We start from the raw sequence: 115,343 nt of genomic DNA, 5'->3' as shown, positions 1-115,343 counted from the left end.
CGAGTTGGGGTCGACGGGCAGGTCCGTCTCGGCGGGCAGCGGCTGAGCGGCCCGCGGCGGGACGGCACGCTCCGGGGGCAACGGGGTGCCGGCCGGGGGAGTGAGCCCCGGCAGGGGCATCCCGGCACCGGAGGTGTCACCGGTGGCCGGCCAGGCCCCCGGAGACGCCGGGGTGCCCGGAGCGGGCGCGGCGGCCGCGGGGAGACCGCCCACGGAGGGCGCAGGGGCGGGCACCGGCTGGGGGCCGGGCTGCGCCGGCGCGGCGGGCCGCGGCGCGGTGACGGGTTCTCCGGGGAGAAGGGGCTGAGCGGGCAGGGGCCGGCCCGTCGGCACCGGCGGCTCCGGGGCCACCGGAACCGGCTGACCCGCGGGCATGGGCTGCCCCGGGGCCACCGGCAGGGGCTGACCGGTCGGCGCGGGCTGGGCCTGGACCGCCGGCACGGGCTGCGCCGACGGCGCGGGCTGCCCCGGGGGCATCGGCAGAGGTTGACCGGTCGGGGCGGGCTGGGGCTGGACCGCCGGTACGGGCTGAGCACCGGGGGCCGACGGGGCGGGGACCGGGTGCCCGGGAGCCACCAGACCTCCGGGCGCGCCCTGGGGCGGAAGGCCCTGGGGCGGAACGGACTGTGCGGGCACCGCGGGGGCGGGCAGAGCCGGTGCGGGCAGGGGCTGACGGCCTTCCTGCCCGGGCACCACCGGGGCGGGCATCGCCGGTGTCCGCTGCACGGGCGGCGCCTGCGGAGGCGCCGGCTGGGCCGGCATCCCCTCGGCGGGGATCGGCGAGGGCGCAGCCGCCCCGGCCGGCGGCTGTGCCGGAGCGGTGACGGAGCGGGCCCGGCGGCGACCGGTCGGCGCGGACACCGGATGTGGCTGCGGCGGGGTGTGGTCCTCGGACTGTTCGTGCGGCACCGCGTCATGGCGGCCCGCGTCGGCCGGGAGGGGCACGGGCACGGGCTGCTCCGGCGCCCGGTCCGCCGCGGCCGGAGGCAGGGCGAACATCGGGCGGGGGCCGGACTGCGCCGCGGCGGGACGCTCGTTCGCGGCGCCCAGGGCACGCCGACGGCGACCGGTCGGCGCGGGTGCGGCACCGGCGGCGTCGGGCGTCGGTGCGGTGGAGGCCGCGGGCAGCGCGGGCGGCAGGGCGTGCGGCTCGCCGTCCTGGCGGGCCCGACCGCCCGAGGGCACGGGCACGCCGCCCGGCGGCACGGTCTCTCCCAGCCCGGTGGGCGCCGGCTGGGCGGAGTGCTCGGCGGAGGTCATCACCGATCCCTCGGAGACTCCTCCGGCGCCGTTCCCGCCCGAGCCGGGGCGTCCGCGCCGGCGTCCCGTACCGCTGGAATCCGCGGGGATCTCGGCCGCGGTCGCCTGTGCCGGGATCGACGTCTCTGCGGGCCCCTCCGCCGCACGCCGCCTGCGCCGCCCGGTGGGGGGCACGGGGGCCGCCTCGGGGGAGGCGGCGGGGTCGGCAGCCTCGCTGTCCAGGAAGGCGTCCACGGACGACCGGCGGGCCCGTCGCCGTCCGCCGCCCTGCGGTGCGGCCTGGTCGGCGAGTGCGACCTCGGCCCCGGGCTGCTCCGTGGGGGTCTCCGACAGCTCGGCGGGGACCTCGGCCGGCACTGCCGTGACCGTCCCGGCACCGCTGCCGATCGGCACCTCGAGCACATAGGCGTTGCCGCTCATGCCCGGTACCTCGTGGGTCTGCAGCACACCGCCGTGCGCACGCACGATGCCCGCGACGATCGGCTGGTGCACCGGGTCTCCCCCGGCGTACGGGCCGCGCACCTCGATCCGGACGGACTCGCCGCGCTGAGCGGCCGCCACGACGACGGTGCTGTCCATGTAACCGCCCGCCGACACGGGAGCGTTGCCCGTCGAGTCGACGCCCGCGACATCCGCGACGAGGTGCGCGAGCGCCTGCGCCAGCCGCCGGGGGTCGACCTCGGCCTCGATGGGCGGGGCATGGACGGCGAACTGCACACGGCCGGGCCCCACCAGCTCGATGGCGCCCTCGACACCGGCGGCGACGACCGCGTCGAGCATGACGGCCGTCCGTGCCAGCCCGTCGTCGCCGGCGTCCAGCCGCTGGAAGCCGAGGACGTTGTCGATGAGGGTGGTGATGCGCGAGTAGCCGGCGGCGAGGTGGTGGAGCACCTGGTTGGCCTCGGGCCACAGCTGGCCCGCGTCGTCCGAGGCGAGCTTGGACAGCTCGGCGCGCAGCTGGTCGAGGGGGCCGCGCAGCGACTGGTCCAGTACCGCGAGCAGTTGCTCGTGCCGGGCGCTCAGCGCCTCGTAGCGGTCCTTCTCGCGCTCGCCGAGTGCGGCGTAGCGCTCGTCACCGGCCGCGATCTCCTCCGTGTGCCGCTCGCGCAACTCGGTGAGCTCGGCGGCGTGCTCCTCGCGCAGCCGCTTCAGCTCCTCCTCGCGTTCCTCGGCGGCGTGTTCGAGGTCTTTCTCGTGCTGCTTGTCGGCTTCGTCCTTCTCCGCGGCGAGCGCGTCGAACGGGCGCCGGTCCGTGAAGGTCATCACGGCGCCGACGAGCTGGTCGCCGTCGCGTACCGGCGCCGTCGTCAGATCGACCGAAACCTTGTCGCCGCTCTTCGACCACAGCACCTGGCCGCGCACCCGGTGCTTGCGTCCGGAACGCAGGGTGTCGTGCAGCGGCGACTCCGTGTACGGGAAGGGCGAGCCGTCCTCGCGGGAGTGCAGCACCAGTGTGTGCAGCTCCTTGCCGCCCAGATCGCTGGCGCGGAATCCGAGGATCTGGGCGGCGGCCGGGTTGACCAGCACGATCCGCCCGTCCGTGTCGGTGCCCACCACGCCCTCGGACGCGGCCCGCAGGATCATCTCGGTCTGACGCTGGGAGCGGGCGAGTTCGGCCTCGGTGTCCACGGTCCCGGACAGATCACGGACGACCAGCATCAGCAGTTCGTCGCCGGTGTAGCCGGAGCCGTCGTACGCCTGCCGGCCGTCCTCGAGGTTGGCGCTCGTGACCTCGACGGGGAACTCGATGCCGTCCGTGCGGCGGGCGGTCATCCGCGTCGGCTTGGTCCGCCCGTTGGCGTCGGTGGAGTCGGGCCGCCGCATGGACCCGGGGATCAGCCGTGAGTCGAACTCGGGCAGCAGATCGAGGAGCCCGCGCCCCACCAGGGCGGTCCCGGGCGCCTCGAAGGCCTCCAGGGCGATGGTGTTGGCGTTGACCACGGTCCCGTTGGCGTTGACCAGTACCAACGCGTCGGGGAGAGCATCCAGTATGGCAGCGAGGCGAGCAGCGCCTCGGGATGGCCTGCTGCTCACGAGACGCTTCCTCCCTGTCACCGCACCTTGCCGACCGCGGGGGCCATCTTGCCAATCGGCCCGCACCGTGTCACGCGGGGGAGTCTACGGGCAGTTGGGGCGACCCTCGGTGCCGGACGGGAGGGAGGTCGCACGAGGAAGTGACGTAGAACGTGTGACCGGGTGGATCGCCGGGCGGAACCCCGGACATCACCTGTGACCTTGCTCGTTGTCGGCCGAGGCCCTGCGGGGCGGGTTCTGGGTGCGCAGGTCCGGCAGCAGGGGGACGAGGGCGTTCCAGCGGGCGATCTGACAGCCGTCGCTGCGGTTGTAGCGCGCGTCGACCGGCCGCCCGGCCCAGGTCCCGGTGATCCGCGCGGTGGCCGGGCCGCCGTACTGCATGGCGCACATGCTGCGCGGCGGCACCGGGGCGAAGGGGTCGCGGCCCCAGACGGTCCGCCGGTCGAGGGCGGCGCAGGCGCGCGCGGGGGCCGGGTGGCTGCCGCGCGCCGGATGGCAGCGCAGCAGAAAGGTGCCGTCGGCGTGGCCCGCGTGGCGCACGGTGATGACGAGCCGGTCGCCGCCGGGGGCGGGGGCCCGGGTGTCGGCATGGACCGTGGCGGGCGCCGTGACCGCCGAGAGCAGGGCGACGGCACCGATGATCAGACCGCGTGAGGTGAGCTGGTTCATGCCATGACCAACGGCCGTGGGGCGGGACGGTTGCGCCAAGGCGTGGATCGGCCTGCGGATGAGTGACGACCGGGCCGGGACGACCCCCGCGACCCCGAGGTCCCGCCGAATCCCGTGTGCGGTTTGCGGCCCAGTGCTTTGCTCTGCGGCCTTTGTGCCTAGTACCGTAGGGGGCGATTGGTGGCACCCCCCTTTTCTGTGTCATCATCTGCACGCACCACTCGCGCTCGCGTGAGCGGTTGTGCTGGAGGCGTCGCCTAGTCCGGTCTATGGCGCCGCACTGCTAATGCGGTTTGGGCCTTCAAGCCCATCGAGGGTTCAAATCCCTCCGCCTCCGCGCTCGATCACTGAAGCCCCGGTCGTCATGACCGGGGCTTCGGCGTTCCCGGACTCACTCCATGAGGCGGCGTTCCCGGCCCGGCCTCACGAGGCGCCCGGCGCGGTGTTTTCGCAGGTCACAAGGGGTGTGGCTAATGGATTTCACATGGCGACGGCAGTCATGTAATGTTCTTCCTGTCGCCGCGAGCGGGCCGAAAGGGCCGGGAGCGAAGACAAAAACAGAACAAGCACTCGTAGCTTAACGGATAGAGCATCTGACTACGGATCAGAAGGTTGCAGGTTCGAATCCTGCCGAGTGCACACAGAGCAGAGGCCCCGGAGAGATCCGGGGCATCTGGCGTTGTGGGGCGTATCGCAGCGAGACGCTGCCCTCGGCCCCCGGGCGGTCCCGTCCGTGTCGTGGTGCATTGAGGTCAGGATCTGACCTCAATGCCTCCTAGCGTGCTCCTCAGCTGCGGAACACCGACCACGGAAGGCTGCGACCATGAGCGAGAACATGACTGCCGACGAGGCGACCACCCGGGCCCCGGCCGTCACCGGCGAGCGTGCCGACCTGCTGGAGGTGCTGGCCAAGCATCGCCACTTCCTGCGTTTCACCACCCGTGACCTCACCGATGAGCAGGTCGGGCGCCGGACCACCGCGAGCGAGCTGTGTCTGGGCGGACTGATCAAACATGTGGCCGCGGTCGAGCGGAACTGGGCGCGGTTCATTCTGAACGGCCCTTCCGCGATGGGCGACTTCACCGCCATGACCGAGGCCGACTGGGCCCGGCGGGCCGACGAGTTCCGGATGCTGCCCGGCGAGACGCTGGCCGGTGTGCTCGCCGACTACGCCGAGGTGGCCCGTGGGACCGACGAACTGGTCGCCACCCTGCCCGACCTGGATGCCGACCAACCCCTGCCGAAGGCGCCGTGGTTCGAGCCGAGCGCGCGGTGGTCGGCCCGCCGGGTGCTGCTGCACGTCATCGCGGAGACCGCCCAGCACGCCGGCCACGCCGACATCATCCGCGAGTCCCTGGACGGCGCCAAGACCATGGGGTAGCGGCCGGCCGGGCTAGCGGTCCGGGGTACGGGGCCCCGCGTGGTCCACGGTGTCGTCGATGAGGACGACCCGATGCCCGGCGGCGGCGAGCAGTGAGGCGGCGATCGCGGCCCGGAAGCCGCTGTGGCAGTGCACCCAGTACTCCGCGTCCGGCAGGGAGGCGATCGCGCCGGACAGTTCGGGCAGCGGGATGTGGCGGGCGTCGGACAGATGACCGGAGCCCCATTCGCGGCCGCCGCGCACGTCCAGCACCGTCACCGGCCGCAGCGGCCGGACGACGGCGAGGGTGGCGAAATCGGAGCGCGGGTAGGAGGCCAGGCCCTGGGGGCCCGCCCATGCGAGCGGGTTTCCCACGGCCGTGGCCGCCACCCGGTCGAAGCCGATCCGCAGCAATTCGTTGCGGGCCGTCTCCAGCGCCCGGCGGTCGGCGGCCAGCAGGGTGAGGGGGGAGTCGAACGGCACCAGCCAGCCGAGGTAGGTGGCGAGGGGCCCGGAGACATCGATGTTCACCGTTCCCGGCAGATGGACCGGGGCGTAGTCGGCTCGCGGGCGTACGTCCACCACCCACTCGCCCGCCGCGATCCGGTCGACCAGTTCGGCCGGTTCCGCCGGTCGCGGCGCGGCCAGCGAGGCCAGGGGCGGCGGCCCGGCGGAGTTGATCGGCGCCATCCGGCGGTAGTACGCGGGGTAGGGGTCGAGGCCGGACAGTGTCCCGCCGGCGAAGACGTCCTCGGACTGCCGGAAGACCGGGTTCACGCTCCGTTCCCGGCCGATGGTGGAGCGCTGGGCCGCGCCCGCCGTCGTCGCGGCGCAGAAACTGCCGAAGCCATGGGTCGGCAGCACCACGGTGTCGTCCGGCAGCAACTCGGCCAGACGGCGGACCGATCGGTACTGCCGGCGGACCAGCGGCTCGGCCCGTTCCCGGCCCATCAGATCGGTGCGCCCCGTGGTGCCGTACAGCAGGGAGCCGCCCGTGCACACCAGCCGGGGCACCCCGTCGGCGGAGGCGAAGGCATAGGCGACATGGTGATCGGTGTGCCCTGGCGTGGCGATCACCTGGATCCGCAGCTCACCGGCGGTCAGCCGATCGCCGTCGGCCACCCGGACGGCGTCGAAGCCCAGGCTCGGCCCCGCGGGCACCACGTAGGCCGCCCCGAAGCGGCGCGCGAGGTCGAGACCGCCGGTCACATAGTCGTTGTGCACATGGGTCTCCACGACCGTGTCGAGCCGCAGCCCGCGGGAGTCCAGTACGCCGGTGATCCGCTCCAGGTCACGCTGCGGGTCGACGGCGACCGCGACCGCCCCGTCGGTGATCAGATAGCTCCGGTCGCCGAGGCTGAGGGTGGAGATCTGGATGATCTCCAGGTGATCGGGCAGGTGTTCGGAGACATGCAGCTCGGTCTCGGTGGCCCGGCCCGGCTCGGCCTCGACCGGTGTCTCCGTGACCCCGAACGGCGAGAGCGCCCGCAGCACCCAGTGCCCGGGGAGCACATCGAAGCGGAACGCGCCGGACGACGAGGTGGCCACCTCGTCGACGAACTCTCCCGCCGGATCGAGCAGCCGGACCCAGGCATGCACGCCCGATCCGTCGGCGGTCCGGACCCGGCCGGCCACGACGGTCCGGGTGGTGGTGGGGTGATCCATGGGTGTTCCGGTGGGTGTTCCGGTCGTCTCCGGTGTGTTGTCCGGGCCCGACCGCCGGGCGGACGGGGAACCCGCACCGGCCCGGGAGGCAGGTCCTTCAGGACGGGACACCTCCACCACAACCCATCCCCTCGGCGCCGTCAAACGCATGCGCCGCCCACCGGGGACACCGGGTACGGCCCCGGGCCGTACGACCGCCCGCATCCATGGACCACCGTGGATGTCGGTGCCGGCGCCTACAGTCGGAGGTGATGACTCAGGTGTGGAGATGTACGGGGGTGCGCTGGGGCGAGGGCGGGCCCGTGCTGGGGTGGGAAGGCGGGCGGCGCAGCGGGCTGGAGCGGGGCAAGCGCGTGGCTTTCGGGGTCCTGGCAGAAGGCGTGCGCACCTGTGTGGGGGCGCGGGGACACGGGTGTCCGGTGCGGGCCGAGGTGCCGGGGCGGAGCACCGGGGCGCGGTGCGAGGAGTGCGCGCGTCTCGACCGGGCGCACTCGGTCGCCGCCGACGGTGTCGCCGACGATCTGCGGCCCTACCGGGTGTATCTGGCGTGGTTCGGGCCCGGCATGGTCAAGGTCGGGATCACCGCCGCCGAGCGCGGTTCGGCGCGGCTGCTGGAGCAGGGCGCCGTCTGCTTCAGCTGGCTGGGCCGGGGTCCGCTGATGGCGGCACGGAGGACGGAGGAGCTGCTGAGGGCCGCGCTCCGGGTGCCGGACCGGATCCCGTACGCCGACAAGCGCGCGGTGCGGGCCGTGTTGCCCTCGGCCGAGGAGCGGGCCGCCGAGACGGGGCAGCTGCACGCCCGGGCGGTGGCGCTGGCGAACTGGCCGGAGTCCCTGGAGCGGTTGCCGTTCCGGGCCGTCGACCACGCCGGGGTGTTCGGGCTCGACGGGCTGCCGGGCGCGGACGGTGTGGTGAGCGAGCTGGCCGCCGGCTGTGTGCTGAGCGGGGCTGTGCTGGCCGCCGCGGGGCCGGACCTCCATCTGGCCACCGGGGGTGGGGTTCTCGTCCTGGACACGCGGTTGATGACGGGGTGGGAGCTGACGGCCGCGGACCGGGACGAGGTCACCGTTCCGCTGCGGAAGCCGAGGGCGGCGAGGGCGGCACAGACGCAGGACGGGCTGTTCTGACCGCCGGGGGCCGCCGCGCGGGGCGAGCCGGGGCATGCCCCGGCGTGCCAGGGCATGCAGGGCGTGCGGACGTGGTCGAACGCAGCCACCGGACGGGATGAGCGGCGTGCCCGCGCGTCCCGCGGGCGCCGTTTCTCAGGTAAATCACAGACACGGGAAAGGGCGCTTTCAGAGGATCCCGACAGGGTGTCCACCATGACCACGACCTCGCCCCAGGGGCGTACCGAACTGCTGAGGCCGGACGGGAGCCCGGTCCGCGTACTGGTGGTGGACGACGAACTGTCCATCACCGACCTGCTGTCCATGGCCCTTCGCTACGAAGGCTGGCAGATCCGCAGCGCGGGGACGGGACACGCCGCGATGCGGGCCGCGCGCGAGTTCCGCCCCGACGCCGTCGTCCTGGACATGGTGCTCCCGGACATGGACGGACTGACCGTGCTGGGCCGGCTGCGGCGTGAACTGCCCGAGGTGCCCGTTCTCTTCCTCACCGGCAAGGACGCCGTGGAGGACCGGATCGCGGGCCTGACCGCCGGTGGCGACGACTACGTCACCAAGCCGTTCAGCCTGGAAGAGGTCGTGGCCCGGCTGCGCGGGCTGATCCGGCGGGCCGCCGGCACCGGCCGTCGCTCCGAGTCCGTGCTCGTCGTCGGTGACCTCACCCTCGACGAGGACAGCCATGAGGTGTCGCGGGGCGGCGAGGACATCCATCTCACCGCCACCGAGTTCGAACTGCTGCGCTTTCTGATGCGCAATCCGCGGCGTGTGCTCAGCAAGGCGCAGATCCTCGACCGTGTGTGGTCGTATGACTTCGGCGGGCAGGCCAATGTGGTGGAGCTCTATATCTCCTATCTGCGGCGGAAGATCGACGCCGGCCGGGAGCCGATGATCCACACCCGTCGCGGGGCCGGTTATCTGATCAAGCCCGCGGCGTCCTGAGCGGGTGACGGCGGTCGCGCACCGCCCGGCGTTCCGTCCGTAACCGGGTCTGACCGGCCTGACCGGCTCCGTTGTACGCCGTACAAGACCGTTGTTCTACGGTGTACAGCATGACGACCGCCTCCCAGGGCCACCCCAAGCGCTGGCTGATCCTCGGTGTGATCTGCCTCGCGCAGCTCACCGTGCTGCTCGACAACACCGTGCTGAACGTCGCGATCCCCACGCTCTCCCGTGAGCTCGGCGCGACCACCTCGGACGTCCAGTGGCTGATCAACGCCTACTCCCTGGTGCAGTCGGGACTGCTGCTCACCGCGGGCAACGCCGCGGACCGCTACGGACGCAAGAAGATGCTGGTCACGGGGCTGGCCCTGTTCGGCCTCGGCTCGCTGGCGGCCGGACTCGCCGACTCCACGGGACAGTTGATCGCGGCTCGGGCGGGCATGGGCGTCGGCGGTGCGCTGCTGCTCACCACGACCCTCGCGGTGGCGATGCAGATCTTCACACTCGAGGAACAGCCCCGGGCGATCGGCATCTGGAGCGCCGTGAACGCGCTCGGCTTCGCGGCCGGCCCGCTCCTCGGCGGCTTTCTGCTCAACCACTTCCGGTGGGGCGTGATCTTCCTGATCAATCTGCCGGTCGTGGCGCTCGGCCTGGCGGCGGTCGTGATCCTCGTACCGGAGTCCAAGAACCCGCGCGGCGACCGCCCCGACCTGCTCGGCGCCCTGCTCTCCACCGTCGGTATGGCCGCCCTGGTGTACGCGATCATCACGGGGCCGGAGCACGGCTGGACCTCGGCCCGGGTGCTGGGGACGACGCTGTTCGCCCTCGGCGTGCTGGCGCTCTTCGCCTGTGTCGAGAGCCGCGTCCCCCACCCGATGCTGGACCCGCACTTCTTCAGGGACCGCCGGTTCACGGGCGCGGTCGCGGGGGCGGTGCTGATCACCTTCGGCATGGGCGGGGCGCTCTTCCTGCTCACCCAGCACCTTCAGTTCGTCCTGGGATACGGGGCGTTGGAGGCCGGGCTGCGCACGGCACCGCTGGCCCTCGCCGTGGTCGCCCTCAACTTCACCGGTCTGTCGGCCCGCTGGACCGCGCGGCTCGGCACCCCGGTGTCCATCGCGCTCGGCATGGTGCTGATGTCGGCCGGCCTGGTGTCCGTCGCGACCCTCGCCTCGCACGGCTACTCCGGGACCCTTCTCGGTCTGCTGCTCATCGGCGCGGGCTGCGCGATCGCCAACCCGGCCATGGCGCACGCCATCATGAGCGCGATCCCGCCCGCGAAGGCCGGTGTGGGCGCGGGCATCAACGGCACGCTCGCGGAGTTCGGCAACGGTCTGGGGGTGGCGGTGCTCGGGGCGGTGCTCACCTCCCGTTTCGCGGCGGAGTCGCTGCCCTCGGCGCTGGCGGCGGCGGGCTCGGCGGCCGAACGGCGACGCCTTGTGGACACCTACGCCTCGGGATTGACGGCCGGTCAGCTGGTGGGTGCGGTGGCCGTGCTGCTCGGGGGCCTGACGGCGGCGGCGCTGCTGCGGAGGGCGGAGCGGGCGGACCTGGAGCCGGCGGTGGCCCCGTAGCCCGGTCCCAGGGGACGGCCGGGCGGTTTGCAGGGCCCGTGTGACTCCTTGCGCCCCCTGGGGAGGGTCCGCAGAGTGACTTCCGGCAGGGTGCGGGCGCCTAGCATCGTGACCAGGAAGCCGCAGTGTCGAGGAAGGTGCGCCATGGTGAAGGCAGCTCGACGGGCGGGGCGTCCGGAGCGGACCAGCGTCTGGCTGGAGGGCAAGGCGCCCCGGGGCGGTGGGGCGCGGGCCGGCGGCGGTCAGCCGTCCGGGCTCGACCGGGACCGGATCACCGAGGCGACCGTACGGCTCCTGGACGCGGAGGGACTCGCCAGGTTCTCGATGCGTCGGCTGGCCGCCGAGCTGAAGGTCACGGCGATGTCGGTCTACTGGTACGTGGACACCAAGGACGACCTGCTGGAACTGGCACTGGACGCGGTCTACGGCGAGTTGCGGCTGCCGGCCGCCGAATCGGACGAGGACTGGCGCGGCCAACTGAGGACGCTCGCCGCGGGATACCGGGCGCTGCTGGTGCGTCACCCCTGGCTGTCGCCGCTGGCGGGCACCTTCCTCAACATCGGCCCGCACTCCGTCGCCTTCTCGCTCGCGGTGCAGCGGGTGATCAGGCTGACCGGGCTGCCCGCACACGGCCAGATGGGCGCCATCGCGGCGGTCTTCCAGTTCGTGTACGGCTTCGGCACGATCGAGGGGCACTTCGTGGAGCGCTGTGCGGCCGCCGGGATGAGCCAGGAGGAGTACTTCCGGCACGCCATGCGCGCGGTGACACAGAGCCCCGATCTCAGCGAGGTCCTGCACCACTCCGCGCACCTGATGGAGGCCCGCGGCGGTGACACGGTGCAGGAGATGCGCGAGCGGGACTTCACCTTCGCGCTGGAGACGCTGATCGCGGGGATCGAGGCGATGGTCGCCCGGGGGTAGCCCCGGGCGGACCGGCCGGGACGGTCAGTCCTCGGACGGCACCAGACGGGCCGGGAAGCCGCCCGTCGCCACCGGGCCCCAGCGCACCGGGGTGACCCGGATGATCGACTTGCCCTGCCTGATCATGGCCTGCCGGTACTCGTCCCAGTCCGGGTGCTCCCCGGCGATGTTGCGGTAGTACTCGACGAGCGGCTCGACGGAGTCCGGGGTGTCGATGACCTCGGCCGTGCCGTCGATCTGGACCCAGGGCCCGTCCCACTCGTCGCTGAGCACGATCAGGCTGACCCGCTCGTCCCGCTGGGCGTTGCGGGTCTTGGCGCGCTCCGGGTAGGTGGAGACCACGATCCGCCCGGAGTCGTCGACCCCGCAGGTCAACGGCGACCCCTGGGGGCTTCCGTCGGCGCGCCGGGTCAGCAGGATCGCGCGGTGACGGGTCCGTACGAAGTCCAGCAGCTGGTCCAGGGTCACGGCGGTGTTCGTCGCGATGTTCGGTGCCATGGAGGCAGCTTAGGGCCCGGGCGGCGGATCTCCGCGGTGCTATCGCGGGGGATCCGCCGTACGGGCCCCGGGCGGGTACGCCGGGCCGGGTGGGCCCGCCGTGCCTACGCCTGCGGCAGCGACTCGCCCTGCACCGCCTGGATGTCCAGCTCGACCCGGAGTGTGGTGCCGATCGCGGCGATGCCCGCCTGGACGACCTGGTTGTAGTTCATCGCGAAGTCCTCGCGGCGCAGTTCCGTCGTCGCCCGGAAGGCCGCGCGGGTGCCGCCCCACTGGTCGGGGCCGGTGCCCAGGTAGGCCAGGTCCAGGTCGACGGTGCGGACGACACCGCGCATGGTCAGCTCGCCGTGGATCGTCCAGCGGTCGGAGCCCGCGGCGGTCAGTCCCGTGGAGCGGTAGGTGATCTCCGGGTGGGTCTCGACGTCCAGGAAGTCGGCCGACCGCAGATGCGTGTCGCGCAGGGCGGTGCCCGTGTCGATGGACGCGGCACGGATGACGGCTTCGACACGGGACTTGGCCACATCGTCCGGGGCGATCTCGACGAGCCCGGAGAACTCCGTGAAACGGCCGCGCACGCTGGAGATGCCCAGATGCTGGGCGACCGCGCTCACGGCGGAGTGGGCCGGGTCGATGGTCCACGGTCCGGGCGGCGGCAGCTCGGTGCCGCCCTGCCGGGCCAGGGTCACGGTGCCGATCTCGGCCCGCCCGCTCGCCGTGACGATCGCGCTGGAGGCCGTGGGGGTGTACCCGACCGCGGTCACGATCACGGTGTACGCGCCCGGCGCCAGTGCGGTGGTGTCCCGGACGACCCCGTCCCCGTCGGCCGCGGCGCGCACCACCTGCGCCCCCGTCATATCGGTCACGGTGACGACCGCGTGCGAGACGGCCCATCCGTCCCGTGTGCGGACCCGTGCGGTCAGTGCCATCCTGTGGTCTCCTCCAAAGCTGTGAACGTCCCCCTGGAGGGAACGAGGAAACCGGCTCGTGGGGGCGCACCTTTGTTCAAGGCGCGCCCCCCACGGGCCGGGGTGCGCCTACTCGCCCGGGTGGGCCAGGGCGATGTCGTGGTCGTCGACGCCGTGGCCGTTCAGCGTGACCGTCGACGCCACCGGCGCATAGCCCGTCGCGATGACGGTGTACTCGCCGCTGTTCAGATCGGTGAAGGCGTACGCCCCGTCCTCGCCGGTGGTGGCCGTGCCGACCACATTGCCCGCCGCGTCCACCAGGGTCACGCGGGCGTCCGCGAGGGGACCCTGCGGGGCCCGTACGACTCCTCGGACCCGGGCGCCGGACTCGAGGTCCACCTCGATCCGGGTGACCCCGCCTGCGCCGATCTCGACGGGCAGGGCCCGCGGGCGGCGGCCGGCGGCGTTCACCGCGACGGTCACATCGCCCGGCACCAGCTCGGTGAAGGAGAACTCGCCCTGCTCACCGGTGGGGGAGGCGGCCAGCAGATCGCCGCGGACGTCCGTGACGATCACCATGGCGCCCTCGACCGGCAGCCCGCTCTCGGCGGCCCGGACCACACCGCTCAGACCGCTGGTGCCGCTGAGCAGGATGTCGTACGACAGCGCCTCCTCGTGCACCACGATCGTCGAGGCCTGCGGCTGATGGCCGTCGGCGGAGGCGATCAGGACGTAGCTGCCGGCGCCCGGCGCGTCCACCGCGTAGGAGCCGTCGGCCTGGGCGACCGACCGGCCCAGCTGCCGTCCGCCCAGCGAGATCAGGGTGACCGCGGCCCGTGCGACCGGTGCGCTCTCGGCGCCGCGGACGAAGCCGCGGACCGGGACGCCGCCGCCTGCACCGCCGGAGGACGGCGGGGCCACCGTGGCGAGGGCGGCCGGCTGCGGCGCGGCGGCGAGGGCCGCCGGGGCCTCCTCCGGCTCGGACCCGGCCGTCGCGGCCTGGGCCAGGGCGCCCTTCGTCCGCAGCGGCACCTCCTTGATGAACAGGGTGGTCACAAAGGCGAGGAACGCCATGCCGGAGGCGATCAGGAAGACATCGGCGATGCCATGGCCGTAGGCGCTCTCCATCACGGTGCGCAGCGGCACGGGCAGCTGGTTCATGTCCGGGATGGAGTCGCCCGAACCGGCGGCGAGGTGTGCGTACTTGGGGTCGAGGTCGGCGAGGCCGTCCTTGACGTAGTCGGTGATCCGGTGGGCCATGACCGCGCCGAGCGCGGAGACGCCCACCGCGCCGCCGAGGGACCGGAAGAAGGTGACCGTGGAGCTGGCCGAACCGAGGTCGGTGGGTGCCACCTGGTTCTGGGTGCACAGCACCAGGTTCTGCATCATCATGCCGATGCCGAGACCCAGCAGCGCCATGAAGACGGCCATCTTCCAGTACGCCGTGTCGTAGCGGATGGTGCCCAGCAGCCCCAGTCCGGCCGTGACGAGCACGCCACCGCTGACCAGCCAGGCCTTCCACTTGCCCGTCCTGCTGATGATCTGGCCGGAGACGGTGGAGGAGACGAACAGACCGCCGATCATCGGGATCGTCAGCACACCGGACATCGTCGGGGACTTGTCCCGCGCCAGCTGGAAGTACTGGGCGAAGAAGACCGTGCCGGTGAACATCGCGACGCCCACGAAGAGCGAGGCCAGCGACGACAGGGTGATGGTGCGGTTGCGGAACAGCCGCAGCGGGATGATCGGTTCGCTGGCCCTGGACTCGATGAAGAGGAAGACCGCGCCGAGGACGATCGCGCCGCCCACCATCGCGCAGGTCTGCCACGACAGCCAGTCGTACTTGTCTCCGGCGAAGGTGACCCAGACCAGCAGCAGGCTGACCGCGGCGGAGATGAAGAACGCGCCGGCCCAGTCGACCTTCACCTGGCGCTTCACGACGGGCAGATGGAGGGTCTTCTGCAGCACGATCAGCGCGATGACCGCGAAGGGCACGCCGACGTAGAAGCACCAGCGCCAGCCGAGCCAGGAGGTGTCGGTGATGACACCGCCGAGCAGCGGGCCGCCGACGGTGGCGACGGCGAAGGTGGCACCGAGGTAGCCGGAGTAACGGCCGCGTTCCCGGGGGGAGATCATCGCGGCCATGACGATCTGCGCCAGTGCGGACAGACCGCCGACGCCCACGCCCTGGACGACACGGCAGGCGATCAGCATGCCGGGGTTCTGCGACAGGCCGGCGGCCATCGAGCCCAGCACATAGATGATCAGCGCTATCTGGACGAGTGCCTTCTTGCTGTACAGGTCCGCGAGCTTGCCCCACAGCGGGGTGGTCGCGGTCATGGCCAGCAGCGAGGCGGTGACGACCCAGGTGTAGGCCGACTGGCCGCCGCCGAGGTCACCGATGATGTGCGGCAGAGCGTTGGAGACGATCGTGGAGGACAGGATCGCCACGAACATGCCGAGCAGCAGCCCGGAGAGGGCCTCCATGATCTGCCGGTGTGTCATCGGAGCGCCGTCCGGGGAGCCTCCCCCGTGCTTGGCGTGAGCCCGCACACCGGCTGGTGTGGTCGTTGCCATGGGCTTCCTTTTCTTATGTTCCCTGTGCGGGTGTACGGGTGTTCCGGTCAGCAACGGACGGGGGCGCGGACACGACGTGCGCGAGCCGGGGCGCGGAACGGCAGTCGCCGAAGTTCTCCCGCAGCCGGGTCAGGAGCCGGGTGAGATGGCCCAGGTCGTCGTCGGACCAGGTGCTCAGCCGCTCGGCCAGCAGTTCTGTGGTGCGCCGGGACAGTTCGTCGAGCTGGGCCCGGCCGGCGGTCGTCAGACGCAGGATGCGGGAGCGCTTGTCCGTCGGGTCGGGAGAGCGCATGATCCATCCGCGGTCCGCTGCGTGTGCGACATGACGGCTGGTGACCGACATGTCGACCGCGAGCAGCTCCGCGAGCTTGCTCATCCGCATGTCGCCATGACGGCCCAGCAGGGTCAGCGCGGCGGCGGAACCGCCCGGACAGCCGGGCGGCAGGATCCGCCCGAGGTCTCTCTTCACGGCACCGACGGCGCTGAGCTGACGTGCCAGTTCCTCGAACTGCGCCCGCTCGGCCATGACATCTCCCCGATTTGTTGCTTAGGGCAACCATAGAAAAGATTGGTTGCTGCAGGCAAACTAACTGGGGCGTCCGGCGCTAAAAAGTTTGCAAAGGCAAGTATTGGCGAATGTAAACCCGCAGGTGGGAGTGGATCCGCGAGGCGTGGGGCGGGACCGGATGAAGGGGCGGGGCCCCTCCGGTGTTCGAATAGTGTTCGTCCGGTCGAGGAGGGTGTGAAGGCCTCACCCCCACTTGGGCGGCCCCCATGGATTCGCTAGGGTCCTGGGCCATGGCTAACACCCAGGGCCCCCAGGGCAACCACGACCCCGCCGGCAGCACGCAGATGTTCCGTGCGTTCGTCGACGAGTCGCCGCAGGGCGAGCAGACGGCGTCCGCCTCGTCCGGGCCTCGCGTCGGTCTGATCCTCGGCGTCGTCGTCGCCGTGGTGATCGTCGTCGCGGTCGCCTGGCTCGCGCTGAAGTAACCGACGTCACAGGGCAGGACGGGCCCTCTCCCTCTGGACGAACACGTCCCGCGTCTCTGTGCGCATGCCCCGCGGCATCGCCCCGAGTCGACGCACATCGTCCAGTTCAACTTCACCGGGCCGGCCGGTCGCGCCGGGTCGTGCGACGACCGTCGAGGAGCCGGTACGGCGCCTCGACGGCCTTGCGAACGCATCCCCCGGGACCTCGCGCGCCGGGGTGCGGCCGGCACGCCGTCGACGCGGAACCCCCGCCGGGCGGACCGGCCGCCCCCGGCCGCCCGTCGGGGATCCCGTACGGGTCAGTCCGAGATCAGGCCCTCCCGCAGCTGCGCCAGGGTGCGGGTGAGCAGCCGGGAGACATGCATCTGTGAGATGCCGACCTCGTCGCCGATCTGCGACTGCGTCATGTTGGCGAAGAAGCGCAGCATGATGATCCGCCGCTCGCGGGGCGGGAGTTTGGCCAGCAGCGGCTTGAGGGACTCGCGGTACTCCACGCCCTCCAGGGCCGAGTCCTCGTAGCCGAGGCGGTCCGCGAGGGAGCCCTCGCCGCCGTCGTCCTCGGGGGCCGGGGAGTCCAGCGAGGAGGCCGTGTACGCGTTGCCGACGGCCAGCCCGTCGACCACGTCCTCCTCCGACACCCCGAGCGCGGTGGCGAGTTCGGTGACCGTCGGCGAGCGGTCCAGCTTCTGCGAGAGCTCGTCGCTGGCCTTGGTGAGGGCCAGCCGCAGCTCCTGGAGGCGGCGCGGCACCCGCACCGACCACGAGGTGTCCCGGAAGAACCGCTTGATCTCGCCGACGACGGTCGGCATCGCGAACGTCGGGAATTCCACGCCCCGTTCGCAGTCGAAGCGGTCGATCGCCTTGATCAGGCCGATCGTGCCGACCTGGACGATGTCCTCCATCGGCTCGTTGCGGCTGCGGAAGCGCGCGGCTGCGTAGCGCACCAGCGGGAGGTTCAGCTCGATGAGCGTGTCCCGGACGTAGGCACGCTCCGGGCTGTTGTCGTCGAGTGCGGCGAGCCGCAGGAAGAGGGAGCGGGACAGGGTGCGGGTGTCGATGGCCTCGGAGGACGGAAGGTCCTGGGCCTCGGGGGCCGGAAGGGTCTCGGCACCCGGGAGGTCCTGAGGGGCCTGAAGGTCCTGGAGCACGTCGGTCGCGGAGTCGCTCGGCATGAGCGTGAGCACCTTCGAGCTGCCCTGTTCTGCGGACATGCCACCCCCTTTGGGTCGCGGGACGGTCGCGGCGGACGCTCCCGTCGGAGGAACGCAGCCTCCACCTGCATACCGGCGGCGAGGCTGCGGCAAACGCGCTTCCGGAAGAATGTCACATGTCGTCAACACGCTGTAGTGACATGTCGACATGCGAAACGTGAATGCGCCCTGGCAGGAAGGGTTCTGAGGGATCTTCAGCAAAAAACCGCAGGGAACAGGCCCCGGGCGGGTTTCGCCCTCCCGGGCTACGCGTCGATTCTGTTTGCGGATCGCAATCGCGCGAAGCTCCTGGCGAGGAGCCTTGACACATGCATCTGGGAGACTCCCAGTTCGGCGCTGATCTGGGACTGGGTCAGATTGCTGTAGTAGCGCAGCAGCAGGATCCGCTGCTCCCGCTCGGGCAGCTGCACGAGCAGATGCCGGACCAGGTCGCGGTGCTCGACCCCGTCGAGTGCGGGGTCCTCGTAGCCCAGCCGGTCGAGCAGGCCCGGCAGTCCGTCGCCCTCCTGGGCGGCCTCCAGCGAGGTGGCGTGATAGGAGCGGCCCGCCTCGATACAGGAGGTCACCTCCTCCTCCGTGATCCGCAGCCGCTCCGCGATCTCGGCCGTGGTGGGGGAGCGTCCGTAGGCCGTCGTCAGGTCCTCGGTCGCGCTGTTGACCTGCACCCACAGCTCGTGCAGCCGGCGCGGGACGTGGACCGTGCGGACGTTGTCCCGGAAGTACCGCTTGATCTCGCCGACGACGGTCGGCATCGCGAAGGTCGGGAACTGCACGCCCCGCTCCGGGTCGAAGCGGTCGATGGCGTTGATCAGGCCGATGGTGCCGACCTGGACGACGTCCTCCATGGGCTCGTTGCGGGAGCGGAAACGGGCGGCCGCGTAGCGCACCAGTGGGAGGTTCGCCTCGATGAGCGCCCCGCGCACGCGGTGGTGCTCGGGGGTGCCCGGCTCCAGCTCCTTGAGCTCGGCGAAGAGCATCTGGGTGAGCGCCCGGGTGTCGGCGCCGCGGCGCTTGTGCGCGGCGGTCTGGGCGGATTCCTGGGGGTCGTCGGGGGCCGTGGCGGTTTCCTGGGGCCGGCCGGGGGCGGGGGCGGGAGCCTCGTCCTGGGGTGGCGCGGTACTGGCCGACACGGTCAACGCCACCTCTTCATCCGTCCACATCCATGAAGTTCACTGTCAAAAGCGGTCATAGCATCACAAGAAATGGACATGGTGCGCAAGCACCGCATAACGCCGTGTTGGAGAAGGAATTCGGCCACATCAGCAGGAAAGCCCCCCACCGGTCCGGTGGGGGGCTCTGCGGGCGGTGTCGCCCGGAATGGGTGGGCGGTGTCGCTCAGATTTCGTAGTCGGCGATCACCCAAGTGGCGAATTCGCGCCACAGGGCGACGCCCGCCTGGTGCGCCGGGTGCTCCAGGTAGCTCCGCAGCGCGTCCTTGTTGTCCACCGCCGAGTTGATCGCGAAGTCATAGGCGATGGGCCGGTCGCTGATGTTCCAGGCGCACTCCCAGGAGCGCAGCTCGTCGATCACGTCGCCCAGCGCCTCGAAGGCGCGTACGCCCTCCATGACGCGCGGGTCGTCGCGCTGGACGCCCTCGTTGAGCTTGAAGAGGACCAGGTGCCGGATCACGGGCGCTCCCAGGGGTGACAGGGGTACGACGACGGCGGCCGCGCGGCCCAGGGGGCCTCAGCCGGCCCCGTCGGCGACCCATGTCATGAACTGGCCGATGGCCTGGGCGCCGCTGGAGATGCCCTCGAACCCTATCTGGACGTATCCGGCGGCCCCGGCGGGGTCGGTGATGATCACATAGAACACGAAGACCACGATCGCGTAGAGCACGATCTTCTTTGCCGATGCCGCCACGGCGGCCTCCCCCGTCTCCTCCGCCCCGCGGGGCCACGTTCGCCGCCGGTGAGTCTAACCCGGCCAGCTGTTCGGGTGTCGCAAAAGATCGCGGATCGGTCCGGCTTCGTCAGGACCGTCCGTATCGGGCGCGCGGAGACCGCCTTAGGGACCAATGGCCCCGGGAACAGGGCCGTTTGCCGTACCTTCCCGGTGCTCGGGGACAGCAGGATGTGAGGTGTCCACCGGATCTGGCAGGAGGCCGGTGGACGGGAACCGGACCCCACTGCGGGGTCCGCGGCGTGGTCTTTTTCCTGGGACGCGGCGCGGGCTTGGGGCCCGTTTCCTCAGCGGGGGAAGCGGCTGAATCCCCCGAAGCCGTTTCCCCCGTCCTCCGAGGGCGGGTGGAGGCCCCGGCGCCTCGCGTGCGCCGGGGCCTCACCACGTTCGGGTGTGGGAGGGCCGAGGCGCCTGCGGGGGCCGTACACGGGGTCCTTCAGGGCGCCCGTGTGAACGCGCCCGGGTCGGCCGGACGCCCGCACCAACTGCCCCGGGCCGCCGGACATCGCGCGAACCGGCCGCCGGACGCCCGCGTGGATGTCCTGCCGCGCCCGCACGGAAGCCCCGGCCCCGTCGACGGTGCGCCACCCCGCCGGCGCCGCTGACAGCACGAAGGGCCCCAGTCTCATGACGGGGCCCTTCTTCAGCGGTAGCGGAGGGATTTGAACCCTCGGTGACTTGCGCCACACTCGCTTTCGAGGCGAGCTCCTTCGGCCGCTCGGACACGCTACCGAGAGAGACCCTACCCCACCCGGGGCCGTGGTCTGAAATCCGTTTCCGGGGGCCACCGGGAGCCCGTCTCAGCGGTCGCGGAAGAAGTCCGTGAGCAGCCGGGCGCACTCGTCCGCGAGCACCCCGCCGATGACCTCGGGGCGGTGGTTGAGGCGCCGGTCGCGCACCAGGTCCCACAGCGACCCGACCGCGCCGGCCTTCTCGTCGCGCGCGCCGTAGACCAGCCGCTCCACCCGGGACTGCTGCACCGCGCCCGCGCACATCGTGCAGGGCTCCAGGGTGACGACGAGGGTGCAGCCGGGCAGCCGCCACTCGCCGAGCGCCGCCGCGGCCCGGCGGAGCGCGAGGATCTCCGCGTGGGCCGAGGGGTCGCCGGTCGCCTCGCGCTCGTTGTGACCGGTGGCGAGCACCGAGCCGTCCGCGGACAGCACGACGGCGCCGACCGGGACGTCACCGCCCTCGGCCGCCCGGCCGGCCTCGTCCAGGGCGAGCCGCATCGCGGCCCGCCAGGGATCGCGCACCGGATCGGCGGCCGGGGCGGTCGCGCCTGCCTGGGTTCCCTCCTCGGTCATGCCGTGCGCCTAACGGACGGTCTCCAGGACTTCCGAGGCGCCCAGGGCCTCCGCGATCGAGCCGAGCGCGTCCGAGGCCTCCAGGGCGCGCAACTCCTTCTCGCCGACCCCGAGGTCGTCGATGATCTCGCTGTCGCCCACGGGGCCGTGCGGTACGGCGGCGTCCGTCCCGGGACCGTCCTCGTCGTCGGGCTCGGGTTCACCGTCCTCCGTGCCGTCGAGGTCGAGGGAGTCCAGGTCGTCGGTGTCGTCGCCGGGCTCCCTTCCGAGCAGTTCGTCGGTGAGCAGGATCTCGCCGTAGGAGCTGCGGGCCGCGGCGGCGGCGTCCGAGACGTAGATACGAGGGTCGTCCTCGCCTTCCACGCGGACGACGCCGAACCACGTGTCCTCCTGCTCGATGAGTACGAGCACCGTGTCCTCCTCGACGGAGGCGTCACGGGCCAGGTCGGTCAGATCCGACAGGGTTTCCACATCGTCGAGCTCTGTGTCGCTCGCTTCCCACCCGTCTTCGGTGCGCGCGAGCAGTGCGGCGAAGTACACCGTGACTCTCCCACTGGTCTTAAGGCGTGCCGGTTGGCGGTCCCCCCGGCGGAGGTTGTGGGCGGGGAGTGCTTCTCCGAGCCCCGCCCACTCGGAATCGTGGCAGAAACAAGGCGTTCAGGGGACGTCTTCGGCTCCCTGTGTCTGGCCGTTTCGGCCCTGGCTACTCCGATCAGAGTGGACCACTCACCAGCGCACTCGTTGCCGCCACGAGCGGGATCGTACGCGGCCCGGGGCCGTGTGGCCGCACGGCCACCCCCATGGCGGCCGCGTCGCTACCAGCGGAAGGTGCGCATGCGCAGGGCGTGACGCAGCCGTGCGGCCTTGGCACGGCGGGGCTGCACGCGGTCGCGCAGCTCACGCGCCTCGGCGCGTTCACGCAGGAACCTGGCCCTGCGCCGCATGCGCTCGGCGTCCGTCTCCTGCGCTTCGGATTTCTCGGGGGACTCCCGGTCGGGCATCGGCACACCACCCCAGTCGCGTTCTTCCCACTTTCCCTCCGATGGCGGGATCGACGCCACGGACGATGGCGGGATCCGTGCCATGGACGGGGGCGGACCGGGACGAGGAGCGGCCCGCCGGGCGGGGTGGTGCGCGCCGGAGCAGGGGGGCGCGGCGGGCGCTCGGGGCCCGGCTACTGTTGAGGACATGCGTCTCCACGTCGTCGACCACCCCTTGGTCGCCCACAAGCTCACCACGCTGCGCGACCGGCGTACCGATTCGGCCACCTTCCGTCGGCTCGCCGACGAGCTCGTCACCCTGCTCGCCTATGAGGCCACGCGGGACGTGCGCACCGAAGAGGTCGACGTCGAGACCCCGGTCGCCACGACCTCCGGCGTCAAGCTCGCCCGTCCGCGTCCCTTGGTGGTGCCGATCCTGCGGGCCGGCCTCGGCATGCTGGACGGCATGGTCCGGCTGCTGCCGACCGCCGAGGTGGGCTTCCTGGGCATGATCCGCAACGAGGAGACGCTGCAGGCCTCCACCTATGCCTCGCGGATGCCGGAGGACCTCTCGGGGCGTCAGGTGTACGTCCTGGACCCGATGCTCGCGACCGGCGGAACGCTGGTCGCGGCGATCCAGGAGCTGATCAAGCGCGGTGCGGACGATGTGACGGCCGTGGTGCTGCTCGCCGCCCCGGAGGGCGTCGAGGTGGTGGAGCGCGAGCTGGCGGGCACCCCGGTCACGGTGGTGACGGCCGCGGTCGACGAGCGCCTCAACGAGCTCGGCTACATCGTCCCGGGCCTGGGCGACGCGGGCGACCGGCTCTACGGGGCCGCGGAGTAGTCCGCGGGGCGAAGATGTACGCGGCGGGGTGCGGTTCCCGGAAGGGGACCGCACCCCGCCGTCGTTCTCGGCTCCGGGGCGGGACCGGTGGCCTCAGCAGCCCTTCCCGGCGGCCTTGTCCGTGGACGCGGAGGGGGCCGGGTGGGTCAGCGCCGCCAGCGCCTTGTCCGCGTCCGGCTTGCTCGCCAGCGAGGTGAACTTGTCGCCCAGGATCAGGTCGACGGTGGTGCCGGTGCGGGCGGGTTGGGCGCGCTTCTCGAGGGCTCCGGTGAGCTGGGCGCCCAGGACGGGCAGCGAGGTGTCGGCGGAGGCCTTGGGGCCGAGCAGGAGCGCGACACCCTTGACCTTCTTGTCGAACTCCTCGGTCGCGTTGCCCACATCACCGATGTGGAAGCCCCGCTTCTCCAGCTCGTCCGCGGTGTCCTTGGCGAGGCCGCTGCGGGGCGTGGCGTTGAGGACGTTCACGGTGATCTGCCTGGGGGCGGGCAGGGACTTGGCGACCGGCGCGGGCGAGGCGCCCGCCCTCTTGGCGCAGTTCGCCTTGGCGGATGCCGTCGTCCCGCCCTTGCCGCCGGTGAAGACGTCGATGAGCTGCAGCGCCCCCCAGCCGATCAGTCCGAGGACGGCCACGGAGGCGGCGACGGCGAACACCAGCCTGCCGCGGCGCGGGGGCCGGCGCATCCGTGGGTACTTGTCCCCCGTGATCCGGTACTGGCCACCCATGCCGGGGGGAGTCAGCATGCTCATGAGGCGCAGCGTAGTGGCCCGGGACGGCAATGCCTACTAGATGATCATTGGATGCCCCCCACTCCAACCCGAAAGGGTCAAAGGGGGCCCGAGCGCGGGCCCGTTGCCGGGGGAGGAGTACGGGACCGCCCGGGTGAGCCGTGTCCGGGGCGGGCGGAACGGGGTGGTGGCGCCCGGGTGTCAGTCGAGTTCGAGCACGCGTGCGTGCAGGACCTGCCGCTGCTGGAGCGCCGCGCGCACCGCGCGGTGGAGGCCGTCCTCCAGATACAGATCGCCCCGCCACTTCACGACATGCGCGAAGAGGTCGCCGTAGAAGGTGGAGTCCTCGGCGAGCAGGGTCTCCAGGTCGAGCTGCTGCTTGGTCGTCACCAGCTGATCGAGGCGGACCGGGCGCGGCGCGACGTCCGCCCACTGCCGGGTGCTCTCCCGGCCGTGGTCGGGGTACGGCCGGCCGTTTCCGATGCGCTTGAAGATCACACGGAAAGCCTACCGGCCAAGACGTTCGGGGCGCAGCCATGGCGCCGGAGTACGACAGGGGGAGAGAGGGGAAAAGGGGCGGTGAACGGGGGCAAAACGGGAGAGGGGGCGGGGAGGGAGGACGGCAGCGAGCGGGCGCCGGTGTGCGCCGGGGCTCGCCGGAGGTCATCTCCCTGCGGGCGATGCGCCGTTCGTCGTGCCGGTCGCGGCCCTGTGCGCCCGGGGTGGCCGGCGGGTGCGGTTGCGGCGTCGCTCACACCGTGCGCGGGATCTGCTGCTGGGCATGGCCGTGCAGCCGGATCGCCGTGATGATCTCGATGACGCCGACCACCAGCAGCCACCATCCGGCGACCCAGGTGAGGAGCGCGATCGAGGTGAACGGCGAGACGATCAGCACGACGCCGGCGACGAAGGTGACGACGCCGAGGAAGATCTGCCAGGCGCGGGCGGGCATCCCCGGGTCATGGGCGGCGGCCATGGCCTGGGTGACGCCGCGGATCAGCCAGCCGATGCCGATCCACAGTGCGAGCAGCAGGATCGACTCCAGGGGGCCGCGGAAGCAGAACAGTCCCAGCAGGATCGACAGGGTGCCGCTGATGAAGGCCAGGACGCGCAGCGCGGTGGTCTTGTGGGTGCCGAAGGCGGCGGCCAGCTGGAGCACGCCGCTGACGATGAGATAGAGGCCGAAGAGGATCCCGGCGACGAGCAGGGACGGGCCCGGCCACACCAGGAGCACGATCCCCAGGACCAGGGACGCGAGGCCGGTGAGCAGGACGACCTGCCAGGCGGTGCGGGAGAGCGCGTGCAGCACCCCCTCGAAGGGGGGTTCGACCCCGTACGGCGACGAGGCCGGCGCGTGCGGGTCGCGGGTGGCGTGGACATGGCGGTCGTCGTATGCGGAGCCATGGGGCGGACGGTCCGGTATGTCGGTCATGTTCCATGCTTGGACCGCCTTCCGGGCTTCCGCCACCTCGGTCGTCCGACCGGCTGACGTCCCGGCACCCCACCGCGGTCCCGCCCCATCTGTGTGCTTCGCCTATGATTCCGGAGAAAGTTAGGCAAGGCTAACCTAAAATCGAAAGGGTCCGGGATGACCGCCGAGATCTACCGGGACGCCTGGGGCATCCCGCATCTGAGAGCGGCCGACGCGCTCGCCCTCGCCCGTGCCCAGGGTCGGGTCACCGCCCTGGACCGGGCCTGGCAGCTGGAGGTCGAGCGGCACCGTGCCCAGGGCACCTCGGCCTCCTTCCTCGGTGCGTCCGCGTCCGCCTGGGACGTCTTCGCCCGACGGGCCGGGATCGCCGACACGGCCGGGCGCTGTTTCGCCGCGCTTAAGGAACGGGACCCCGAGACGGCCGACTGGCTGCGCGCCTACGCCGACGGGGTGGAGGACGGGCTGGGGGAGGGTGCCCGGCGTGCCCCCGAGTTCGCCGAGACCGGTCTGGTGCCCGGCCGCTGGGAGCCCTGGCACCCGCTCGCCGTCTGGCTCTCCACCCACATCCTGTTCGCGGGCTTCCCGGCCAAGCTCTGGCGCGAGGAGGCCGTACGGCATCTGGGTGAGGACGCCGTGGGCCTCTTCGCCACCGACGGGCCGGGCACCTCGGGCAGCAACGGCTGGCTCCTCACCGGCGAGCGCACGGTCACCGGGCAGGCCGTCGTCGCCGGCGACCCCCACCGTTTCATCGAGGAACCCGGCGTCTACCAGCAGATCCGTCTCGCTTGCCCGGAGTTCGACGTCATCGGTCTCGCGGTGCCGGGCGTCCCGGGCATCGCCCACTTCGGCCACACCGGACCGGTCGCCTGGGCGATCACCAACGCCATGGCCGACTACCAGGACCTCTACCGCGAGCGGCTGCGGCGCACGGCGGACGGCGGGGTCGAGGCCCTGGATCCCGACGGGGAGTGGCGTGCCGCCGTCCGGCGGGTGGAGACGGTCGAGGTCGCCGGGGCCGATCCGGTCGAGGTGGAGGTGATCGAGACGGCCAGGGGCCCGGTCGTCATCGGCGGTCCGGACGATCCGGGTGGCTTCGGCCCCGTCTCCCTCCGCCAGCCGCCCCGGGTCACCGGGGACCTCGGCTTCGGCGCCCTGCTGCCGCTGCTGCGCGCCCGGAGCGTCGCCGATGTGGACCGGGCGCTGGACCGGTGGGCCGAGCCCGTCAACGTGGTGCTGGCGGCGGACGTCCACGGCGGGGTGCTCCACCGGGTCGCGGGCCGGGTGCCGGTGCGCGGTGAGGCCGGCCGGACGCGGCTCGTTCCCGCCTGGGAGCCCGGCCACGAGTGGCGGGGGTGGCACGAGATGCCCCGGGGAGACATCGACAACGGCATCGCGGTGATGGCCAACCAGCGCGGCCCGGCCACCCCCCTCGGCGTGGAGTTCGCCCCCGAGCACCGGGCCGCCCGCATCCGTGAGCTGCTGGAGCGCAAGGCCCGGTGGTCCGCCCGGGAGATGCCGGCCGTCCACCGCGACACCCATCTCGCCTCCGCCGCCCCGCTGCTGGACCGCCTCGCCGCCCTCGACGGCCTCACCCCGGGGGCCGGCGCCCTGCGCGACCGTCTGCTGGGCTGGGACCGGCGCATGGACGCCGACAGCACCCGGGCGGCCGCGTACGCGGCGGTGCGCGGCGCGGTCGTCCGGCGGCTCGCGGAGCACCCCGCCTTCGCCGCCCTGGCCGTCCCGCCCGCGTGCCCTGAGGTCTTTCAGCCCTGGCTCGCGCTGCTCCCCCGGATCGGCTTCGCGCTCGAACACCTGCTGGCCGCCGAGGAGTTGTACGGCATCGATCGCGCCGCGACCGTGCGGGAGGCCGTCGAGGAGGTCGCCGCGAACCCGCCGCGGGGCACCTGGGGCGACACCCACCGGCTGGCCCCCTGGAGGGCGCTCCCGGGCACGCGCGGTGACGAGCCCGGTCTGTCCGGCGACCATGACTGCGTGCTGTGCACCTCCGCCGTTCCCGGTCTGACCGATCTGAGCGCGCGTGGCCCGGCCGCCCGCTACGTCTGGGACCTGGCCCGGCGCGACGACAGCCTCTGGGTGGTCCCCCTCGGCGCCGACGGGGTCCCGGGCTCGCCCCATCACCGCGACCAACTCCCCCTGTGGACCAGGGGGGAACTGGTCCCGGTGGTCACCGACTGGAACCTTCTGACCGCGGAGACACCCTTGCCCCCCGACCCCTACGCCGCCCGTGAGGCCGTCCACGAACAGCTGATCGACGGCTTCGGCACGGTCCGCGTCCTTCCCCTGGACCCGGAGACGGACGCGGACGTCCTGCATGCCTGGGTGAGCGAGGAACGCGCCTCCTTCTGGGGCATGAACGGGCTGACCGCGCAGCAGGTGGCCGAGGTCTACGGCCATATGGTCACGCTCGACACCCATCACGCCTTTCTCGCGGTCAGGGACGGCGCACCGGTCGCACTGCTGCAGACCTATGAGCCGGAGGCCGACCGGGTCGGCGAGTGCTACCCGGTGGAGCCCGGGGACATCGGCCTCCACCTCCTGCTCGCACCCGCCGGCCCGGGAGGCCCGCGCCCCGGCTGGACGGCGGCCCTGCTGACCGCCTTCACCTCCTACCTTCTGGGCGGCCTCGGCCGGCGGCGGATCGTCGTGGACCCCGACGAGCGCAACGAGAAGGCCGTCGCCCGCTTTCTGCGCCAGGGCTTCGCCCCCGGTCCGGCCGTCGTGCTGCCCGAGGTCGATCTGCCGGACGTGTATCTGCCCGAGAAGCGCGCCCGGCTGGCCTTCCTCACCCGGGAGGAGACCGCCGACAGCCCCTGACAGCCCTGTCCTCCCGGTGTTCCCCGGCCCCGACGCCCGCTTTCGGCAACCGGCGCTCCCCGGCCGCCCCGGCGGGGCGCGGCGCGGCCATCATGGCGGGACGGGTGTACGGACGGCCCGTGCCGCCCCCGTGCTGAGCGCGGAGCACGCCGGGTCCGTACGTAACCGGGACCCGGGGGACAACACGCCGATACGGGAGACATGACGTGAGCGCAGGACGCAGGGGCGGGAGCGGACGGGGGGCGTTCGGGCGCGAAGGGCGGCCGCTGCGGCTGGTGTTCGTGCTCTTCGCCGTGCTGTCGGCGCTTCTCGTGGGCGCCGGTCCCGCCTCCGCGCACGCCGTGCTGAAGAGCTCCGACCCGGTGGACGGCACCGTGCTCAAGACCTCGCCGGAGGCGATCACCCTCGCGTTCTCCGAGTCGGTCGGTCTGCTGGAGAACTCCATCCGGGTGTTCGACCCGGGCAACCGCCGGGTCCACACCGGCAGGCAGCAACACGCGGACGGCCGGGCGAACACCGCGCACATCACGCTCCCCGACCTCGAGCAGGGCACCTACATCGTGGCGTGGCGTGTGGTCTCGGCGGACAGCCACCCGGCGTCCGGCGCCCTCACGTTCTCCGTCGGCAAGCCCTCCGCGACGACCGCGGTGCTGCCCGCCGACACCGTCCAGGACACCGCGTCCACGCTGCTCCACGACCTCACCCGCTATCTCGCCTACGGCGGCCTGGCCCTGCTGCTCGGGGCCGCGGTGTTCGCGGCGGTGACCGGTACCCCCGCGGCCCGCGGCCTGGTCGTGGGCGGCTGGTGGACGCTGGGCGCCGCCACGCTCGCGCAACTGCTGCTCCGGGGCCCCTACGAGCGCGGCAGCGGCCTGGGGACGGTGTTCGACCTGTCGGTCCTGCGGGAGACGGCGACGAGTCGCCCGGGGCTCGCGCTGCTGGCACGGCTTGCGGTGCTGATCGTGGCGGCGCCGGTCGCGGCGCGGGCGGGGCTGGTGCCCGCGCGGGACGAGGAGGCCGCGCGGGGCGGGGCACGCACGGACGGCGACCGGGGCGCGGGCGGCCCGCTGCGGTGGGCCACGGCGGGCGCGGGGACCCTCGCCCTGGCCCTCACCTGGGCGGTGGCCGAACACGCGTCCGTGGGCATCCAGGTCCCGCTGGCGATGACCTCGGCGGTGCTGCATCTGCTCGCCATGGCGGTGTGGCTGGGCGGACTGACGGCGCTGCTCACCGCGCTGTACCGGGCGCCCGAGGAGCTTCCGGCCGCCGCGGTCGCCCGTTTCTCGCGGCTGGCCTTCGCCGCGGTCGCCGTCCTGGTCGTCACCGGGGTCTACCAGTCCTGGCGCGGCCTCGGCCCGCTCGACTCGCTGACCTCCACGCCCTACGGCAGGCTGCTGACCGTCAAGGTGATCGCCGTGGTCCTGATGCTGGTCGCGGCGGCCTTCTCCCGCCGCTGGACGGCACGGCTCGCGGCGCCGCAGGCGGAAGGCACCGCGCTTGTGGCGCCGGAGCGGGCGCCGGAGCGGGAAGCGGTGGCCGCGGCGGCGGGACGCACGGGGGGCGCCCCGCGGGGCGGCGCCCCGGAGGACATCGGCGGGGAGACCGGGGCGGACACCGCGCCGGGGGACCGCGCCCCGGAGACCGGACGCACGGAATCCGCACCGAGCGGGCCTGCCACGGACGCCCCCGGCGCCCCCGATGCCGTGGACGACCCCGACGCCCGCGATGCCGCGGACGGCGCGGAAGATTCCGACGACCCCGGCGTGCACCGGCGGGCCCTGCGCCGCTCGGTGCAGGCGGAGATCACCATCGGGATCGTGGTGCTGGTGATCACCACGCTGCTGACCGGCACCCAGCCGGGCCGTGCGACGGCCGAGGAGGCGGCCGCGCGGACCGCGGCCGAACAGCCCCTCGGCTCCACCACGGTGATCCCCTTCGACGTGGGCACGTCCGGAGGGCACGGCACGGTGCAGATCGAGCTGACGCCGAGCCGGGTCGGCGAGAACCAGGTCCAGGCGGTGGTCTACGGCCCCGACGACGGCATCGTGACCGTCCCCGAACTGCGCCTGACCTTCTCGCTCGACGACCGGGACATCGGTCCCCTGGACGCCAAGGTCCAGGACCGGGGCGGCTATTGGGTCGCCGATGCGCTCAACCTGCCGCTGCCGGGGACCTGGACGATCAGGGCGACGGTCCGCACCTCCGACATCGATCAGGCCACCGTGTCGAAAACCGTGCGGATCGGCTGACGGGCGCCCACCGGCGGATCACCGCCCCCTGGCGCCGGACGGGACGGCCTGCGGCGGCGCTGAGCTGACGATGCGTCAGACAGGTGCCGCCCTCCGGTGACCTGCGTCGATGCGATGTCCGTCAGGGGAAGGCGATTTCGGCGGCTGACGGGCTGTCAGTGAAGTGGATCAAGGGGCTCCGGGTCACGTTTCGAAAACGGCCGACGGCGCCCTTGACGTATGACCTGACATGCGAGTCTTATGACGCCCACGATGTTCGGTCGAGTTGGTTTCTGGTGGATTCTGGCCTGCTCTCTCGCAGGGCCATCTGTGACCGACCCCTGCCCCTCCAGGAGCCGTCATGCAGCGCACTCCCCCCGCGTCCTCCGTTCCCGGCCCGAGCCGCCGCTCCCTGCTGCGTGGAGCCGGTGGCGCCGTCGTCCTCGCGGGCGCGGGCACCACCCTGTTGAGCGCCTGCGGGGGCAGCGGCGGATCGTCGGACCCCAAGACCCTCACCCTCGGTTCCAACGCCTCGGACGCCGTGCCGAAGGCCGCGTTCGCCGAGATCTACACGGCCTTCAAGAAGCAGTCCGGGATCACGGTCCGGGTGAACACCAAGGACCACAACACCTTCCAGGAGCAGATCAACTCCTATCTCCAGGGCACGCCGGACGATGTGTTCACCTGGTTCGCCGGCTACCGCATGCAGTTCTTCGCCGCGAAGAAGCTGGCCACCCCCATAGACGACGTATGGCAGTCGGTCGGCGGCAACTTCCCCGACGCCATGAAGGCGTTGAGCAAGGGGGAGGACGGCCGGTACTACTTCATGCCGCTGTACACCTACCCCTGGGCGGTCTTCTACCGGAAGAGCGTCTTCCAGCAGCACGGGTACGAAGTCCCCACCACCTGGGACGCGTTCGTCGCCCTGTGCGGGCGGATGAAGAAGGACGGGCTGATCCCGATCGCCTTCGGCGACAAGGACGCCTGGCCTGCCCTCGGCACCTTCGACCAGCTCAACTTCCGTACCAACGGCTATGACTTCCACGCCGAGTTGATGGCGGGCAAGGCGTCCTGGACCGACGCCAGGGTGCGCAGGGCCTTCGACCACTGGGCCGAGATCCTCCCCTACCACCAGGACGGTGCCATCGGGCGCACCTGGCAGGACGCCGCGCAGTCCCTGGTGGCGAAGAAGGCCGGCATGTATGTGTTCGGCTCCTTCGTGGCCCAGCAGTTCACCGACAAGTCGGACCTGGACGACCTCGACTTCTTCGCCTTCCCCGAGATCGACCCGTCCCACGGCCAGGACACCGTCGAGGCGCCCACCGACGGCTTCATGGTCAGCAAGTCCCCCAAGAACCACGACGCCGCGATCAGGCTCCTGAAGTATCTGGGCACCCCGGAGGCCGAGCAGATCTATCTGAAGTCCGACCCGAGCATGGTCGCCGTCTCCAGCAAGGCGGACACCTCCTCCTACAGCGCGCTGCAGAAGAAGGCGTACGACATGATCTCCGGCGCCCGGCATCTGACCCAGTTCATGGACCGTGACAGCCGGCCCGACTTCACCTCCACGGTGATGCAGCCCGCGCTGCAGACGTTCGTCCGCGACCCCAAGGGCGTCGACGGGCTGCTCTCGTCCATCGAGCGCCAGAAGAAGACGATCTTCGCCTCCTCATGAGCACCGAGACCGGCACCCGTACCCCGGAGGCGGCCGCCGAGCCGCCTCCGGCCGGCGCGTCCGCGAAGGAGCGCGCCCCGCAGGGACACCGCCGCCTGCTCACCCGCCGCGACCGGCTGATCCTGGGCCTGATGGCGGGCGTTCCCACCCTTGTGCACCTCGCCCTGGTGTGGGTCGCGGCGCTCGCCTCCATCGCGCTGGCCTTCACCACCTGGGACGGCATCGGCTTCGGGTCGATCACCTGGGTCGGGCTGGACAACTTCAGGCAGCTCTTCACCGACAACCCGCAGTTCTGGCCCGCCGTCCAGCACAACGTCGTCTGGTTCGTCGTGCTGATCCTGATCCCCACCCCGCTCGGCCTCTTCCTGGCCGTGCAGCTGGACAAGAGGATCCGGTTCAGCAGGGTCTACCAGACGGCCTTCTTCCTGCCCGTCGTGGTGTCCTTCGCGGTCATCGGGTTCGTCTGGCAGCTCGTCTACAACCCCGACACGGGGCTGATCAACAGCCTGATCGGGGCCAATGAGCCCGGCCACTACATCGACTGGATCGGCGACCCGGACCTCAACCTCTGGGCCGTGCTGATCGCCGCCTCCTGGCGCCACACCGGCTACATGATGATCCTCTATCTGGCCGGTCTCAAGGGCGTCGACCCGTCGCTGCGCGAGGCCTCGGCCCTGGACGGCGCCAACGAGTGGCAGACGTTCCGGCACGTCATCTTCCCGACGCTGCGGCCCACCAACACCATCGTCCTGGTGGTGACGATCATCGAGTCGCTGCGCGCCTTCGACCTGGTCTTCGTCTTCAACGGCGGAGCCCATGGCACCGAACTGCTGTCGATCCTGGTGACCGACAACATCATCGGGGAGTCCAGCCGCATCGGATACGGCTCGGCGATCGCGGTGGTCCTGCTGCTGATCTCGCTCGGCGTGATCATCCCCTATCTGGTCAGCACCTTCCGGAAGGAGCGCCGATCGTGAGCGCCCCCACCGCCGCGACCGCCCCCATCGCCTCCACCGCCGCGTCCGCCCCGCGGCGAAGGCGTCCGCCCGTCCGTCCCGCCCGGGTGCTGCTGCATCTGTTCCTCGCGGGCACGGCGCTGGCCTGGCTCGCACCGCTGCTGTGGGCGGTCTACGCGGCCCTGCGGCCGTACGGGGAGACCAGCACCAAGGGCTATGTCTCCTGGCCGGACAGGCTGAGCCTCGGCAACTTCAGCGACGCCTTCACCCAGTCCGAGATGCCGCACTACTTCGGCAACACCCTGCTGATCGCCGTACCCGCGGTGCTGCTGACGCTGTTCCTGTCGTCCTGTGTCGCCTTCTACGCCAGCCGCTTCGACTTCCGCCTCAATCTGGCCCTGCTGCTGGTCTTCACCGCGGGCAATCTGCTGCCGCAGCAGGTCATCATCACCCCGCTGTACCGGCTGTATCTGCTGGTGGACCTGCCGGGCATCACGGCCAGCGGCAAGCTGTACGACTCCGCGCTCGGGCTGGTCCTGATCCATGTGGCGTTCCAGTCCGGCTTCTGTGTCTTCGTGCTGAGCAACTACATGCGCATGCTGCCGCACGAGCTGACCGAGGCCGCGCTGGTCGACGGCGCCTCGGTGTGGCGGATGTACTGGCAGATCGTGCTGCCGCTGTGCCGCCCCGCGATGGCGGCGCTGGCCACCCTGCTGTCCATCTGGATCTACAACGACTTCTTCTGGGCGATCGTCCTGATCTCCACCGGCGAGAACATGCCGATCACCTCGGCCCTGAAGAACCTGTCGGGGCAGTACTTCACCGACCCCAACCTGGTCGCCGCGGGCGCCCTGCTCACCGCGATCCCGACGCTGATCGTGTACTTCGCGCTGCAGCGTCAGTTCGTCAGCGGTCTGACCCTGGGGGCCAGCAAGGGCTGATCCGACCCCTGCCCGGGGACCGTCCACGCCCACCGCTCGGCCTCTGCGCCCTGCGGGTGTCCGCGCGGCCCGGCGGCCGGCCGGTGTCCGCGGGGAGCCGGTCCACCAGAATCATGGCCACGTCGTCCGTGAGACGGTCCCCGGTGTACCGGATCAGCCGCTGGTGCAGCTGTTGCAGGAACTTCCGCGGGGTGCGGGCGTGCACTCTCTCCACGGCCTCGGTCAGCGGGAAGAACTCGTCGGCGCGGTTGCGGGCCTCCACCACGCCGTCGGTGTAGAGGAGCAGACGGTCACCGGGCAGAAACTCATGGCTCTCCGTCACGGCGGGCGGCCCGGTCATGAAGTCCTCGAGGCCGAGGGGCGGCAGCGGGGTCGCGGGGCTCAGGGCATGGGCCTTGCCGGCGCGCAGCACCAGCGGGGGCGGATGGCCGCGGTTGGCCAGCTGGACCACGCATCCGCCCGGGATCTGGGCCACCAGCACGGTCACAAAACACTCCGCCTGGTCCTCCTCGTGACCGGCGGCCGCACACTCCCGGCGCAGGGCGGCCGCACAGTGGTCGATGATCTCCGCCAGATCGTGCTCGTAGTGCGCGGTCTCCCGGAACGCGCCCAGCACGGCCGCGGCCACCCGCACCGCGGGCAGCCCCTTGCCGCGGACATCACCCACGATCATCCGCACCCCGAACCGCGTCTGTACGGCCTCGTACAGATCACCGCCGATCTGGGCCCCCGCCTCGGCCGCGTGGTAGAGACTCGCGGCGCGCACCGGGCCCAGACGGTCGCACACGGGCCGCAGCAGGACCTCCTGGGCCGTCCGGGAGACCCGGCGGATCTGGTTGAGCTCGCGGTCTCTGCGGGTCTGAGCGACGTTGCTGATCGCGACGCACGCGACCGACACCAGCAGCAGACCGGCAAGGTCGGAGTAGACATGCAGTTCGCCCCATCGGTCGTGCACGGTGGCACCCGCGACGTTCACGCCCAGGGCCCCGGTCGCCGCGAGAAGCGTGCCGAGGGGGCCCGTGGTCAGCGCGGCCAGCGGCGGCATCGCGGCGAGGAGGGGGCCGGTGTACATGAAGCGCACGGGTGACATCTCGATGCCCAGCCCGACCAGCACCACCACGAACGGCAGGCATTGCTCGACCCCGAGCAGTGTCCGGACCCGGCCGTCCGCGCCTGCCCGAGGAGATGAGCGGAAGAGCGACCGCATGGGACCAGAGTCCCAGGCCACTCCGCGATCTTCCACCTGCGAGCCCGCCGTCCGTGGTCGCGTGGTCACCCGGTGCGACGACGAGGCCGTACGGGTGCGATGTGGCGGAGGACACCGGATCCGGTCAGGATCGAAGAAGCGCCGGCCTGTGGGGCGCTCCTAGCCTGGCCGTCATGAGCCTCAGCATTCACACCACGTTTCTGCCTCACACCGACCCGGACGCCTCCCTGGCCTTCTACCGTGACGTCCTCGGCTTCGAGGTCCGCAACGACGTCGCCCACGGCGGGATGCGCTGGATCACGGTCGGCCCCGTCGACCAGCCCGGCACGTCCATCGTCCTGGAGCCGCCGGCCCTCGCCCCCGATCTCACCGACGACGAGCGCCGCTGTATCGCGGACATGGTGGCCAAGGGCGCCTACGCCCGTGTCATCCTGGCCACCGACGACCTGGACGGCACCTTCGAGCGGCTGCGGGCCGCCGGCGCCGTCGTCGCCCAGGAGCCGACCGATCAGCCGTACGGGGTGCGTGACTGCGCCTTCCGCGACCCCGCGGGCAACCTGATCCGCGTCAACGAGGTTCGCTGAACCCTTCGACGGCCGGGCCGTGCCGTCCTGCGACCGGGCCGTGGAGCTCCCCTGCGGGGCTCCACGGCCCGGCCGTCGGACGGCGGGCCGACGACGGAGAACCGGACGTTACGCTCGAAGCCGGTCAGATCGAGTCGGGCGACGCGCCGACGGAGACCGGGAGAGCAGCCCCGCCCGACAGCCCCTACCGATGGAGACAGGATGAGCATGGCCCCGAGCACGGAGACGCAGGCGTCCGCGCCGCACATCGCCGACAGCCACGAGGTGATCCGTGTGCACGGCGCGCGCGAGAACAACCTCAAGGACGTCAGCATCGAGATCCCCAAGCGCCGGCTCACGGTGTTCACCGGTGTCTCAGGGTCGGGCAAGAGCTCGCTGGTCTTCAACACGATCGCCGCGGAGTCCCAGCGGCTGATCAACGAGACCTACAGCGCCTTCATACAAGGCTTCATGCCCACGCTGGCCCGTCCCGAGGTCGACGTGCTCGAGGGGCTGACCACCGCGATCGTCGTCGACCAGCAGCGGATGGGCGCCGATCCCCGTTCCACGGTCGGCACCGCCACCGACGCCAACGCGATGCTGCGCATCCTCTTCAGCCGGCTCGGCACCCCGCACATCGGGCCGCCCAGCGCCTATGCCTTCAACGTCCCCTCGGTCCGGGCGAGCGGCGCGATGACCGTGGAGCGCGGCACCGCCACGGCCAAGAAGGTGACGTACTCCCGCACCGGCGGCATGTGTCCGCGCTGCGAGGGCCGCGGCGCGGTCTCCGACATCGACCTCGCCCAGCTCTTCGACGACTCCAAGTCGCTCGCCGAGGGCGCGATCACCGTCCCCGGCTACAAGGGCGGCGGCTGGAACTCCCGCCTCTACCTCGAGTCGGGCTTCTTCGACCCGGAGAAGCCGGTCCGCAGGTTCACCAAGAGGGAACTGCACGACTTCCTGCACCGCGAGCCGACCCGGATGAAGATCGCGGGCATCAACATGACCTATGAAGGGCTGATCCCGCGGGTCCAGAAGTCGATGCTCTCCAAGGACAAGGAGGCGCTGCAGCCGCACATCCGGGAGTTCGTGGACCGGGCGGTCACCTTCACCACCTGCCCCGAGTGCGACGGCACCCGGCTGAGCGAGGGGGCCAGGGCGTCGAAGATCGAGGGGATCAGCATCGGCGACGCCTGCGCGATGCAGATCAGCGATCTGGCCGCATGGATCCGCGGCCTCGACGAGCCGTTGGTGGCACCGCTGCTCACCACGCTGCAGCACAGCCTCGACTCGTTCGTGGAGATCGGTCTCGGCTATCTCTCGCTCGACCGGCCGGCGGGCACGCTGTCGGGCGGCGAGGCGCAGCGCGTCAAGATGATCCGCCACCTCGGCTCCTCGCTCACCGACACCACCTATGTCTTCGACGAGCCCACCACCGGTCTGCACCCCCATGACATCCAGCGGATGAACGAACTGCTGCTGCGGCTGCGGGACAAGGGCAACACGGTGCTCGTCGTGGAGCACAAGCCCGAGATGATCGCGATCGCCGACCATGTGGTCGACCTCGGGCCCGGTGCCGGCACGGGGGGCGGCAGCGTCTGCTTCGAGGGCACCGTCGAGGCGCTGCGGTCCGCCGACACCCTCACCGGCCGTCATCTCGACGACCGTGCCGCCCTCAGGAAGACGGTGCGCAAGCCCACCGGGGCGCTGAAGGTCCGCGGCGCGACGGAGCACAACCTGCGCGACATCGACGTCGACATCCCGCTCGGGGTGCTGGTCGTGGTGACCGGGGTCGCCGGTTCCGGCAAGAGCTCGCTGGTGCACGGGGCACTGCCCCGGCAGCAGGGGGCCGCCGACGCGGGGGTGGTCTCGGTCGACCAGAGCGCGATCCGCGGCTCCCGGCGCAGCAACCCGGCGACGTACACCGGGCTGCTCGACCCGATCCGCAAGGCCTTCGCGAAGATCAACGGTGTGAAGCCGGCGCTGTTCAGCGCCAACTCCGAGGGCGCCTGCCTCAACTGCAACGGCGCCGGTGTCATCTACACCGACCTGGCGATGATGGCCGGCGTGGCCACCCCCTGCGAGGAGTGCGAGGGGAAGCGGTTCCAGGCCTCGGTGCTGGAGTACCGCCTCGGCGGTCGTGACATCAGCGAGGTGCTGGCGATGTCGGTGACCGAGGCGGAGGAGTTCTTCGGCGCCGGTGAGGCGCGTACGCCGGCCGCGCACCGCATCCTCGGCAGGCTCGCCGACGTCGGGCTCGGCTATCTCAGCCTCGGCCAGCCGCTGACCACCCTGTCCGGAGGCGAGCGACAGCGGCTCAAGCTGGCGACCCATATGGCCGAGAAGGGCGGGGTCTACGTCCTCGACGAGCCGACCGCCGGCCTCCACCTCGCCGACGTCGACCATCTGCTCGGCCTGCTCGACCGGCTGGTGGACTCCGGCAAGTCGGTCGTCGTCGTCGAGCACCACCAGGCGGTCATGGCGCACGCCGACTGGATCATCGACCTCGGCCCCGGCGCCGGCCACGACGGCGGCCGGATCGTCTTCGAGGGCACCCCCGCCGACCTCGTCACCACCCGCGCCACCCTCACCGGGGAGCACCTCGCGGCCTACGTCGGTTCCTGAGCGGGCCCCGGCCCGCCGAGCGCCGCGCCCGGGGGGCGTACGCGACGGCTGCCATGACGAAGGCCCCGGACCAGTGATGGTCCGGGGCCTTCGTCTCGGTCTCTCGGGGCTCACCGCCCGCGCCCGCCGCGCTCGGGCGGTGGCTGGGCTCAGCCCCTCACGCGCTGGTCGTCCAGGGTCGCCTTGGCGTCCGGCTGGCGCGGGATCGCCGCGAGCGCCCGTGCCGCCATGCCCGCCCGGTGCTCGTCGGCCGCCGCGCACAGCGCACGGGCCGCCTCGTTGAAGCGGACGGCGGACGGCGGGTCGGAGGGGCCCAGCAGATGCAGCTTGAGCTCGCGCCGGGCCTCGGCGTAGGTGTCCTTCTCGGGGTGGCGCACGGACTCCAGCAGGGCCGGTACACCGGAGGCGTCCGGGGCGAGGACGGCACCCGCCCGGACCGTCGGGAAGGCGTCGCGGAAGTCCTGCTCCGCCAGGCCGCTGGTGTTGGCGACGGCGTAGGGCTTCTCGCTCGCCAGATAGTCGGAGATGACGCTGGAGACGTCGCTGACCAGCAGGTCGGCCACGTTGAAGCAGGCGTAGACGGTCGGCCGCGCGTCGGTGACGATCTGGTGCTCCCACGCGGGGAAGGAGGCCCAGTACGCGGCCTCCCAGGCGGTGGTCGCCGCGGCCACGGACGTGGCCCGGCCGGGCTCCGGGACGGTCTGGAGCAGCATCCGCTCCACGTCGTCGGCGCTCGCCCGGAACGAGGAGGTGGTCAGCCGGTCGAGTTCGGTGGTCCGGCGGGCCAGTTCCGCCGCCGCGGACGGGGCGGGCCGCTCGTCGGAGTGCTCCGTGGCACGCCGGGCGTTCGCGGCGCGGATCATCTCCTGGATCCGGACGTTCGCGGTCCCCGCCCGGGAGTCGACCGAGCCGGTCAGCGGGTGCGGCTTGTACAGGAGCCGGACCTTCGGATCGGCCAGCAGGACACGGACGAGGTTCTCGCCGGCCTCGATGACCGAGGTGTTGCCCGGGTTGCCGTCCCAGCCCTCCCAGGTGGGGGCGTAGAGCACCGTGGTGTACGGGCCGGTGGGCGCACCGGCGTACGGCTCGATCGTGTCCAGCTGCGGGCGCCCGATCTCCACGACGTCCTTGTCCTCGATGCCGACGTCCGCCAGGGCGTAGCGCTCGCGCGCCGCGGCACCGGCGACCCACACCTCGTCGTACGCCTTCGCATACGGGTTGCAGCTGGACAGCTTGTCGCTCTCGCCGTGGTTGACGAACGCGTGCTTGATCGTGGGGATGCGCAGCACCTGCGAGGTCTTCCCCGAGTTCGACGGGTGGATCATCATCTTCAGCGTGGAGTGCTCCAGCCGCATCAGGTCGGCGACCTTCGGCAGGCACACGACCGGGATGTCGGTGGACGTGATCTGGCTCACCATGAACCGCTCACGCAGCACGATCAGCGGACGGCCCTCCAGCCGGGCCAGCGGCTCCAGCCACATGTTGGCCTGGTAGGCCGAGCTCGCGCCGCCGGAGAAGTACATGCCCACCGTCGGCCGGTACTCCGCGAGCCAGGACTCGAACCACTCCAGGGCCTGCTCGGCCGTGACCGGCCTGCGCCCGGGCCGCAGCCGCAGCAGGAGCATGCCGATGGCCACCAGCGCGGCCAGGACGGACAGGGTGATACCCCCGACGGCCCATCGGACCGAGCCGGTCTCCGCGGTGACCAGCAGACCGGCCGTCGAGGGCACGCTGAACCCGAGGAGCCGCTGACCCCAGCGGCTCGTCAGCAGCGCCGGGGGAGCGGGGCTCAGCCGCAGCGACGAGGCATCGATGTTCCGGGTGACCACGGGCAGGGTGCGCGAGCGGCGCACCATGGTCGCGAGCGCCTGGCACGCGACATGCAGGGCGTAGAAGAGCAGCAGACCGCAGGCGATGACCAGATAACGGGTCTCGTGGTCCTCTTCCTCTATCTGGACCAGGCCGGCCATGCGGAGCAGGCCGGTGACCACCAGAAGGTCCCGGACGACCTGGCGGACGAACACGGTCGCATGCAGTTTCCCGAGGGCGGAGACCATGTTCCGCTGCCACCAGTGCAGGGCCATGTCCGCAGCCAGCCCGATGACGGTGGCGGCCACGAGTAGGGGGACGTTGGGGAGGATGGCACCTACTGCCTGAACGGCGAACGACAGGGCGAGCACCATTGGCAGGAGGAGGCGTGCCGCTGCGGTGCGCAACCGGGCGGGCAAGGGCGATGCTGACACTTCGCGGGCTCCAGGCAACTCAACATTCTCGAGCACGGGCTTGTGGACGGCGCGTTCGGATGGCCGCGGCGTGAAGCCGATGCGTGCGGATGTTCTCCTTGAATTCAGGTGTTCGGACTTTACCCGCTCATCGCGGGATCGGTCCCTAGGGGTGAGGATGAGATTCCGCTTAGCGGACCGGGCCTGGGGGCTCCCCTCGGCCGGCTCCCCCGGCGCCGCGGACGCCTCGCCTCCACCCCGACGGCGGACCCAATGCCAGAGGGCCGGGCCGCTCATGCGACCCGGCCCTCTGAACCGGCGGAGGATACGAGATTCGAACTCGTGAGGGGTTGCCCCCAACACGCTTTCCAAGCGTGCGCCCTAGGCCTCTAGGCGAATCCTCCGCCGGAAACATTACATGACGCGAGGCAGTGCTAGCGAACTCGTTCGGGGGCAGGGCGATCGGGTAGGGTGGGGCTCAGCCCCTCACGCGGCGCTATCTGACTGAACTCCCCCAGGGCCGGAAGGCAGCAAGGGTAGGTCGGCTCTGGCGGGTGCGTGGGGGGTCTTGTCGTTCCCGGGCCCCGGGAGGGCCGTGGGAACGGGTTCCGGGCGGGGCGTCGGCGCAGGTCCCGGTGGACGAGCCCGGGGCGGGCCGGTTTGTCGGCGGGCGCCTATAACCTCGTATGCGTGTCGTCTCTCGCGCTGTACCGCCGCTATCGCCCGGAGTCGTTCGCCGAGGTCATCGGGCAGGAGCATGTCACCTCCCCGTTGCAGCAGGCGCTGCGGAACAACCGGGTCAATCACGCGTACCTGTTCAGCGGGCCCCGCGGCTGTGGGAAGACGACCAGTGCGCGCATCCTGGCCCGCTGTCTGAACTGCGAGCAGGGGCCGACCCCGACCCCCTGCGGCGAGTGCCAGTCCTGCCAGGACCTGGCCAGGAACGGCCCGGGCTCCATCGATGTCATCGAGATCGACGCCGCGTCGCACGGTGGTGTCGACGACGCCCGTGATCTGCGGGAGAAGGCCTTCTTCGGCCCGGCGAGCAGTCGTTACAAGATCTACATCATCGACGAGGCCCACATGGTCACGTCGGCCGGTTTCAACGCGCTGCTCAAGGTCGTCGAGGAGCCGCCCGAGCACCTCAAGTTCATCTTCGCGACCACCGAGCCCGAGAAGGTCATCGGCACCATCCGGTCGCGCACCCACCACTATCCCTTCCGGCTGGTGCCGCCGGGGACCCTCCGGGACTATCTCGCCGAGGTCTGCGGCAAGGAGAGCATCCCCGTCGAGGACGGGGTCCTGCCGCTCGTGGTGCGCGCGGGGGCCGGGTCGGTGCGTGACTCCATGTCCGTGATGGACCAGCTGCTGGCGGGCGCCGGCGCCGACGGTGTGACGTACGCCATGGCCACCTCGCTGCTCGGCTACACGGACGGGTCGCTGCTCGACTCCGTCGTGGAGGCGTTCGCGTCCGGGGACGGGGCCGCGGCCTACGAGATCGTGGACCGGGTCATCGAGGGGGGCAACGATCCCCGTCGGTTCGTCGCCGATCTGCTGGAGCGGCTGCGGGACCTGGTGATCCTGGCCGCCGTGCCCGACGCCGCGGCGAAGGGTCTCTTCGACGCCCCGGCCGACGTCCTGGAACGGATGCAGGCCCAGGCGGAGGTCTTCGGCCCGGCCGAGCTCAGCCGCGCCGCCGACCTGGTCAACGAGGGGCTCACCGAGATGCGCGGCGCCACCTCCCCACGGCTGCAACTGGAGCTGATCTGTGCCCGGGTGATGCTGCCCGCCGCCTATGGCGACGAGCGGTCGGTCATGGCGCGGCTGGACCGACTGGAGCGGGGCGTCAACTTCTCCGGTGGCGGCGCGGCGCCCGCGATGGGCTATGTGCCGGGACCTGAGGTGCACGGCGGGATGACCGGGGGGCCGACGCCCCAGGCCGCCCCCCTGCCGCCCGGCGGCGGTCCCGCGGCGGCCCGTGCCGCGGCGCGCGGCGGCGGGGCACCGGCTCCGGGTGGGTACGAGGCCGGGGGCACGCCCGCCCAGGCGCCGCCCCCGATGCCTCCGGCTCCCGCCGCCCCCGCGAGCCAGGCACCCGCGAGCCAGGCGGCGGCTCCCCCGCAGGCCCCGGCCGCTCCCGCTCAGCCGCAGGCTCCCGCCGCTCCGGCGCCCGCCGGTCCCGGTGCCTGGCCCACCTCGGCCGGCGCGGGAAGCGGCCGGCGGCCGGGCGGATGGCCCACGGCGGCGTCCGCGGGCGGAGGGCAGCCTCCCGCGTCGCCCGCGCCCGCGCGCCCGGCGGCCGGCGCTCCGGCACCCGCCGCCCCCGCTCCGGCCGCGGCTCCCGCCGCCGCTCCCGGCGGGGTCGACCCCCGCATGCTCTGGCCGAACATCCTGGAGGCGGTGAAGAACCGCCGCCGCTTCACCTGGATCCTGCTGAGCCAGAACGCCCAGGTGGCCGGCTTCGACGGCGCCACCCTGCAGCTCGGCTTCGTCAACGCGGGCGCGCGGGACAACTTCCTGAGCAGCGGCAGCGAGGACGTCCTGCGGCAGGCGCTGGCCGAGCAGTTCAACGTGCAGTGGAAGGTCGAGGCCATCGTCGACCCGTCGGGCGGCTCGGCACCGCCGGTCGCGGCGAACTCCGGGTTCGGCGGCGGGTACGGCGGCGCCCCGGCCCCGGCGCGCCCCGCCCCCCAGCAGCCACCGGCCCCGGCGGCACGTCCGGCCGCCCCGGCGGCTTCCGCGCCCCCTTCGGCACCTGCGGTGACTGCCCCGGCCGCCCCCGCGCCCGCCCCGGAACGGCACATGGTCGCCCCCGAGGACGACATGCCCGAGGACGACGACCCCGATCTCGACGAGTCGGCCCTCTCCGGGCATGAGCTGATCGTCCGCGAGCTGGGGGCCACCGTGGTGGAGGAGTTCTCGAACGAGTAGCCGCGCCCCGGCGGCGGAGGTGCGGAGCGGACGAGCGGAGGGTCCTGGGAGGAACACACGAATCCCGGCCCCGTCCCGCTTCGGCGGCCCCCACAAGGTCTTCCCTCCGCGCCGGTTAGGCTGACCCCGTGAAGGTCCTCGTCATCGGCAGCGGTGCCCGCGAACACGCCCTGTGCCGTTCCCTCTTCCTCGACCCCGTCGTCACCGAGCTGCACTGCGCCCCCGGCAACGCGGGCATCGCCGAGGTGGCCCAGCTGCACCAGGTCGACGCCCTCGACAAGGAGGCCGTGGCCGCGCTGGCCACCGGGCTCGGCGTCGGACTGGTCGTCGTCGGCCCGGAGGCACCGCTTGTCGCGGGCGTCGCCGACGCGGTGCGCGAGGCCGGGATCCCGGTCTTCGGCCCCAGCGCGGAAGCCGCCCGCCTGGAGGGTTCCAAGGCCTTCGCCAAGGACGTGATGGCGGCCGCGGGCGTCCCCACCGCACGTTCGTACGTCTGCACGAACGCCGACGAGGCCGGGCAGGCGCTGGACGCCTTCGGCGCTCCCTATGTCGTGAAGGACGACGGTCTGGCCGCCGGCAAGGGCGTCGTGGTCACCGCCGACCTGGAGGCCGCCAAGGCGCATGCGGCCCACTGCGAGCGGGTGGTCGTCGAGGAGTTCCTCGACGGCCCCGAGGTGTCCCTGTTCGCTGTCACCGACGGCGAGACGGTCCTGCCGCTCCAGCCCGCCCAGGACTTCAAGCGCGCCCTGGACGGCGACGAGGGCCCCAACACCGGCGGTATGGGCGCGTACTCGCCGCTCCCCTGGGCCGACCCCAAGCTGGTCGACGAGGTGCTGGGGAGCGTTCTCCAGCCGACCGTCGACGAGATGCGCCGGCGCGGCACCCCGTTCTCCGGCCTGCTGTACGCGGGGCTGGCGATCACCTCGCGCGGTGTGCGGGTCATCGAGTTCAACGCCCGCTTCGGCGACCCCGAGACCCAGGTCGTCCTCGCCCGGCTGAAGACCCCGCTCGCCGGGGTGCTGCTCGCCGCGGCGAACGGCACGCTCGCCGACCTGGAGCCGCTGCGCTGGAGTGACGACGCGGCCGTCACCGTGGTCGTGGCCTCGCACAACTACCCGGGCACCCCGCGCACCGGCGACCCGATCACCGGGCTCGACGAGGTGGCGGAACGGGACGCCCCCTCCGCGTACGTCCTGCACGCCGGCACCCGGCGCGAGGGCGACGCCGTGGTGAGCGCGGGCGGCCGGGTGCTGTCCGTCACCGCGACCGGCGCCGACCTCGCCGAGGCGCGCCGACGGGCCTACACGGCGGTGGACCGCATCGGTCTCGACGGCTCCCAGCACCGCACGGACATCGCGGCGAAGGCGGCGGAAGCCGACGTCTGAGCCCCGGTCCGTGGGCCCCGGGGTCCGGCTTCATCAAGCCGGACCCCGGGGCCCTGTCGTGTCGTCCACCAGCCGTTGCGTGGCCTGTGTCCGAGTAAGCCACCGCCCGTCCGGGGCCCGATGCCGGGCGTGGCACGGGATTCCGGGCCGGGGCGCGGACCGGCCGTGGCCCTTTTCCGGCCTGGTGTCCTGCACCTTTCCCCAAAGCCATTCCATCGAGTGAGCGGTGACCCATCCGGCTGACGCGGGCCGAGGCCCCAACTAGGGTGCGGCGCAGGCGTTCCGGCACTTGGCCCACCGGCATTGCGATGTCACCGGCGGGTGCCACAGTGGGGGAGTGAGCAACGCACGGACATCCGGGGGCAGCTTCCGTGGCGGGGACCGTCACGGCAGCTGCCGCACGGGCCGGAAGCGGGACGGAGGGGGTGAGATCCGGTCGTGATCGGTATGGGTGTGGAGAGGGGCGCGCAGGCCGCGCGCGCCCGGGCACTCGCCGTGCTGCGGATCCGCAGCAGGGCACTGGCCGTCGCCCTGCTGCCCGCCGCCGTCGCCGTCGTGCTGCTCGCCGGCCGCTTCAGCGGCCATATCGGCGGGAGCGGCTGGGGGATCGCACCCTGGATCGTGACCGGAGTCGCCCTGATCGTGCTGCTCGCCGCGGCCGGGGTGGCCGTCGTCGTCGCCCGTGCCCGTCCGGCCGTCAGCCCGACCGTGCCGATCGCGGAGGAGGCGGCCCCCGATCTGTACCGGATGGTCCGGGACCTGGCCGACCGCCTCGACGTCCCTGTCCCGTCGGCGATAGCGCTCACCCCGGACTGCGACAGCTGGCTGGAGGACCGCACCCACCCCGCCCATGGCCCGCCGCGGCGGAGCGCGGACGCGCTGTCCGGCCTCCTGGGCATACGCGGCCGGTCGGCCTCCCGGCACCACCGCGCCCCGGTCGCGCCCGTGCTCGTCGTCGGCTCCCCGTTCCTGTGGTGGATGAGGGTCGGCGAGCTGCGCGCGGTGCTCGCCCCGGTCGTCGCCGGCACCGGGCCCTCGGCACACCCGGACATAGCGGCGGCACGCCGTTTCGTCCGGGGGCTGGACGCCGCGGTGGCGGTGACGTCCGCGCCCTCCCACGGCCCCCTGACACGTCCGGTGCTGGGCGGCGTCCGCTGGGTGGCCCGGCTGCTGCTGCGCAGCTGCCAGCGGCATGCGGAGGAGATGGAGCGGGGGGTGGCGGCGGCCGCGTCCGAGCGTGCACAGGCGGTGGACTACGGCCTGCGGATCGTCGCCCAGGAGCAGGTGGGACTGGCGTACGCCGGATGGGACCGGCTGCTGACCCGGGTCGCGCTGCCGGCCTGGCGGATGGGCCGCTGGCCGTCACGCCTGGACGCGGGCGTGGTCGCCGCGCTCACCGAGCTCTCCCGCCGGGACCGGCTGGCCGAGGGCTTCGCCTCCCGCCTGGGCGAGCGGCCGGCCTGCGATCTGCTCGAGGAGCCCGGGGTGGTGGACCAGGCGGCGTCGCTGCTTGCGGCACACCTCTTTCACGGGGGTCCGGCCCGGCCCGGCCCCGACTGGGCCCCGGTCGGCTGGCACGAGTACCCGGACGAGGTCGTCGACCGCAAGTGGCGCACGGACGCCGCCCGTCTCCACCGCGTCCTGAACTCCCTCGGCGTCCACCACCCCACCCACCCCATGCCCCACCCCACCCACCGGCCGGCACCCGAGGCGGCCGGGCCCACCCTGGAGCGGGTCCTGGAGTATCTGACGGTGGTCCCTGCGGGCGGCCCCGGGGACGGTGCGCCGACGGAAGAGGGCGCACACGGCGACGGTACGGGTGCTTCGGATGCCGTCGGCGGGCCCCGGCACCCGGCCCCCGGTGCCGGGGTGCCCTGCGCGGAGGAGAGCGGGGCCGTCGACGACGAGGAGGGCGCGGTCGCCGGTGTGCGGACCGCCGTCCTGGTCGCCGGGCTCAGCGCCGAGTCGGAGCGTGAGGAGACGGCCGTCGCGACGACACCGGGCGGCGGCACGGGCCAGGGGGCCGGGGACCGTCCGGTGTGGGACGCCGCCCTGCTCCCGCTGTTCCCGCTCCAGCCACCCCGCACCGGTCGCGAACTGCTCGTCGACCATGTCACGGCGATGGTGTGCTGTGCCGCGATGGACACGGCCGGAGCGGCACCGGGCCTCGACTGGCTGGATGGCCCCTCCCTGATGATCAAGGGGGAGCGCGCGGTCGATCTGGCCCCCCGGGTCCTCGCTCTCGTCGAGCGGGGCGACCCGGTCCCGCTGCGCACCTGGCTCCACCACCTGGGAGTACGCACCGAGAAGCCGGTCCGGCTGGTCTGACGGCCCACCGCGTGCCGCCCGGTGAACGGGCTTCCCACGCCCCGGGCGGCAGCCCCTTGCTCGCCCTCCGGTGTCCCCGGTGTCCCGCAGGCCCGCTCCTGCCCCCTTGTCGAGGATCGGCTCACCCGTCGGCGCTCCACCCCCGCCCACCTGCGACAAGGCCCTGCACCGTGGCTCCGCAACCCCGACCTCTGGCCGGGGAATTTCCCTCCGTTCACGTCAATTCGCGACGAACGGTGACGGAGTGGGTGCGGAATGTGATGTGCTGGGACCGGTCGCATGACCGAGCAAGGGCTTTCGACGGCTCACGGGGGACGAGGGAGGGGACAGCGCATGGGACCGGACCACATCCGTCGCTGGGAGTCGGGCGCACTCGCGCATGCCGTGACGGACCCCTTCGGCCAGGGCCCCCTTCCCTGGCTCCGGGGCAGCGAGACCTACTTCGACGACACGGGCCATGTGGTCCCGTGGTACGTGGACCCCGCCCCGGCCCATGTCCCGGCCCAGGGCGGCAGGGGCGCCCGGATCCCGGCACCCCGTACCGGCGGGCCCCGCTCCGCCGACGACGTCCACCGTCAGATCAAGGGTTTCGTCTCTCCCGGCGCCGTCGCCCCCGGGGAGGCCGTCGACTTCCACATCACGGTCGACCCGCCGCAGGAGTTCGCCGTCGATGTGTACCGGATCGGGCACTACGGCGGCGACGGGGCATCCAAGATCACCACCAGCCCCCGTCTCTCCGGCATCGTCCAGCCGTCCCCGCTCACCGCCGACCGCACGGTCTCCTGCCACCACTGGTGGCTCTCGTGGCGGCTGCAGATCCCGTCGTACTGGAGCGTCGGCGCCTATGTCGCCGTCCTCACCACCGCCGACGGCTACCGCTCCCATGTGCCCTTCACCGTTCGCGACAACCGTCCGGCGGACCTCCTGCTGCTGCTCCCGGACATCACCTGGCAGGCGTACAACCTCTACCCGGAGGACGGCCACACCGGCGCCAGCCTCTACCACGCCTGGGACGAGCAGGGCCGGCTGCTGGGCGAGGCCGACGCCGCCACCACGGTCTCCTTCGATCGCCCCTTCGCGGGCGCGGGCCTGCCCCTGCACGTGGGCCACGCCTATGACTTCATCCGCTGGGCCGAGCGCTATCACTACGACCTCGCCTATGCCGACGCCCGCGATCTGCACGCCGGCCGGGTGGACCCGACCCGCTACCGCGGCCTGGTCTTCCCGGGCCACGACGAGTACTGGTCCACCCCGATGCGCCGCACCGTGGAACTCGCCCGGGAGCACGGCACCTCGCTCGTCTTCCTCTCCGCCAACACCATGTACTGGCAGGTGGAGTTGGGCCCGTCCCCGTCCGGCGCCCCGGACCGGCTGCTCACCTGCCGCAAACGCCGTGGCCCCGGAAGGCCCGCGCTGTGGCGGGAGATCGACCGTCCCGAGCAGGAGACGCTCGGTATCCAGTACGCGGGCCGGGTGCCCGAACCCCACCCCCTCGTGGTCCGCAACGCGGGCCACTGGCTGTGGGAGGCGACCGGCGCCGGCGAGGGCGACGAACTGGCGGGGATGGTGGCCGGGGAGGCCGACCGCTACTTCCCGCGTGCCCCGCTGCCCGAGCACCAGGGCCGGATCCTGCTCGCCCACTCCCCGTACCGGGACAGCGAGGGCGTGGCCCGTCACCAGGAGACCTCCCTGTACCGATCTCCTTCCGGCGCCCTGGTCTTCGCGTCCGGAACGTTCGCCTGGTCCCCCGCACTGGACCGCCCCGGTCATGTGGACGCCCGTGTCCAGCAGGCGACCGCGAACCTTCTGGACCGCATCTGCAAACGCGACTGACCCCTCCCCGCCCCGGCCCCGCGGACCGGCTCGTCCCCGCATACGGGAGAATCGAGCCATTGGGACAGAACCACGGGGAGGAACCGTGTCCGGATTCGTAGAAAAGCCCGAGCCGCTCCAGGTGCCGGGACTGGTGCATCTGCACACCGGGAAGGTGCGGGAGCTGTACCAGAACGAGGCGGGCGACCTCGTGATGGTCGCCAGCGACCGTATGTCCGCGTACGACTGGGTGCTGCCGACCGAGATCCCGGACAAGGGCCGGATCCTCACCCAGCTGTCCCTGTGGTGGTTCGACCAGCTCGCCGATCTGGTGCCGGGCCATGTGCTGAGCACCGAGCTGCCGCCCGGGGCCCCCGCCGACTGGGCGGGCCGCACCCTGGTCTGCAGGTCGCTGCGGATGGTTCCCGTCGAGTGTGTGGCGCGCGGCTATCTCACCGGCTCGGGCCTCGCCGAGTACAAGGAGTCCCGCACCGTCTGCGGCCTCGCCCTTCCCGAGGGCCTGGTCGACGGCTCGGAGCTGCCCGCGCCGATCTTCACGCCGGCCACCAAGGCAGCGGTCGGGGAGCACGACGAGAACGTCTCCTACGAGGAGGTCGCCCGCCAGGTCGGCGCCGAGACCGCCGCCCAGCTGCGGCAGACGACCCTCGCCGTCTACGGCCGTGCCCGCGACATCGCCCGCGACCGGGGGATCATCCTCGCGGACACCAAGTTCGAGTTCGGCTACGACGGTGACACCCTGGTCCTCGCCGACGAGGTTCTCACCCCGGACTCGTCCCGCTTCTGGCCGGCCGACCGGTGGGAGCCGGGCCGGTCCCAGCCGGCGTTCGACAAGCAGTTCGTACGCGACTGGCTCACCTCCCCCGCCTCCGGCTGGGACCGTACCGGCGAGCAGCCCCCGCCGCCGCTGCCGCAGGAGATCGTGGAGGCGACCCGGGCGAAGTACGCGGAGGCGTACGGGCGTCTGACGGGCGTCAGGTGGCGGTGACGGCCCACGCACACGAAGAAGCCCCCGGCCTGGGCCGGGGGCTTCTTTCTGTGGAGCGGACGACGAGGCTCGAACTCGCGACCTCAACCTTGGCAAGGTTGCGCTCTACCAACTGAGCTACGTCCGCACTGCGCCGTGGCGCGAGAGCAACTATACCCAACCCCACCCCCGGACGAGGCACACGACGCGTGGCGGTTCCGCGCCCCGGCCTCGGGACGGCCGACGAGGGGGCGTTCGGTGACGGGCGGGGCCGTCCGGGCGCCCGTCGCCACGGTCACCGCGCCGGCCGCGGGTCGTGTCCCGACGGTGCGCACCGGTCTCTCCCACGGGCATCGGCGAGTCCCCGCCGGACGACCGCCCGGGCGTCCAACTCGGGTGCCTCGCCGTGGGGTTCCTCGGGCGTCGCGCCGGACGGAGTCCGTCCGCCGTCGTGAGCCGCCCCGCATCGACGCCCTCGGGACGCGGTCGAGCCCACCCGTCTTCGGCCCCTGCGTCGGACACCCCGGCCGGCCGGAAGCGGTCACCGTCGACACCTCGCGTCCCGACGGCCGGACCGCTCGATGTGGTCACCCTCACACCGGCGACAAGCGGGCGCCCGCCGTCGTATCCGGCGCCGCACACGACAAAGGCCCCGGTCCATGAACCGGGGCCCTTCTCTGTGGAGCGGACGACGAGGCTCGAACTCGCGACCTCAACCTTGGCAAGGTTGCGCTCTACCAACTGAGCTACGTCCGCATTGCTCCCGACCGGCTTTCACCGATCGGTGCGAGCATCAGCCTACCTGATCCAGAAGGATGCTCTGACCGATGTCGTAGAGCGGGTGACAGGGATTGCACACTGCGCCTCCCCCTTGGAAAGGGGGTGTTCTACTACTGAACTACACCCGCGTGACTCCTCGGGGTTCTGCCTTCCGGCCTCGCCCCTCGGCGTGCTCCAGACTCTAGCTGATCACCTGGGGGTCGGCGCAAGTTGGTTGTGCGGAAGGCCTGATGGGGTTCCGTCGGGTGCGGAGGGGGCGGCCGGGCGGGGTGTTCAGTGCGACTTCGCGAACGCCTCGTAGATCTTCTTCGGGATGCGGCCCCGTGGCGGCACATCCATCTTGTTGGAGCGTGCCCAGGCGCGGACCGCCGCCGGATCGGGCGTCAGCGCCGTGTGTGTGTACGTCTTCCCGGTCCGCGCCTTCTTGCGGCCGGCCTCGACGTACGGCGCCAGCGCCTTACGCAGTTTCTTGGCATTGGTTTGATTGAGGTCGATCTCGTACGACTTGCCGTCCAGTCCGAAGACGATCGTTTCCGCCGCTTCTGAGCCGTCGATGTCGTCAAAGAGAGTGACCACGACACGCTGCGCCACGAATATCGGTCCCTTCGCGCGGCACCTCGCGATCACGCGCCATGACGTGCGGGGACGTCGGGCGGTTGTCGAGAGATGTCGACTGTCCGGCAGTAATTGGGCAAAGTATCGGCTAATGCCATTTCCTTTGTACAGTGCCCGGCATTGCATTGTGAAGACCGACTGAATACCTCCGCGTGTCCGGGGCGCAATGCCCTGCCGCCGCCCTTCTGTGGTTTTTCCTAGGATTTTCCGTGCGGGCCCTTGCGTCGCTGCGGCACCGTGACCGTGATCACGTAGGATGCTACGAATCTACGCGAGTAGAAATTGTGTGCGGGTAGTCTGAAGGAACCTGCTCAGCACCACACACCGGGAGTGCCAGTGGCACGCGTCGTAGTCGACGTCATGCTCAAGCCCGAGATCCTCGACCCCCAGGGCCAGGCGGTGCAGCGTGCACTGCCGAGGCTCGGTTTCGAAGGTATCTCCGACGTACGTCAGGGAAAGCGATTCGAACTGGAAGTTGACGGGCCGGTCGATGAGGCCGCCCTCGCGCGTATCCATGATCTCGCGGAATCCTTCCTCGCCAACACCGTGATCGAGGACTTCACCGTCAAGGTGGAGGAAGCGGCGGAGGCCGTGAAGTGACCGCTCGTATCGGTGTCGTCACTTTCCCGGGCAGCCTCGACGACCGGGACACCCAGCGCGCCATCCGCCTCGCGGGTGCCGAGCCCGTCGCCCTCTGGCACAAGGACAAGGACCTGGGGCAGGTCGACGCCGTGGTGCTGCCGGGCGGTTTCTCCTACGGCGACTATCTGCGCGCCGGGGCCATCTCCCGTTTCTCGCCGGTGATGGAGAGCGTCATCGAGCAGGCGAAGGGCGGTCTGCCCGTCCTCGGCATCTGCAACGGCTTCCAGGTCCTCACCGAGGCCCACCTCCTCCCGGGTGCGATGCTCGGCAACGACCACCTCCACTTCATCTGCCGCGACCAGAAGCTGCGCGTGGAGAACGCGACCACGGCCTGGACCGGCGACTTCCGGAGCGGGCAGGAGATCCACATCCCGCTCAAGAACATGGACGGCCGGTACGTCGCCGACGAGTACACCCTCGACAAGCTGGAGGCCGAGGGCCGGGTCGTCTTCCGGTACCTCGACTTCAACCCCAACGGCTCCCTGCGCGACATCGCCGGCATCACCAACGAGGCCGGGAACGTCGTCGGCCTGATGCCGCACCCCGAGCACGCCGTCGAGTCGCTGATCGGTACCGGTCGTACCGACGGCCTCCCGTTCTTCACCTCGATCCTCAAGAAGCTGGTCAACGCATGAGCCGTAGCCCTCTGGACACGGTCGAGCACGCGGCCGCGACCCCCGACGTCGAGCTGCCCTGGGCCGAACTGGGTCTGAAGAAGGACGAGTACGAGCGGGTCGTCGAGATCCTGGGCCGCCGTCCCACCGGCGCCGAGCTCGCCATGTACTCGGTCATGTGGTCCGAGCACTGCTCGTACAAGTCCTCCAAGGTGCACCTCCGCCAGTTCGGCGAGAAGGCCCCCGAGTCCGACGCCCTGCTCGTGGGCATCGGCGAGAACGCCGGTGTGGTGGACGTCGGCCAGGGCTATGCGGTCACCTTCAAGGTCGAGTCGCACAACCACCCCTCGTACGTCGAGCCCTACCAGGGCGCTGCGACCGGTGTCGGCGGCATCGTGCGCGACATCATCGCGATGGGCGCGCGGCCGGTCGCCGTCGTCGACCCGCTGCGCTTCGGCGCGGCCGACCACCCCGACACCAAGCGGGTGCTGCCGGGCGTCGTGGCCGGCATCGGCGGCTACGGCAACTGCCTCGGCCTGCCCAACATCGGCGGCGAGGTCGTCTTCGACGCCTGCTATCAGGGCAATCCGCTGGTCAACGCCGGTGCCATCGGTGTGATGCGGCACGAGGACATCCACCTCGCCAAGGCGTCGGGCGCGGGCAACAAGGTCGTCCTCTACGGGGCCCGTACCGGCGGCGACGGCATCGGCGGCGCCTCGATCCTGGCCTCCGAGACCTTCGACACTGCATCTGACAGTGCCTCCGGCACGGGCAAGCCCTCCAAGCGCCCCGCCGTGCAGGTCGGCGACCCCTTCCAGGAGAAGCTCCTCATCGAGTGCACCCTGGAGGCCTTCCGGGAGAAGCTGGTCGTCGGCATCCAGGACCTGGGTGCGGCCGGTCTGTCCTGCGCCACCTCCGAGCTGGCCTCGAACGGCTCCGGCGGGATGCGCGTCACCCTGGACGACGTACCGCTGCGCGACTCCACGCTCTCGCCCGAGGAGATCCTCATGAGCGAGTCGCAGGAACGGATGTGCGCGGTCGTCGAGCCGGAGAAGGTCGACCGGTTCCTGGAGATCTGCGAGAAGTGGGATGTCATCGCCACCGTCATCGGTGAGGTGACGGACGGCGACCGCCTGGAGATCTACTGGCACGGCGGGAAGATCGTCGATGTCGACCCGCGCACGGTCGCCCACGAGGGCCCGGTGTACGAGCGCCCGTACGCCCGCCCGGAGTGGCAGGACGCGCTCCAGGCGGACAGCGCCGACAAGCTGCCCCGCCCGGAGACCTCCGAGGAGCTGAGGGCCCAGGTCCTGAAGCTGGTGGCGTCGCCCAACCAGGCGTCCAAGAAGTGGATCACCTCCCAGTACGACCACTTCGTGCAGGGCAACACGGTCCTCGCCCAGCCCGAGGACTCCGGGATGATCCGCATCGACGAGGAGTCCGGGCTCGGCGTCGCCATCGCCACCGACGGCAACGGCCGGTACGCGAAGCTCGACCCCTACACCGGCGCCCAGCTCGCCCTCGCCGAGGCGTACCGCAATGTGGCGACCACCGGTGCCAAGCCGCTGGCCGTCTCGGACTGCCTGAACTTCGGCTCGCCCGAGGACCCGGCCGTCATGTGGCAGTTCGCGGAGGCCGTCCGCGGTCTCGCCGACGGCTGCCTCCAGCTGGGCACCCCGGTGACCGGCGGCAATGTCTCGCTCTACAACCAGACCGGTGAGGCGGCCATCCACCCGACGCCGGTGGTGGCGGTGCTGGGCGTCATCGACGATGTCGCCCGCCGTACGCCCGTCGCCTTCCAGCAGGAGGGCCAGCTGCTCTATCTGCTGGGCGACACCCGCGAGGAGTTCGGCGGTTCGGCCTGGTCGCAGGTCGTCCACGACCACCTCGGCGGTCTGCCCCCCGAGGTAGATCTGGAGCGCGAGCGGCTGCTCGGCGAGATCCTCGTCTCGGCCTCCCGCGACGGCATGATCGACTCCGCGCACGATCTGTCCGACGGCGGCCTGGTCCAGGCCGTGGTCGAGTCCGCGCTGCTCGGCGGCAAGGGCGCACGGCTGATCGTGCCGGACGGGCTCGACGCGTTCACCTTCCTCTTCTCCGAGTCGGCGGGCCGCGCGATCGTCGCGGTGCCGCGCTCCGAGGAGGTCCGCTTCAACGACATGTGCGGGGCCCGCGGACTGCCCGCCACCCGCATCGGCGTCGTGGACGGCGACACCATCGAGCTCCAGGGCGAGTTCGAACTGTCCCTGGAGGACCTGCGCGAGGCCCACGAGAGCACCATCCCGGCGCTGCTCGCCTAGGCCGTCCTCGTCGTTACGAGGTGCGGGCCCCCGCCCGGTTCGCCGGACGGGGGCCCGCACGGCCTCGGGCGAAATGGGCCCCGGCGGCCGTACCCCTGACGGCATAGGGTCGCCCCATGCCCCCGGCCAAGAAGCGCACCCGGACGTACGACCCCGCCAAGACCCGTGCCGCGGTGCTCGCCCAGTACGCCCTGGTACGCCGGGCCGTGGGCGGGCTGAGTCCCGAACAGCTCGCGCTGCCCACCCGGCTGGGCGACTGGCGGGTGCGGGACCTGGTCGCCCATATCGGCATGGCGCTCTCCGCGGTCGGACTGCTGTGCGACCGGCCCGAGCCGGCGCGGCGGGGCGGGGCGCTGCCGGACTGGCCGTCGGCCGTCGCCGTCGATGCCCCGGCCATCGCCGCCCGCGCCCGGGAACTCGCCGAGGACACCCCGGACCCGGGCGCCCAGCTGGACGAGGCCGAACGCCGCTTCACGGCCGCCCTCGCCGAACACCCCGGCAGCCGCCTGCTCGACACCGGCGTCGGCGCGCTGCCGCTGGCCGACTATGTGGTCACCCGCACCGTCGAACTCGTCGTCCACACCGACGATCTGAACGCCGCCCTGCCCGCTCTGGAGATCCCGTACGACCGGGGAGCTCTCGGCGCAGCCACCCGGCTGCTCGCCGACACGCTCGCCGTGCGGGCGCCCGGAGCCTCGACCGAGGTGCGCATCCCGCCGTACGCCGTGGTGCAGTGCGTCGAGGGCCCCCGGCACACCCGCGGGACCCCGCCGAACGTCGTGGAGACCGACCCGCTGACCTGGATCCGGCTGGCGACGGGCCGTACGGACTGGGACACCGCCCTCGCGGACGCCAGGGTCGCCGCGAGCGGCGAACGGGCCGACCTCAGCGGTCTGCTGCCCCTGATGAGCTGACGACCGGGCCGGGCGGCCCGCCGGGAACCGCTCCCGGGCCGTCCCCGTCCCACCGCCATGAACAGGCATCCGGCGGCCCTCGTCGCCCTGACCCTGACGCTGGTCCTGCTGCCGCTCGCGGTGGCCTGCGGGACCGGAGCCCGTTCGGGCGAGAGCCGTTCCACCGGCCCGGACGGCGACCCGCCGGTCATCGGGGTGCACTGGCGCGTGGACAGCCTCACCACCGACGGCATCACCAGGAACGCCCCGGCCGGCGCCTATCTCCGGATCGACGACCACGGCCGGATCAGCGGCAACTACGGCTGCAACAGCTTCCGCGCGCCCGTCACGGTCCGGGGTGACCGCATCGTTCTCGGGCCCGCCGATTCCACCGCGATGGCCTGCGTCGAGGGGAGCGACTTCGAGAGGGCCCTCTCCCGCACGCTCGACGACGGCACACTCACCGCCGAGGTCCACCGGGACCGGCTGACCCTCACCGCCGAGGACGGCACCCGGGTGGACCTCACCGAGGAGAAGGACGCCGCCCTGTACGGCACCACCTGGCGGGTCACCTCCCTGGTGGACGGCGACACCGCCACCTCGGTGCCCGGGGCGGCCGCCGAGCCGGCGTGGTTCACCCTCGACCGCACGGCCGGCACGGTGTCCGGCGGCCTCGGCTGCCATCGGTTCGGGGCGGTCGCGACGGTACGCGACGGCCGTCTCACCACACGTGATCTCAAGGTCACCGGCAAGATGTGCGACGACTCACTCAGGGCCGTCGAGAAGACCCTGATCGGGCTTCTCGGCCGACCGCTCAGCTATCGGATCGATCATCGAAACATCGCGCTGACCAGCGAAGACGGCCAGGGTGTCCAGGCCGTGGCCGAGCCCTGACCCCCGGGGGCCGAGCAGGCCGGAGACCCCCGGAAACCGGTGGCCGGATTCGGATCGGTGCACGATCTCCCCTACACTCGGACCCGTGCCACGTGGTGACGGTCGACTCAATCACGACCTGCTCCCCGGTGAGAAAGGCCCCCAGGACGCGTGCGGCGTCTTCGGTGTCTGGGCTCCGGGAGAAGAGGTCGCAAAACTCACGTACTTCGGGCTCTATGCCCTTCAGCACCGGGGTCAGGAATCCGCGGGTATCGCGGTCAGCAACGGCTCCCAGATCCTCGTCTTCAAGGACATGGGCCTCGTGTCCCAGGTCTTCGACGAGACCTCGCTCGGTTCTCTCCAGGGTCATATCGCGGTCGGACACGCCCGCTACTCGACCACCGGTGCCTCCGTCTGGGAGAACGCCCAGCCGACGTTCCGTGCCACGGCGCACGGCTCCCTCGCGCTCGGCCACAACGGCAACCTGGTCAACACGGCGCAGCTCGCCGAGATGGTCGCCGCTCTCCCCAAGGAGAACGGCCGTGCCACCCAGGTGGCCGCCACCAACGACACCGATCTGGTGACCGCCCTGCTGGCGGGCCAGGTCGACGACGACGGCAAGCCGCTGACCGTCGAAGAGGCGGCGGTCACGGTGCTGCCGCAGGTCAAGGGGGCCTTCTCACTCGTCTTCATGGATGAGGGGACCCTGTACGCGGCCCGTGACCCGCAGGGCATCCGCCCGCTGGTCCTCGGCCGTCTCGAGCGCGGCTGGGTCGTCGCCTCCGAGACCGCCGCGCTGGACATCACGGGCGCCAGCTTCGTCCGCGAGATCGAGCCGGGCGAGTTCGTCGCGATCGACGAGAACGGCCTGCGGACGTCCCGATTCGCGGAAGCGAAGCCTCGCGGCTGTGTCTTCGAGTATGTGTATCTGGCCCGCCCCGACACCGACATCGCCGGCCGGAACGTCTATCTCTCCCGCGTCGAGATGGGCCGCCGCCTCGCGAAGGAGGCTCCGGCCGAGGCCGATCTGGTCATAGCGACGCCCGAGTCCGGAACCCCCGCCGCGGTCGGTTACGCGGAGGCATCCGGGATCCCGTTCGGCTCCGGTCTGGTGAAGAACGCCTATGTGGGCCGCACCTTCATCCAGCCTTCCCAGACGATCCGCCAGCTCGGTATCCGTCTGAAGCTGAACCCGCTGAAGGAAGTCATCAAGGGCAAGCGCCTGGTCGTCGTCGACGACTCGATCGTGCGCGGCAACACCCAGCGGGCGCTGGTGCGGATGCTCCGTGAGGCGGGCGCCGCCGAGATCCACATCCGGATCTCCTCCCCGCCCGTGAAGTGGCCCTGCTTCTTCGGTATCGACTTCGCCACCCGCGCCGAGCTGATCGCCAACGGCATGTCGGTCGAGGAGATCGGCCGTTCCCTGGGCGCGGACTCGCTGGCGTACATCTCCATCGACGGCATGATCGAGGCGACCGCCATCGCCAAGCCGAACCTGTGCCGTGCCTGCTTCGACGGCGAGTACCCGATGGAGCTGCCCGATCCGGAGCTGCTGGGCAAGCAGCTGCTGGAGACCGAGCTGGCGGCCGGTCCGGCCGCCACGGCCGCGGCCGACGCCATACGTCGTCCCTGAGCCCGTACCACCGACCCGAAAGATCCCAGGCATGTCTGCTGTGTCCGACCAGTCGACTCCGTCGACGGGTACCTCCGGCGCCTCCTATGCGGCCGCGGGTGTCGACATCGAGGCGGGCGACCGCGCCGTGGAGCTCATGAAGGAGTGGGTGAGGAAGACGCGGCGGCCCGAGGTCCTCGGCGGCCTCGGCGGTTTCGCCGGCCTCTTCGACGCCTCCGCCCTCAAGCACTACGAGCGCCCGCTGCTCGCCTCCGCCACCGACGGCGTGGGCACCAAGGTCGACATCGCGCGCCGGATGGGCGTCTACGACACCATCGGCCGGGACCTGGTCGCCATGGTCATGGACGACATCGTGGTGTGCGGTGCCGAGCCGCTGTTCATGACCGACTACATCTGCGTCGGCAAGGTCCACCCCGAGCGGGTCGCCGCGATCGTCAAGGGCATCGCCGAGGGCTGTGTACTGGCAGGCTGCGCCCTGGTCGGCGGTGAGACCGCCGAACACCCGGGCCTGCTGGGTCCGGACGACTTCGATGTCGCGGGCGCCGGTACGGGCGTCGTGGAGGCCGACCGGCTGCTCGGTGCCGAGCACATCCGCACGGGTGACGCGGTGATCGCCATGGCGGCCTCCGGTCTTCACTCGAACGGGTACTCCCTCGTCCGGCACGTCCTTCTCGACCGGGCGAAGCTGGATCTCGACCGGCACATCGAGGAGCTCGGCCGCACCCTCGGCGAGGAGCTGCTGGAGCCGACGAAGATCTACTCACTGGACTGCCTGGCGCTGACCCGCACCGCCGAGGTGCATGCCTTCAGCCACATCACGGGTGGCGGTCTCGCGGCCAACCTGGCCCGTGTGATCCCGGACACCCTGCACGCCGTGGTCGACCGCTCGACCTGGACTCCCGCACCGGTGTTCGACCTGGTCGGGAAGACCGGCGAGGTCGAGCGTGCGGAGCTGGAGAAGACCCTGAACATGGGTGTGGGCATGATCGCGATCGTCCCCGGACAGTCCGTGGACGTCGCGCTCGCCGCCCTGGCCGACCGTGGTGTGGACGCCTGGGTCGCCGGTGAGATCACCGACCGTGGCGACCACGGGACCGGCGCAGCCCTGGTGGGGGACTACGCGAGCTGATCCCCGCCGCACAGCACAGAACCCGGTCCGTGGCGAGGCCACGGACCGGGCGGAAGACTGAGGCAGGGGTCAAGCACCGCGGCGTTGCCGCGGAGAACCCTCGTCCTCGTCATCGTCGTCGTCCCCGTACAGGTCGGCGTACCGTGCGTACAGGTCGTCGTCGTGCTCATCGTCCTCGAACCGCTCGCCGTTCGGCGAGGCATTCGACGTCGATGCGCCCAGCTCCTCAGCCAGGCGTGAGAGATCCGTCCCACCGCTGTTGTACTTCAGCTGGCGGGCGACCTTCGTCTGCTTGGCCTTGGCCCGGCCGCGCCCCATGGCTCGACCCCCTCAACGACGGGGCTCGACGGCCCCAGAGTCTTGACACGCGTTCATGATCTGGAACGGACTCTCCGTGGAGAGGCCGTCCGTAGGGCTTCCACGGTACCTGAGCCCGCGGCCATACGGTACGTCGCCCGCAGGACGGGCGTGTGCACCGGACCGTCGAGGCGCCCCGTCCTCGCTGGTCACGGCCGATTTTAACCACTTATCGGCGGACGACCCGCCGATAAGAGTGAGAGTTGTCTCCCCTCCCATCGGCGGGTACCCGTCACACCTGTGCGGTCTTCCCCAGGACCTGTCCCGAACGCGCCTCGGCCATGCGCTGCTCGGCGATCCGGTCGGCCGCGGCGGCCGGCGGAATACCGTCTTCCTTCGCACGTGCGAAGATTGCCAGCGTGGTGTCGAAGATCTTCGACGCCTTCGCCTTGCACCGGTCGAAGTCGAAGCCGTGCAGCTCGTCGGCGACCTGGATGACACCGCCGGCGTTGACGACGTAGTCCGGTGCGTAAAGGATCTTGCGGTCGGCGAGGTCCTTCTCCACACCCGCGTGCGCCAGCTGGTTGTTGGCCGCGCCGCACACCACCTTCGCCGTCAGCACCGGGACGGTGTCGTCGTTCAGCGCCCCGCCCAGCGCGCAGGGGGCGTAGATGTCCAGCCCCTCGGTGCGGATGAGGGCGTCGGTGTCCTCGGCCACGGCGACCTCGGGGTGGGCCTCGGTGATCCGGCGCACGGCATCCGCCCGCACATCCGTGATCACGACCTCGGCGCCGTCCTCCAGCAGGTGCTCGACCAGGTAGTGCCCGACCTTGCCGACGCCCGCGACGCCGACCTTGCGGCCCCGCAGGGTCGGGTCGCCCCACAGATGCTGGGCGGAGGCCCGCATGCCCTGGAAGACGCCGTAGGAGGTCAGCACGGACGAGTCGCCCGCGCCGCCGTTCTCGGGGGAGCGCCCGGTGGTCCAGCGGCACTCCCGCGACACGACGTCCATGTCGGCCACATAGGTGCCGACGTCGCAGGCGGTGACGTACCGGCCGCCGAGGGAGGCCACGAAGCGGCCGTAGGCGAGCAGCAGTTCCTCGGTCTTGATCTGCTCGGGGTCACCGATGATCACGGCCTTGCCGCCGCCGTGCTCGAGGCCGGCCATGGCGTTCTTGTACGACATCCCGCGCGCGAGGTTCAGCGCGTCGGCGACGGCCGCCTCCTCGGTGGCGTAGGGGTAGAAGCGGGTGCCGCCGAGGGCGGGGCCCAGAGCGGTGGAGTGGATCGCGATGACGGCCTTGAGGCCGGTGGCCCGGTCCTGACAGAGCACGACCTGCTCATGACCTCCCTGATCCGACTGGAACAGGGTGTGCAGGACGCCGTCGGTTACGTCGGTCACTGTGGTGACTCCCGAGTGAGTAGCGGCGGTTGTGGGAGGGACCCCGTGCGGGTGGCGGCGCCCCTGGGCATGAGCGTAGAGCGTCTGCGCGGCCACCCGGCGCGCAGTGCCCGGGAACACCCTCCCTCGGAGTACGCCCGGACGGGTTCGTGGGACGATTTGCCATGGTTTTCCACCGTGGCCGGATCCGCCCGGACGGGGTACCGGTCGGGTCCGACGCGGGTTTCCGAGCAGGTCCGATGGGGAGGGAGCAAGGCGTGCCCAAGGTGTCCTCGGTGATCGTCCCGTATGCGTGCTACTTGCGCGTGTACGAACCGCTGGCCGCCTTCCAGGAGCCGGAGCGCCGTCACTGGGAGCGATACGCCCGGCGTCCGGACCGTCCCTCGTACCAGGACGAACTGCGCCGCTCCCTGGCCGACTTGGTGCCGACCCCGCCGGTTCCGGTCCCGGTGCACGAGAGTAGCGACGCCTTTGTCACGGAGATCGACGGGGCCCTGTGCGTCTGCCCCTGGCGGACCCGGCTGCGCGGCTGGCAGGCGCTGGAGGGCCTGTCGCACGAGCTGCCCGCGCCGGTGCTGGACGCGGTGCTGCCGCCGGTGGTGCGCCGCCAGGCATCCCAGGACTACGAGCGCTGGCTTGCCCGCAACCCGGACGCGCGGCCCTGGATCCGCACGGCGACCTGGCAGGTGCCGCTGAACTGGTTCGTGCTGGTCTCGGACGAGGAGCGGCGCTACGACACGGGGTCCGCCGGGGTGCCGCCGATGCTGCGCTACCGCACGCCCATGGTGCAGGCCAGGCGGCGCACCGCGCGGGCGTTGCGGACGCTCAAGGAGGCGATCGACGAGGGGCCGCTCATCGAGGGGCTGGTCGATGTGGGGCGGTGGCTGGAGGAGTTCCATCCGCGGTCGCTGGTCGAGCTGGACTACGGCGGGCTGGTCCATGTGCTGTCGGCGGCGGAACTGGACGAGGACCACTCGGCCGCGGATGTCGCCGAGGGCATCGAGGCCCTGCGGCTGGGGGACGCGGACGCGGCGGGGGAGGCGTACGGCAGACTGGCGGGGCGCTGGCGGGCCGTACGGGACCGCCGGTCGGCGAACTGAGGGCGCCGCGGGTCGGGTCCGTCCTCGGGGTTACGGTGCTCGGGTACGAGGTTCGGGCGCGAGGTTCGGGTGCGGGGATGCGCGAACTGTGACCCACAAGACATAGTGAAGTCGCAACCTTTGGCCCTTGGTTGACGTACTCAAGATCAGGACGATGGACGTAGGTCCCGATCCGGGCTTTTCCTGCCAAGCGTGATGGACCGCACTTACGCGGACCTTGCGTCTTACGGCCCTCCTCGTGCCAAAATAGGACAAGGAGCCCGGGGAGGGCTCCCTCTGCTCATGTATGGGTGGAAGCTCCGCATTGCCCGCTTTGGGGGGTCTGACGCCTCCTGATCGCCCTGTGACTGATCGTCACAGTGGCGTGACTGTCCGCTATGGCATGGTCCATCGGCATCCGTCGCTGATGAACACCTGGGAGGGCAATTCCATCGGTTTGGCCGACGCGGCTGGACAGATGGTGTAGTTGTAGTGCCGAGGACAAGCCGTTCGTCCTATAACCGACTCGACCCGCGTCCGCCATTTCGGGCAACGCGGGTCAAGGTGCAGAATTTAGAGGAAAGAACCGAGAAGGTTCGGTTCTCCCGAGGAGGCCGCTCATGACCGCTCGCACCCCCGATGCCGAGCCGCTGCTGACCCCGGCTGAGGTCGCCACCATGTTCCGTGTCGACCCCAAGACGGTTACGCGGTGGGCGAAGGCCGGCAAGCTCACGTCGATCCGCACGCTCGGCGGGCACCGCCGTTACCGCGAGGCTGAGGTCCGCGCTCTGCTCGCGGGCATTCCGCAGCAGCGCAGCGAGGCCTGAAGCATCGCATAACCGGACAGAGGGGTAAGTCCCCAACTCACCTCGACGTCTGGGCCCCAGCTCCAAGCGACGTGGGTTCTGCCCCAACAGAACCCTCTCCCGAGGTCATCAGAGGCACGACAAGGGTGCGTCGTCGATCGCGCCGGACTCAGCCGAGTCCGGCGCGATCTTTTTTGTGCTCGGAATGAGCATCCGACGGCGGTCCGTGAGCGGCCTTGTCGGAGTCTGGGGAGGGGTGTCGGATCTCCGGGTTCCCGGGCCTCCAAGTAGGGTGCAATTGCACATATTAAATTGACTGTGTGTAGGAGGGGGGTAAGTTCTGTGCTTCCCAAAACTTATGCGGTGACACCCGTCACACGTCACAGTCCTTGTTGCGCTCATGAAGTCTTTGCTAGAGGAACACGGCTCTGTGGAGCGGGCGTTGGGGAACCCGTACGTCAGAGGTGCCCACCCGGAGGGGTTTCGAATCTTCCGATCCGCGGCCGGCTTCCGGCGCGCGGGGGCGGCGCGCGGTGACCTGGGTCACGCCCCGGAGGGGTCGTCGTCCCGGGGAACGCTCTCGGGGGTGTCCTCGCCGCGCTGTGCGGGTTCCATGGCCAGACGCAGGAGTTGAAGACAGACGGGGCAACGGGGCGTCAGATGCCGGTATCCGGAGGCGGCGGACAGGTGGGCGCGGAGCAGGGCGCGCGTCTCGTGCCGGGCGTACGCCGCCATACGACACCTCCCCCCCCGGGGCCCGGACGGCCGGGACCCCCATGCTTCTGGCGTAGCGGCGGAGGGTGGTCCCGTCAAGACGGCTCGGCGGGCGTGGGTGGCCGTTCAGGACAGCCGCCGGCCGCCTCGGGCGCCAATTGATCATGGGACCCGTCGGAGGGCACTGGAGCCCTCTTCTCGGGTGCTCTCGGGGGGACTTGGCGGCGGGACGGCGAACGGGCGGCGTAACCCGTACATGCGTCCCTCCGGTCCGCCCCGTCCTCGTCCGACGGGCCGACGGGTCATCGGGTCGCGTCGTCGGGTCGTCGGCCCGTCGGGTCGGAACACGAAGAAGCCCCGCACCTCAAGGGTGCGGGGCTCTCATGATGCGGTCCTGACGGGATTTGAACCCGCGGCCTCCACCTTGACAGGGTGGCGAGCACTCCAAGCTGCTCCACAGGACCAAGCTCGCGACGCCCGCCCTGGTGCCGGAGACCGGTTCCGTGTGCGGTGCGCTGCGAGAAGAGACTGTACAGGAGGGTGAGCGCCCGGTCGAACTCACCCCCTGTGCGCACATCGCTACGGAACCGCCGCGTCGATCGCCTTCACGATCCGTTTGTCGGAGACCGGATACGCCGTGCCCAGCGCATGCGCGAAATAGCTCACCCGCAGCTCCTCGATCATCCAGCGGATGTCCAGCACCGCGGAGGGGACGGGGCGGCCCTGCGGCAACTGCTCCAGCAGCCAGGCGTACTCGTCCCGCATCTCGTGGACCTTGGCCATACGCGTGGTGTCCCGCTGGACATTGGTCGGCATCTGCTGGAGCCGGCGGTCCGCGGCGATCAGATAGCGCATCAGATCGGGCAGCCGCCGTATCTCCACCTCCGTGACGAAGCCGGGCCTGACGAGGGCGTCCAGCTGTGTGCGGACGTCCGTCAGGTTCGGCAGCAGGGCGGGGCTGCGCACGGCCTTCAGACGGCGCTCACAGGCCCCCCAAGCGGCCAGTACCTGCTGCACCTGCCCGACCGTGCGGACCGTGGTGTCGACGATCTCCGCGCGCACCCTGTCGTACAGCTTCCGGTAGGACTCCTCGTCCCACGCCGGTCCCCCGAAGTCCCCGATCAGCTTGTCCGCGGCCGCCCGGGCGCAGTCGTCGAACAGGGCCTGGACGGAACCGTGCGGGTTCGCGGACAGCGCGAGCTTCTGGGCGTTCGTCAGCTTCTCGGACGCGAACTTCGCCGGGTTCACCGGGATGTTCCGCAGGATCAGGCGCCGGGTGCCCTGCCACATCGCCTGCGCCTGCTCCTCCTCCGTGTCGAAGAGCCGTACGGAGACCGTGTCGCCGTCGTTGACCAGGGCCGGGTAGGCCTTCACCGGGTGGCCGGCCCGCCGGGTCTCGAAGACCCGGCTGAGGGAGCCGATGGTCCAGTCGGTCAGCCCCGTGCGTTCCAGGGACTCGCCGCCCTGCCGTTCGGCCGTGGCCGCCGCGGCCTTCGACAGGGCCTGGCGCGCCTTCGGCTTCAGCCGCAGCTTCAGCGCCTCCAGGTCCTTGTCCTCGGCCAGCTTCCGGCGCCGCTCGTCGACGATCCGGAAGGTGATCGTGAGATGGTCGGGCACCTTGGACAGATCGAAGTCGTCCGCCTCGAACGGCACACCGACCATGCGCCTCAGCTCCCGGGCCATGGTCACGGTCAGCGGTTCCTGGAGGGGCACCGCGGTGTCCAGGAACGCCTTCGCGTAGTTCGGTGCCGGGACGTAGTTGCGGCGGATCGGCTTGGGGAGCGACCGGATCAGCTCGGTGACCAGTTCCTCCCGCAGACCGGGGATCTGCCAGTCGAAGCCCTCGGCCGTGACCTGGTTGAGGACCTGCAGCGGAATGTGGACCGTCACGCCGTCCGCGTCCGCGCCCGGCTCGAACTGGTAGGTGACCTTGAACTTCAGCCGTCCCTGGCGCCAGGAGTCGGGGTAGTCGTCCTTGGTGACCCGGCCCGCCTTCTCGTTGATGAGCATCTCGCGCTCGAAGTCGAGGAAGTCGGGCTGTTCGTGGCGTTTGTGCTTCCACCAGGAGTCGAAGTGCGCCCCGGACACCACATGGTCCGGCACCCGCTGGTCGTAGAAGTCGAACAGCGTCTCGTCGTCGACCAGGATGTCCCGGCGCCGGGCGCGGTGCTCCAGCTCCTCGACCTCGGTCAGCAGCTTTCGGTTGTCGGCGAAGAACTTGTGGTGGGTGCGCCAGTCGCCCTCGACGAGCGCGTTGCGGATGAACAGCTCACGGCTGGCCTCCGGGTCGATACGGCCGTAGTTCACCTTGCGCTGGGCGACGATCGGCACCCCGTACAGGGTGACCTTCTCGTACGCCATCACGGCCGCCTGGTCCTTCTCCCAGTGCGGTTCGCTGTACGTCCGCTTGAGGAGGTGGCCGGCGAGCGGTTCGACCCACTCGGGCTCGATCCTGGCGTTGACCCGCGCCCACAGCCGGGAGGTCTCCACCAGCTCGGCGGACATCACCAGACGCGGGGGCTTCTTGAACAGGGACGAGCCCGGGAAGATCGCGAACTTGGCGTTGCGGGCCCCGAGGTACTCGTTGCGCCCGCCGTCCCTGCGCGTGGCGGGGCCGGAGTCCTTGGACTCCTTCACATCCTTCAGACCGATGTGCGAGAGCAGGCCGGCCAGGAGCGAGATGTGGATGCGGTCGGCCGGTGCGTCCTGCTCGTCGAGGTGGATGCCCATCTGCTTGGCGACCGTGCGCAGCTGGGTGTAGATGTCCTGCCATTCGCGGATGCGCAGGAAGTTCAGATACTCCTGCTTGCACATCCGGCGGAAGGACGAGGAACCGCGCTCCTTCTGCTGCTCGCGGAGATACCGCCAGAGGTTGAGATAGGCGAGGAAGTCGCTGGTCTCGTCCTTGAAGCGGGCGTGCTGCTGGTCGGCCTGGGCCTGCTTGTCGGCGGGGCGCTCGCGCGGGTCCTGGATGGACAGGGCGGCGGCGACGACCATGACCTCGCGGGCACAGCCGTTGCGGTCCGCCTCCAGGACCATGCGCGCCAGCCGCGGGTCCACCGGGAGCTGGGCGAGCTTGCGGCCGGTGTCGGTGAGGCGCTTGCGCGGGTCCTTCTGGGCGGGGTCCAGTGCGCCCAGTTCCTCGAGGAGCTGGACACCGTCACGGATGTTGCGGTGGTCCGGCGGGTCGATGAAGGGGAACTTCTCGATCTCTCCGAGGCCGGCCGCGGTCATCTGGAGGATGACGGAGGCGAGATTGGTACGGAGGATCTCGGCGTCGGTGAACTCCGGGCGTGCGGTGAAGTCCTCCTCGGAGTACAGACGGATGCAGATGCCGTCCGAGGTGCGGCCGCAGCGGCCCTTGCGCTGATTGGCGCTCGCCTGGGAGACCGGCTCGATGGGCAGGCGCTGGACCTTGGTGCGGTGGCTGTAGCGCGAGATGCGGGCGAAGCCGGGGTCGATGACGTATTTGATGCCCGGGACGGTCAGCGAGGTCTCGGCGACGTTCGTGGCCAGGACGATCCTGCGTCCCGTGTGCGGCTGGAAGACGCGGTGCTGCTCGGCGTGGGAGAGCCGCGCGTACAGGGGCAGGATCTCCGTGAATCGGTACTGCTTCTTGATCAGCGCGTCGGCGGTGTCCCGGATCTCCCGCTCACCGGAGAGGAAGACGAGGATGTCGCCCTTGCCCTCGCCCATGAGTTCCTCGACGGCGTCCGTGATCGCGGTGATCTGGTCGCGGTCGGCGTCCTCGGAGTCCTCCTCCAGGAGGGGGCGGTAGCGCACCTCCACCGGGTAGGTGCGGCCGCTGACCTCGACGATCGGCGCGTCCCCGAAGTGCCGGGAGAAGCGCTCGGGGTCGATCGTGGCCGAGGTGATGACGACCTTGAGGTCCGGGCGGCGGGGGAGGAGCTGGGCGAGATAGCCGAGCAGGAAGTCGATGTTGAGGGACCGCTCATGGGCCTCGTCGATGATGATCGTGTCGTAGGCGCGCAGCTCCCGGTCCGTCTGGATCTCGGCGAGCAGGATGCCGTCCGTCATCAGTTTGACGAAGGTGGAGTCCGGGCTGACCTGGTCGGTGAAGCGCACCTTCCAGCCGACGGCCTCGCCGAGCGGGGAGTCCAGCTCCTCGGCCACCCGCTCCGCCACGGTGCGGGCGGCGATACGGCGGGGCTGGGTGTGGCCGATCATGCCACGCACCCCGCGGCCGAGTTCGAGACAGATCTTGGGGATCTGGGTGGTCTTGCCCGAGCCGGTCTCACCGGCCACGATCACGACCTGGTGGTCGCGTATGGCGGCGGCGATCTCGTCCTTCTTCTGGCTGACCGGCAGCTGCTCGGGATAGCTGACGGCGGGGACGCGGGCGGCGCGGCCGGCGATCCTCTCCTCGGCCTTGGCGACCTCCGCCTCGATCTCGGCGAGTACGGCGGCCCGGGCCTCGGGGTTGCGGATCTTGCGCGCGCCTTCGAGCCTGCGGCCGAGACGCTGCGTGTCGCGCAGTGACAGCTCGCTCAGGCGGGGGGCGAGGGTGCCGAGCGTGGGGGCGGGATGCGTAGACATACGTCGCCCAGGATCTCATCCCGGCGAAATCCATGGCTAACGATTTGACTCCGGCGGTTCGGCCGGGGGTCCCGGGCGACCGTGGGGCGTGTGCGGGAGGGCGCTTGGCGGGGGAGTGTCTCCCGTGCCCGGGGATCCGGGGGCGGCGCGGTCCGCCGACGGAAGATCAGTGGTCGCCCGGTTGCTGAGGCAGCGAGGGCGCAGGCTGAGGCTGCTTGGTCTGCTCCGGATGGACCGGCCGCTGGGCCATCGACTGCGCGGTGTTCGAGACGGCCTTGATGCCGAGATAGGCGGTGGTTAATCCGCTCATGGCGGTGAAGGCCGCGGTGAGCACGCCGATCATCACCGACTTGTCGCCGTCCAGGCGCCATACGCCGAAGATCGCGACGCCGGAGATCACCAGGTTGCTGACGATCACCGCGAGCAGGCCGTAGCGGGCCCGGTCCTTCTCCAGCTGGGCGCCCTGCACGGCCCCGGTCCTGTCCTGACTCATGATCCCCCCGTCACACGATCATCCGACCGGCCGAACGTAGCGTCCCGGAGGGGACATGCCAAGACGGCGCGGAGGGTGGGGCGTTGTGTGTCAGCGGGCTCGCAACTGGGCTATCCGGGAGTCGACCTGGTCCCGGTCGTAGCCGCGCCGGACGATGTCGAACTGAGGCGGGTCGCCCGGATCCGTTCCCCCGGCGAGTCGCGCGAAGTATTCGTCGACCTGCACGCGGTCGTAACCGCGTCGCGTCAGCTCGAACCACTCGACTTCGTCTCCCATGGATACCTCCTGGTCTGGAAGGGCCTGGCGGGGCCTGGGCGGACAGCGCACACCACCGTATGAGCAGTCCCCTGCCGTACGGGCGGCCACATCCCCTTGATGTGCCTTGCCATCCCGCCGAACGGACTCCAGTGTCTTTCCCTCGCCATCCAGCGGACAAGGAGACCGCCCGGCAGGCGAAGGCCACTGGCTTTGCCGGATCCGAGCAGTTTCGGCATGGAATCGCTCGAGGCGGCCGCGATCGCCGAGGCCAAGGTGGCCAAGGGGTCGAAGATACGAAAACACCCTCTCCGAAAGATCTCGGAGAGGGTGTTTGCCCTGATAGGGCTCTTGTGGCTGGGGCCGGGGTCGAACCGGCGACCTTCCGCTTTTCAGGCGGACGCTCGTACCAACTGAGCTACCCAGCCACGAGGTTTCACGTGAAACCTCAGCGGTCCTGACGGGATTTGAACCCGCGGCCTCCACCTTGACAGGGTGGCGAGCACTCCAAACTGCTCCACAGGACCAAGCTTTGTGTACGACAGTGTCGCACAGGGTGGTGCGTGCCCCCAACGGGATTCGAACCCGTGCTACCGCCTTGAAAGGGCGGCGTCCTAGGCCGCTAGACGATGAGGGCTATCGGCCCGCCTGGGCGCCTTCCGGCGCCTCGGGGACGTGAGAAGCATATGGGATGGGGGGAGGGTTCGCCAAAACGGTTTAAGGCGTGGTCGGCACGGGGGTCCCGCGGGAACCGCTCGGGTCGGCTCCGGGGCGGGTCGAGGGCGTGGCGGCCGACGGTGTGGCCCCGGGCGTGGCGCCGGTGCCCGGCCGGTTGTCCTCCACCAGATGGCGGGCTACTTCCGCCGTGGTCCGACCCAGCCCGCCGAGCCTGATCTCGTCCCAGGCCTGGAGGCGACGGGTGTCCCGGTCCAGATAGAGGACCGAGGTCTCGATGGGGTCAGGGTCGGGGCGCTCGACCGCGCGCAGCCCGCTGCCGCCGGTGGAGCCCTCGATGCGCAGCCGGGTGCCGTACTTCATGATCTCCGTCGCCTCATGGTGCACATGGCCGGCCAGGACCAGGGGCACCTCTCCGTCCGTCTCGCGTGCGGCCACCGGCTCATGGGCGATCGCGATGTCGACGGGGGTGCCGGCGGCCTTCTGGTCGCGCAGTGCGGCGGCCAGGCGCGCCCCCGCCAGTTCCTCGGCCCGGTCGCCGCCCGGTGCGACCGAGCGGTCCGGGGTGAACTGGGGATCGCCGGTCCCGGCGAAGCGCAGGCCCGCGATCGTGACCGCACGGCCGTCGTCCAGCACATGGACGTTCTTCATCCGCTCCAGATAACGCTGGGTGGTGCGGGAGTCATGGTTGCCGCGGACCCAGACATAGGGGGCGCCCAGGTCGGCGATGGGATCCAGGAAGCCGTTCTCCGCCGCCGTGCCGTGGTCCATGGTGTCGCCCGAGTCGACGATCACATCGATCCGGTACTGCTCGACCAGCGAGGCGATGATCTTCCAGCTCGCCGGGTTGAGGTGGATGTCGGAGACATGCAGGACCCGGATCGTCGTGGGATCGGGTTCGTACGCCGGGAGCGTGGACGTCACGTCGTACAGCTTGGTCACATTGGTCACCAGGCGCGCCAACTCCTTCTGGTAGACGTCGAACTCGGTGACGATGTTGCGCGCGTTGCCGACCAGCGAGGGCGCGGAGGAGAGCAGACCGGAGAACTTCGGTTCAAGCACCGACTTGGGGTTCCAGGTGGCGTAGGCCGTGCCCCCGGAGACGGCGAGGAGGGCGAGCGCCAGTCCGCCGGCGGCGAGAGCACGGCGCGGGCGGCGGTAGACGGCCAGCGCGAGCCCGGTGGCGCCCAGCACGACGGCCACGCAGGAGCGCACGGCGAGGTCGAGCGTGCCGTGCGCCACATCGTGGGCGATCTCCTGCTGGAGACCCGAGATCCGCTCGGGGTGGTCGACCAGGGCCTGGGCACGGACCGGGTCGAGCTGGTCGACGGTGACATCGAGGCGGACGGGGGCCTCATGGCTGTTCAGCCGCAGGTCCCCGAGCGGGGAGACATTGATCTTCGTGCCGCCGGTGAGGGAGGGGCGCAGGGCCATGGTGGTGTCCATGGGGCCCACCGGAACCCGCACGTCGCCCACGGCCAGCAGGCCGAGCCAGGCCCCCAGGAGCACGACGGCGGCCATACCCAGGGTGCGGAGCCAGGAGCGGGGCGTCGGGACGAGTTCGGCGGCCGGCCGGGGGCGGAGCGCGCGGTAGCGCCGGGCGAGCGTCGCGGACGCCCGGCGTATGTGGTGCGGAGCGGCGACGGGGACGCGGGCCATTGGTCCCGTATGCCCAGTTCCCCGGCGGATATGCGGGCCGGTCGGCGCTGCCCGGACTCCGGGGCCGTGTCGGACAATGGCCCTGTGCTGGAGATGACGCGCGAGGAGTTCGAGGAACTGGTCGCCGAGGCGCTCGACCGGATCCCGCCGGAGCTGACGCGGCTGATGGACAACGTGGCGGTGTTCGTCGAGGACGAGCCGCCCGCGGACGACCCCGAGCTGCTCGGGCTGTACGAGGGGACACCGCTGACCGACCGCGGGGAGTGGTACGCGGGGGTGCTGCCGGACCGGATCACGATCTACCGGGGGCCGACCCTGCGCATGTGCGCATCGCGGGAGGACGTGGTGGCGGAGACCGAGGTGACGGTGGTGCACGAGATCGCGCATCACTTCGGGATCGACGACGACCGGTTGCACGCACTCGGGTACGGGTGAGGCCCGGACGGTCCGTGCGGGCGCTCGGGACGATGAGTTCTCGGCGTGTCGGGACGTTCTCCTCGTGGGTGCGTGTCCTCTCGCGGGCGGCGGGAGTTGGGCAGGGGGACTTCTCGAACCTTCCCCGGCTCCCGGCCTCGTTCGAGCGGAAGAGACCCCTATCGGAGGTGGCTGCCCGTGCGCGCCTGTCCTGTAGCCGTCCGTCTGGCCGCCACGGCGATGGCCGTCGTCGCGGCCGCCGGTTGTATGAGCGTCGGTGACGACGCGGGCCGTCCCGCCCCGTCGCACTCGGCGGGGCGGCACGGCGGCGACGCGCCGGACCGGTTCCCGGCCGGGGGCGGAACCGGGGGACGGGGCGGAGCGGGCGTGAAGGGCGGCTCGTCCGAGAAGGGCGAGTCGGGGTCGGGGGCTTCTTCCTCGCCCTCCGCGGCGGAGTCCCGGCCGGGTGCCCCGGGCGAGGGCGGCGGGCCGAGTGCCAAGGGGACGTCGAAGAGCGGCGAAGGAGACGGCAAGGGCGCCCCGCCGGCGCCGCCGAACGGGGAGCCGAGCGCCCCGGAGACACCGGCGGATTCGTCGCCCACCGGCGAGCCGGAGCAGCCGTCGCAGTCGACCCCGCCGACCACCGAACAGCCCCCCGCGACGCACGAGCAGACCACACGGCTGTGCGGGAACCGGCGCCCCGGTCCTGGGCACCGGCGGTGTGGCCGTCCGGCCGTGTGGTGAGGCTCACCCGTCAGGCCCGGGGCTGGGTTTGCGTTCGGCGGGGGCGGGTGCGTATGGTGGTAGATCGTTTGATCCCATTTGCCCGGCGCCTACCTGACGCGCCGCGTGTGGCGCGTACTCTCCCTTGCCGTGGCCGGACCGCATTGAGGCGGTCGATTGCGACTTCACGGATGTTTGGGCGCGTGCCGTGAACTCCGGAAGGTTCGCATTTCGCATGTCTGTTGCCAGCACCGACCACATTGTCCTGCCCGAGGGCGCCGAAGCAGCCGAAGGCGCTGAAGGCCCCGAGAGCACCGACACCACTCACGAGATCACATTCGCCGACCTCGGTCTGCCCGAGGGCATCGTCCGCAAGCTCGCGCAGAACGGCGTCACCGCCCCCTTCCCGATCCAGGCGGCGACCATCCCGGACGCCCTGACCGGCAAGGACATCCTCGGCCGCGGCCGTACGGGTTCGGGCAAGACGCTCTCCTTCGGTCTGCCGACCCTCGCCACGCTGGCGGGCGGGCACACCGAGAAGAAGAAGCCGCGGGCCGTGATCCTCACCCCGACCCGTGAGCTGGCCATGCAGGTCGCGGACGCGCTGCAGCCCTACGGCGATGTGCTGGGCCTGAAGATGAAGGTCGTCTGCGGCGGCACCTCGATGGGCAACCAGATCTACGCCCTCGAGCGCGGCGTGGACATCCTGGTCGCCACGCCCGGCCGGCTGCGCGACATCATCAACCGCGGTGCCTGCTCCCTCGAGAACGTGCAGATCACCGTGCTCGACGAGGCCGACCAGATGTCCGACCTGGGCTTCCTGCCCGAGGTCACCGAGCTGCTCGACCAGGTGCCGGCCGGCGGCCAGCGCATGCTCTTCTCCGCGACCATGGAGAACGAGATCCAGACGCTCGTCGACCGCTATCTGAACGAGCCGGTGAGCCACGAGGTCGACGCCGCCCAGGGCGCCGTGACGACCATGTCGCACCACATCCTGATCGTGAAGCCCAAGGACAAGGCCCCGGTCACCACCGCCATCGCCTCCCGCAAGGGACGGACCATCATCTTCGTCCGCACCCAGCTCGGCGCCGACCGTGTCGCCGAGCAGCTGCGCGACTCCGGGGCGAAGGCGGACGCACTGCACGGCGGCATGACGCAGGGCGCACGCACCCGGACGCTGGCCGACTTCAAGGACGGCTATGTGAACGTCCTCGTCGCCACGGACGTCGCGGCCCGCGGCATCCATGTCGACGGGATCGACCTCGTCCTCAATGTGGACCCCGCCGGTGACCACAAGGACTATCTGCACCGCGCCGGGCGTACGGCCCGCGCCGGCCGTACAGGCACCGTGGTCTCCCTCGCTCTGCCGCACCAGCGGCGCCAGATCTTCCGGCTGATGGAGGACGCGGGCGTCGACGCCTCGCGCCACATCATCCAGGGCGGGGCCGCCTTCGACCCCGAGGTCGCGGACATCACCGGGGCCCGGTCCATGACCGAGGTCCAGGCCGAGTCCGCCGGGAACGCCGCGCAGCAGGCCGAGCGTGAGGTCGCCCAGCTCACCAAGCAGTTGGAGCGGGCCACGCGGCGCGCGGCGGAACTGCGCGACGAGGCCGACCGGCTGGTCGTCCGCGCCGCGCGGGAGCGTGGCGAGGACCCGGAGACGGCGATCGCGGCCGCCTCCGCCGAGGCGGAGCAGGCCGTGGAGACGCCGGGCGCCGAGATCTCCGTCCCGGAGCAGCCGACCGCCGAGGACGTCGAGCGCGCCGAGCGCGGGGAACCGCGTGAGGAGCGCACGGCCGGTTCGTCCTCGTACGAGCGTCGTGACCGCCGGGACGACCGTGGTGGCTTCGGCCGGGACCGTGACCGTCGTGACGGTGAGCGTGGTTTCGACCGTCGTGATGGTGACCGTGGTGGTCGTTCGTTCGAGCGTCGTGACGACCGCGGTGGCTTCCGTCGTGACGGTGACCGCGATCGTCGCCCCTTCGACCGTGACCGCCGGGACGACCGTGGTGGCTTCGGCCGGGACCGTGACCGTCGTGACGGTGAGCGTGGTTTCGACCGTCGTGACGGTGACCGTGGTGGTCGTTCGTTCGAGCGTCGTGACGACCGCGGTGGCTTCCGTCGTGACGGTGACCGTGACCGTCGCCCCTTCGACCGCGACCGTCGTGACGGTGAGCGTGGTTTCGACCGTCGTGACGGTGACCGTGGTGGTCGTTCGTTCGAGCGTCGTGACGACCGGGGCGGCTTCCGTCGTGACGGTGACCGTGACCGTCGCCCCTTCGACCGCGACCGCCGCGAGGGCGAGCGCAGTGGACACCGGGGCAGTGACCGCCCGTTCAACCGTGACCGCCAGGGCGACCGCCCCGGCTTCCGCTCCGGCGCCCATGACCGCCCGTACGGCCGTCGTGACGACCACCGCGGCACCGGCGGCTTCGGCCGCCGCGAGGACAAGCCGCGCTGGAAGCGCAACGGCTGACGCCGGCTGAACCGATTCCGGAAGGGCCCGTACGACCACCGTCGTACGGGCCCTTCCGCATCCCGCCGCCACCGTGCCCTCCGCGACTCCTCCGGCGGACTCCGAGGGGATCTTCTGACCGGAACGGCCACTCGATCACACCCGATCACGTCACACTTCCGGCCGGGCTCCCCCGATACCCGATCGGACACGGCACGTCCTCCCGCTATGCTCGGGTAGGCAACATCGCCTGGGCCCTTAGCTCAATTGGCAGAGCAGTGGACTTTTAATCCATTGGTTGTGGGTTCGAGTCCCACAGGGCCTACCGGACCCCTCGGGGTCGGGACCCCCGCTGACCTGGTCAGACGGGGGTTCTGTCGTTTGCGGGACCGGCGCGGCGGCCGGATTTTCGGGCGAGGTGGCCACCAAGCGGTCACGCTGGCCCGCTGCTGGCCCGTCCGGCGCGGTCCTGCGGGCGCGCGGTACGAGGGCCGAGGCGCGCTCGGCGGCATCCCGCCCGACGCCTCCGAGCAAGTGCGAGTAGGTGTCGGGCGTGATCGCGATGGAGGAGTGGCCGAGGCGCTTCGAGACCACCGCCTCGGGGACCCCGGCGGCCAGCGAGGCCGAGCAGGACGAGGCGGACCGGCACGTGGCACGTCCGCGCCGAGGCCGTGGCCGCCGACGCGCTCGCTCTGGCCGAGCAGGACGACCCGGAGGATCTGGCGGCGAAGTTGAGGGCCGCGGTCGACGCGCTCGCCGCCCTGTACGCCATGGTCGCCGCCCGATACGCCGCATCCGCGAGATGCGTGACCGGGTCGACCAGATCCGGCGCGAGGCCGAGCACGCCGGCATCCCCGGCCGTGACGTGCGGACTCGCTACGGCGTCGGGCGGAGCAGCCGCAGCGACGAAGTGGCCGTGGCGGTAGGGAAGACCAGGCCGACGACCGTATGGGGCGTGTCCGCTGCGGATGCGGTGGCCGCCGCAGTCGCCCTGGCGATGCCGACCGGCGACCCGTACGCGGTGAAGGCCACCGAGCAGGCGTGCGCGCGCATGACGTCCCGAATGGACCGGATGCGCGCCAGGATCCCCGCCATCGGTGCGGAGTTCACCGTGCCGTGACTGGCGAGCAGCACAAGCATTAGGCCGACGAGCAGCCCGCGTTCCGCGTGTTCCGGCCTCCGGCCTCCCTCGCCGAGGCGCGACACCTCACCACGTGGGAGTGGTATCGGATCGCCACTGAGTGGCCCGATGACTACGAATGCCTCATCGGCCGCCCCCGTACCCGAGCCTGACCGGCCCCGGCGCTCCCACCGCCGGGGCGGCTGCCAGACCGTGGACAAGCCGCATCGCAGGAAGCCTCATCCTCTGCGGGTGGCCTGCGCGGTAGGCCTCCCCGGCGGCGCATCCTGCATTCGAGGCGCTTGCTGGAGTAGGCCCCGGAGCCCGGCTGACAGTGCCCACACCAGGAGGGGAAATGCCGCTACCCGCTCCATGCCTCCCATCCCGAGTCCGAGATAGCGGTGGGAGAGAAAGAGCCCGAAGGCTGTGATCGCTATTACTCCCAGCAGACCAGTCGCCCAGCGCAGCGGACCTGGCGCAGTGTCCGCCAGGCCGACTCCCGCTAGCAGAAGACCGATGTTGCCCATTGCCATGATGAGCAAAGCTCCCAGGACGTGCTGGTTCTCGTAGACGTCCGCAGGTGCCAGCCCGGCCAATGCGAATCCCATGCCGGCACAGGCCAGCAGGCACCGGGTCACGACTGCGGTCGCGCCTCTGCGCCACAGAGCACCGGTGAAGGCGACGCCGACAACGAGGAGCGTTCCTAGAGCGATGAACGAGGCGTTCATCAGGCCGTGCTCGGGCGAGCAAATGTAGCGTGGCTCGGGGTCCGACTGCATAGCGCAGTGTGCATTACCTAAGTCACTGATGTTGTTCCGCGCCCAGCTGTACGGCCTTGCCCAGGCCGACTCGACGATTCCGTGAACGGCGAAGAACTGCACCACACCTGCGACCCACGCGGCATATCCGATCCGAGTCTTCAACTAGTCACCTTCTCTCTCTTGGTTCACGCGCGGACAGCAGATCACGCACGGCTGGCCTCAGACACGCCGACGATCCCCCGGGCACGAGGTAGGGCAGCCCCTACGTACAGCCGGCCTCAGGGGGTTCACGGAACTGCGGGCAGAGCCCTGAAATCGGCCAGGGCCGCTTGTCGCCTGACTCTGTCCGGCGTTCAACGGGGTGAGGAGCGTCAACGAACACAGCGCGTGTTTCCGGTCGGGGCCACCGGCTCGTGGAGTGTGCGGGCCGTGTCGGACGGCCGAGCGCGTCCACGGGGCCCCGAAAGCAGCCGTCTACGCTCTCGGCATGCAGCGCAGTGATGTCACGCGGGACGACGGCACGTGGGTGGGCCTGTCCCTGGACGTACAGGACCGCCACCAGCCGGGGCTGTGCGTGTTCAGTGCCGGGCCGCGACTGCTGGTCTCCCGGCTGTCGCGGCCTGTGTTGCTCGCCGTTGTCGACGAGCAACTCGAGGGTGTGGATTTCTGGCGCACCGACGAGTACCGCTCCTTCGTCCCGCCGTTGCGCGCCGATGTGGGCCGCGCCCTGGCGGGCAGCCCGGAACGGTGGGCTCACCGCTTTGCGCAGTACCTCATCGACTCGCCGGACAGCCCGTTGCACGAAGGCCGGTGGCTGCTCTCGCGCGAGAGTCCGCTTCGACGCTGGCGCCACGCCGACACTTCGCATGCCGAACACTGGAGCTCGATGCTCGTCGACGGTCATCCGGACGGATACATCGACTGGTTCTTCCATTCTCATTCGTGGGAGGTCCTTCCGCTGCGGCCGATGCCCGATGCCGACGACAGCCGAGTCAAGGCGTACCGCAAACAGGCCCGTGAAGGGACACTCCCACCTGTCCTGTTGTGGTGGGTCAGTGGCCTGGACTGCCATCTGATCCTGGACGGTCACGCGCGGCTCGCCGCGGCGATCGCCGAATCCGTCGACCCTCCGCTGCTGCAGTTGCACCGCACGGTGCCGCGCGATGACCTGGCCGCGCGCATCAATGAGGCCGTAGGCTTCTACGAGAACGAATTGGCACGCTTCGCCGAACTCCGCGCCGTCCACGGCCCCACCGTCCCCGACGGCGCCGCCACCGCCGGCCCACAGCTCGTGCGCCTCCTCCACGACCTGAACACCGCGGAACAGCCGACCTGGGCCTGGCCCCTGCCCGGAGGGGAGGGCCAGTGGCGTCGCATCGCACGTGAGGTGACAGCCGGCCAGGACTGGCCCTGAGTCCTGCCGAATCCCTCCCGCCAACCGTTGCGTCCGGGCGTACCGCCGCACCGCCAGGGGCGCGCACACCGCGATGAAGGGGCGCCTCTCCCAGGCACGTGCTCTCGTGCGTGCGTACGCGGGCTCTGGCGCAAGCTGCCCTCAGCAGGCGATCCGCGGCCGAGTTGGTCCGCCGCTGGACCCGGCTGGCTATCAGGCGACGTGAAGAGATCCACCGAGCAGGCCTGGGGTCACCGCCGAGCAGGAGATGGCCGATGTCACACCGTGAACCCGTCGGGGGTCGTCAGATCCAGCCTCGGCGGCGGGCCAGGTGGGCTGCTGCGTGGCGGTTCTCGGCGCCCAGTTTGGTGGTCGCGGCGGAGAGGTAGTTGCGTACGGTGCCCGGGGCCAGGGCCGCGCGGTCGGCGATCTCCTCGATCGGGGCGCCGTCGGCGGCCAGGGCGAGTACGTCGGTCTCGCGGGGGGTGAGCGGGGAGTCGCCCGCGCTGATGGCGTCCGAGGCGAGGTCGGGGTCGATATGGCGGCCGCCCAGGTGCACGGTTCTGATGATCGTGGCGAGTTGTTCCGCGGAGGTGGTCTTGGCCACGAAGCCCCGGACGCCGTGGCTGAGGGCGCGCTTGAGATGTCCCGGCAGGCCGTGGCTGGTGACGATGAGGGACCTGCAGTCCGGCAGGGCGCGGGAGAGTTCCCGGGCCACCTCGATCCCGTCCTTGCCCGGCATCTGAAGGTCGAGCACCGCCACATCCGGCGCCTGGTGCAGCGCCATGGCGACGGCCTCGGGCCCGGTGGCGGCCTCGGCGACGATGGTCAGGTCCTCCTCGAAGGACAACAGCGCGGCGAGGGCACCACGGATGAGGTGCTCGTCGTCGGCGAGGAGAACGCGGATCATCGGAAGGCCCCCTTCGGCGGGTTCACGCCTTTGACCCTAAGGTGCTCCGGCGCGGGGGCGGCCGGGCGGCCGTCAGGGGCGACGGTCATGACAAACCGCACTGTCGCCCTCGGCACACGGGCGGAACGCTGGACACATGGACAGCGAGGATCTGGTGATCGAGGCCCGGGGACTGCGCAGACGCTATGGCGCACAGCGGGGCGCCGGCTTCGAGGCGGTACGAGGCATCGACCTCTCCGTGGCGCGCGGCGAGTTGTTCGCGCTGCTGGGGACCAACGGGGCGGGGAAGACATCCACGGTGGAACTTCTGGAGGGTCTTGCCGCCCCGGCGGAGGGCCGGGTCCGGGTGCTGGGCCGTGATCCCTACCGGGAACGGCACCGGGTGCGGCCGCGGATCGGCGTCATGCTGCAGGAAGGCGGATTTCCCGGTGAGTTGACCGTGAGGGAGACCCTGCGGATGTGGGCCGGGTGCGTGTCCGGGGCGCGTCCGCCGGCGGAGGCGCTGGAGTTGGTGGGACTGGGCGGACGGGCCGGCGTACGGGTCAAGCATCTGTCCGGCGGCGAACGGCGCCGGCTCGACCTGGCGTCGGCCCTGCTCGGCCGGCCCGAGGTGCTCTTTCTGGACGAGCCGACCACGGGCATGGACCCCGAGGGCCGCCAGGAGACCTGGCGACTGGTCCGGAGCCTGCAAAGGGACGGTACGACCGTCGTGTTGACCACGCACTATCTGGACGAGGCCGAACAGCTGGCCGACCGGATCGCGATCATGCACCAAGGGCGGATCATCATCGGGGGAACGCCCGCGGAGGTGACCGCGGCGAGGCCGTCACGCATCCGCTTCGTGCTGTCCGGCGAGGGTGCCGCGGACCGGCTTCCCCCTTCGGTGACCTCGACGGCGACCGTGACCGTGACCGGCGACAGGGTCGAGGTGCGCACCCCGCGGCTGCAGCAGACCCTCACCGAACTCCTGCTGTGGGCGCGACGGCAGGAGATCGAGCTGACCGGCCTGGACGCGCGGTCGGCGTCTTTGGAGGAGGCGTTCCTGGAGATCGCCCGGGACCGCACTGAGCGGGAAGGAGCCGCCGCGTGAACACGATGACCGTGGCGCGGATGCGCGCGCTGGGCCGGGCCGAACTCACGCTGCTGCTGCGGGCGAAGTCCGCGCTGTTCACGGGGGCCGCCGCGCCCGTACTGCTCACGGTCGGGCTGTGGTCCGCGGTCGGGGAGATGGATCTGGCCGGGACGGGACTGTCGCCCGGGACGATCATGCTTCCGGGCGCGGTGGGGTTCATGCTGCTGTTCACCGTGTACAGCAATCTCGTCGGCGTCTATGTCGCCCGGCGTGAGGAGTTGGTGCTCAAGCGGCTGCGCACCGGTGAGGCGACGGACCCGGAGATCCTGGTGGGCTCGGCACTGCCCGCCGCCGTCCTCACCGTGCTGCAGGTCCTGGTGCTGGTGGTGGCGGGCCCGACGCTGCTGCGGGTGCCGATGCCGTCCCGGCCGGATCTGCTGGCCGCCGGAGTGCTGCTGGGGCTGGTCATGACGGCGGCGATGGCGGCTGTCTCGTCGGCGACGACCAGGTCCGTCGAGGCCGCGCAGGTGACGCCGCTGCCCGTGATGCTGGTGTCCTTGATGGGATCGGGGATGTTCATCCCCCTGGATGTGATGCCGGACCGGGTGGCGGAGGTGTGCCGACTCCTTCCGCTGTCCCCGGTGATGGAGCTCGTCCGGGGCGGCTGGGCGGGAGGCCAGGAGGCGGCGGTGACCCTGCGCTCCCTGGCGCTCGCGGCGGTCTGGACGGGACTGATGCTGCTGGCCGCGCGGCGCTGGTTCCGCTGGGAACGCCGGGGATGAGCCGCTACGAGGGAGGCCTCGACCCCTGGAGCAGGGCGCTGGGCTGGTGGGGCGACAAGGGCGCCTCGGCACGGGTCGAGCTGTACACGCGGTGGACCTTCCACTGTGTGGCCCTGATCCAGTTGCTCGCCGTCGCCGGCCCGGTCGCGCTGTCCGACGGACCCGGAGCCCCCCGGGCAGTGCTGGCGACGCTGCTCGCCCTGCACTCCGGGCTCACCGCGCTGGCGTGCTCCCGTGCGCTGGGCTCCCTCCTGGACCACCGGGAACCGCCGATGCGACTGGTCGCCGCGCATATGGCGCTCTCCGGACTGGTCGTCGTGGTCGCGGTGACGCTGGCGCGGGCCGGCACGGACCCGGCGCAGAGATCCATGGCCGTCGCCGTGGCGCTGGGGCCGGTGATCTTCGGTCCGATGGCGCCGGCGCTCGTCGCCCGCCCCGGACGGGTCGCCCAGCTGGTGCTCTCCTTCTCGGTGGCGCTGGTGCTGCTGATGTCCGTTTTGTCGTTGCCCTGGCAGCAGACGGTCGTCCTGGGCATGGCCTCGCTGGGGGGAGGGCTGCTCATGGCGTTCTCCAGCCGGTTCTCCGTATGGCTGCTGGCTGTGGTCCTGGAGCTGGAGAGCGCACGGGTGACCCAGGCCCGGCTGGCGGTGGCCGAGGAACGGCTGCGGATCGGCAGGGACCTGCACGATGTGATGGGAAGAAACCTGACGGTGATTGCCCTCAAGGGCGAGCTGGCCGTGCAGTTGGCGCGGCGCGGCTCACCGGCCGCCGTGGCGCAGATGGTCGAGGTGCAGCGCATCGCCCGTGACTCCCACCGTGAGATACGGGAGGTGGTCCGCGGTTACCGGGTGGCGGATCTGCATGCCGAACTGATCGGTGCCGGCGAGGTGTTGCGGGCCGCCGGTATCGACTGCGGCATCAAGGACGGCTGTGTCGACGTGCTGCCGGAGGCCACCGCGGCGCAGCTCGGCTGGGTGATCCGGGAGGGGACCACCAATGTGCTGCGCCATGCGGACGCCGATCGGTGCACGATCCGGCTGCGGCAGGTCGCCGCGGCCGGGGGACGGGTGTGGGAGCTGGTCATGGAGAACAACGGGGCGAGGCCCGGGCAGGGGGCGGGGCAGGACGGCTCGGGGCCGGCGGGGTCGGCGGTGCGCGAGGGCTCCGGGCTGGCCGGGCTGAGGGAGCGGCTCGCGGGCCAGGGGGGCGTTCTCCGCGCGGAGAGACAACCCCGCGGAGTCTTCCGGCTGACGGTACGCATTCCCGTGACGCCGACGGAGACGGCGGGGGCTTCCGCGGCACCGGCCACGCCGGTGGAAGCGTCCGTGACGCCGGTCGCGAGCCCCCCTGCGCCGGTGGAAGCCCCGGCGACATCGCCCGCGGTGGAAGCTCGGCCCGCACCGGTCGCCGCCGCCCGAGCCACCGTGACCGAGGGGACGACGGGCACGACCGGTTCCGGCGCTTCCTCGCGGCCTTCGGGGGCGGGCCTCCTGCGGGTGCTCGGAGGATCCCTGGCCTCCTGGGTCGCACGCCGGCCGCTCCGGGAGGCCGGCAACGGGAAGCACCTGCTGGCCCATTCCTCGGACACCCGGCAGATGATCACGGTTCTGGCCGTGCTGGAGATCGTCGCGGCCTTCCTGGTGTCCCTGATGATCCCGCCGGTGCTGCGCCCGTACCACGCCGTGTTCGAGGTCCTGCTGGTCCTCACCGCTCTCGGTGCGGTGGCCGCGACGGCACGGCACCCGCACCTGGTCTCGGATGCGCAGGTGGTCCTGCGTACGGGTCTGCTGGGCGAACTGGTGCTTCCCCGCGGGGCCGTCCGGTCCGCGTCCCGGGTGCTGCGGACCGTCCCCGGCCGAGGGCTGCGCCCCGTGGCCGGGGACGCCCGTGCGGTGGCCTGCTCGGTGGGCGGCACGGTCGACGTCTGTCTGCGGCTCGATCCGCCGGTCGCCGTGGACCTCGGGGAGTCCGGGGTCGTGGCGGCCGGCACGGTCTACACCTCCGTCGATTCGCCGGAGGCGTTTCTGCGCGCCCTGCGGATGAGCGATGTGCCCCGCCCGGCGCCGCACGCGGTGGACGAGCGGCCGTGACACCGGTGTCGTTATGGTTCAAAAGTTGAACCGTCGACCCCCTGGAGCGCACCCCCATGGCCCACCCCTATGTCCTGTTGTCCGCCGCCGTCTCCCTCGACGGTTTCCTGGACGACACCGGACCCGAGCGGCTTCTGCTGTCCGGACCGGGGGACTTCGACCGGGTCGACGAGGTGCGGGCGGGCTGCGACGCGATCCTCGTCGGCGCGGGCACCCTGCGCACCGACAACCCCCGCCTCCTGGTGAACTCGGCCGAGCGGCGCGCGAACCGCGTCGCCGCCGGGCTGCCGGAGTACCCCCTGAAGGTGACGGTCAGCGCCTCCGGGAACCTCGACCCGGACGCCCGCTTCTGGCACACGGGCGGCGCCAAGACCGTCTACACCACCGACCGGGGCGCCGAGCGGCTGCGCGGACGGCTGCCCGGGGAGGTGGCGGTGGTCGCCCTCGGCCCCGAGGTGGAGTGGCGGGCCGTGCTCGCTCATCTCGGGGACGTCGAGGGCGTACGGCGGCTGATGGTCGAGGGCGGCGGCCAGGTGCACACCCAGCTGCTGCGGCAGGGGCTGGCGGACGAACTGCAGCTCGCGGTCGCACCGCTGTTCGTGGGGGAGGCGGAGGCGCCGCGGATGTTCGGGCCCGGGGCGTATCCGCCGGGGCGGATGCGGCTGCTGGAGACGCGGCCGGTGGGGGACGTCGTACTGATGCGGTATGTGCCGGTGGCCCCCGGCACCGGGCGTCTCGCCTCCGCCGCGGACCGGCGGTGGCTGGCCGAGGCATGCGAGCTCGCGGCCCTGTGCCCCCCGTCCCGGACGGCCTTCAGCGTGGGGGCGGTGATCGTGGCCGCCGACGGCACGGAACTGGCACGGGCGTACTCCCGGGAGGGCGGTGACCCCGTGGTCCACGCGGAGGAGGCGGCGCTGGCGAAGCTGGACCCGGCGGATCCGCGGCTGGCCGCCGCCACGGTCTACAGCAGCCTGGAACCGTGCGCCCGCCGTGCGTCCCGGCCCGCACCGTGCGCCCGGCTGATCCTGGAGGCCGGGGTGCGGCGGGTGGTGACGGCCTGGCGCGAGCCGGACACCTTTGTGACGGCGGCCGACGGCAGCGGTGTGCTGGCGTCCGAGGGGGTGGAGGTGGTCGTTCTGCCGGAGTACGAGGAACGCGCGAAGGCCCCGAACGCCCATCTGTCGCCCCCGCCCGGCCGCTCCTGAGGCGTCGGCTCCGCGGACCGCTGAAACCACCGGAAGCCACGGGAAACCGCCGGTGAAGGACCGCACACAGCAATCCGTGCGCGATGTGTCCCCCGCATGGCGTACACTGGTTTCACCGACGCGGGGTGGAGCAGCTCGGTAGCTCGCTGGGCTCATAACCCAGAGGTCGCAGGTTCAAATCCTGTCCCCGCTACTGAAGGCCGAGGGCCGGAATCCGACAGGGTTCCGGCCCTCGGCCTTTTCGCCGTGCTTCCCCGTCTGCGCCGGTCGGCCCACAGCGGTCGCCCTCCGTCCTGCTTGCGGCAAGACTGGACCTGTGGGGCAGCACGGAGGCGCGTGGTGGCCCGGGAAGCCGCATGGCCGGGACCAGGAGATGTCCGGACCAGGCAGCGCACCGGTCCGCAAGGGGCCGGAGAGGTCCGAGGGACTGCACCGGGGCTCGTACGACAGTTCGCACGACGGCACCGGTGCCCAGGGGCTGTACGGCGATGGGCGTCCCGGAGGTCGCGGCCGTAGCCCCGGCCGTGTCCGACACCCCGAACCCGACCGTGACCGCCCCGGAGACCGGCTCCCGGGCGGTCATGTGCCCGGTTCCGAGGCCGGGACCGCGGACGGTGCTTCGCCGCCGGGCGGAAGGACTCCCTCCCGGCGGTTCTCGCTCGCGCATGGGTTCGTACGAGCCCTGCCCATGCTGCTGATCGTCGCCGGAGTCTGCTACGACCTCCTCACCCCACCCGCCAACACCGCGGGCCCCCTCTTCACCGCCGCCGCGCTGGTCGCGGCGCCCCTCTACTCCCTGCGCGGCACCGTGCTCACCGGCGCGGCGGCCGTCGGCTCCGTCGTCGGGATCCATTTCGCGATCGGCAGGCTCCAGCAGACGGAGGAGATCACCGAGGCGGTCACCGTCTTCACCGCGGCCGTGCTGTCCGTGCTCATCAATGTGCTCGTCCGCCGCAATGTCGCGCGCCTCGCCTCGGCCCGCGAGATCGCCGGGGCGGCCCAGCGCGCCGTGCTGCCCGAGCCCGCCGCGCGGATCGACGGGCTCGACATCGCCGCCCGGTACGAGGCGGCGCAGGCCGACGCCTTCATCGGCGGCGACCTGTACGCCGTCCAGGAGTGCGCGCAGGGCGTCCGGCTGCTGGTCGGGGACGTACGGGGGAAGGGGATGGGGGCGGTGGCCGCCGTCGCCGTGGTGGTCGGTGCCTTCCGGGAGGCCGTCGAGCACGAGTCGAGGCCGGAGGCTGTGACCCGGCGCCTCGAGCGGGCGCTGATGCGCGAGCGCACTCTGCGCGGCGGGCTCGAGGAGGCCGAGGGGTTCGTCACCGCGGTCATCGCGGAGATCGCGCGCTGCGGGGTCGTCCGGATCGTCAACCGGGGCCATCCCGCCCCGCTGCTGCTGCTCCCCGACGGCACCCTGCGCACCCTGGAGACCCGGGAGCCCGCGCTGCCGCTCGGCCTGGGCGAGCTCGGAGACGGCCCCGGACGCGCCGAGGAGTGGGACTTCCCGCCCGGGGCGATGCTGCTTCTCTACACGGACGGCCTCTCGGAGGCGAGGGACGAGCACGGGGAGTTCTACGACCCGGCCGTCCGCCTCGCGGGCCGGGTCTTCGCCGGGCCCGGCGCACTGCTGGCCACCGTCACAGCGGAGGTCGCCCAGCACACCGGAGGCCGGGCCGTGGACGACATGGCGCTGCTGGCGGTACGCCGGCGGGCCGTTCCTTGATCGTTGTCACCAGGAGTGCATGAGCGGTCCCGCTACGCATAACAACTGACACACTGTCAACTTCCGAGTGGCGCAAGAGGTGTGGTCAACTCGCCCGTTTTCCATCGGTCATGCCGGGAAAGTCCTGGCCGAAAGTGCGATGGATCTCGGGGAACGGGTTGGAATCCCGGGCTCGCGTCTATTAACGTTCGATAACGCAGCGCGGTCGTCCCAGCCGTCACAAGAGGCGGCGCCGTGCGCATGTGCCGAATCCTGCAAGGGAGCCGGGGAACCACCGTCTTGGGGTGAATCGCACGGATGCCGCCGTGGAGACACGGTCGGCTACGCGCGTAGGAGACCTTCCTCTCCGAACCCGTCAGCTAACCCGGCAGGCGAGACGGAAGGAAAGGAGTGCGCCCACGTGGCGTCCAACCGGCCTGCCCAGAGCTCCTCGCTCACCACGGACGGAACGCAGCCGTTCGCCTTCACCCCCCGAGCCGACGACGGCCCCTGGGAGGAGTGGAACCCCACCGAGGAGTCCGTCCGCCCGGTCCGCGGCAAGCACCGGGTGGCCAAGCAGCGCGGGGGCGGGCTCGCTCGGAGTTCCACCGTGCTCGGCGTCGGTGTGATGGCCGCCGTCGGCGCGGGCGGCATGGCCACCGCACAGAGCGGCAAGCCGCCGGTGTCCATATCCATGCCGGACATCGCCTCGCTCACCCACAGCGCCAAGACGTTCATCGTCGAGGACACCGGTGCCGAGGAGCCCCAGGGTTCCGCCACCGCGCTCAGCACCGTGGGTCTGACCACCGCCGACGCCGAGGCGGGCTCTCAGGACGCGGGCGAGGCACTGCGCGCCCGGATCATGCAGCAGGCCGAGTCCCAGCAGGACCGGGTCGCGCTCGAGGCCGCGAAGGCGGCGGAGGACGCCGCGGCCAAGAAGGCCTCCGAGGCGGCGGCCAAGGCGCAGGACGACGCCAAGGCCAAGGCCGCCGCCGAGAAGAAGAAGGCCGAGGAAGAGGCCGCGCAGAAGGCCGAGGAGAAGCGGCTCGCCGAGCTCGCCAAGCAGTACGCGCTGCCGACCTCGTCCTACACCCTGACCTCCCGCTTCGGTGACGCCGGCGCCCTGTGGTCCTCCGGCTACCACACCGGCCTCGACTTCGCCGCCCCCACGGGCACGCTCATCAAAGCCGTCCACAGCGGCACCATCACGGAGGCGGGCTGGGCCGGGGCGTACGGCTACCGCACCATCCTGACCCTCGACGACGGCACCGAGCTGTGGTTCTGCCACCAGTCGTCGATCAGCGTCAGCGTGGGACAGCAGGTGTCCACCGGCGATGTCATCGGCCGGGTGGGCGCCACCGGCAATGTGACCGGACCCCATCTGCACCTGGAGCTCCACACCCCCGGCGGCGACACCATCGACCCGATGGCCTGGCTGCGGAGCAAGGGCCTCACCCCCTGACGGACGCTTTTCCCCGACCCCGGCAGCCCTGACGTACCCCCCCCGACGCCAGGGCTGCCGGTCGTGCGCGGAGGATTCTGTTCCGGTCTGAGCTTTCATGGAGAGCATGACTTCTCTTCGCACGCTCGGCGCTTCCGATCTCGAGGTCTTCCCGCTCTGTCTCGGCGGCAATGTCTTCGGCTGGACCGCCGACGAGGCCGACTCCTTCGCCGTGCTCGACGCCTATACGGCGGCCGGCGGCAACTTCGTCGACACGGCCGACTCGTACTCGGCCTGGGTCCCCGGCCACCGGGGCGGTGAGTCCGAGACCGTCATCGGCACATGGCTCAAGGCGCGCGGCAATCGTTCGGATGTGGTCGTCGCGACCAAGGTCAGCCAGCACCCCGACCATCCGGGGCTGAGCGCCGCCAACATCAAGGCCGCGGCCGACGCGTCGCTGCGCCGGCTGGGCACGGACCACATCGACCTCTACTACACGCACTACGACAAGCCCGAGGTGCCGGTCGAGGAGATCGTCGGCGCGCTCGACGAGCTGGTGAAGGCGGGCAAGGTGCGCGCCGTCGGCGCCTCCAACATCTCCGCCGAGCGTCTCCAGCAGTCCCTGGACTTCTCCGACCGCGAGGGCCTGGCGCGGTATGTGGCGCTGCAGCCGCACTACAACCTGGTCTCGCGCGACACCTACGAGGGCGCCTTGCAGGACGTCGCCGCCCGCGCGGGTCTCGCGGCCGTCCCGTACTTCGCGCTCGCGGCCGGCTTCCTCACCGGCAAGTACCGCACCGGCACCACCGTGGTCTCGGCGCGGGCGGCGGGTGCGGCCAAGCATCTGGAGACCGAGCGGGGTCAGCGGGTGCTCGCCGCCCTGGACGAGATCGCGCGGGACCGGGACGCGGAGGTCGCGACCGTCGCCCTGGCCTGGCTGGCGGGCCGGCCGACGGTGGCGGCACCGATTGCCTCCGCCCGTACGCCGGAGCAGTTGCCGGCGCTGCTGGCGGTGGCCGACCTGACCCTGACGGACGAGGAGACGGCGCAGCTGACGGCCGCTTCTGAGTGACGGACGGGCGCCTTCCGCCAGGCCGGCCAAGGGCCCGCGCCGGGGCCCCGCGGGCACCGCGTCACGGGGAGCGGTAAGGGTTGTACGGGGGATACGGGGCCCCGGGGCCGTGGTGCGCGGGGCCGTGGGGCGGTCCGTAGGAGCCGTACGGCGGTGACCAGTACACGGGATGCGCGGGATGCGCGGCACCGTAGGGCGCGTGCCCGTACATCGGCGGGCCGGGCGGGAGGGGCCACACCGGGACCATGGGGCTCACGGCCCGTGCGGCGTACGCCAGTGCGGGCCGGGCCACCGCCTGCCGCGCCCACAGCTCGGCGAGCAGTTCCCGCTCCCGCACCGCGAAGTCGGCGTCGGCCCGCCCCCGGCGGCCCCGGTGCCGCAGAAAGGCCAGCGAGGTCGCATAGGCCTCGTACTGGGCGACCGAGCGCGCGGCGGCCTTTCCCAGGTGATGGCCCGCGTACTCCCGGGCCAGCCGCCGGGCCCGCATCGAACCGAGGGCGAAGGGATCCGCCGGCCCCAGCCACCCGGCGGCCGCATACGCCGGCAGCTCCTCCCGCACGGTGCGCAGCTCCCGCTGGCGGGTCCAGATGACCAGCCAGGTCAGCAGCCCGAAGGCGGGCACCATGAAGGACGCGTAGACCGCGAAGAACCCGTAGTCGCCGAAGACCGAGGAGCCGTTCCAGGTGGCGTGCATGCCCATCGCGAGCAGCAGACCGCCCAGCGGTGCCAGCACCCGGAGCAGCCGCCGGCGCTCCGAGTACAGCGCGGCGACGCCGAAGCCGATGCCGGTGAGCACGGTGAACAGCGGGTGCGCGAAAGGGGACATCACCACGCGTACGAAGAAGGTCGCGGCCGTCACGGAGGCCAGTCCGCTGCCGCCGCTCAGCTGGTCCGTGCCGAAGGCCGTGCCCAGATAGAGGATGTTCTCGGTGAAGGCGAAGCCGGTCGCGGAGACCCCGGCGATCACCACCCCGTCGAGGATCCCGGTGAAGTCCCTTCTGCGGAAGAGGAAGACCAGCAGCACGGCCGCGGCCTTCGCGGACTCCTCGACGACAGGCGCTATGACGGTCGCGCCGAGCGTGTCGGCGCCGTGTGGATCGGCGGTGGAGGTGGCTATCCAGTGGGTCGCGAAGCTGTTGGCGACGATCGCTATCAGCGCGGCCGCGCAGGCGCCCCAGGCGAAGGCGAAGATCATGTTCCGCCAGGGCCCGGGCTCCACCCGGTCCAGCCAGCGGAAGGTCGCCACCAGCAGTGGTACGGGAAGCACCGCGAGCCCCAGCCCGACCAGAAAGCCCTCGGTGCCGGTCTGCTGCCGTACCAGGGCGAGGATGATGAGCCCGGAGAGCGCCAGAAGGGTGCTCAGCGCGCCGTAGCGCACCCACCGCCGCTGCCACCAGTGCGCGTGCCCGAGCGTGCCCGCACCGGGATCGCCGCCGGTGTGCGTCGGGTACGGGGGACAGCTGGCCAAGGCATCGACCCTAACGGGGGAGGGGCGCCGCCGTGGCGGCGCCCGGTGGGCCCGCGGCGCTCAGCCGCCGGTGGAAGGCTGATCCGGGAGCGGCACGCGCCGGAACAGCAGGTCGTTCACCACATGACCCTTGTCCAGTCCCTGACCCTCGAAACGGGTCAGCGGCCGGAAGCCGGGGCGTGGCGCATAACCGCCGTCGGGCTGCGTGTTCTCGAAGTCGGGGTGGGCGGTGAGGACCTCGAGCATCTGTTCGGCGTACGGCTCCCAGTCCGTCGCGCAGTGCACCGTTGCGCCCGGCCGGAGGCGGGTGGCGGCGAGGGTGAGGAACTCGGGCTGGATCAGCCGCCGCTTGTGGTGCCGCTTCTTGGGCCAGGGGTCGGGGAAGTAGACGCGCAGCCCGCCGAGGCAGTGCGGCGGGAGCATCTCGCGGAGCAGGATGATCGCATCGCCGTTGCCGACGCGGACGTTGGTCAGCCCGTCGCGCTCGGCCAGCTGGAGCAGATGGCCCTGACCGGGGGTGTGCACATCCACGGCGAGGATGTTGGTGTCCGGGTCGGCGGCGGCCATCCGCGCGGTGGCCTCGCCCATGCCGAAGCCGATCTCCAGCACCACGGGGCGGGTGTTCCCGAACAGCTCGGTGAGATCGAGGGGCTGCCCGTCGATGTCCAGCCCCCAGGCGGGCCACAGCCGCTGCAGGGCGTCCGCCTGCCCGGCCGTCACCCGGCTGCGCCGCGGCTGGAAGCTTCGGATCCGCCGCTCGAAGTGCGACCCGGCGGGGTCGGCCTTCGGTCCGTCGGGGAACCGGGGCTCACCCTTGGCACGGGTGTGCCGGACGGACGCAGCGGGCGGCCGGCCGCCCGTACCGTCGGGGGCGGCCTGCTGCTTTTCGGGGGCGAAGTCGAGGGAGTCAGACACAGTGGTACCGATTTTACGGGGAGGCGGGCCCGGTCACCCGCGCTCCAGGGCGGCCAGCGCCCGGCGCGCCACCTCACGTCCGATCGGCAGCGACGCGGTGGCCGCGGGCGACGGCGCGTTCAGCACATGCACCGCCCGTGCTCCCTCCCGGATCAGGAAGTCGTCCATCAGGGTGCCGTCCCGCAGCACGGCCTGCGCCCGCACCCCGGCAGGGGCCCGCACCAGATCCTCCGCCCGGACCTGGGGCAGCAGTCTTCGCACCGCCCTGGTGAACGCCGCCTTGGACACGGACCGCCGCAGCTCCCCCGCCCCGTACCGCCAGTGCCGCCGCGCCAGATGCCAGGAGCCGGGCCAGAGCACCGTGGTGCCCAGCTCCCGCGGTCGTACGACCCCCCATCCATAGCCCTCGCGGGCGAGGGCCGGCACCGCGTTCGGCCCGATGTGGACCTCCTGGTCGATCCCCCGGGTCAGATGCACCCCGAGGAAGGGGAACGCCGGATCCGGCACCGGATACACCAGCCCCCGCACCAGCTCGGGCCGGGCCAGCACGTAGTACTCGCCCCGGAACGGCACGATCCGCATGCCGGGGTCGTCCCCGGTCAGCCGGGCCACCCGGTCGCAGTGCAGCCCGGCGCAGTTCACCAGCGCCCGGGCGCGGAGGACCGTCCCGTCGGCGGTGCGCACGGCGACGCCCAGCGAGGGGCGCCGGTCGATCCGCACCACCTCGGCGCCGTACCGGAGCTCCGCGCCCGAGGCCTCGCCCAGCTGCCGGGCGACCGCCGCGAAGTCGCAGACGCCGGTCGTGCCCACCCGGATGGCCGCGAGCCCCCGCACCTCCGGCTCGTACTCCGTCAACTGGGCCGGGCCCAGCTCTCGCACCGGGATGCCGTTCTCCCGGCCGCGCTGGACCAGGGCGTGCAGCCGCGGCAGCTCCTCCCGCTCGGTCGCGACGATCAGCTTGCCCGTCACGGCGTGCGGGATGCCGTACTCCGCGCAGAACTTGACCATCTCGGCGGCACCCCCCACCGCGTACCGGGCCTTGAGGGAGCCGGGGCGGTAGTAGATCCCGCTGTGGATGACCCCGCTGTTGCGTCCCGTCTGGTGGCGGGCCGGGCCGGCCTCCTTCTCCAGGACCGTCACCCGGGTGCCGGGCGCGGCGCGGCTGAGGGCATACGCCGTCGACAGGCCGACGATGCCGCCGCCGATCACCAGGACGTCGCAGTCGTAGGCGACCTTCCGCACCTGCTCCACCTCCCGGTTCCGATGGTGCACCGTGCCACTGACAATGCCCTCGAAGCGGGGAGGCCGACACCTCGGCACCCTTTCGCCACGGCCGCGGGCGCGCCGTCGGCGCGCCGCAGGGACGGCGCCTGACGGTTCGGCCCTGCGGCGGCCCCGCGTCGGTGGTCCGTGCCCTCGGTGGCCGGTCGGCTGCCGGGGCTGCGGCCTGTCCCTGTGCGGCCCCCTGGGCCCTGTGCGGCCCGTACGGCCCTGTGAGCCCGCTGGGCCCGGCGCGACCCCTGGGCAGCCCCGTGCGATCCCTGGGGCCACCCCGGCGGGGCCGTCCGAGGGGAGCGGGGCTGCCCGGCGCGGGGCCGTCGGCGCGGCCGTCGACGCACGGACCGCTGGGGTACGGACCGTGGGGCCACCGCCGTCGACGCACGGATCGCCGGAGCACTGGCTGCTGGGCACCGGGCGTCGACGCGCGGCCGTCGGCGCACAGACCACCGGCGCACAGACCACCGGGGCACGGACCGCGGGCGGCACGGACCGCGGGCGGCACGGACCGCGGGGGACACTGGCCGCTGGGGCACAGCCGTCGACGTAGGGGGCGTGGGCCACCGGCCGTCGACGGGTCGCCGCGGGCTCAGGGCGTCGGGCCCCCTGGCTCAGGCAGGGGCCATCAGCAGGGGACGCGCCCGTTCGCGCAGTTCCACCACGCGTGGCTCGTCGCCGTAGGGCTCCAGCCGGTGCAGCAGATCCCGCACATACTCGGTGGTGCGCGCCGACGATATGCGCCCGGCGACCTCCACCGCCCGCACTCCCTGCTCGCACGCCGCGTCCAGGTTCCCCGACTCCAGTTCGGCGACCGCCGACACCACCAGGCGCAGACCGTGGGAGCGCACGAACTCCTCCGTCGGCCGGGACAGGGCCTGCTCGGTGAAGCGGCGGACCTGGCGGGGGGCCTTGAGGTCGCGGTAGCACTCGGCGGCGTCGGCCGCGAAGCGGTCGTACGAGTAGAAGCCGAGCCAGGACGGGTCGTTGTCGCCGTCACGGGCCCGCTCCAGCCAGCCCTCGGCGGCCTTCAGGGCCGCGCCGGCCGCCTGGGCGTCCCCCGCGCGTGCGTGGGCGCGGGCCTCGATGAGCCGGAAGAAGCTCATGGTGCGGGCCGTGGCCAGGCCGCGGTTGCGTTCCAGTGCGGCCTGGGCGAGGTCGATGCCCTCGTCGCCGAAGCCGCGATAGGTCGCCTGGAGCGACATGGAGGCCAGGACATAGCCCCCCAGGGGCACATCGGCGGCCGCGCGCGCCAGCCGCAGCGCCTGGATGTAGTAGCGCTGGGCGGCCTCCTGCTGTCCCGTGTCGAAGGCCATCCAGCCGGCCAGGCGCGTCAGTTCGGCGCTCGCGCCGAACAGGGCCCTGCCCACCTCGTCCGAGTACGCCCCGAGCAGCAGCGGCGCCGCCTCCACCCGCAGACACTCGGGCACCATCGAGGAACGCCAGTCGCCGCCCCCGTACTTGGAGTCCCAGCGTCTGGCGTCCTCGGCGGCCTCACGCAGCTTCTGGACGTCGCTGTGGCCGACCTTCAGCGAGACGACGGCCCCTTCGCCGAAGCCGGACTCGCGTTCCACCGAGCTGTCGGCCGGGGCGATCAGCCAGCGGGAGGCAGGGGTCGCATAGGCGCTCACCGCGAACGACCCGGCGAGCGACTGCCAGATGCCGCCTCCGCCGGCCCGGCGCCCGGCGAGGTCGAGGCGGTACAGCTCGGTCGCCGACTTCACCGCCTGTCCTACGTCCCGGGGGAAGGCGAGGCCCACTTCGGGTGCGGGATCCGCGTCCGCCAGACCGATCTCGTGGAGCGGCACCGGGCGGCCGAGCTTCTGGCCGATGGCTGCGGCGATGAGGTGCGGCGCGGCGCCCTGCGGCACCATGCCCTTCGACACCCAGCGCGCCACCGAGGTCTTGTCGTAGCGAAGAGTCAACCCGCGCTGGGCACCAAGGTCGTTGACGCGCCGGGCGAGTCCTGCGTTGCTGATTCCCGCGAGGGCGAGAACGGCGCCGAGTTTGTCGTTCGGCCCGCGTTGCTCCCTGGACATGCGCCACCCCTCGACACAGACGGCTGCCGCGGCGGTGGCATAACCGCGCGGCATTCGTAAACCCAGCGTAGTTCGCCGCATCCCATGCGTTAAGGGGCGTAAATCCGGATGGCGGGATTGTGGCCCGTTACCTCGGCACGGAGTGTGGTGGCGTGCCCCGGGTGTGTGGCCGTGCGCCCGCCCGTGCGCTCTTCTCCCGGCCGTCGGCGGAGCGGTTCCATGGGCCGTGCGTGGGTCGGCCCGCTGCACTGGATCCAGCGGGCTGGGGGACACCGCCGCCTACATCCCCGCGGGCGGCGGACCGGTCCGGGGGGCGAATTCCGCCTCCCGGACCGTGCGTTGCGCAGGGCCTGTACGGAGCGTGTGCAACTTTGCCCACTCGCGGCCGATTTGGCCGAAAACAGGCGGTGGCCCTCGGGAGCGATCAAGGCCCCGACCACCACTCTTGAGGGCGCGAACGGGGTTTCAAAGGGAGCGTTTGGGGGCGCATTCGCGTCGCTCGCTCTTCTCGACCGCCTGTCCGTCGCCGGGCCCCGCACGGGAGTTCAATGGTTCACGGGCGACTTCACAAGGGCGCACCCCGGGGCGCACAAGGCGTGGCAGACGCCCTCCCACGCCCCTTCTTCGTGGCAGCATGGGTCCGTTCGTGCGGTGCACTGGTTGTCCACAGCCTGTGGAGGCGGCGATGCGGTGGTTGGTGGGGTGGAGCAGCACCGCCGCTGCAACCGCCGGACCCGGTTCGGCGGGAGCCACCGGATACGACGGCGAGACGGTTCACCCGGTGGGCTCCCAACTCCTGTGGGGCGACCCCGATCCGCTGTGGGCGGTCGGCGACTGGCGCCCCGACGAGGTGCGCGTCGTGAAGGCCGACGAGGAGACCAGCATCGCGGTCCTGGGCACCTGCCGGGCCTCCGACGAGGAGCTGCGCGTCAGCCTGTTCGCCGCCCGGGGAGGGGCACTGCGCCATCTGACCGCCTGGGCCGGCAGCTACACCGCCGTGGTGCGGGTGGGACGCAGGACCACGGTGTGCGGCGACCTCGCGGGCGCGCGGCCGGTGTTCCACACCCCGTGGGCGGGCGGCACGGCCTATGCGACCGCGGCGCTCCCGCTCGCCGATCTCATCGAGGCCGACCTGGACTTCGGGCATCTGGCGGCCCTTCTCGCCGCCCCCGACGTACCGGCCGCGGTGCACGACTCCACCCCGTACGACGGCGTACGGCGCATTCCGCCCGGGCATGCGCTCATCCTGCGCGCGGGGGCGCGGGAGATCGCCGGATACGAACCGGTCGCCTCCCTGGCGGTCGCGGCCCCGCCCGCGGACCCGTCCGCCGCGGTGGACGCGGTGCGCGACGCCCTCGTGGAGGCGGTACGGGCCCGTCTGGCGGCCCCCCGGCACGTCCCGGGCAGCGGTGTCGACCCCGGCCCCGTCCCCGGGATGGGACCGGCGGAACGCCGTGCCGCGCGCGGTATGCCCGTCCCCGGGATCGGCGCCGACCTCTCCGGGGGACCGGCCTCGGGCACGCTGGCACTGCTCGCGGCCGGTCTCCCCGGGACGCCCGGAACGCTCCTGGGGCACGGCACCGCGGCCGGTGAGCGCCTGCTCGCCGTCACCTTCAACGACCTCGCCGTCGGGGGACGCGAGGCCGAGCTGGAGCGGGCCGGCGCCCTGGCGGCCAATCCCCGTCTGCACCATGTGGTGGTGACCGGCGGCGAGGAGATGCTCCCCTACGCCGACCTGGACGGCCCGCTGACGGACGAACCGGGCCCCTCCCTGGTGACGGCGGCCAGGCACCGCGCCCGGCTGGCCGCGGGCAGCGCCGACCACCTCGCGGGCTACGGCGCGCGCCAGGTGCTCGACGCCCACCCGGCCCGTCTCGCGGATCTGCTGATGGACCGCAAGCGACGCCATCTGGTGCGCCCGGTGGCCGCGTTGGCGAAGGCGGACGGCTCGGTGATGGTCCCCGCGCGGGTGTACGGCGCGGCACGGAAGCTGGCCCGCACCTCCTACCCGGCCGGGATCGACGGCCTGGCCGACCGGCTGATGCGGCGGCGCTTCGAGGAACCCGGGGGTGCCGTGGGCGCGTCGCTGGCCGCGCTCACCTGGGCCAGACCGGGTCCTGCGGCGCGCTGGCTGACCGGAGAGGCCCTCGCCGAAGTATCGGTTCGCCTCCAGGGAGCCGCGGCTCGCGCGGGTGGTGGTCCGGGGCAGCGGCCGGGTGACTTCCGCGCGCGTGCGGCGCTGGCCCGACAGGCGGCGGACCTACGGGTCCTGGAACAGGCCGCCGAGATCCGCTCCCAGCGGCTGCACCTGCCGTTCCTGGACAACCAGGTCGTCCGCGCCTGCCGGGCGCTGCCCGAGGCGCTGCGGGTGCGGCCGGGAGCGCGCGCGGCGATTCTGCGCACGGTGCTGGAGGGCGCGGGCGTCGGTCCGCTGCCCCTGGGCTGGGGCGCCCCCTCGCACGCCTCCGCGGCGGCCGCGGCCCGGACCGGTGTGCGGGTCGCCGCGCACTCCCTGATCAGCCTCTTCGACACACCGCTGCTGGCGGAGGCGGGGCTGGTGGAGGCCCGGGTGGTCCGTGAGGCGCTGCGGGACGCCGCGGACGGCGCACCGCTCCCCCTCGACGGCCTCGCCGACCTGGTCTCCCTCGAGCTGTGGCTGCGCCGTCTGCTGGCCCGCCGCGGCACCTGCTGGACGGGCACCCCGGCCCGGGCGCGCGCGGTCCCGGCGGGCATCGCGCCCCGGGGGCGGGTCCTAGGGGCGGGGGCGTAGACCCGCGCCGGGCGCGCGACGGCACCGGGCCGGTGCCCGGTCGGCCGACGCCGGACGACGTCCTCGACCGCTGACGTTCCGACCGCCGACGTCTCGACAGCAGCTGTCTCGAACGCGCTGTCTCGAATGCCTCTGTCTCGATCGCCGTCGTCTCGATCGCCGGTGTCGCCGTCATACGACTACCGGCAGCTGAACCGCGCCTCCGCCCAGTCGGCGAACGTCTTGCCGTGGTGCCGGACGCGGGGCTCCACGACCAGCCGGACCGTCCTGTCGTCCCCGCCGAGCCCCACATGGACCGGCACCGCCACGCGACCGTCCTCGATCACCGGCGACCGCCACACCTGAACCCCGTCGACATACACCGAGAACCGCACCCTGCCCCGCCCCGTGGTCAGATCGTCGACGCCGACCAGCGCGTCGAACGCCTCACACGGACGGTTGAGAGCGATGGTGACGGACGACGAGCCGCTCACGGTCACCCCGTACGCATAGGAGCGGTCGGCGATCGACATCCCCCAGCGCTGCCACACCCAGGTGCTCTCCCCGATCCGCATCTCGGGCCCGGTGCCGTCGCCGGTGAGGTCGTACGGCAGTTCGTTCCACCGGTAGACCGCGGGGGCCGGCGGGGTGGGCGTGGCGGACGCCGTGGGCGTCGAGGTCGGGGCCGGAGTCGGCGAGGGGGTCGGCGTCGGGGCGGGGGACGACGGGGGAGCCGATGTCGGTGCCGGTGCCGATGTGGGCGTCGGCGTGGGCGTGGGCTGTGCGGTGGGAGCCGGGGGTGGTGAGGCCGCGGGCTGTGTGGGGAGCACGACGGCGACCGGGGCGGGAGCGGCGCTGGGCGTCGGCGGTGCGGCCGGTGCCGGGGGCACCGCCGGCTGCCCGGTGGCCGGCGGCTTCTCCGGCGTCGGGACCGGCGCGGGCACCTGGGACTCCACGGCCTGGGTGACCGGCACCTCGGCCTGGGGCGGGTGGGCCGCTCTCTGGTGGCCGACCATCGCGAGGGCGATCGCGCCGGCCGCCACCGCGACGACCCCCGCCGCGACCGCGGCCTTCAACGGCGCACCCAGCCCCTCCGAGGCCGCGCCGCCCGAGCTCGCGCCTCCCGAGGCGCCACCGCTCGCCGTGGCAGCCGCTCCGGCGGCACCCGCCGCCCCGGCTCCTGCGCCCCCGGCGATGACACCGAGCGCCTTGGCGTACCCGGCGGCGCCGAACCAGCCGATGACCGCGACCGGTACGACGGCGGGGATGCCGCTCGCGAGTTCCTCGATCTGGGCCGCCGCCAGCCGGCATCCGGCGCACTCCTCCAGATGCTTGCGCAGCCCCTGTTCGGCCCGGGTGCGCAGTCTGCCGCGGGCATAGGTGCCCAGTTGGCCGGCGTAGCGCGCGCACTCCTCGTCACCGGCGAGCGCGGCGCTCACATGGGCCTGGAGATAGGCCTGTCTGAGGCCCTCGCGGGCGCGGCTGGCCAGTACACGGGTGCCGTTGGCGTCCAGCCCGAAGAGCGCGGCCACCTCGCTCGGCGACTCGTCCTCGACCTCGGTGTGCCACAGCACGGCCTGCCAGCGCTCGGGCAGCGAGCGGAACGCCTGCCGGGCCAGGGACTGTTCGGCCTCGTGCAGGGCGAGCACATCGGCGCCCAGCTCCACATCCGTGCCGGGGGAACCCGGGTCCGGGGCACCGCCGGGCGCCCCGGACAGCCGCGCGGCCTGCGTGGCGAACACCGCGAAGTCGTCGACCAGTTGCTCGTGCTTCGCGGTCTTGGTCCAGGTCGCGGCGACCCGGCGGACCGTGGTCAGCAGATAGGCGCGTACCGCGTGTTCGGGGCCGGAACCGGCACGCACCGCCTGGAGCATGCGGGCGAACACCTCGGCGGTGAGGTCCTCCGCGGTGTGCGGGTCGCGGCAGCAGGTCCGGGCGTACCGGCGCAGGGCCCCGGAGTGGCGTCGGTACAGCTCCTCGTACGCCGTGTCGTCGCCGCCGCGCATCCGCTGGATCAACTCGGCGTCCGAGGGCGGCAGTCCCGCGCCGGAGGACGTCCGCCCGGCACCGTCGCGCTGCGGCGGCACGGCGGGCCCCGGTGCGCCACCGGGGCTGGAGCCGTCGGAGGCGCTCCGGGACGGCCCGCCCTGGCCCGGTACCCGCCGCGCGGTCTCCGCGTCGTCGCTACCGAGCGACTCGTCCTGTCCGTCGACACTCATCCCGGAAAGCCCCCGCCGCCTGCTTCATCACCCATGAACACCGGTCAGGGTGCCACAGGCATCTCGGCCGGAAGCATCCGTACGGGGCTTTTCGTACGGCCACGGGGGCTCGTCCGCACCGGCAGGGACGTCCCACCGGTGGAACGGCGGTCGGCCCCGCCGCACGGAGGAGATCACCGGAACGGGCGATACGGGGTCGGCCCGGCAACCGGCAGGCGAACGTGTCCTTCCGGCTGGATCCCTCCTCGGGGCGGACCGGTCCACTCAGGCCCGGCGGGACCGCAGACCCTCCAGAAGGATGTCGAGCAGCCGTGCCGAGGCCGCGGCCTGCTGGGCGGCATCCGGTAAGGACGGTGCCGCCGTCGCTATCACCAGCAGCACATCGGAGACGGTGACGTCCCCGCGCAGTTCACCCGCCGCGCGCGCACGCTCCACCAGTTGTCCGACCACCTCCAGCAGCGTCCCCGCACTCGAGTCGTCCGGCTCCGGCGTCGGACGCTGCTCGACCAGGCGCAGCTCGCCTCCCGGCTGGGTGCGCTGCTGCGGCACCCGCGCCTCGTCCACCGCCGCCCCGTCGGACTTTTGGGGAGCGTCCTCGGGGACCCCCACCTTCAGCACCTGCGGCGGCAGCAGCCGTCCCGCGCCCGAGGCCACCGAGGTCCGCAGGAATCGCGCGAGCGCCGACCACGGCTCGTCCTCCTGGCCGAGCGCCGCTCTGGCCTGGTCGGTCAGCCGGGAGGTCTCCTCCTCGGCTATCCGCCGCACCAGCACCTCTTTGCTGGGGAAACGCCGGTACACGGTGCCGACGCCGACCCTGGCGCGCCGCGCCACATCCTCCATCGGCGCGCCGTACCCCAGCTCGCCGAAGACCTCGCGTGCCGCGCGCAGTACATGTTCCAGGTTGCGCTGTGCGTCCACGCGCAGCGGCGCCGTCCGTGGACCGTCCTCGCGGCCGAGTCCGCCCGCCGCGTTCACCGGGCCCGCCGGTGCGACGGCGGACGCAGACGGCCAATGAGAATCCTGAATATGCATAAGCGTTCCCCCGGTCATGACGTCTCCCCCCGGAGACTCTCCGCGTCATCGGAAGCCGGAGCGTACGGAAAGCGTCCTGCGTGTCCGGGCCCGCCCCTCGCGGGCCGGCCGAGCGCGGCCCCCTCCACCCCGTCGAGACACGAACATAGTTGAGCAGGAGTCAATTCAGAAGGGGCAGGTTCCGCACGGAGCGCCCCCCGATCGGAGTACGGGGCGGTTACGTCCCGATTGCACCCCCGACATTCACCCCGTTCACCCTCGCTGACCTGCTGCCCTTCTCCTTACTCCGGTAATCCGGCCAACTCCGGGGTGTGCCGCCTTCCGGTCACACAGTTCGTCCGGCCTGTGGACAAACGCGGGAGACGGGTGCGTCATGGGATGGTGACGGCTGCAACCCATCGGGCAACACCCCCCGATCCCCGGAAGCGTGTGCGCATCCTCATCGTCGGCGGCGGCTATGTCGGCCTCTATTCGGCGCTGCGCCTGCAACGGAGACTGAAGGCGGAGCTCAAGCGGGGCGCGGCCGAGATCGTGGTGGTCTCGACCGACCCCTATATGACCTATCAGCCGTTTCTGCCCGAGGCGGCCTCCGGCGCCATCTCGCCGCGTCATGTGGTCGTCCCGCTGCGCCGGGTCCTGAACCGCTGCCGGCTGATCATCGGTGAGGCCACCTCCATCGATCACGCCCGGCGCACCGCCACCGTCAGCACGCTCGCCAGCGAGGAGACCGGGCGGACGGAACAGCTGACGTACGACGAGCTGGTGCTCGCTCCCGGCTCCGTCTCGCGCACCCTCCCGATTCCCGGTCTCGCCGACCACGGCATCGGCTTCAAGACCGTCGAGGAGGCCATCGGCCTGCGCAACCATGTCATCGAGCAGATGGACATCGCCTCCTCCACCCGGGACCCCGCGATCCGCGACGCGGCGCTCACCTTTGTCTTCGTGGGCGGTGGATTCGCCGGGGTGGAGGCGCTCGGCGAGCTGGAGGACATGGCCCGCTACGCCGCGCGCTACTACCACAATGTGAAGCCCGGGGACATGAGGTGGATCCTCGTGGAGGCCACCGACCGCATCCTCCCCGAGGTCGGCGAGGAGATGGGCCGCTACACGGTCACCGAGCTGCGCCGCCGCAATATCGACGTACGCCTCGAGACCCGGCTGGAATCGTGCGCCGACCGGGTCGCCGTCCTCTCCGACGGCGCCCGCTTCCCGACCCGTACGGTCGTGTGGACCGCCGGGGTGAAGCCGCATCCGATCCTCGCGGCCACCGACCTGCCGCTGAACGGGCGCGGCCGGCTGAAGTGCACCCCCCAGCTGACCGTGGACGGCGTCACCCATGCGTGGGCCGCGGGGGACGCGGCCGCCGTCCCCGACGTCACCGCGGAGGAACCCGGCAGGCAGACCGCTCCCAACGCCCAGCACGCGGTGCGCCAGGCCAGGCTCCTGGGCGACAACATCGCGCATGCGCTGCGCGGCGAACCCCTGGAGACGTACGCCCATAAATATGTGGGCTCGGTCGCCTCCCTGGGACTGCACAAGGGCGTCGCGCATGTCTACGGGCGCAAGCTGAAGGGCTACGCTGCCTGGTTCATGCACCGCACGTACCACCTGAGCAGGGTGCCCACTTTCAACCGCAAGGTCCGCGTCATGGCCGAATGGACGCTGGCCGGGCTCTTCAAGAGGGAGATCGTGTCCCTCGGTTCCCTCGAGCATCCGCGTGCGGAATTCGAACTGGCGGCTGGTGGCAAGCCGCCCGGCCACCCGAAGGGGTCGTCCTGACCGGATTCAGGAACTCGGCCGGAGGGACCGACGTCTGACGGATGTTGGTTCCGTCGGCCAGACTGGTCCACGACCCCGGGCGGGTGACCCTCACCCGGGCGAATCCAGCAGACTCTCCCCCTGTGCCGTACCCCCGGGGCAGGTCCCCGGACCCCGACCGGATCCGGAGCCGGCCGGCGACGACAACGACAAGGCAAGGACTCGGTGAACTTCACGCGCTGGAGCGCCCGGCTCCCCGGAACGCAGCGCCGCGCGGCAGCGCGGTCCGAGCACACGGTCTCCGCGGACCGGCCGGGGGACGGCTCCGTACCACCGGCCCGTGCCGAGCGGCTCACCGACGGCTCGCACACGGTGCCCGCGGTCGACGAGCTGCCGGTGCGCGACGTACTCGACCGCATCCCGGCCCTCGTCGCCCTGGTCCACGGCCCCGACCACCGCATCGCCTATGTGAACGACGCCTATGTGGCGGCGTTCGGCATCCGATCGGCCGGCGAGCCCGCGCACGAGGCGCTGCCCGAGCTGGAGGAGCTCGGTCTGCTCCCGCTCCTGGACCAGGTGCTGCGCAGTTCCCGGCCGCGCACGGTCAAGTCCCGCAAGGGGCCCGGCGGCCGCTTCTACACGTGCACCTGCACCCCCGTGGACATGCCGGACGACGGGGACAGGGGCGTGCTCGTCTTCGCCGCCGATGTCACCGAGCACGCGGAGGCCGCCGAGCGGTTGCGCGCCAGCGAGCGCGAGCAGCGCGAGACCGCGGTGACCCTGCAGCGCTCCCTGCTCCCCCAGGAGCTGGAACAGCCCGACGATCTGCGCATCGCCGCCACCTATCAGCCCGGCGGCACGGAGGCCGCGGTCGGCGGCGACTGGTACGACGTGATCACCCTCGGCGGCGGCCGCACGGCGCTGGTGATCGGCGATGTGATGGGCCGGGGCGTGCGGGCGGCCGCGGTGATGGGCCAGCTCCGCACCGCGGTCCGTGCCTACGCCCGCCTCGATCTGCCCCCGCACGAGGTGCTCCAGCTCCTCGACGGCCTCGCCGCGGAGATCGACGCCCACCAGATCGCGACCTGTGTCTACGCCGTGCACGACCCGACCGAGGGCCGGCTGGTGTACGCGTCGGCGGGCCATCTGCCGATCCTGGTCCGCGACGAGAACGGAGCGATCCTGCGCGCCGGTGACCCCACCGGGCCACCGCTCGGCACCGGGGGCTGGATGCACACCTCGGGCTGGATGCCGCTGGCGCCCGGCTCCACCGCCGTCCTCTACACGGATGGTCTGGTGGAGCGCCGCGACGCCGACCTGGACGAGGGCATCGAGGCACTGGAGGCCGCGCTCGCGGGCGCCACGGGCACCCCGCAGGTGATCTGCGACCGTCTGCTCCGCTCGGCGGGCGTCACGGCGGGTCACGACGACGATGTGGCGGTCCTGGTCATCCAGCACCCGGCGCGTAACGGCCCGGACGGCGACCTCTTCCGCAACGCCGCGCTGGAGCTGCACGGCGGGGTGGAGGCGGCGCCACGCGCCCGGGCGTTCGCCTCCGGGGTGCTGACGAGCTGGCGGTTCCCGGCGGAGCTGCACGATCTGGGGGTGCTGGCGGCGAGCGAACTGGTCGCCAACTCGCTTCAGCACGGCACCCCGCCGATGAAGCTGCGCCTGAGGCGCACGGACCGCCGGCTGATCATCGAGGTGACGGACGGCGACGACCACCTCCCCCGCCGCCGCCGTGCGGAACCGGTGGACGAGGCGGGGCGGGGGATCGCGATCGTGGCGACCATCGCCTCCGCCTGGGGATCACGGCGGACGCCGGGCGGCGGAAAAGCGGTGTGGTGCGAGTTCACCCTGCCGAGGGACGAGGACTGAGTACGGGGCCGGCCCTTGTGCTCGCCGGCGCGGGACGGACACCAGGGAATGCAAGGGGGCGCGAGGCCAAACGCCTCGCGCCCTCTTCTCCGTACTGTCCGTCCCCGGCCGTCAGATCCGCGCCTGCGCCGGTTCCACCGGTTCCGCCGGAGCGCCCCCCTGCGCCACCACCCGGCTCCGCGCCGTCGAGGGCTGGTTCTGCAGAGGTGTCAGCAGGCGGCCCAGTCGTAGCGCCAGGACCGTGATGCCCAGCGAGAACAGCAGGAACGTCACGATGTACGGCGCCGGCAGCGAGGCGGCCATCGGCCCGCCGATCGCCGGGCCGACCGCCAGCGCGAGCTGCTTCACCAGGGCGAAGGCCGAGTTGTACTGGCCCGCCATCCCGCTCGGCGCGAGATCCGCGACCAGCGGTGCGACGGTGGGCGACAGCATCGCCTCACCGAGCCCGAAGAGCGCATAGGTGGAGATGAACGCCGCGGTCGCCATGGCCCGGCTGCCGTGCCCCAGCCCGGCATAGCCCGCCACGGACCAGGCGACGGCCCAGATCAGCCCCACGGCGGCGATCACCCGGGTGCGCTTGCGCCGCTCCACGAACTTCAGCACCGCGAACTGCGCGACCACGATCACCAGCGTGTTCGCCGCCAGCGCCGTGCCCAGCGAGGACGTCGAGATACCGGCCGCCTCGACCCCGTAGGCGCTCAGCCCCGACTCGAACTGGCCGTAGCAGGCGAAGAAGAGCACAAAGCCCAGCACGCAGAGCTGCACCATGGCGCGGTTGCCCAGCAGCCGCTTCCAGCTCGTCCCGCCGTCCAGGGAGGTCATGGATTCGATCTCCGGAGCGCGCGGCATCCGCACGGTCGCCATGACCGCCACGAGCAGCAGGAACATCGCGGCCTCGATCGCGAACAGCAAGGTGAAGGACGCCGCGCGCGAGGTGTCGACGAGATGGCCGCCGATCAGGCCGCCGACGCCAAGCCCCAGGTTCTGCAGGAAGAACTGCAGGGCGAAGGCGCGCGACCGGGTCTGCGTGGTGGAGCAGTCCACGATCATCGTGGCCAGCGCCGGCTGCATCACGGCCTGCCCGGCGCCGAGCAGGGACGCCGAGAGCAGTGCGGTGCTCGCCGTGGCCGAGAGCCCCAGGCCCAGGGCGCCCACCGCGGCGAGAACCAGGGCGGTGAGCAGCACCGGAAGGGGGCCGCGGCGGACGATGGCCCGCCCGGCGAGCGGCAGCACGACCAACGCGGCGACGGCGAAGACGGCGAGCAGGAGCCCCGCCGTCATCGCACCGAGCCCGCGGACCTGCGCCACATACACATAGAGGTACGGGACGGTGAAGCCGAGGCCGAACGCGCTGAGTGCGTTGCCCACATGGATCCGGCGCATGGCTGCACCCCGTGCCCTGGTCACATTCACCTGCCTTAGGAAGGAGGGTCGCCCGGGGCCCGGCGGGCATGCCGAGTCCCTCAAGCGTTAACCCTGAAGACTTAGAAGCTAAAGTTCGAAGGTAAACAGTACACCCTCAAGGACTTCGACAGTTAGTGAACGCGTGCCATACTGCGCCCATGGCCGACACCCCCGGCGCCGGCGAGCCGACCCTCGATGAGCAGATCGCCGCCTACCAGCGCGAATTCCAGGACCTGGACCCCCAGGTCGAGAAGATCGTGTCGGCGCTCTCCCGTCTCAATCGCCGTATGCACGTCGCCTACGGGCGGCAGACCGCGGCGCTCGGTATCACCAACGCCGAGTGGGAGGTCCTCAAGGCCCTTGTTCTCTCCGGCGCTCCGTACCGCATGGGCCCGAGCGATCTGGCCAAGCGGCTCGGCCTGACACCGGCCGCGATGACCCACCGCATCGACCGCATGGTGGGGGAGGGGCTGGTCACCCGGGAGCGCGACGAGGCCAACCGGGTGCGGGTCATCGTCGAGCTGACCGCCGAGGGCCGTGAGAAGTGGATGGACGCCATGCGTCTGGCCTCGGGGTTCGAGACGGACCTCCTCCAGGACCTCTCCCCGGTGGAGCGCCTCGCCCTCGGCGAGGTCCTGACGCGTCTGCTGCGCCGTGTGGAGCACGCTCAGCCGGACGCCGGCGGACGCCTCAGCGACCTCGACTGACGGCCGCCAGGTCGCCCTCCAGGTTTGGGACCGTGTCCCCTGGGGGAGGCTTGACAGTCCACCCGCCGAACCGTACAGTTCTCCGGGTTGCCACGAGAGCGTAACGGTTCTCGGGTAGCGCCTCCGCCGCAGCTGCGGCACCAAACCACTCAGCACGATCTCCTCACGAGATTCATTTCGGCGTGCCCGGAATTCGATTTCATGGGGATACGGCGACTTCGCAACGGTCGGGGAAGCACCCGATTGGGAATCGCCGGAGAGATCCGCTAAGGTTTGGGACGTCGGAACGGCCCAAGGGCCGCGAGGACAATCCCGGTTGACAGGGAATCAGGCCCCAAGGGGAACCGAAGGATCTGATACAGTCGACACCGCCGGAAAGGGAAACGCGAGAGCGGGAACCTGGAAAGCACCGAGGAAATCGGATCGAGAAAAGATCTGATAGAGTCGGAAACACCGAAGGGAAGCGCCCGGAGGAAAGCCGAGAGAGAATCTCGGTGAGTACGAAGGAAGCGTCCGTTCCTTGAGAACTCAACAGCGTGCCAAAAGTCAACGCCAGATATGTTGATACCCCGTCTCCGGCCGGTTCGGTCGGGACGAGGTTCCTTTGAAATAACACAGCGAGGACGCTGTGAACCGAGGGGATTATTCCTCCCCTCTGGTTCCGCTCTCGTGGTGTTCACCCCGATCACGGGGAAGCATTCACGGAGAGTTTGATCCTGGCTCAGGACGAACGCTGGCGGCGTGCTTAACACATGCAAGTCGAACGATGAAGCCCTTCGGGGTGGATTAGTGGCGAACGGGTGAGTAACACGTGGGCAATCTGCCCTGCACTCTGGGACAAGCCCTGGAAACGGGGTCTAATACCGGATACGAGCCGGGGAGGCATCTCCCTGGTTGGAAAGCTCCGGCGGTGCAGGATGAGCCCGCGGCCTATCAGCTTGTTGGTGAGGTAACGGCTCACCAAGGCGACGACGGGTAGCCGGCCTGAGAGGGCGACCGGCCACACTGGGACTGAGACACGGCCCAGACTCCTACGGGAGGCAGCAGTGGGGAATATTGCACAATGGGCGAAAGCCTGATGCAGCGACGCCGCGTGAGGGATGACGGCCTTCGGGTTGTAAACCTCTTTCAGCAGGGAAGAAGCGAGAGTGACGGTACCTGCAGAAGAAGCGCCGGCTAACTACGTGCCAGCAGCCGCGGTAATACGTAGGGCGCGAGCGTTGTCCGGAATTATTGGGCGTAAAGAGCTCGTAGGCGGCTTGTCGCGTCGGTTGTGAAAGCCCGGGGCTTAACCCCGGGTCTGCAGTCGATACGGGCAGGCTAGAGTTCGGTAGGGGAGATCGGAATTCCTGGTGTAGCGGTGAAATGCGCAGATATCAGGAGGAACACCGGTGGCGAAGGCGGATCTCTGGGCCGATACTGACGCTGAGGAGCGAAAGCGTGGGGAGCGAACAGGATTAGATACCCTGGTAGTCCACGCCGTAAACGGTGGGCACTAGGTGTGGGCAACATTCCACGTTGTCCGTGCCGCAGCTAACGCATTAAGTGCCCCGCCTGGGGAGTACGGCCGCAAGGCTAAAACTCAAAGGAATTGACGGGGGCCCGCACAAGCGGCGGAGCATGTGGCTTAATTCGACGCAACGCGAAGAACCTTACCAAGGCTTGACATACACCGGAAAGCATTAGAGATAGTGCCCCCCTTGTGGTCGGTGTACAGGTGGTGCATGGCTGTCGTCAGCTCGTGTCGTGAGATGTTGGGTTAAGTCCCGCAACGAGCGCAACCCTTGTCCCGTGTTGCCAGCAGGCCCTTGTGGTGCTGGGGACTCACGGGAGACCGCCGGGGTCAACTCGGAGGAAGGTGGGGACGACGTCAAGTCATCATGCCCCTTATGTCTTGGGCTGCACACGTGCTACAATGGCCGGTACAATGAGCTGCGATACCGTGAGGTGGAGCGAATCTCAAAAAGCCGGTCTCAGTTCGGATTGGGGTCTGCAACTCGACCCCATGAAGTCGGAGTCGCTAGTAATCGCAGATCAGCATTGCTGCGGTGAATACGTTCCCGGGCCTTGTACACACCGCCCGTCACGTCACGAAAGTCGGTAACACCCGAAGCCGGTGGCCCAACCCCTTGTGGGAGGGAGCTGTCGAAGGTGGGACTGGCGATTGGGACGAAGTCGTAACAAGGTAGCCGTACCGGAAGGTGCGGCTGGATCACCTCCTTTCTAAGGAGCACTTCTAGGCCGCCATGGCGGTCCAGAGGCCAGTACATCGGCGAACGTCCGGTGCTGGTTGCTCATGGGTGGAACGTTGACTACTCGGTCAGGACCTCGGGTCGAAGGCTGCTAGTACTGCTCGTGAGAGCGTGGAACGCATGATCTTCGGACGGGACTTGGCCGGGCACGCTGTTGGGTGTCTGAGGGCACGGCCGTTTGGTCGGAAGCCTTCGGTGCCGGCCCCAGTAAACTCGCTGGTTTTTCAGCGGGGTGATGGGTGGTTGGTCGTTGTTTGAGAACTGCACAGTGAACGCGAGCATCTGTGGCCAAGTTTTTAAGGGCGCACGGTGGATGCCTTGGCACCAGGAACCGATGAAGGACGTGGGAGGCCACGATAGTCCCCGGGGAGTCGTCAACCAGGCTTTGATCCGGGGGTTTCCGAATGGGGAAACCCGGCAGTCGTCATGGGCTGTCACCCGCTGCTGAACACATAGGCAGTGTGGAGGGAACGCGGGGAAGTGAAACATCTCAGTACCCGCAGGAAGAGAAAACAACCGTGATTCCGGGAGTAGTGGCGAGCGAAACCGGATGAGGCTAAACCTATGGCGTGTGAGACCCGGCAGGGGTTGCGTTGTGGGGGTTGTGGGATCTCTTTGTCACGGTCTGCCGGCCGTGAGACGAGTCAGAAACCGTTGATGTAGACGAAGGACATGCGAAAGGTCCGGCGTAGAGGGTAAGACCCCCGTAGTCGAAACGTCAGCGGCTCGTTGGAGAGACACCCAAGTAGCACGGGGCCCGAGAAATCCCGTGTGAATCTGGCGGGACCACCCGCTAAGCCTAAATATTCCCTGGTGACCGATAGCGGATAGTACCGTGAGGGAATGGTGAAAAGTACCCCGGGAGGGGAGTGAAATAGTACCTGAAACCGTGTGCCTACAAGCCGTGGGAGCGTCGGAATGTGCTTGCACATTCTCGTGACTGCGTGCCTTTTGAAGAATGAGCCTGCGAGTTTGCGGTGTGTTGCGAGGTTAACCCGGGTGGGGTAGCCGTAGCGAAAGCGAGTCCGAACAGGGCGTTTGAGTAGCATGCCCAAGACCCGAAGCGGAGTGATCTAGCCATGGGCAGGTTGAAGCGGAGGTAAGACTTCGTGGAGGACCGAACCCACCAGGGTTGAAAACCTGGGGGATGACCTGTGGTTAGGGGTGAAAGGCCAATCAAACTCCGTGATAGCTGGTTCTCCCCGAAATGCATTTAGGTGCAGCGTCGTGTGTTTCTTGCCGGAGGTAGAGCACTGGATAGGCGATGGGCCCTACCGGGTTACTGACCTTAGCCAAACTCCGAATGCCGGTAAGTGAGAGCGCGGCAGTGAGACTGTGGGGGATAAGCTCCATGGTCGAGAGGGAAACAGCCCAGAGCATCGACTAAGGCCCCTAAGCGTACGCTAAGTGGGAAAGGATGTGGAGTCGCACAGACAACCAGGAGGTTGGCTTAGAAGCAGCCACCCTTGAAAGAGTGCGTAATAGCTCACTGGTCTAGTGATTCCGCGCCGACAATGTAGCGGGGCTCAAGCGTACCGCCGAAGTCGTGTCATTGCAGCATGAGGGCCAACGCCTGCTGTGATGGGTAGGGGAGCGTCGTCTGCCGGGTGAAGCAGCACCGGAAGGTAGTTGTGGACGGTTGACGAGTGAGAATGCAGGCATGAGTAGCGATTCACACGTGGGAAACGTGTGCGCCGATTGACTAAGGGTTCCTGGGTCAAGCTGATCTGCCCAGGGTAAGTCGGGACCTAAGGCGAGGCCGACAGGCGTAGTCGATGGATAACCGGTTGATATTCCGGTACCCGCTGTGGAGCGTCAAACATTGAATCCAGTGATGCTAAGGCCGTGAAGCCGTTCCGGACCCTTCGGGGAATGGAAAGTGGTGGAGCCGCTGAACCAAGTTGGTAGTAGGTGAGTGATGGGGTGACGCAGGAAGGTAGTCCATCCCGGGCGGTGGTTGTCCCGGGGTAAGGGTGTAGCCCGGTGTGTAGGTAAATCCGCACACCTTGTGGGTGAGACCTGATGCCGAGCCGATTGTGGTGAAGTGGATGATCCTATGCTGTCGAGAAAAGCCTCTAGCGAGTTTCATGGCGGCCCGTACCCTAAACCGACTCAGGTGGTCAGGTAGAGAATACCGAGGCGTTCGGGTGAACTATGGTTAAGGAATTCGGCAAAATGCCCCCGTAACTTCGGGAGAAGGGGGGCCACTTCTGGTGATCAGCTTTACGCTGTGAGCTGGGGGTGGCCGCAGAGACCAGCGAGAAGCGACTGTTTACTAAAAACACAGGTCCGTGCGAAGCCGTAAGGCGATGTATACGGACTGACGCCTGCCCGGTGCTGGAACGTTAAGGGGACCGGTTAGCTCACTTTCGGGTGGGCGAAGCTGAGAACTTAAGCGCCAGTAAACGGCGGTGGTAACTATAACCATCCTAAGGTAGCGAAATTCCTTGTCGGGTAAGTTCCGACCTGCACGAATGGCGTAACGACTTCTCGACTGTCTCAACCATAGGCCCGGTGAAATTGCACTACGAGTAAAGATGCTCGTTTCGCGCAGCAGGACGGAAAGACCCCGGGACCTTTACTACAGTTTGATATTGGTGTTCGGTTCGGCTTGTGTAGGATAGCTGGGAGACTTTGAAGCGGCCACGCCAGTGGTTGTGGAGTCGTCGTTGAAATACCAGTCTGGTCGTGCTGGATGTCTAACCCGGGTCCGTGATCCGGATCGGGGACAGTGTCTGATGGGTAGTTTAACTGGGGCGGTTGCCTCCTAAAGGGTAACGGAGGCGCCCAAAGGTTCCCTCAGCCTGGTTGGCAATCAGGTGTTGAGTGTAAGTGCACAAGGGAGCTTGACTGTGAGACCGACGGGTCGAGCAGGGACGAAAGTCGGGACTAGTGATCCGGCGGTGGCTTGTGGAAGCGCCGTCGCTCAACGGATAAAAGGTACCCCGGGGATAACAGGCTGATCTTCCCCAAGAGTCCATATCGACGGGATGGTTTGGCACCTCGATGTCGGCTCGTCGCATCCTGGGGCTGGAGTCGGTCCCAAGGGTTGGGCTGTTCGCCCATTAAAGCGGTACGCGAGCTGGGTTTAGAACGTCGTGAGACAGTTCGGTCCCTATCCGCTGTGCGCGTAGGAGTCTTGAGAAGGGCTGTCCCTAGTACGAGAGGACCGGGACGGACGAACCTCTGGTGTGCCAGTTGTTCTGCCAAGGGCATGGCTGGTTGGCTACGTTCGGGAGGGATAACCGCTGAAAGCATCTAAGCGGGAAGCCTGCTTCGAGATGAGGACTCCCACCCACTTGATGGGGTAAGGCTCCCAGTAGACGACTGGGTTGATAGGCCAGATCTGGAAGCATCGTGAGGTGTGGAGGTGACTGGTACTAATAGGCCGAGGGCTTGTCCTCAGTTGCTCGCGTTCACTGTGTTGGTTCTGAAACCACGAACAATCGCACCCTGACGGGTGGTCGGGTTGTGTGTTTCATAGTGTTTCGGTGGTCATAGCGTGAGGGAAACGCCCGGTTACATTCCGAACCCGGAAGCTAAGCCTCAGAGCGCCGATGGTACTGCAGGGGGGACCCTGTGGGAGAGTAGGACGCCGCCGAACAAATATTGAGAAAGAGCCCCAACTCCGGGTAGAAACCCGTGAGTTGGGGCTCTTTCGCATGCCCGGGCACCGAAAAACCGAAGGCATGTCCCGTATGCGGAGGTTACCGTGGCCGCATGAGCCACATGATCCGTTCCATACGTCCCGAGGACTGGCCGGCGGTCAAGGAGCTGCGGCTGCTCGCGCTCCGGGACCCGGTCGCCCATCTCGCCTATCTGGAGACCTACGACGAGGCGGCGGCCAGGCCCGACACGTTCTGGCAGGAGCGGGCGGCCGGGGCGGCCGTAGGAGTGGCCGACGCACAGCAGATCGTGGCCGAGACCCCGGACGGCACCTGGACCGGCACGCTCACCGTGCTGATGGAGCAGGCCGGGACGACGGACTGGGCGGGATTCGCGGTGGAGCGTACGCAGGGGCATGTCGTCGGCGTGTTCGTACGGCCCGAACACCGTGGCACCGGGCTCACCAAGGCGCTCTTCGACGCCGGCCTGGAATGGGCCTGGGGGCGTGGTGCGGAGCGCGTACGGCTCATCGTCCATGAGGACAACGAGCGGGCCAGGGCCTTCTATCGAAAGGCGGGGTTCGTGCCGACCGGCGTCACCGTGCCTTTGACGCCGGACTCGGGGGACTCGGAGCTGGAGATGGTGATCGAGCGGTCCTAGACCGGGAGTTCGTACTGCGGCCAGCGGGCCCGGCCCTGTTCGCGGGAGCGCAGCAGAGCCAGGGTGGGCAGCCCACGGTCCGTTCCGGAAGACAGTAGCTCGGGGAGCTGGGGGAGCGGTGCGACCGCGGCCACATCGTCCAGGACGAGGGCGAGTGGTGGGTCGAGGCGACCGGAGGATGACCGTTCGGCCATGCGCCGGCCGCGCTCGACCACGCTGGAGGCGAGGGCCGTCAGCAGCGGCATCGCACCGGGATGCTGCCTGGGGTCCTCGAGGGATTCGCCCACTACGTAAAGCGTGCCCCCTTCGTTGACGAAGGAATCCAAGGTGAGGCTGTCATTTCGGTTGGGTGTGCATGCCTCACGGATATGGACGGTGGAGAGGGACGACAGTGCCCGTCCCGTCAGTTCCTGGGCCATGTCCCGGCGTTCGGGATGCGAGGTGAGTGCCGCCTCCAGTTCGCCCGCGGCACCGGACGCCGCCTTGGGATTCGTACGCAGTGCTCGTATGGCGTCCTGGACCTGGGAGCCCTGGGCCCAGCGGTGGATGTGCCGGATGGTGCGGCCCTCGACGGCCGCGGCGTGCAGATAGCTTCGCAGCAGTGTCTCCGCCACATCGGCGACCGCCTGGTCGATACGGGCCGTGGGGCGGACCGGGGCGAGCAGCGCGGTGGCTCGGGCCGCGGCGGTGGCCCTGTCCTCGCAGCCGGAGGACGGGGACCAGTGCAGCCTGGCCGGGGTGTCGCACAGGTGGGCGGGGTCGTAGAGCAGGACGGGGCCGAGCTTGGCGCGGGCGTCCTTGGTCTCGGACCACAGGGCGGGGTCCGAGGTGACGATCAGCGCGGGCCCCTCGGCGTCCCGCACGGCCTGGGCGGCGAGCGGACGACGGGTGTCCGGTGGCCCGAGGACGACCGAGGGGCGCGTCCAGGTGGCGGTCGGCGAAGCGGTGGTGCCGGTCTGCGCCGCGCCCGCGCCGAGCGGACCGGGGACGACGCCCGCCACGGCCGGCTCGGGACGCACGGGCACCGGCTCGGAGTGCACCTCGGCCGGTCCCGTGTTGCTCACGGTCCGCAGGCCGGCGGTCGCCTGCTCGACGGGTGTCGGGGCGGGCCCGGGTGCGGACGCCGGTGTCGGCGGCAATGCCTGTGTGGCGCCGTGCTCCGGGCCGTCCGGGCAGGCAGGGGGAGCGGAGGAGGCCGTGGTCCTGTGGCGGGCCCGTACCTCCTTCCAGCGGGCCACCGTGCCGATCGCGAACACGGCCAGCACGAACAACACCATCAGTTCGCTTATGAACAGGCCCCAGAACAGCCCGTACCCGGACAGCTGGTCCGCGGTGGCGTCGGGCCAGGCGCCGGCGAGGTCATGGGGATCGGTGAGCAGATGGCGCATGGCCATCGGGGTACTGCTGAAGTGGAGACCGTCCGGCCATGCGCCCCGCGAGAACCAGCCCGCGAGGCCTGTGGCCGTCCACACCATCAGGGTGACGCCGAGCAGAAAGGCGAGCACCCCCACCAACAGACCGTCGGGAACGCCTCCCTGGCCCTCCCGTCGCTCCTTGCCTGGTCTCATCGGGATCGACCCCATTTGCCTATGCCACCGTGGACTCGGGCGGGCCGCTCAGGTCGCTCAGCCGCTGTTCCATGAAGGCCGCCGCTCTTTCCTCCGCCTCCAGTTCCGCGGCCCGCAGGACGTCGTCCGGCCGGCGGTCGCTGGAGGACTCCGTCATCGCGCGGTCGGTGAAGACCAGGGGGCGTTCCATCTCCGTGATCAGGTGTTTGACCACCTGGACATTGCCGTTGACGTCCCAGACCGCGATGCCGGGACTCAGGGTCGGGATGATCTCCACGGCCCACCTGGGCAGACCGAGCACGAGTCCGGTGGCCCGCGCCTCGTCCGCCTTCTGGGCGTAGATCGTCCTGGTCGACGCCATCTTCAGGATCGCGGCCGCCTCCTTCGCCGCCGCTCCGTCCACCACATCGCTGAGGTGGTGGACGACCGCCACGAAGGACAGGCCGAGCCGGCGGCCGAACTTCAGCAGTCGCTGGAACAGCTGGGCCACAAAGGGGCTGTTGATGATGTGCCAGGCCTCCTCGACCAGGAAGATGCGCTTCTTCCGGTCGGGGCGGATCCAGGTGTGCTCCAGCCACACACCCACGATCGCCATCAGGATCGGCATGGCGATCGAGTTGCGGTCGATATGGGAGAGGTCGAACACGATCAGCGGGGCGTCCAGATCGATGCCGACCGTCGTCGGTCCGTCGAACATGCCCCGCAGATCGCCGTCGACCAGACGGTCCAGGACCAGGGCGACGTCCAGGCCCCAGGCCCGTACGTCGTCCACGGCGACGTTCATCGCCTCCGCGGACTCGGGCTCGGGGTGGCGCAGTTGCTCGACGATGTCGGTGAGCACCGGCTGGCGGTCGACGATCGACTCGTTGACATAGGCGTGGGCGACCTTCAGGGCGAAGCCGGACCGCTCGTCCAGGCCGTGCCCCAGCGCGACCTCGATGATCGTGCGGAGCAGTGCGAGTTGGCCCGTCGTGGTGATCGCCGGGTCGAGCGGGTTGAGCCGGATGCCGTGGTCCAGGGCGGCCATCGGGTCGAGCCGGATGGGGGTGATCCCCAGCTCCTCCGCGATGAGGTTCCATTCGCCGACCCCGTCCTCGCCCTGGGCGTCGAGGACCACGACCTGCCGGTCGCGGAACCGCAGCTGGCGCAGTACATAGGTCTTCTCCAGCGCCGACTTGCCGTTGCCGGACTCGCCGAGGACGAGCCAGTGCGGTGCCGGGAGCTGCTGGCCGTACAGCTGGAAGGGGTCGTAGATATAGCCCTTCCCGGAGTACACCTCCCGGCCGATGATCACACCGGAGTCGCCGAGGCCGGGTGCGGCCGTCGGCAGATAGACGGCCTGCGCCTGGCCCGTGGAGGTGCGGACGGGCAGCCGGGTCGTCTCGACCTTGCCGAAGAGGAAGGACGTGAAGGCCTCGGTCAGGACGGACAGCGGATCCCGCATGAGGCCTTACCTCCGAATGCCGGTGGCGAAGGGGAGAGTGTTGACGAAGGCCCGGTGGTGCTCGCGGTCGCACCACTCCAGCTTCAGATAGGACTTGCCGGCTGAGGCGCGGATGGTGCGTTTGTCGCGGGCGAGGGTCTCGGGGGAGCGGGAGGAGACGGTGATGTAGCCGACCAGGTTGACGCCCGCGGCGCCGCTGGCG

Annotated in this window: 83 protein-coding genes, 13 tRNA genes, 3 rRNA genes, 1 other RNA gene and 1 riboswitch (2 of these 101 running past the window's edge); of the genes, 52 read left to right on the top strand and 48 right to left on the bottom strand. The window is 71.0% G+C overall.

Annotated elements, in window-relative coordinates; genetic code table 11:
* Nucleotides 1-3,294, bottom strand: the 5' portion of a protein-coding gene (locus CP978_RS16910) for a hybrid sensor histidine kinase/response regulator (RefSeq protein ID WP_150478238.1). It extends 1,128 nt beyond the left edge of the window; only the first 3,294 of its 4,422 coding nucleotides appear in the window; its start codon is at nt 3,292-3,294; its stop codon lies off the left edge, out of view.
* Nucleotides 3,295-3,483: 189 nt separating this feature from the next.
* Nucleotides 3,484-3,963: an SSI family serine proteinase inhibitor gene (locus tag CP978_RS16905; RefSeq protein WP_052454152.1), complete on the bottom strand. Its 480-nt coding sequence runs from the start codon at nt 3,961-3,963 to the stop codon at nt 3,484-3,486.
* A gap of 246 nt (nt 3,964-4,209) precedes the next feature.
* Here CP978_RS16905 and CP978_RS16900 point away from each other — a divergent pair.
* The 3 genes from CP978_RS16900 to CP978_RS16890 all read left to right on the top strand — a co-directional run bounded on the left by CP978_RS16900 (nt 4,210) and on the right by CP978_RS16890 (nt 5,344).
* Nucleotides 4,210-4,300, top strand: a tRNA-Ser gene (locus CP978_RS16900).
* A gap of 229 nt (nt 4,301-4,529) precedes the next feature.
* Nucleotides 4,530-4,602 (top strand) — tRNA-Arg (locus CP978_RS16895).
* 196 nt (nt 4,603-4,798) lie between these two features.
* Nucleotides 4,799-5,344, top strand: coding sequence for a DinB family protein (locus tag CP978_RS16890; RefSeq protein WP_043448790.1), 546 nt, complete (start codon nt 4,799-4,801; stop codon nt 5,342-5,344).
* Nucleotides 5,345-5,356: 12 nt separating this feature from the next.
* On the opposite strand, the gene CP978_RS16885 is transcribed toward CP978_RS16890, so the two are convergent.
* Entirely contained in the window at nt 5,357-6,988 is a 1,632-nt protein-coding gene (locus tag CP978_RS16885) for a DUF1416 domain-containing protein (RefSeq protein ID WP_158508334.1), read from the bottom strand.
* A gap of 251 nt (nt 6,989-7,239) precedes the next feature.
* On the opposite strand from CP978_RS16885, the gene CP978_RS16880 reads away from it, so the two are divergent.
* The 4 genes from CP978_RS16880 to CP978_RS16865 all read left to right on the top strand — a co-directional run bounded on the left by CP978_RS16880 (nt 7,240) and on the right by CP978_RS16865 (nt 11,546).
* Nucleotides 7,240-8,115: a DUF2797 domain-containing protein gene (locus CP978_RS16880; protein ID WP_043441818.1), complete on the top strand. Its 876-nt coding sequence runs from the start codon at nt 7,240-7,242 to the stop codon at nt 8,113-8,115.
* A 195-nt stretch (nt 8,116-8,310) separates the two neighbouring features.
* Nucleotides 8,311-9,051, top strand: coding sequence for a response regulator transcription factor (locus CP978_RS16875; RefSeq protein WP_043448785.1), 741 nt, complete (start codon nt 8,311-8,313; stop codon nt 9,049-9,051).
* 110 nt (nt 9,052-9,161) lie between these two features.
* A complete protein-coding gene (locus CP978_RS16870) occupies nt 9,162-10,625 on the top strand; it encodes an MFS transporter (protein ID WP_107070395.1) in 1,464 nt (487 codons plus the stop codon).
* Between the two features lie 144 nt (nt 10,626-10,769).
* Nucleotides 10,770-11,546, top strand: a complete 777-nt coding sequence (locus CP978_RS16865) for a TetR/AcrR family transcriptional regulator (RefSeq protein WP_043441811.1) — start codon at nt 10,770-10,772, stop codon at nt 11,544-11,546.
* Between the two features lie 24 nt (nt 11,547-11,570).
* Here CP978_RS16865 and CP978_RS16860 read toward each other — a convergent pair whose 3' ends face one another.
* The 4 genes from CP978_RS16860 to CP978_RS16845 all read right to left on the bottom strand — a co-directional run bounded on the left by CP978_RS16860 (nt 11,571) and on the right by CP978_RS16845 (nt 16,052).
* On the bottom strand, nt 11,571-12,044 hold the full coding sequence (locus tag CP978_RS16860; RefSeq protein WP_043441808.1) for a PPOX class F420-dependent oxidoreductase: 474 nt from the start codon (nt 12,042-12,044) through the stop codon (nt 11,571-11,573).
* A gap of 104 nt (nt 12,045-12,148) precedes the next feature.
* A complete protein-coding gene (locus CP978_RS16855) occupies nt 12,149-12,970 on the bottom strand; it encodes a YceI family protein (protein WP_043441806.1) in 822 nt (273 codons plus the stop codon).
* Between the two features lie 108 nt (nt 12,971-13,078).
* On the bottom strand, nt 13,079-15,454 hold the full coding sequence (locus tag CP978_RS16850; protein ID WP_150478391.1) for an MFS transporter: 2,376 nt from the start codon (nt 15,452-15,454) through the stop codon (nt 13,079-13,081).
* Between the two features lie 85 nt (nt 15,455-15,539).
* Nucleotides 15,540-16,052: a MarR family winged helix-turn-helix transcriptional regulator gene (locus CP978_RS16845; RefSeq protein ID WP_043441799.1), complete on the bottom strand. Its 513-nt coding sequence runs from the start codon at nt 16,050-16,052 to the stop codon at nt 15,540-15,542.
* 272 nt (nt 16,053-16,324) lie between these two features.
* On the opposite strand from CP978_RS16845, the gene CP978_RS16840 reads away from it, so the two are divergent.
* Complete coding sequence (locus CP978_RS16840) at nt 16,325-16,519, top strand: hypothetical protein (RefSeq protein WP_043441797.1); 195 nt, start codon at nt 16,325-16,327, stop codon at nt 16,517-16,519.
* Between the two features lie 299 nt (nt 16,520-16,818).
* On the opposite strand, the gene CP978_RS16835 is transcribed toward CP978_RS16840, so the two are convergent.
* The 8 genes from CP978_RS16835 to CP978_RS16805 form a co-directional block, all read right to left on the bottom strand.
* Nucleotides 16,819-17,730 (bottom strand): RNA polymerase sigma factor SigF, encoded by a 912-nt coding sequence (locus tag CP978_RS16835; protein WP_043441795.1) that lies wholly within the window; start codon nt 17,728-17,730, stop codon nt 16,819-16,821.
* Nucleotides 17,731-17,975: 245 nt separating this feature from the next.
* Nucleotides 17,976-18,866, bottom strand: coding sequence for an RNA polymerase sigma factor SigF (locus CP978_RS16830; RefSeq protein ID WP_376697992.1), 891 nt, complete (start codon nt 18,864-18,866; stop codon nt 17,976-17,978).
* 199 nt (nt 18,867-19,065) lie between these two features.
* Nucleotides 19,066-19,359: a Dabb family protein gene (locus CP978_RS16825; RefSeq protein ID WP_043441789.1), complete on the bottom strand. Its 294-nt coding sequence runs from the start codon at nt 19,357-19,359 to the stop codon at nt 19,066-19,068.
* Between the two features lie 57 nt (nt 19,360-19,416).
* Nucleotides 19,417-19,593, bottom strand: coding sequence for a hypothetical protein (locus CP978_RS34910; protein WP_043441788.1), 177 nt, complete (start codon nt 19,591-19,593; stop codon nt 19,417-19,419).
* A 686-nt stretch (nt 19,594-20,279) separates the two neighbouring features.
* A tRNA-Ser gene (locus tag CP978_RS16820) sits at nt 20,280-20,364 on the bottom strand.
* Nucleotides 20,365-20,432: 68 nt separating this feature from the next.
* Nucleotides 20,433-20,936: a tRNA adenosine(34) deaminase TadA gene (tadA, locus tag CP978_RS16815; RefSeq protein ID WP_052454151.1), complete on the bottom strand. Its 504-nt coding sequence runs from the start codon at nt 20,934-20,936 to the stop codon at nt 20,433-20,435.
* Nucleotides 20,937-20,945: 9 nt separating this feature from the next.
* The gene (locus CP978_RS16810) at nt 20,946-21,476 is read right to left on the bottom strand and encodes a tRNA adenosine deaminase-associated protein (protein ID WP_043441786.1); all 531 of its coding nucleotides are present in this window, start codon (nt 21,474-21,476) and stop codon (nt 20,946-20,948) included.
* A 275-nt stretch (nt 21,477-21,751) separates the two neighbouring features.
* Nucleotides 21,752-21,937 carry a hypothetical protein gene (locus CP978_RS16805; RefSeq protein ID WP_043441784.1) on the bottom strand — a complete coding sequence of 62 codons (186 nt, stop codon included), beginning with the start codon at nt 21,935-21,937 and terminating at the stop codon, nt 21,752-21,754.
* Nucleotides 21,938-22,124: 187 nt separating this feature from the next.
* Here CP978_RS16805 and upp point away from each other — a divergent pair, with 187 nt between their 5' ends.
* Nucleotides 22,125-22,760, top strand: a complete 636-nt coding sequence (upp, locus tag CP978_RS16800) for a uracil phosphoribosyltransferase (RefSeq protein ID WP_043441781.1) — start codon at nt 22,125-22,127, stop codon at nt 22,758-22,760.
* Nucleotides 22,761-22,853: 93 nt separating this feature from the next.
* Here upp and CP978_RS16795 read toward each other — a convergent pair whose 3' ends face one another.
* From CP978_RS16795 to CP978_RS16785, 3 genes are all read right to left on the bottom strand, one after another.
* Nucleotides 22,854-23,507, bottom strand: a complete 654-nt coding sequence (locus CP978_RS16795; protein ID WP_227745392.1) for a LytR C-terminal domain-containing protein — start codon at nt 23,505-23,507, stop codon at nt 22,854-22,856.
* A 180-nt stretch (nt 23,508-23,687) separates the two neighbouring features.
* Nucleotides 23,688-23,984, bottom strand: a complete 297-nt coding sequence (locus tag CP978_RS16790; RefSeq protein ID WP_004929488.1) for a type II toxin-antitoxin system VapB family antitoxin — start codon at nt 23,982-23,984, stop codon at nt 23,688-23,690.
* A 253-nt stretch (nt 23,985-24,237) separates the two neighbouring features.
* Nucleotides 24,238-24,918 (bottom strand): HdeD family acid-resistance protein, encoded by a 681-nt coding sequence (locus CP978_RS16785; protein WP_043441775.1) that lies wholly within the window; start codon nt 24,916-24,918, stop codon nt 24,238-24,240.
* A 156-nt stretch (nt 24,919-25,074) separates the two neighbouring features.
* On the opposite strand from CP978_RS16785, the gene CP978_RS16780 reads away from it, so the two are divergent.
* From CP978_RS16780 to CP978_RS16760, 5 genes are all read left to right on the top strand, one after another.
* The gene (locus tag CP978_RS16780; RefSeq protein ID WP_043441773.1) at nt 25,075-27,753 is read left to right on the top strand and encodes a GNAT family N-acetyltransferase; all 2,679 of its coding nucleotides are present in this window, start codon (nt 25,075-25,077) and stop codon (nt 27,751-27,753) included.
* A gap of 206 nt (nt 27,754-27,959) precedes the next feature.
* Nucleotides 27,960-30,002: a copper resistance CopC/CopD family protein gene (locus CP978_RS16775; protein WP_249044198.1), complete on the top strand. Its 2,043-nt coding sequence runs from the start codon at nt 27,960-27,962 to the stop codon at nt 30,000-30,002.
* A 340-nt stretch (nt 30,003-30,342) separates the two neighbouring features.
* A complete protein-coding gene (locus CP978_RS16770) occupies nt 30,343-31,656 on the top strand; it encodes an ABC transporter substrate-binding protein (protein ID WP_043441769.1) in 1,314 nt (437 codons plus the stop codon).
* Nucleotides 31,653-32,633: a carbohydrate ABC transporter permease gene (locus tag CP978_RS16765; RefSeq protein ID WP_043441767.1), complete on the top strand. Its 981-nt coding sequence runs from the start codon at nt 31,653-31,655 to the stop codon at nt 32,631-32,633. Before CP978_RS16770 ends, CP978_RS16765 begins: the two co-directional genes overlap by 4 nt.
* A 26-nt stretch (nt 32,634-32,659) precedes the next feature.
* Nucleotides 32,660-33,553: a carbohydrate ABC transporter permease gene (locus tag CP978_RS16760; protein WP_043448780.1), complete on the top strand. Its 894-nt coding sequence runs from the start codon at nt 32,660-32,662 to the stop codon at nt 33,551-33,553.
* Here the strand turns inward: CP978_RS16760 and CP978_RS16755 are convergent.
* Entirely contained in the window at nt 33,519-34,760 is a 1,242-nt protein-coding gene (locus tag CP978_RS16755; RefSeq protein ID WP_063839060.1) for a PP2C family protein-serine/threonine phosphatase, read from the bottom strand. The genes CP978_RS16760 and CP978_RS16755 overlap by 35 nt on opposite strands.
* A gap of 173 nt (nt 34,761-34,933) precedes the next feature.
* Between CP978_RS16755 and CP978_RS16750 the strand changes: the two genes are divergently transcribed.
* Together CP978_RS16750 and CP978_RS16745 are read left to right on the top strand one after the other, a co-directional pair.
* Complete coding sequence (locus tag CP978_RS16750; RefSeq protein WP_043441764.1) at nt 34,934-35,344, top strand: VOC family protein; 411 nt, start codon at nt 34,934-34,936, stop codon at nt 35,342-35,344.
* A gap of 201 nt (nt 35,345-35,545) precedes the next feature.
* Nucleotides 35,546-37,948, top strand: coding sequence for an ATP-binding cassette domain-containing protein (locus CP978_RS16745; protein WP_043441761.1), 2,403 nt, complete (start codon nt 35,546-35,548; stop codon nt 37,946-37,948).
* 149 nt (nt 37,949-38,097) lie between these two features.
* Here CP978_RS16745 and CP978_RS16740 read toward each other — a convergent pair whose 3' ends face one another.
* Both CP978_RS16740 and CP978_RS16735 read right to left on the bottom strand, forming a co-directional pair.
* Nucleotides 38,098-40,131: a hypothetical protein gene (locus CP978_RS16740; RefSeq protein ID WP_052454150.1), complete on the bottom strand. Its 2,034-nt coding sequence runs from the start codon at nt 40,129-40,131 to the stop codon at nt 38,098-38,100.
* A 358-nt stretch (nt 40,132-40,489) separates the two neighbouring features.
* Nucleotides 40,490-40,574: transfer RNA gene (locus CP978_RS16735), tRNA-Ser, on the bottom strand.
* A 73-nt stretch (nt 40,575-40,647) separates the two neighbouring features.
* Between CP978_RS16735 and ffs the strand changes: the two genes are divergently transcribed.
* From ffs to CP978_RS16705, 6 genes are all read left to right on the top strand, one after another.
* Nucleotides 40,648-40,744, top strand: an RNA gene (gene ffs / locus CP978_RS16730) — signal recognition particle sRNA small type.
* A 116-nt stretch (nt 40,745-40,860) separates the two neighbouring features.
* Nucleotides 40,861-43,101 carry a DNA polymerase III subunit gamma and tau gene (locus CP978_RS16725; RefSeq protein ID WP_150478237.1) on the top strand — a complete coding sequence of 747 codons (2,241 nt, stop codon included), beginning with the start codon at nt 40,861-40,863 and terminating at the stop codon, nt 43,099-43,101.
* Between the two features lie 128 nt (nt 43,102-43,229).
* A complete protein-coding gene (gene purD / locus CP978_RS16720; protein ID WP_043441755.1) occupies nt 43,230-44,486 on the top strand; it encodes a phosphoribosylamine--glycine ligase in 1,257 nt (418 codons plus the stop codon).
* A gap of 447 nt (nt 44,487-44,933) precedes the next feature.
* On the top strand, nt 44,934-46,814 hold the full coding sequence (locus tag CP978_RS16715) for a M48 family metalloprotease (protein ID WP_184750561.1): 1,881 nt from the start codon (nt 44,934-44,936) through the stop codon (nt 46,812-46,814).
* Between the two features lie 333 nt (nt 46,815-47,147).
* Entirely contained in the window at nt 47,148-48,647 is a 1,500-nt protein-coding gene (locus CP978_RS16710; protein WP_043441753.1) for a N,N-dimethylformamidase beta subunit family domain-containing protein, read from the top strand.
* A gap of 85 nt (nt 48,648-48,732) precedes the next feature.
* Nucleotides 48,733-49,632: a phosphoribosylaminoimidazolesuccinocarboxamide synthase gene (locus CP978_RS16705; RefSeq protein ID WP_043441751.1), complete on the top strand. Its 900-nt coding sequence runs from the start codon at nt 48,733-48,735 to the stop codon at nt 49,630-49,632.
* 51 nt (nt 49,633-49,683) lie between these two features.
* Here the strand turns inward: CP978_RS16705 and CP978_RS16700 are convergent.
* The 4 genes from CP978_RS16700 to CP978_RS16685 form a co-directional block, all read right to left on the bottom strand.
* Nucleotides 49,684-49,759, bottom strand: a tRNA-Gly gene (locus CP978_RS16700).
* A gap of 532 nt (nt 49,760-50,291) precedes the next feature.
* Nucleotides 50,292-50,367 (bottom strand) — tRNA-Gly (locus CP978_RS16695).
* 80 nt (nt 50,368-50,447) lie between these two features.
* Nucleotides 50,448-50,519 (bottom strand) — tRNA-Gly (locus CP978_RS16690).
* A 145-nt stretch (nt 50,520-50,664) separates the two neighbouring features.
* Nucleotides 50,665-50,982 carry a histone-like nucleoid-structuring protein Lsr2 gene (locus CP978_RS16685; protein WP_043441749.1) on the bottom strand — a complete coding sequence of 106 codons (318 nt, stop codon included), beginning with the start codon at nt 50,980-50,982 and terminating at the stop codon, nt 50,665-50,667.
* Nucleotides 50,983-51,342: 360 nt separating this feature from the next.
* On the opposite strand from CP978_RS16685, the gene purS reads away from it, so the two are divergent.
* The 7 genes from purS to purM all read left to right on the top strand — a co-directional run bounded on the left by purS (nt 51,343) and on the right by purM (nt 59,090).
* Nucleotides 51,343-51,606, top strand: a complete 264-nt coding sequence (purS, locus tag CP978_RS16680) for a phosphoribosylformylglycinamidine synthase subunit PurS (RefSeq protein ID WP_043441747.1) — start codon at nt 51,343-51,345, stop codon at nt 51,604-51,606.
* A complete protein-coding gene (gene purQ, locus CP978_RS16675) occupies nt 51,603-52,283 on the top strand; it encodes a phosphoribosylformylglycinamidine synthase subunit PurQ (RefSeq protein ID WP_043441745.1) in 681 nt (226 codons plus the stop codon). Before purS ends, purQ begins: the two co-directional genes overlap by 4 nt.
* Nucleotides 52,280-54,562 carry a phosphoribosylformylglycinamidine synthase subunit PurL gene (gene purL / locus CP978_RS16670; protein ID WP_043441742.1) on the top strand — a complete coding sequence of 761 codons (2,283 nt, stop codon included), beginning with the start codon at nt 52,280-52,282 and terminating at the stop codon, nt 54,560-54,562. Before purQ ends, purL begins: the two co-directional genes overlap by 4 nt.
* A gap of 116 nt (nt 54,563-54,678) precedes the next feature.
* The gene (locus CP978_RS16665; protein ID WP_043441738.1) at nt 54,679-55,476 is read left to right on the top strand and encodes a maleylpyruvate isomerase family mycothiol-dependent enzyme; all 798 of its coding nucleotides are present in this window, start codon (nt 54,679-54,681) and stop codon (nt 55,474-55,476) included.
* A gap of 57 nt (nt 55,477-55,533) precedes the next feature.
* Nucleotides 55,534-56,349, top strand: coding sequence for an META domain-containing protein (locus tag CP978_RS16660; RefSeq protein WP_043441735.1), 816 nt, complete (start codon nt 55,534-55,536; stop codon nt 56,347-56,349).
* Nucleotides 56,350-56,434: 85 nt separating this feature from the next.
* A complete protein-coding gene (gene purF / locus CP978_RS16655) occupies nt 56,435-57,961 on the top strand; it encodes an amidophosphoribosyltransferase (protein WP_043441732.1) in 1,527 nt (508 codons plus the stop codon).
* A gap of 31 nt (nt 57,962-57,992) precedes the next feature.
* Nucleotides 57,993-59,090: a phosphoribosylformylglycinamidine cyclo-ligase gene (gene purM / locus CP978_RS16650; protein WP_174498643.1), complete on the top strand. Its 1,098-nt coding sequence runs from the start codon at nt 57,993-57,995 to the stop codon at nt 59,088-59,090.
* 69 nt (nt 59,091-59,159) lie between these two features.
* Here purM and CP978_RS16645 read toward each other — a convergent pair whose 3' ends face one another.
* Nucleotides 59,160-59,408: a DUF3073 domain-containing protein gene (locus CP978_RS16645; protein ID WP_043441727.1), complete on the bottom strand. Its 249-nt coding sequence runs from the start codon at nt 59,406-59,408 to the stop codon at nt 59,160-59,162.
* A gap of 271 nt (nt 59,409-59,679) precedes the next feature.
* Entirely contained in the window at nt 59,680-60,789 is a 1,110-nt protein-coding gene (locus tag CP978_RS16640; protein ID WP_043441724.1) for a Leu/Phe/Val dehydrogenase, read from the bottom strand.
* A 257-nt stretch (nt 60,790-61,046) separates the two neighbouring features.
* Between CP978_RS16640 and CP978_RS16635 the strand changes: the two genes are divergently transcribed.
* Nucleotides 61,047-61,889 (top strand): DUF8083 family protein, encoded by an 843-nt coding sequence (locus CP978_RS16635; RefSeq protein ID WP_043441721.1) that lies wholly within the window; start codon nt 61,047-61,049, stop codon nt 61,887-61,889.
* Between the two features lie 599 nt (nt 61,890-62,488).
* On the top strand, nt 62,489-62,695 hold the full coding sequence (gene bldC / locus CP978_RS16630; RefSeq protein WP_003949541.1) for a developmental transcriptional regulator BldC: 207 nt from the start codon (nt 62,489-62,491) through the stop codon (nt 62,693-62,695).
* 522 nt (nt 62,696-63,217) lie between these two features.
* On the opposite strand, the gene CP978_RS16625 is transcribed toward bldC, so the two are convergent.
* The 9 genes from CP978_RS16625 to CP978_RS16585 form a co-directional block, all read right to left on the bottom strand.
* Nucleotides 63,218-63,409 carry a DUF6274 family protein gene (locus CP978_RS16625; RefSeq protein ID WP_043441718.1) on the bottom strand — a complete coding sequence of 64 codons (192 nt, stop codon included), beginning with the start codon at nt 63,407-63,409 and terminating at the stop codon, nt 63,218-63,220.
* A gap of 368 nt (nt 63,410-63,777) precedes the next feature.
* Nucleotides 63,778-63,852 (bottom strand) — tRNA-Asp (locus CP978_RS16620).
* A 115-nt stretch (nt 63,853-63,967) separates the two neighbouring features.
* Complete coding sequence (gene hrpA / locus CP978_RS16615; RefSeq protein WP_043441715.1) at nt 63,968-67,945, bottom strand: ATP-dependent RNA helicase HrpA; 3,978 nt, start codon at nt 67,943-67,945, stop codon at nt 63,968-63,970.
* Between the two features lie 166 nt (nt 67,946-68,111).
* Entirely contained in the window at nt 68,112-68,438 is a 327-nt protein-coding gene (locus CP978_RS16610; RefSeq protein ID WP_052454149.1) for a hypothetical protein, read from the bottom strand.
* Nucleotides 68,439-68,528: 90 nt separating this feature from the next.
* On the bottom strand, nt 68,529-68,714 hold the full coding sequence (locus tag CP978_RS16605; RefSeq protein ID WP_043441713.1) for a hypothetical protein: 186 nt from the start codon (nt 68,712-68,714) through the stop codon (nt 68,529-68,531).
* A 333-nt stretch (nt 68,715-69,047) separates the two neighbouring features.
* Nucleotides 69,048-69,121: transfer RNA gene (locus tag CP978_RS16600), tRNA-Phe, on the bottom strand.
* A gap of 24 nt (nt 69,122-69,145) precedes the next feature.
* Nucleotides 69,146-69,220 (bottom strand) — tRNA-Asp (locus CP978_RS16595).
* 37 nt (nt 69,221-69,257) lie between these two features.
* A tRNA-Glu gene (locus tag CP978_RS16590) sits at nt 69,258-69,330 on the bottom strand.
* A gap of 80 nt (nt 69,331-69,410) precedes the next feature.
* On the bottom strand, nt 69,411-71,027 hold the full coding sequence (locus CP978_RS16585; RefSeq protein ID WP_043441711.1) for a metallophosphoesterase family protein: 1,617 nt from the start codon (nt 71,025-71,027) through the stop codon (nt 69,411-69,413).
* A gap of 84 nt (nt 71,028-71,111) precedes the next feature.
* Here CP978_RS16585 and CP978_RS16580 point away from each other — a divergent pair, with 84 nt between their 5' ends.
* The 4 genes from CP978_RS16580 to CP978_RS16560 all read left to right on the top strand — a co-directional run bounded on the left by CP978_RS16580 (nt 71,112) and on the right by CP978_RS16560 (nt 75,739).
* Entirely contained in the window at nt 71,112-71,462 is a 351-nt protein-coding gene (locus tag CP978_RS16580) for a metallopeptidase family protein (RefSeq protein ID WP_043441709.1), read from the top strand.
* A 937-nt stretch (nt 71,463-72,399) separates the two neighbouring features.
* Nucleotides 72,400-74,640: a DEAD/DEAH box helicase gene (locus CP978_RS16570; protein WP_150478236.1), complete on the top strand. Its 2,241-nt coding sequence runs from the start codon at nt 72,400-72,402 to the stop codon at nt 74,638-74,640.
* A 231-nt stretch (nt 74,641-74,871) separates the two neighbouring features.
* A tRNA-Lys gene (locus tag CP978_RS16565) sits at nt 74,872-74,944 on the top strand.
* Nucleotides 74,945-75,421: 477 nt separating this feature from the next.
* Nucleotides 75,422-75,739, top strand: a complete 318-nt coding sequence (locus CP978_RS16560) for a hypothetical protein (protein WP_043441707.1) — start codon at nt 75,422-75,424, stop codon at nt 75,737-75,739.
* Between the two features lie 239 nt (nt 75,740-75,978).
* On the opposite strand, the gene CP978_RS16555 is transcribed toward CP978_RS16560, so the two are convergent.
* Nucleotides 75,979-76,662 carry a DUF998 domain-containing protein gene (locus CP978_RS16555; protein ID WP_079162177.1) on the bottom strand — a complete coding sequence of 228 codons (684 nt, stop codon included), beginning with the start codon at nt 76,660-76,662 and terminating at the stop codon, nt 75,979-75,981.
* A gap of 364 nt (nt 76,663-77,026) precedes the next feature.
* Here CP978_RS16555 and CP978_RS16550 point away from each other — a divergent pair, with 364 nt between their 5' ends.
* The gene (locus CP978_RS16550) at nt 77,027-77,914 is read left to right on the top strand and encodes a hypothetical protein (RefSeq protein ID WP_227745390.1); all 888 of its coding nucleotides are present in this window, start codon (nt 77,027-77,029) and stop codon (nt 77,912-77,914) included.
* Nucleotides 77,915-78,197: 283 nt separating this feature from the next.
* On the opposite strand, the gene CP978_RS16545 is transcribed toward CP978_RS16550, so the two are convergent.
* Complete coding sequence (locus CP978_RS16545) at nt 78,198-78,803, bottom strand: response regulator transcription factor (protein WP_043441701.1); 606 nt, start codon at nt 78,801-78,803, stop codon at nt 78,198-78,200.
* Nucleotides 78,804-78,939: 136 nt separating this feature from the next.
* Here CP978_RS16545 and CP978_RS16540 point away from each other — a divergent pair, with 136 nt between their 5' ends.
* The 8 genes from CP978_RS16540 (at nt 78,940) to CP978_RS16505 (ending at nt 88,167) form a co-directional block, all read left to right on the top strand.
* Nucleotides 78,940-79,893, top strand: coding sequence for an ABC transporter ATP-binding protein (locus tag CP978_RS16540; protein WP_043441698.1), 954 nt, complete (start codon nt 78,940-78,942; stop codon nt 79,891-79,893).
* A gap of 5 nt (nt 79,894-79,898) precedes the next feature.
* Nucleotides 79,899-80,657 (top strand): ABC transporter permease, encoded by a 759-nt coding sequence (locus tag CP978_RS16535; protein WP_043448763.1) that lies wholly within the window; start codon nt 79,899-79,901, stop codon nt 80,655-80,657.
* Nucleotides 80,654-82,747, top strand: coding sequence for a sensor histidine kinase (locus CP978_RS16530; protein WP_052454147.1), 2,094 nt, complete (start codon nt 80,654-80,656; stop codon nt 82,745-82,747). Before CP978_RS16535 ends, CP978_RS16530 begins: the two co-directional genes overlap by 4 nt.
* A 56-nt stretch (nt 82,748-82,803) precedes the next feature.
* Nucleotides 82,804-83,952, top strand: a complete 1,149-nt coding sequence (locus CP978_RS16525; RefSeq protein ID WP_043441695.1) for a dihydrofolate reductase family protein — start codon at nt 82,804-82,806, stop codon at nt 83,950-83,952.
* Nucleotides 83,953-84,071: 119 nt separating this feature from the next.
* A tRNA-Met gene (locus tag CP978_RS16520) sits at nt 84,072-84,145 on the top strand.
* A 495-nt stretch (nt 84,146-84,640) separates the two neighbouring features.
* Entirely contained in the window at nt 84,641-85,675 is a 1,035-nt protein-coding gene (locus CP978_RS16515; RefSeq protein ID WP_043441692.1) for a PP2C family protein-serine/threonine phosphatase, read from the top strand.
* Nucleotides 85,676-85,908: 233 nt separating this feature from the next.
* A riboswitch (cyclic di-AMP (ydaO/yuaA leader) is annotated at nt 85,909-86,064 on the top strand.
* 11 nt (nt 86,065-86,075) lie between these two features.
* Complete coding sequence (locus tag CP978_RS16510) at nt 86,076-87,116, top strand: M23 family metallopeptidase (protein ID WP_043441690.1); 1,041 nt, start codon at nt 86,076-86,078, stop codon at nt 87,114-87,116.
* A 106-nt stretch (nt 87,117-87,222) separates the two neighbouring features.
* The gene (locus tag CP978_RS16505) at nt 87,223-88,167 is read left to right on the top strand and encodes an aldo/keto reductase (RefSeq protein ID WP_043448758.1); all 945 of its coding nucleotides are present in this window, start codon (nt 87,223-87,225) and stop codon (nt 88,165-88,167) included.
* 61 nt (nt 88,168-88,228) lie between these two features.
* Here the strand turns inward: CP978_RS16505 and CP978_RS16500 are convergent, their stop codons facing one another.
* The 4 genes from CP978_RS16500 to CP978_RS16485 all read right to left on the bottom strand — a co-directional run bounded on the left by CP978_RS16500 (nt 88,229) and on the right by CP978_RS16485 (nt 93,864).
* Nucleotides 88,229-89,635 (bottom strand): PrsW family intramembrane metalloprotease, encoded by a 1,407-nt coding sequence (locus tag CP978_RS16500; RefSeq protein ID WP_043441687.1) that lies wholly within the window; start codon nt 89,633-89,635, stop codon nt 88,229-88,231.
* Between the two features lie 60 nt (nt 89,636-89,695).
* Entirely contained in the window at nt 89,696-90,550 is an 855-nt protein-coding gene (trmB, locus tag CP978_RS16495) for a tRNA (guanosine(46)-N7)-methyltransferase TrmB (protein ID WP_043441686.1), read from the bottom strand.
* Between the two features lie 33 nt (nt 90,551-90,583).
* Nucleotides 90,584-91,822: an L-2-hydroxyglutarate oxidase gene (lhgO, locus tag CP978_RS16490; RefSeq protein ID WP_174498642.1), complete on the bottom strand. Its 1,239-nt coding sequence runs from the start codon at nt 91,820-91,822 to the stop codon at nt 90,584-90,586.
* 617 nt (nt 91,823-92,439) lie between these two features.
* Nucleotides 92,440-93,864 (bottom strand): NsdA family TPR-like regulatory protein, encoded by a 1,425-nt coding sequence (locus CP978_RS16485; RefSeq protein WP_043448755.1) that lies wholly within the window; start codon nt 93,862-93,864, stop codon nt 92,440-92,442.
* A 685-nt stretch (nt 93,865-94,549) separates the two neighbouring features.
* Here CP978_RS16485 and CP978_RS16480 point away from each other — a divergent pair.
* Nucleotides 94,550-96,634 carry an asparagine synthase-related protein gene (locus CP978_RS16480; RefSeq protein WP_150478235.1) on the top strand — a complete coding sequence of 695 codons (2,085 nt, stop codon included), beginning with the start codon at nt 94,550-94,552 and terminating at the stop codon, nt 96,632-96,634.
* Nucleotides 96,635-96,813: 179 nt separating this feature from the next.
* On the opposite strand, the gene CP978_RS16475 is transcribed toward CP978_RS16480, so the two are convergent.
* Together CP978_RS16475 and CP978_RS16470 are read right to left on the bottom strand one after the other, a co-directional pair.
* Nucleotides 96,814-98,832 (bottom strand): sigma-70 family RNA polymerase sigma factor, encoded by a 2,019-nt coding sequence (locus tag CP978_RS16475; RefSeq protein WP_043441681.1) that lies wholly within the window; start codon nt 98,830-98,832, stop codon nt 96,814-96,816.
* Nucleotides 98,833-99,096: 264 nt separating this feature from the next.
* Nucleotides 99,097-99,864 (bottom strand): TetR/AcrR family transcriptional regulator, encoded by a 768-nt coding sequence (locus CP978_RS16470; protein WP_043441678.1) that lies wholly within the window; start codon nt 99,862-99,864, stop codon nt 99,097-99,099.
* A gap of 378 nt (nt 99,865-100,242) precedes the next feature.
* Here CP978_RS16470 and CP978_RS16465 point away from each other — a divergent pair, with 378 nt between their 5' ends.
* Both CP978_RS16465 and CP978_RS16460 read left to right on the top strand, forming a co-directional pair.
* Nucleotides 100,243-101,643: an NAD(P)/FAD-dependent oxidoreductase gene (locus CP978_RS16465; protein WP_052454146.1), complete on the top strand. Its 1,401-nt coding sequence runs from the start codon at nt 100,243-100,245 to the stop codon at nt 101,641-101,643.
* Nucleotides 101,644-101,847: 204 nt separating this feature from the next.
* Nucleotides 101,848-103,500: an ATP-binding SpoIIE family protein phosphatase gene (locus CP978_RS16460; protein ID WP_043441674.1), complete on the top strand. Its 1,653-nt coding sequence runs from the start codon at nt 101,848-101,850 to the stop codon at nt 103,498-103,500.
* 111 nt (nt 103,501-103,611) lie between these two features.
* Here the strand turns inward: CP978_RS16460 and CP978_RS16455 are convergent, their stop codons facing one another.
* The gene (locus tag CP978_RS16455; RefSeq protein ID WP_043441672.1) at nt 103,612-104,883 is read right to left on the bottom strand and encodes an MFS transporter; all 1,272 of its coding nucleotides are present in this window, start codon (nt 104,881-104,883) and stop codon (nt 103,612-103,614) included.
* 179 nt (nt 104,884-105,062) lie between these two features.
* Here CP978_RS16455 and CP978_RS16450 point away from each other — a divergent pair, with 179 nt between their 5' ends.
* From CP978_RS16450 to CP978_RS16425, 5 genes are all read left to right on the top strand, one after another.
* The gene (locus tag CP978_RS16450; RefSeq protein ID WP_043441670.1) at nt 105,063-105,611 is read left to right on the top strand and encodes a MarR family winged helix-turn-helix transcriptional regulator; all 549 of its coding nucleotides are present in this window, start codon (nt 105,063-105,065) and stop codon (nt 105,609-105,611) included.
* 698 nt (nt 105,612-106,309) lie between these two features.
* A 16S ribosomal RNA gene (locus CP978_RS16440) occupies nt 106,310-107,834 on the top strand.
* A 315-nt stretch (nt 107,835-108,149) separates the two neighbouring features.
* Nucleotides 108,150-111,267, top strand: a 23S ribosomal RNA gene (locus CP978_RS16435).
* Between the two features lie 83 nt (nt 111,268-111,350).
* Nucleotides 111,351-111,467 (top strand): 5S ribosomal RNA (rrf, locus tag CP978_RS16430).
* Together the 16S, 23S and 5S rRNA genes form the textbook arrangement of a ribosomal RNA operon.
* Before the next feature lie 125 nt (nt 111,468-111,592).
* Nucleotides 111,593-112,129 carry a GNAT family N-acetyltransferase gene (locus tag CP978_RS16425; RefSeq protein WP_043441668.1) on the top strand — a complete coding sequence of 179 codons (537 nt, stop codon included), beginning with the start codon at nt 111,593-111,595 and terminating at the stop codon, nt 112,127-112,129.
* Here the strand turns inward: CP978_RS16425 and CP978_RS16420 are convergent.
* The 3 genes in view from CP978_RS16420 to CP978_RS16410 are tightly spaced (at most 19 nt apart) and all read right to left on the bottom strand, a layout consistent with a single transcriptional unit that may run on beyond the window.
* Nucleotides 112,126-113,697, bottom strand: a complete 1,572-nt coding sequence (locus tag CP978_RS16420) for a type IV secretory system conjugative DNA transfer family protein (RefSeq protein WP_043448753.1) — start codon at nt 113,695-113,697, stop codon at nt 112,126-112,128. The genes CP978_RS16425 and CP978_RS16420 overlap by 4 nt on opposite strands.
* 19 nt (nt 113,698-113,716) lie before the next feature.
* The gene (locus CP978_RS16415) at nt 113,717-115,141 is read right to left on the bottom strand and encodes an ATP-binding protein (protein ID WP_043441666.1); all 1,425 of its coding nucleotides are present in this window, start codon (nt 115,139-115,141) and stop codon (nt 113,717-113,719) included.
* A 6-nt stretch (nt 115,142-115,147) separates the two neighbouring features.
* Nucleotides 115,148-115,343, bottom strand: partial view of an SCO6880 family protein gene (locus CP978_RS16410; protein ID WP_043441663.1) — the 3' end only. The gene runs 1,364 nt beyond the window's last position; 196 of the gene's 1,560 nt are visible here — the last part of the coding sequence; the start codon falls outside the window, past its right edge; the stop codon is at nt 115,148-115,150.

It is taken from the genome of Streptomyces nodosus (assembly GCF_008704995.1).
GTDB classification, from domain to species: Bacteria; Actinomycetota; Actinomycetes; order Streptomycetales; family Streptomycetaceae; genus Streptomyces; species Streptomyces nodosus.
This window is presented reverse-complemented; position numbering and strand designations above follow the sequence as displayed.

Excerpts from the sequence above, each read along its gene's own strand:
- CP978_RS16905 (WP_052454152.1), bottom strand. The coding sequence starts at position 3,963 with ATGAACCAGCTCACCTCACGCGGTCTGATCATCGGTGCCGTCGCCCTG.
- CP978_RS16890 (WP_043448790.1), top strand. The coding sequence starts at position 4,799 with ATGACTGCCGACGAGGCGACCACCCGGGCCCCGGCCGTCACCGGCGAG.
- CP978_RS16885 (WP_158508334.1), bottom strand. The coding sequence starts at position 6,988 with ATGGATCACCCCACCACCACCCGGACCGTCGTGGCCGGCCGGGTCCGG.
- CP978_RS16880 (WP_043441818.1), top strand. The coding sequence starts at position 7,240 with ATGACTCAGGTGTGGAGATGTACGGGGGTGCGCTGGGGCGAGGGCGGG.
- CP978_RS16875 (WP_043448785.1), top strand. The coding sequence starts at position 8,311 with ATGACCACGACCTCGCCCCAGGGGCGTACCGAACTGCTGAGGCCGGAC.
- CP978_RS16870 (WP_107070395.1), top strand. The coding sequence starts at position 9,162 with ATGACGACCGCCTCCCAGGGCCACCCCAAGCGCTGGCTGATCCTCGGT.
- CP978_RS16865 (WP_043441811.1), top strand. The coding sequence starts at position 10,770 with ATGGTGAAGGCAGCTCGACGGGCGGGGCGTCCGGAGCGGACCAGCGTC.
- CP978_RS16860 (WP_043441808.1), bottom strand. The coding sequence starts at position 12,044 with ATGGCACCGAACATCGCGACGAACACCGCCGTGACCCTGGACCAGCTG.
- CP978_RS16855 (WP_043441806.1), bottom strand. The coding sequence starts at position 12,970 with ATGGCACTGACCGCACGGGTCCGCACACGGGACGGATGGGCCGTCTCG.
- CP978_RS16850 (WP_150478391.1), bottom strand. The coding sequence starts at position 15,454 with ATGACACACCGGCAGATCATGGAGGCCCTCTCCGGGCTGCTGCTCGGC.
- CP978_RS16845 (WP_043441799.1), bottom strand. The coding sequence starts at position 16,052 with ATGGCCGAGCGGGCGCAGTTCGAGGAACTGGCACGTCAGCTCAGCGCC.
- CP978_RS16840 (WP_043441797.1), top strand. The coding sequence starts at position 16,325 with ATGGCTAACACCCAGGGCCCCCAGGGCAACCACGACCCCGCCGGCAGC.
- CP978_RS16835 (WP_043441795.1), bottom strand. The coding sequence starts at position 17,730 with ATGTCCGCAGAACAGGGCAGCTCGAAGGTGCTCACGCTCATGCCGAGC.
- tadA (WP_052454151.1), bottom strand. The coding sequence starts at position 20,936 with ATGACCGAGGAGGGAACCCAGGCAGGCGCGACCGCCCCGGCCGCCGAT.
- CP978_RS16805 (WP_043441784.1), bottom strand. The coding sequence starts at position 21,937 with ATGCCCGACCGGGAGTCCCCCGAGAAATCCGAAGCGCAGGAGACGGAC.
- upp (WP_043441781.1), top strand. The coding sequence starts at position 22,125 with ATGCGTCTCCACGTCGTCGACCACCCCTTGGTCGCCCACAAGCTCACC.
- CP978_RS16795 (WP_227745392.1), bottom strand. The coding sequence starts at position 23,507 with ATGAGCATGCTGACTCCCCCCGGCATGGGTGGCCAGTACCGGATCACG.
- CP978_RS16785 (WP_043441775.1), bottom strand. The coding sequence starts at position 24,918 with ATGACCGACATACCGGACCGTCCGCCCCATGGCTCCGCATACGACGAC.
- CP978_RS16780 (WP_043441773.1), top strand. The coding sequence starts at position 25,075 with ATGACCGCCGAGATCTACCGGGACGCCTGGGGCATCCCGCATCTGAGA.
- CP978_RS16770 (WP_043441769.1), top strand. The coding sequence starts at position 30,343 with ATGCAGCGCACTCCCCCCGCGTCCTCCGTTCCCGGCCCGAGCCGCCGC.
- CP978_RS16765 (WP_043441767.1), top strand. The coding sequence starts at position 31,653 with ATGAGCACCGAGACCGGCACCCGTACCCCGGAGGCGGCCGCCGAGCCG.
- CP978_RS16755 (WP_063839060.1), bottom strand. The coding sequence starts at position 34,760 with ATGCGGTCGCTCTTCCGCTCATCTCCTCGGGCAGGCGCGGACGGCCGG.
- CP978_RS16750 (WP_043441764.1), top strand. The coding sequence starts at position 34,934 with ATGAGCCTCAGCATTCACACCACGTTTCTGCCTCACACCGACCCGGAC.
- CP978_RS16745 (WP_043441761.1), top strand. The coding sequence starts at position 35,546 with ATGAGCATGGCCCCGAGCACGGAGACGCAGGCGTCCGCGCCGCACATC.
- CP978_RS16740 (WP_052454150.1), bottom strand. The coding sequence starts at position 40,131 with ATGGTGCTCGCCCTGTCGTTCGCCGTTCAGGCAGTAGGTGCCATCCTC.
- CP978_RS16715 (WP_184750561.1), top strand. The coding sequence starts at position 44,934 with ATGGGTGTGGAGAGGGGCGCGCAGGCCGCGCGCGCCCGGGCACTCGCC.
- CP978_RS16710 (WP_043441753.1), top strand. The coding sequence starts at position 47,148 with ATGGGACCGGACCACATCCGTCGCTGGGAGTCGGGCGCACTCGCGCAT.
- purL (WP_043441742.1), top strand. The coding sequence starts at position 52,280 with ATGAGCCGTAGCCCTCTGGACACGGTCGAGCACGCGGCCGCGACCCCC.
- CP978_RS16665 (WP_043441738.1), top strand. The coding sequence starts at position 54,679 with ATGCCCCCGGCCAAGAAGCGCACCCGGACGTACGACCCCGCCAAGACC.
- CP978_RS16660 (WP_043441735.1), top strand. The coding sequence starts at position 55,534 with ATGAACAGGCATCCGGCGGCCCTCGTCGCCCTGACCCTGACGCTGGTC.
- purM (WP_174498643.1), top strand. The coding sequence starts at position 57,993 with ATGTCTGCTGTGTCCGACCAGTCGACTCCGTCGACGGGTACCTCCGGC.
- CP978_RS16645 (WP_043441727.1), bottom strand. The coding sequence starts at position 59,408 with ATGGGGCGCGGCCGGGCCAAGGCCAAGCAGACGAAGGTCGCCCGCCAG.
- bldC (WP_003949541.1), top strand. The coding sequence starts at position 62,489 with ATGACCGCTCGCACCCCCGATGCCGAGCCGCTGCTGACCCCGGCTGAG.
- CP978_RS16625 (WP_043441718.1), bottom strand. The coding sequence starts at position 63,409 with ATGGCGGCGTACGCCCGGCACGAGACGCGCGCCCTGCTCCGCGCCCAC.
- hrpA (WP_043441715.1), bottom strand. The coding sequence starts at position 67,945 with ATGTCTACGCATCCCGCCCCCACGCTCGGCACCCTCGCCCCCCGCCTG.
- CP978_RS16610 (WP_052454149.1), bottom strand. The coding sequence starts at position 68,438 with ATGAGTCAGGACAGGACCGGGGCCGTGCAGGGCGCCCAGCTGGAGAAG.
- CP978_RS16605 (WP_043441713.1), bottom strand. The coding sequence starts at position 68,714 with ATGGGAGACGAAGTCGAGTGGTTCGAGCTGACGCGACGCGGTTACGAC.
- CP978_RS16585 (WP_043441711.1), bottom strand. The coding sequence starts at position 71,027 with ATGGCCCGCGTCCCCGTCGCCGCTCCGCACCACATACGCCGGGCGTCC.
- CP978_RS16570 (WP_150478236.1), top strand. The coding sequence starts at position 72,400 with ATGTCTGTTGCCAGCACCGACCACATTGTCCTGCCCGAGGGCGCCGAA.
- CP978_RS16560 (WP_043441707.1), top strand. The coding sequence starts at position 75,422 with ATGCGTGACCGGGTCGACCAGATCCGGCGCGAGGCCGAGCACGCCGGC.
- CP978_RS16545 (WP_043441701.1), bottom strand. The coding sequence starts at position 78,803 with ATGATCCGCGTTCTCCTCGCCGACGACGAGCACCTCATCCGTGGTGCC.
- CP978_RS16540 (WP_043441698.1), top strand. The coding sequence starts at position 78,940 with ATGGACAGCGAGGATCTGGTGATCGAGGCCCGGGGACTGCGCAGACGC.
- CP978_RS16535 (WP_043448763.1), top strand. The coding sequence starts at position 79,899 with ATGACCGTGGCGCGGATGCGCGCGCTGGGCCGGGCCGAACTCACGCTG.
- CP978_RS16530 (WP_052454147.1), top strand. The coding sequence starts at position 80,654 with ATGAGCCGCTACGAGGGAGGCCTCGACCCCTGGAGCAGGGCGCTGGGC.
- CP978_RS16525 (WP_043441695.1), top strand. The coding sequence starts at position 82,804 with ATGGCCCACCCCTATGTCCTGTTGTCCGCCGCCGTCTCCCTCGACGGT.
- CP978_RS16515 (WP_043441692.1), top strand. The coding sequence starts at position 84,641 with ATGCTGCTGATCGTCGCCGGAGTCTGCTACGACCTCCTCACCCCACCC.
- CP978_RS16505 (WP_043448758.1), top strand. The coding sequence starts at position 87,223 with ATGACTTCTCTTCGCACGCTCGGCGCTTCCGATCTCGAGGTCTTCCCG.
- CP978_RS16485 (WP_043448755.1), bottom strand. The coding sequence starts at position 93,864 with ATGTCCAGGGAGCAACGCGGGCCGAACGACAAACTCGGCGCCGTTCTC.
- CP978_RS16480 (WP_150478235.1), top strand. The coding sequence starts at position 94,550 with ATGCGGTGGTTGGTGGGGTGGAGCAGCACCGCCGCTGCAACCGCCGGA.
- CP978_RS16475 (WP_043441681.1), bottom strand. The coding sequence starts at position 98,832 with ATGAGTGTCGACGGACAGGACGAGTCGCTCGGTAGCGACGACGCGGAG.
- CP978_RS16470 (WP_043441678.1), bottom strand. The coding sequence starts at position 99,864 with ATGCATATTCAGGATTCTCATTGGCCGTCTGCGTCCGCCGTCGCACCG.
- CP978_RS16465 (WP_052454146.1), top strand. The coding sequence starts at position 100,243 with ATGGTGACGGCTGCAACCCATCGGGCAACACCCCCCGATCCCCGGAAG.
- CP978_RS16455 (WP_043441672.1), bottom strand. The coding sequence starts at position 104,883 with ATGCGCCGGATCCATGTGGGCAACGCACTCAGCGCGTTCGGCCTCGGC.
- CP978_RS16450 (WP_043441670.1), top strand. The coding sequence starts at position 105,063 with ATGGCCGACACCCCCGGCGCCGGCGAGCCGACCCTCGATGAGCAGATC.
- CP978_RS16425 (WP_043441668.1), top strand. The coding sequence starts at position 111,593 with ATGATCCGTTCCATACGTCCCGAGGACTGGCCGGCGGTCAAGGAGCTG.
- CP978_RS16420 (WP_043448753.1), bottom strand. The coding sequence starts at position 113,697 with ATGAGACCAGGCAAGGAGCGACGGGAGGGCCAGGGAGGCGTTCCCGAC.
- CP978_RS16415 (WP_043441666.1), bottom strand. The coding sequence starts at position 115,141 with ATGCGGGATCCGCTGTCCGTCCTGACCGAGGCCTTCACGTCCTTCCTC.